Genomic DNA, 113,019 nt, shown 5'->3' on the forward strand with positions numbered 1-113,019 from the left:
TCGAACCCCAGATGCGCCATCAGCGCAGCCTGGTCGGCCGCCATGTGGCGAAAGCTGTAGGCCTCGGCGCCACCGGGTTTGGAACTGCCGCCATAACCGCGCAGATCGGCGGCGACGACGGTATGATCGCGCGCCAGCGCCGGGGCCACCGCGTGCCACATGACGTGGGTCTGCGGAAACCCGTGCAGCAGCAGCACCGGCGGGCCGCTGCCGCCCGTGGCATAGGCGATGCGCTGGCCATTCACCTGCGCCACGCCGGGGGTGAAGCCAGGGATCATGCGCCGTCTCTTCGGATCAGCGCATCGAGAATCCGCGCCCAGGAGCGGATGCCGTGATGAAAGCTCGACATGTCGTATTTCTCATTGGGCGAATGCATCCCGTCGTCGTCCTTGCCAAAGCCCACCAGCATCGGCTTGGTGTCGGTGATCTTGGCGAAATGCCCCGCAATGGGGATCGATCCGCCGCAGCCGATATAGGCGGCGGGCACGTTCCACTCCTCGGTCAGGGCCGCGCGGGCGGCCTCGAACATCGGGTCGTCGGTCTCGAACGATCCCGCCTGGCTGTTGCCGTGGCCCTTCCAGGTGACGTCGCAGTCGGGCGGCAGCATGTCCTCCACCATCTTGCGGAAACTCTTGCGGATCGCGTGCGGATCCTGATCCCCCACAAGGCGAAAGCTGATCTTGGCATGCGCCTCGCTTGGCAGGACGGTCTTGAACCCGTCGCCGGTATAGCCGCCCCAGATGCCGTTGATCTCGCAGGTGGGGCGCGACCAGATCATCTCGAGCGGTCCGCGGTCGGATTCGCCCGCAGGCGTGCCGAGGCCGACATCGCCCAAAAAGGTCTTGTGGTCGAAGTTGAGGCCCGCCCATTGATCGCGCAGCGTGTCGGGCAATTCCGGCACACCGTCATAGAACCCCGGAATGGTGATGTGGCCCTCGTCATCGTGCAGCGCCGCCAGAACGCGGGTCAGCACGCGGATCGGGTTCATCGCCACGCCGCCGTACATGCCCGAATGCAGATCGCGGTCCGGGCCGGTGATCGTCATCTCCTCGCCCAGCAGGCCGCGCAGCATGGTCACGATGGCGGGCGTCTTCGATTCGAACAGCGTCGTGTCGCAGATCAGCGCCAGGTCCGCCGAAAGCGCGTCCTTGTGCTCCTCCATGAAGGGCACCAGCGACGGCGATCCGCTTTCCTCCTCGCCCTCGAAGAAGAAGGTGATCTTGCAGGGCAGGGTGCCGTTGACCGCCGTCCACGCACGGCAGGCCTCGACAAAGGTCATCAACTGGCCCTTGTCGTCCACGGCACCCCGGCCCCGGATGACCGTGCCCTTGGCGGTTTCCTCGACCGCCGGGTCAAAAGGGTCGCGATCCCACAGGTTCAGCGGATCGACCGGCTGCACGTCGTAATGGCCGTAGAACAGCAGGTGCGGGCCGTCGCCGTCGATGTGCCCCATCACCATCGGGTGTCCGGGTGTCGGGCATTTCCGTGCCGTCACGCCAAAGCTGGCGAGATCGCGCACCAGCCAGTCGGCGGCGGCATCGCAATCTTTCTTGAACGCCGGGTCGGTCGAAATGGACGGGATGCGCAACAGGTCAAGCAGGCGGTCGGTGGCGGCGGGCAGGTCTGCGTCGATGCGCGCCAGAACGGTGTCGAGGGACATGACAGGGAATACTCCGGTTGGGATCTGGACAAAACGTACCAAGATGCGGCGCGGTGTCCAGTGGAGCGCGCGGCGCGGTGTCGGGGGCGCGCGCGCGGCTTGGTGTCCGGGGCGCGCGCGCTGCGCGACGGTGTTCCCGCGCCTGCGGCGATGCGGCATTTCCGCGCCGGGCACGCGGAGGGGCGACGGCGCAAACCCCTCGAAATGCCGGGGTTTCGCCTTTGACCTTGGTGTGTCGAATGATCTGGATCAAGGCTGCGACATGCTGTGGCGGGGTAAAACTATTGAACCTCGGTGCCCCGATCTATATTCGATCTAAACAGTGAGCATGGACTCATTCACGATATTGAATATAGTAGCCGCAGCCGTACCGACCAAGACGCCCAAGATGGAGATGCCCGGTGGATTATACCGCAAAGCTAGACCAAGCGATCAACCGGTTGCATGACGAAGGGCGCTACCGCACCTTTATCGACATCGAACGCCGCAAGGGCCAGTTTCCGCACGCGGTCTGGACCCGGCCCGATGGCTCCGAGCGAAATATCACGGTCTGGTGCGGCAACGACTACCTTGGCATGGGGCAGAACCCTGTCGTTCTGGACGCGATGCACGAAGCCATCGAAGCCACCGGCGCGGGCTCGGGCGGCACGCGCAACATCTCGGGCACGACCGTCTATCACAAGCGTCTCGAGGCCGAACTCGCCGACCTGCACGGCAAGGAGGCGGCGCTTTTGTTCACCTCCGCCTATATCGCGAACGACGCCACGCTTTCGACGCTGCCCAAGCTGTTTCCGGGGCTGATCATTTATTCCGATGCGCTCAACCACGCCTCGATGATCGAAGGCGTGCGGCGCAATGGCGGGGCCAAGCGGGTGTTTCGCCACAACGACGTGGATCACCTGCGCGAACTTCTGGCGGCGGACGATCCCGACGCGCCTAAGCTGATCGCCTTCGAATCGATCTATTCGATGGACGGGGATTTCGGCCCGATCGAGGCGATCTGCAATCTGGCGGACGAATTCGGCGCGCTGACCTATATCGACGAAGTGCACGCGGTCGGCATGTATGGCCCCCGCGGTGCCGGGGTGGCCGAGCGCGACCGCCTGATGCACCGGCTCGACATCATCAACGGCACGCTGGCCAAGGCCTACGGCGTCATGGGCGGCTATATCGCGGCGAGCGACAAGATGTGCGATGCGATCCGCTCCTATGCGCCGGGTTTCATCTTTACCACCTCGCTGCCGCCTGCGATCGCGGCGGGGGCGGCGGCCTCGGTCGCCTATCTCAAACAGCATCCCGAGCTGCGCGAGCAGCACCAGACCCAGGCCAAGATCCTCAAACTGCGGCTCAAGGGCATGGGTCTGCCGATCATCGATCACGGCAGCCACATCGTGCCCGTGATGGTCGGTGACCCGGTGCACACCAAGATGCTGTCGGACATGCTGCTTGAGGATCACGGCATCTATGTCCAGCCAATCAACTACCCCACCGTTCCGCGCGGAACGGAGCGATTGCGCTTTACCCCGTCGCCTGTACACGGCCCACGGGAAATGGATGCGCTGGTACACGCGATGGACGGGCTGTGGTCGCATTGTGCGCTGAATCGTGCCGAGGCCTCTGCCTGATCTCCAAAAACGTGTATTTGCCGTTGCCTTGTGCTATGGATATCGAAACAAAAAGCGGAATTCGAATCGTGGGGACGATCGGATAACGGCTTGCGGCGGATGAGGCGGCATACAGGGCAGAGTAACGGGGCAGTGTTATGATTGGGCGTTGGTCCTCCAAGACGGTGGAAGAAACGGTTGAACGCAAGGCGTTCGACGATTTCGAATTGCGTCTGGGCGACGTCATGCGCGGCGAACGCGCGACGCTCGGCAAATCCCTTCTCGATGTTCAACGCGAACTGCGAATCAAGGCGGCCTATATCGCGGCCATCGAAAACGCCGATCCCGAAGCCTTTGACACGCCCGGTTTCATCGCAGGCTACGTGCGGTCTTATGCGCGCTATCTGGGGATGGACCCGGACAAGGCCTTTGCCGCGTTTTGCACCGAAAGCGGGTTTTCCGTGGCGCATGGCATGTCCGACAAGGCGTCGGTCATCAAGAAACCCAGCCGCGAAGACCGGCTGACGCGCCACACGGACGCCGATATCTTCTCGCGTCCCAACACGCCCTTTGTCCCCGTGGGCGAAGCGTTCTGGTCGCGGATCGAGCCCAGTGCGGTCGGATCCTCGCTCGTTCTGATCGGCCTGATCGGTGCGATCGGCTTTGGCGGTTATTCGGTGCTGCAGGAAGTCCAGCGCGTACAGGTGGCCCCGGTCGATCAGACGCCTGTCGTCCTGTCCGATCTGGATCCGCTGGATGGCGCGTTGGCACAGCTTCCCGACAGTGCGAACAACCCGGTGTCACCGCAGCGCATTTCGGATCAGCCGCGTGCCGACGCGCTGGACCGGCTGTACCGCCCGCAAGCGCTGGACGTGCCCGTTCTGGTCGCGCGCGATGCGCCCATCGCCTCCATCGACCCGCGCACCATCGGCAATTTCACCGACGCGACGCCGGCCCTGGGCGACAGCACCCTGATCGCCGGCCTGAGCCCCACCGACGCACCCGACGCCTTGCAGGACGGGCGCGTGGCGGCGGGCGGTGCCCCATCGGCAATCCCGCAAGTGGTCGAGGCCGCGGGCCCGGCCCTGCGCATGGTCGCGGTTCGCCCCTCGTGGGTGCGCGTGCGCGCGGCCGATGGCACGGTGATCTTCGAGGGGATCATGGAACCCGGCGACGCTTGGGATGCCCCCCTGACCGAAGAACCGCCAACCCTTCGCACCGGTGAAAGCGGCGCGATCTATTTCGCGATGGGCGGACAGTATTACGGCCCCGCCGGGGCCAAGGGGTCGGTCACATCCAACCTCGCGCTGGATGCCGATGCGCTGCGCGGTATCTATGCCGTCGCCGATCTGGCCTCGGACGAGGCGTTGGCGACCACCGTTGTGGAACTGCAGGCGCAAGCGCAGTCGCCCGCCGCCGCCACCGAATAATTTCCGTCCCAACGTGACTGTCGCACCCCATTGCGACGCATCACCCAAGCGATTAGCTTGAGGTGGTCCGCGTGTTTTCGAAAGGCCCCAGCCCCTATGTCGCTGAACCACATCCGACCCTGGCGCAACATCCATCGCCGCACCTCGCGTCAGATCATGGTGGGGCGTGTCCCGGTCGGCGGCGATGCCCCGATTTCGGTTCAGACGATGACCAACACGCTGACCACGGATGTCGCCGCCACGATCAACCAGATCAACGCCGCCGCCGACGCGGGCGCCGACATCGTGCGGGTCTCCGTACCCGACGAGGCATCGTCAAAGGCCCTGCGCCAGATCGTGCCTGAGGTGTCGGTGCCGCTCGTCGCGGACATCCATTTCCACTACAAGCGCGGGATCGAAGCCGCGGAGGCGGGAGCAGCCTGCCTGCGCATCAATCCCGGCAACATCGGTGACGAAAAACGCGTCCGCGAGGTCATCAAGGCGGCGCGCGATCACAACTGCTCGATCCGCATCGGCGTGAACGCCGGCTCGCTGGAACGCCACCTGCTGGAAAAATACGGCGAACCCACGCCCGACGCGATGGTCGAATCCGGTCTGGATCATATCAAGATCCTGCAGGACAACGATTTTCACGAGTTCAAGATCAGCTGCAAGGCGTCCGACGTCTTCATGGCCGCCGCCGCCTATCAAAAGCTGTCAGAGGCCACCGACGCCCCCATCCACCTTGGCATCACCGAAGCGGGCGGCCTGATGTCCGGCACCGTGAAATCCGCCATCGGCATGGGCAACCTGCTGTGGATGGGCATCGGCGACACGATCCGCGTCAGCCTGTCCGCCGATCCGGTCGAAGAGGTCAAGATGGGGTTCGAGATCCTCAAGTCGCTGGGGCTGCGGCACCGGGGCGTGAACATCATCAGCTGCCCAAGCTGCGCCCGGCAGGGCTTTGACGTGATCAAGACGGTCGAGGCGCTCGAGCAGCGGCTGGAGCATATCAAGACCCCGATGAGCCTGTCGATCATCGGCTGCGTGGTGAACGGGCCGGGCGAGGCGCTGATGACCGATGTCGGTTTCACCGGCGGCGGCGCCGGATCGGGCATGGTTTATCTGGCGGGCAAACAAAGCCACAAGATGAGCAACGACATGATGATCGACCACATCGTCGAAGAGGTCGAGAAGAAGGCCGAGGCGATCGAAGCGGCAGAGAAAGCGGCGGAAAAGGCCGCCGAATAGCACGGCTTCGGGCGCGCGAGACAGCGGGCCAATACGGCGCGCGGCAAGTCCCCGCGCGGCATCTGATCGGGCAACACGTAGAACGGCGAATCGCGCAGATCCAACCACGCCGCCGGGTTTTGCGCCCGGCGTGTTGCTAGGTTGCGCAACATGAATTTCGCCCCTTAACCCGTTGATTTATGCTTTAATTCATCCAAAACATGCGTGAACCCCGGACACTAGGGCGCAATGCAAAGCGCGATATCCGCAGCGCCAGATCGCCGGGCAACGCCCCAGATCGGCATCGAACGCGCGGCGCATGGCACGGGCCGCGACAGCACCGGCAGTCAGCCGCCAAAGCCACGCGCGGCGGGTGTCATCCCTCGTCGCGCTTGTCGTCGACGATCATCTGCATCTGGTCGAACGGCAAATAGCCGCGCACCATCTCGTCCTCGACCACGAAGGTGGGCGTGCCGGTGATGCGCAGCGTCTGGGCAAGCGCGCGGGTTTCGGCGATTTCGCGTGTCACCTCTTCGCTGCCCATGCGGGCGCGGATCGCGTCGTCGTCCAGGCCGTAGGTGGACGACAACCGCGCCAGCGCGGGCAGGGTGATGTCGCCGTTGAACACCATGAGCGCATCGTGCAGCGCCTTGTAGGCGTCGCCACCTGCGATCTGCTTGGCCGCGATCACATAGCGCGAGGCCAGCATCGACTGTTCGCCCAGGATCGGGAATTCCTTGACGATAAAGCGGATATTGCCATCGGCACTCAGCAGTTTTTCGACTTCGGTGTAGGCGCGTTTGCAGTAGCCGCACTTGTAATCCATGAATTCGACCAGCGTGATGTCGCCGTCGGGATTGCCGCCGACATAGGAAAAGCCGTCGCTGAAAATCGCTTCGGCGTTGTCGCTGACGATGGTCAGATCGGCCTGTGCCTGCGCCTCGGCGTTGCGCTGCTCCATCGCGTTGACGGCCTCGATGATCACCTGCGGGTTTTCCATCAGGTAGGCACGGACCTCCGCCCGGAAAAGATCGCGTTCGGTCTCCGTCATCTGCGTCAGGTCCAGCGCACGGGCCGGGGCGGCCAGGGCAAGGGCGCCCAGCAGGGCGGGAATGAAAAGGCGTTTGGTCATCATCGGTTTATCTCCGTTTTGCGGCGCGCTCGGATGCACTCACCACATCCTGTGCGCGTTGCCAAGGGCCAGACCCGCGCGGCAGCAGGCCGCTGGCGCGTCTGGCGTGAATTCCGGCGTCTTCGAGCCGGCCGGACAGGGCGTAGCGTTCGGCGGTGACAAGGGCCGCCAGTCCGGTCTGGCCGGTTTTCGCATAGGCGACCGACAGATCGCGCAGCATGGATCCGTCGCGAAAATCGATCGACCGGGCGCGCTCCAGAACGGGCAGGGCCTTGCCGACCTGGCCGGCGGCCAAAAGCGCGCGCCCATAGCCCGACAGGATCAACGGATCGCCGGGGGCAAGCTGCGCGGCGCGGCCATAGGCGGCCACGGCGGCGCCGAAATTGCGCGTCTCGATCAGGATCTGACCGCGCATGTCGTGCAGGAACGGGTCGCCCGGGCGCACGGCAATGGCCCGGTCGATCGCGCCCAGGGCCTGTTTGGTGCGCGACTGGCGATGCTCGGCCACGGCCTCGCGCAGCAGGCGCACATCGGCATAGGGGCTGTCGCCCAGCCGCCGCAGTGTCCATTTCGGCGCGCGGGTATAGGCGCTCAGCTTGCCCTTGACGCGCGCGAACCAATAGGCGGCGGCGGGGTCCGGGCCGGCCTTGCGACCATAGGCCGCCGCATAGGCCTCGACCGCGCGCAGCCGGTCGCGCGACAGGGGATGGCTGCGCAGGTAGGGATCCTGCCGCGTTTCGGCCAGCAATTCCTGTCCGCGAAATAGATCCAGCACATCGCGCAGGCCCTGCGCATCGACACCCGCCGCCGTCATGTAGCGCACGCCCGACTGGTCGGCCGAGGCTTCCTCGGCCCGCGTATGGCCGAGAAACGCGCGTTGCGCCGATCCGGCGGAGCCCAGCGCCACACCTGCCGCCGCGCGCCCGTTGCCGCTGGCGGCCGCCACCGCCGCCAGGGCCATGCCGAGCCCGCTGATCGTGCGCGAATTGGCCATGTTGGTCATCCGCCGGGTGATGTGGCCGTTGGCGATATGCGCCGCCTCATGCGCGATCACCGCTTGCAGCATGGCCGCGGTGTCCATCCGGTTGATCAGCCCGTAGTGGATGAAAATGGCATCGTTGCCGACGACAAAGGCGTTGAGCGTGCTGTCGTTCACCACGAGGATCTTGACCCGCGCGGGGTTCAGGCCCGCCGCCCGCAGCACCGGTGCGCCCACCTGTTCCAGCCCGTGTTCCAGATCGGCATCGCGCAACAGCCCGGCCGCCCTTGCGCCCTGGGTCGCACCCATCGTCACGATCAGCGCAAGCAACAGGGCCGGGATTGACGCCAGCGGGAATACACGGTGAAAGGTCATGCGCCAGAGTAGGAACGAACAGATGCGAAACTCAACCCGGTCAGCGGTGGATCCCTTCATTGTGATGGATGTGATGGAGGCCGCGCGCGCCGCCGAAGCGGCGGGCCGCCATATCATCCACATGGAAGTGGGACAGCCCGGCACTGGCGCCCCCCGCGCCGCCACCGAGGCGCTGGCGCGGGCCATGCGCGACAATGCGCTGGGATATACCGTGGCGCTGGGGCTGCCGGAGCTGCGGGCGCGCATCGCCCGGCTGTACGGCGATTGGTACGACGTCGATCTTGACCCGGCGCGCGTGGTCGTCACTTCCGGGTCGTCGGGCGCCTTCCTGCTGGCCTTTACCGCGCTGTTCGACAGCGGCGACCGGGTCGGCATCGGCGCGCCGGGCTATCCCAGCTACCGCCAGATCCTGCACGCGCTGGGGCTGCAGCCGGTCGATCTGCCCACCGCGCCCGAGCACCGTTATCAGCCGGTCGCGTCGGACCTTGCCGGGCTTGACCTTGCCGGGCTGATGGTCGCATCGCCCGCGAACCCCACCGGCACCATGCTGGACCGCACCGCGATGTCGGCGCTGATCGACGCCTGTGCAGGCGCGGGCGCGTCCTTCATCTCGGACGAAATTTATCACGGCATCGAATACGAGGCCAAGGCCGTGACCGCGCTTGAGATCACCGACGACGCCTATGTCATCAATTCGTTCTCCAAGTACTTTTCGATGACGGGCTGGCGCGTGGGCTGGATGGTGGTGCCCGGCGACCAGGTGCGCATCGTCGAGCGGATCGCGCAGAACCTGTTCATCTGCGCGCCGCACGCCAGCCAGATCGCCGCGCTGGCCGCGATGGACTGCGACGATGAACTGCAGGCCAACATGGATGTGTACCGCGCCAATCGCGCGCTGATGCTGGAGGGGCTCCCGCGGGCCGGATTTACCCGCATCGCCCCGCCCGACGGTGCGTTCTACGTCTATGCGGATGTGTCCGACCTGACCACCGACAGCCGCGCCTTCGCCGCCGAGATCCTCGACAAGGCGGGCGTCGCGGTGACGCCGGGCCTCGATTTCGACCCGGTGCGCGGGCATACCACGCTGCGGTTTTCGTATGCGCGCGCCACCGCGGACATCACCGAGGGCCTGGCGCGGCTACAGCACTTCATGGCCGCGCGATAGCCAAAGGGTTTCCCATCGCAGTCGCACTGCGCTAGGGTGCCGCAAAAGACCACAAGGTCACAGCGGGCAGAACACAGGCATGATGCGCAAGGCATTGATATTTATGTTGGGTCTGGCGATCGCCGGCCCCGTTCCATCGGGCGGCGCGGCGCAGGACCTGACCGCCATCGCGCGGGTCGATCCCGCCGCCAGCGCGATCCGCGATGGCTGGCGCGGTACGACGCAGATCACCCTCGCGCTCAGCCAGGGCGTGCCGTTCCGGGTGTTCACCCTTGCCGACCCGCCCCGGCTTGTCGTCGATTTCCGCGAGGCCGACTGGTCGGGCGTGACCGCCGACGCGCTGCTGGCAGAGACGGATGGCGTCGTGGCGGCCCGCTTCGGCGCGTTCCAGCCCGGCTGGTCGCGCCTGGTCGCCGACCTCGCGGGGCCGCTTTTGCCCGACGACATTGCCATGCCGGTGGATCCCGTGACGGGCCGGGCGGAACTGTCGATCACCCTCAGACCCGCGCGCACCGAGGACTTCGCCGCCGCCGCGGGCGCCCCCGCCAACGCCCTCTGGCCGCGCGGCCCCGCGCTGCCCGATGCCGCGCCCGCCGGTGATGACCGCTTTGTCGTGGTCATCGACCCCGGCCACGGCGGCATCGATCCGGGCGCGGAGCGCGACGGTGTCACCGAAAAGGACCTGATGCTGACCATCGCGCGATCCCTGCGCGATACGCTGGTCCGGTCCGGGCTGGCCGACGTGGTGCTGACGCGCGACGAGGACATCTTCGTGTCGCTGGAACGCCGCGTGGCGCTGGCGCATCGGGCGGGTGCGGATGTGTTCGTGTCGCTCCACGCCGATATCCTCAGCCAGGGGGGTGCACAGGGTGCGACGGTCTATACCCTGTCGGACGCCGCCAGCGACAGCGCCACCGAACAGCTTGCCGCGCGGCACAACCGGGCCGATATCATCGCGGGCGCCGACCTGACGGGATCGGACGATCAGGTGGCCGGCATCCTGCTTGACCTGGCCCGGCAGGAAACGGAACCGCGATCGCTGGCGCTGGCCAACAGCCTGGTGGCGGGCATGAAGGCCGCGGGCGGACCGATGAACAGCCGCCCATTGCGGCGCGCGGGGTTTTCGGTGCTGAAATCCGCCGATATCCCGTCGATCCTGGTCGAGGTCGGATTCCTCAGTTCGGAACGCGACCTGAACAACCTGCGCGATCCGGTGTGGCGCGCGGTCGCCGTGGCCGCGATGGCGGACGCGATTCTGGCCTGGCGCGACCGGGACGAGGCGCGGCGCGCGCTGGTGCGCCAATAGCCCGCCGAGCACGGGGTTTTCGGCATGATTTGGCCACCGCCGGACAGGATCGTGTTTTGACCATCCCGCGCCAAGCGCCTATAGACTGGTGCACAATTCCGCGCGAAAGGTGCAGTAAGGTCCCGTGTTTCGTTTTATCCTGTCTTTCTTCGGCGGCATCTTCACCGCCCTGACGCTGGCCATCGGCATGACCGCGCTGACTGTCGGCGCGGTATTCTGGATGTATGGCCGCGACCTGCCCAGCCATGAATCGCTGGCGCAGTACACCCCGCCCACGATCAGCCGGATCTATTCGGGCCAGGGCCAGATCATCGACGAATTCGCCCAGGAACGGCGGCTGTTCGTGCCCGCCAGCGACATTCCCGATCTGGTCAAGCAGGCGTTCATCTCTGCCGAGGACAAGAATTTCTACGATCACGAAGGCTATGACCTGCGCGGCATCGCCGCGGCAGCGGTCGACGCGGTCAAATCGCGTGGCCGCGATGTGCGCGGCGCCTCCACGATCACCCAGCAGGTGATGAAGAACTTCCTGCTGTCGGGCGACCGCCGGGCCGAGCGCAAGATCAAGGAAATCATCCTGGCTGCCCGGCTTGAAGAGACGCTGGACAAGGAAAAAATCCTGGAGCTCTATCTCAACGAAATCTTCCTCGGGCAGAACTCCTATGGCGTGGCCGCAGCCGCGCAGACCTATTTCAACAAAACGCTCGACGATCTCAACGCGCACGAGGCGGCATTCCTTGCGTCCCTGCCCAAGGCGCCCAGCGATTACCACCCGGTACGCCAGAAAGACCGGCTGCTGGCGCGGCGCAACTTCGTGCTGCGCGAGATGCAGGAAAACGGCTATATCACCAAGGCCGAATATCAGGTCGAGGTCGATGCGCCGCTCGAATCCGTCCAGAACGGCGATTTCGACAGCTTCAAGGCAGAGCTGCCACCGCGCGACTACTTTACCGACGAGATTCGCCGCCAGTTGTCCGAGGACTTCGGCGAGGGCGAATTCTTTACCGGCGGACTGACGGTTCGCGCCACGATCGACCAGGAACTGCAGCCGGTGGCCGCCAACGCCCTGCGCCGCGAACTCGAGCAATATGACCGCGGGCGGGGCATCTGGCGCGGCACCCGCAAGACCATTCCCGCCGATCAGTTGGGCACCGAAGCCGACTGGCGCGCGGCGCTGGCCGACCTGCGCGTGGCGCGCGATATCGACCTGGACGGCCAGTGGTATCCGGCCGTCGTGCTGGAGGTGGGCGACACCAGCGCGCGCATCGGGATCGAGGGCGTTGAGGAGGACGAGGACGGCCACTTCATCACCGCCGAGGACGTCGGCTGGGCCCGCAAGCGGCTGGAGAACGGCAAGCTGAGCTCAACGGCGCGGGTGGCGGGTGATCTGCTGGCGGTGGGCGATGTGGTGCATGTGCGCCGCATGACGCGTGACGACGACGGCAGCTTTGTCCGCTGGACATTGCGGCAGGTGCCGGAAGTGCAGGGCGGTTTCGTCGCGATGGACGTGGACACGGGCCGCGTGATTTCGATGCAGGGCGGCTTTTCCTACCAGGCGAGCGTGTTCAACCGCGCCACGCAGGCCAAGCGGCAGCCGGGATCGAGCTTCAAGCCCTTCGTCTATGCCGCCGCTCTCGACAGCGGCTACAGCCCGGCGACCATCGTCATCGACGCACCGATCGAGATCGACACGCCGCAGGGGCTGTGGCGCCCGCGCAATTCGTCCAACAGGTTCTATGGCCCGACGCCGCTGCGCACCGGGATCGAACAATCGCGCAACCTGATGACCATCCGCCTTGCGCAGGAGGTCGGCATGGGCATCGTCGCCGATTACGCCGAACGCTTTGGCGTCTATGACAACATGGGCCGGTTCCTTGCCAATGCGCTCGGCTCCGAGGAAACGACGCTGTACCAGATGGTTGCGGCCTATGCGATGTTCGCCAATGGCGGCGAACGGGTGCAGCCGACGCTGGTGGACCGCGTGCAGGACCGCTATGGCCGCACCATCTACCGGCACGACGAACGCCTGTGCTACGATTGCGAAAAGCCAACGCTTGAACCGGGCCTGGGCCCGCGCATCATTTCCAACCGCGACCAGGTGATGGATCCGATCACCGCGTATCAACTGACCTCGATGATGAAGGGGGTCGTGGACCGCGGCACCGCCAGCGGCACGGTCAACCTGTCGGTGCCCACCGCGGGCAAGACCGGCACCACCAATGACGCCAAGGACGTGTGGTTCATCGGCTTCACCTCCAACATCGTCGCGGGCTGCTATATCGGCTACGACCAGCCGCGGTCGCTGGGCAAGGGGGCCTATGGCGCCAGCCTGTGCGGCCCGGTGTTCCAGGAGTTCATGACCCGGGCCGTGGCGAAATACGGCGGCGGCCCCTTCGAGGTGCCTTCGGGCGGTCGGTTCATCAAGATCGACCGCTTTACCGGCGCGCGCCTGTCGGACGACGCAACGGGGCCCAGCGTGGTGGCCGAGTATTTCCGCGACGGCGAAGAGCCGATTTTCGGCATCACCTTCGACGGCGGCTTTGCCATGGGCGCCGATCTTCCACTCTTTGACGAGGTTGGATCGGGCCAGGGCAGGGAGGTCACGACCTCGACCGGGGAAAAGGCCGTCGTCGGTCCCAAGGCGAACTTCGGCACGCTCAGTTCCGGCGGGCTTTACTAGCCCTGCGCGGTCGGTCAGCCGTCCCGGTGCTTGTGGCAGACGGGACGCTGGTCTATCACAGCCTTCAATCCAAATTCCGAAAGTCGTATCCCATGCGCGCAGACGCTCAGAACCTTGTCGATCGGATCCGCAAATCGGCGGACCTGCTGGCCCAACGGCTGGATGTCGAAACCGCTCCTCACCGGTTGGAGGAATTCAATGCTCGCGTCGAGGACCCGAACCTGTGGGACGACCCCGACGCCGCGCAAAAACTGATGCGAGAGCGGCAGATGCTGGTCGATGCGATGGATACGCACGCGCGGATCGAACGCGATTTGCAGGACAACATCGACCTGATCGAACTGGGCGAGATGGAGGATGACGCCGAAGTCGTCGCCGATGCCGAAGCCGCGCTGAAAGCGCTGGCCGAAACCGCCGCGCAGAAGGAGCTGGAGGCACTGCTGGACGGCGAGGCGGACGGCAACGACACGTTCTTGGAGATCAATGCGGGCGCGGGCGGCACGGAATCGTGCGACTGGGCCAACATGCTGGCACGGATGTACGTCCGCTGGGCGGAAAAGAAGGGCTACAAGGTCGAATTGCAGTCCGAAAGCGCGGGCGAGGAGGCGGGCATCAAATCCGCCACCTACAAGATCAGCGGCCCGAACGCCTATGGCTGGCTGAAGTCCGAATCGGGTGTGCACCGGCTGGTGCGGATCTCGCCCTATGACAGCGCGGCCAAGCGGCACACGTCGTTCAGCTCTGTCTGGGTCTATCCCGTGGTCGACGACAACATCGAGATCGAGGTCAACCCCGCCGATATCCGCATCGACACCTACCGCAGTTCCGGCGCCGGCGGCCAGCACGTCAACACCACCGATTCCGCGGTGCGTATCACCCATATCCCGACCGGAATCGTCGTCACAAGTTCCGAAAAGTCCCAGCACCAGAACCGCGATATCGCGATGAAGGCGCTGAAATCGCGGCTTTACCAGATGGAGTTGGACAAGCGCAACGCGGCGATCAACGAGGCGCATGAGAACAAGGGCGACGCGGGCTGGGGCAACCAGATCCGGTCGTATGTCCTGCAGCCCTACCAGATGGTCAAGGATCTGCGCACCAACTTCGAGACATCGGATACCAAGGGGGTGCTGGACGGGGATCTGGACGGGCTGATGGGGGCGACGCTGGCCTTGAACGTCAGCGGCAAGAGCCGGGCCGAGGCACGGGCCGACTGAGGGGTCGCCACCGGGGGCCAGCCCCCGGACCCCCGGGATATTTCGGAACAAGAGAAGGGGGGCGTTGTCATGGCCCCGCCGTCGGTGAGGGCCGGCGGAGCGAAAGACGAGGGTGCGGGATGGATGTGACGGGATTGGATGCGGTCGACCTGGCGGGACGGATCGCCGCGCGCGAGCTTAGCGCGGTGGAAGTGATGCGCGCCACGCTGGAGCGGATCGCGGCGGTTAACCCGGCCGTGAACGCGATCGTGTCGCTGCGCCCGCAAGCCGAGCTTTTGCGCGAGGCGGCCCGGGCCGATGCGCAGACGGCGCGCGGGCCGCTGCACGGGCTGCCGATCGCGATCAAGGACCTGGCCGATGCGGCCGAACTGCCCACCTCGCAGGGATCGCCGCTGTTTGCGGGGCAGGTGGCGGCGGCCGATGATCCGGTCGTGGCGCGGTTGCGCGCGGCCGGCGCGATCGTGATCGGCAAGACCAACACGCCGGAATTCGGCCTGGGCAGCCATACCTACAACCCCGTACATGGCGCCACGCATAACCCCTATGATCTGTCGCGGTCGGCGGGCGGGTCATCGGGCGGCGCGGCGGTGGCGCTGGCGACCGGCATGCTGTGCATCGCGGACGGCTCTGACATGATGGGCAGCCTGCGCAACCCGGCGGCGTGGAACAACGTCTATGGCATGCGCCCGACCTGGGGGGCGGTCCCCTCCGAAGCGGAGGGCGATCTGTTCCTGCACCAGCTTTCCACCAGCGGCCCGATGGCGCGCAGCCCAGGCGATCTGGCGCTGCTGCTCGACGTGATGGCAGGCCCGGATCCGCGACAGCCGCTTGGGCTGGCACTGGCCCCGGTGCGCGACCGGCTGGGTGTCGATCCCGGTGCGGTGCGGGTCGGCTGGCTGGCCGATTGGGGCGGGGCCCTGCCGCTTGACCCCGGTGTGCTGGATCTGTGCGGTGCCGCACTTGGCCAGATGTCGGGACTGGGCTGGCAGGTGGAGGACCTGTCGCCGCCCTTTGACGCGGAAGCGATGTGGGAGAGCTGGATCACGCTGCGCAGCTTTTCCGTCGCCTCCGGCAAGGGCGCGCTCTACGAAGATCCGGCCAAGCGCGTGCATCTCAAGCCCGCGGCGGTCTGGGAGATCGAGCGGGGGCGGGCGATGTCGGGCCGCGCGCTGCAGGCGGCAAGCCACAGGCGGTCCGACTGGTTCCGCGCCGCGATGGGGCTGTTTGACAGGTTCGACGTCCTGGCGCTGCCATCGGCGCAGACCTGGCCCTTCGACGGGGCATTGGACTATCCCCGCCAGATCGCCGGCCATGCGATGGACACCTACCACCGGTGGATGCAGGTGGTCGTGCCGGCCAGCCTGATCGGATTGCCCGCCGTGAACATCCCGGCGGGTTTCGGGGAGGCGGGCCTGCCGATGGGGCTGCAACTGATCGGCAGGCGCGGGTCGGATGCGCAGCTGTTGCAGATCGCCGAACGCTGGCACCAGGCAACGCGATGGCCGCAGGAACGCCCGGCCCTGCGCTGATCCGTCACTCGGGGTGTTCGCGCCCCATATCCACCAGACGCGCCCGCAGGTCGCGCGCCACGTCCAGGCCGAGATCGAGTGCGAAGACCATCGCGTGGGTCAGGTAGAACCCGGCCGCGTCGTCGGACTGCGACTGATCCGCGGCCTCGGTATAGAGCGCGACCAGCGCCGCGACATCACCGCGGTCATGTGCCGACAGCAGCCGCGCATCGAGCGGCGTCATTCCGCGGCCTGTGCGGCAAAGGGTGCGGCGGCCTGGCCCGCTGCCCGCCGCGCGGAGACCTTTTCCGCGACCCAATCGTGGAACAGATGCGTCGGCCCGTCCATCGCCGGAGAGAACCGCCCCCCGTCAAAGGCCACGCCGTGGCGCCCGCGCTGCATTCCCTCGACGACGAACACGTCCTCCTTGAAGACCGTTTTCCATTGCTGGCTGTTCTTGGCGCGCAGGTCTTCGGGCTGGGTGGGCGTGGCATAATAGATATGCACATGCTCGACCGTCCTTTCGGGGCCTTGCGGCACCAGAATGATCGCGAAGGCATGATCGCGGTGCACGCCCAAAAGTACATTCGGAAAGGCCGTCACATATTCTGCCGCCGTGTCCCATGTGCCGGAAATGCCCGCGAAATCCGGAAACGTCCTTCCCTCGTAGTCTTTCAGTTGCCGGTAGACCAGCGTTCCCTGACCGGAAAACAGGCCGGGTTCCTCGATGTGGTAATGATCCTCGAGCCGCGAATAGCTGTTAAGGCCGGGATGCACCCAGGGCAGGTGATAGCTTTCGCAGTAGTTTTCGACCGCCAGCTTCCAGTTGCACGCGACCTCGATCTGAAAGCGGCTATCGGTCCCGCCGTGATAGAGCGGCTGATCGAATTCGCGCCACCGGTCCAGCAGCCTGGCGTTGGCCACCTCGAAGGGGGCGGCGGTGCCCGACACGTTGATCCAGATGACATCGAGCCAGACATGACTGCGGATTTCGACAAGACCCAGAAGCGCGCGGTCGATTGCCGGATGGGTGTTCTGCCCCGGACCGCCGACATGCGGGGTGCTGACCAGCTTGCCTTCGGTCGAATAGCACCAGCTGTGATAAGGGCAACGGATCGCGCCTTCGATCTTGCGCGGTTCCTCGACGAGGATCATGCCGCGGTGCCGGCAGGTGTTCTGAAACACCCGGACCTGGCCATTGCGGTCGCGCACCAGCAAAAGCGGCATCCCCAGAAAGGTCAGCGGCACGGCATCGCCGGCGTCGGGCACGTCGGCGGCCACGGCCAGCCCGGCCCATTGATCGAACAACAGCGCCTGCTTTTCCTCGTCAAAGACGCCTGGGTCGATGTAATGGGCGTTGGGCAGGCCGTTGGCCTGATCGATGGGGCGGCGAACGGACGACAGATCGGTGACGTGTGCGGTCATGGGGCCTCTCCTGCGGGGTTGGGGCATCATAGCGCGGACAGTCCGCGCAGGCCGCGACCAAAGCGACCCGCGTTTTCCGCGGGGCGACATGGCCCAAGCGAGACCGGAACGCAGATGCGCAGGCGGGTCAGGTCAGCGGCTCGTCCGGCCTGAGAAGGCGTTGATGGAACGGCAGCAGATCGGACAGTTCGCAAAATCCGGTGGTCCGCGCCACCGCCATCACCCTGGCGCAGTCATCGCCCAGATGTTCATAGACCAACCGCGCAATCCGGGTGCTGGCTGGGCTCTCGCGCTGGGTCCGGACAACGAAGCCAACCCAGAAGTTGTTGTCGAACGATCCGACCCGGCTGAGGGTGTTGAACGAGGCGGTCGCGCCGCCCAGTCGCGAGACGACGGCGGCGATCCCGTCCTCGGTGCGCAGTACGAGGCCGCGAAATTCGCGCGCCCTTTTTTCGTTGGGCAACCCTTGGGCCAGCATCGCGGCCTTCGCCTCGAACCCGCGCAGAAAGGTATTGGGCCCTTCGCGGTGGATCAGGACCAAACCCCGCAGAAACTTGCTTTCGTCGATGAAACTCCGCCTTGAAAAGCTGTAGAAGCCGCTGGGGAACACGTCTTCGGGAAGATCCTGAGAGGCGCGGCCGACGAAATCGCGCAGAAACCGCGAGGACATGGGATCGGCCGTGCTGCCGATCTGGTCCACGGGCTCCAGCAACACGCGGGCATCAACGTCGAAAAAGGCACAGATCCGCGCCAGGACGTCCGGCCGCGGAAAGCTTTCGCCGGCGAGATAGCGATTGAACTGCGTCCGATTGATCCGCAATCGCCGCGCGAGTTCAGAGATCGAAGGATAATCGCGCGCCAGTATGCGCAGGTTGGCGCCGAACATATTTCGCTGTTCGGCAGGCGTCTTGTTGGTCTGGGACATGGCGTGACCGTTTCCGAAGCAAGGTGCTCAACCACCGAATATGATATGTCAGATGGCCTTTGGATAGGGTTTAGTGTGATCCGGACGCGCAAAGGCGTCAAGATGACACAAATCGGTATCTACCGGTCCGCGCATCTGGTACATTTTTTTGTATTCATTCTGAAGAATGAATTCGTGATTACCCGTTTCGCGGGTTATCACGGTCCTAGCGCAACAGTCATGAGTGAGACGTCGGATGATAGGCGTAGTATTATGGAGCGACAAAACCTCGTCCAAGGCGGTTGTGTGGTGCGAGGATCAGGGTGAGCTTGCCTTTTACGACGCATCCGAGGGCGGAGGCGGGGGCCACGGTGCCACGTTCGAGGCGGGCGACGTGGTGACCTTCGACGTGTTGGTGCGCGATTCCAAACGCCGCGTGATCGATCCGCGCCTGATCGGAGAGTGCGATGGCGCCAGCCTGCAGGACTCCTTGCGCGAGCGCGGACATGGCCCGGCGGCGGCATCACGGATGGCCCAGGTCATTCCCTTCGGCCGGCACCGCAGCAGCGCACCGGCCAGCCGCCCCACCCGGGCGGCCCGCAGTTAATTAGGCAAGCCGTCTATTCGCCGCGCGACAGGGCCGCGACACCGGTGCGCGCCACATCCGAAAGGCCCAGAGGGCGCATCAAATCGGCAAAGGCGTCGATCTTGTCCGGGGCGCCGGTGATCTCGAAGACGAAGCTTTCCAACGTGCTGTCTACGACGCTGGCGCGAAAGATATCAGCCAGTCGCAGCGCCTCGACCCGCTTGTCGCCGGTCCCGACGACCTTGAACATGGCCAGTTCCCGTTCGACGCTGGGGCCCTCGACCGTCAGGTCGTGCACGTCATGCACCGTGACGATCCGGCCAAGCTGCGCCTTGATCTGTTCGATGACCTGCGGCGTGCCGTTGGTGACGATGGTGATCCGGCTCAGGTGCCCCTGGTGATCGACCTCCGCGACGGTCAGGCTTTCGATGTTGTAGCCGCGCCCGGAAAACAATCCGATGACGCGCGCCAGAACGCCGGGTTCGTTTTCCACCAGAACCGCCAGCGTGTGGCGTTCGATCACGTCGGAAAACGTCGGACGCAGGTTATAGGCGGAATGGCTTGTAGCGCCTTTTTTCAGTTTTAGAGCAGACATTTATGTGCCTTCCTTAAAGTTCCGTAACCGGAACATTCGACAATTCCGGACCGATTTTTTCTAAAAATCGTGCTACACCATCACCGCGCCTTCGGCTTTGATCACGCCTTGCGTCTCGGCCTCGCCCAGCAGCATCTCGTTGTGCGCCTTGCCGCTCGGGATCATGGGGAAACAGTTCTCGTGCTTCTCCACGAGGCAATCAAAGATCACCGGCCCGTCATGCTTGAGCATCTCCATGATCGCATCGTCCAGGTCGGCGGGGTCCGAGCACAAGATGCCCTTGGCGCCGAAGGCTTCCGCCAGCTTGACGAAATCCGGCAACGCCTCGGACCACGATTGCGAATACCGCTCGCCATGCAGCAATTCCTGCCACTGGCGCACCATGCCAAGGCGCTCATTGTTGAGAATGAACTGCTTGACCGGCAGGTTGTACTGCATCGCCGTGCCCATTTCCTGCATGTTCATCAGCCACGATGCCTCGCCCGCGACATTGATCACCAACGCGTCCGGATGCGCCATCTGAACCCCGATCGAGGCGGGAAAGCCATATCCCATGGTGCCCAGGCCGCCCGATGTCATCCAGCGGTTCGGATCCTCGAAGCCCAGGTACTGCGCGGCCCACATCTGGTGCTGGCCGACCTCGGTGCAGATATAGCGGTCGTGGTCCTTGGTCAGCGCCTCAAGCCGTTCCAGCGCGTATTGCGGCCGGATCGTCTTGCCCTCCTGCGTGAAGGCAAGGCAGTCGACCTTGCGCCAGCTCTCGATCTCGGTCCACCACTTGGCCAGGGCCTCGCCGTTGGTCTTGCGCCCGCGCGATTTCCAGACCTTCAGAATATCCTCGAGCACATGACCCACGTCGCCCACGATCGGGATATCGGCCTTGATCACCTTGTTGATCGACGACGGGTCGATATCGATATGCGCCTTGGTCGACTTCGGGCTGAACGCGTCGATGCGCCCGGTGATCCGGTCGTCAAAGCGCGCGCCGACGTTGATCATGAGGTCGCAATCGTGCATCGCCATGTTGGCCTCGTAAAGCCCGTGCATGCCCAGCATCCCCAGCCATTTGTCGCCCGAGGCCGGATAGGCGCCCAGCCCCATCAGCGTCGAGGTGATCGGAAAGCCCGTCGCCTCGACCAGTTCGCGCAAGAGCTGGCTGGCGGCGGGGCCCGAGTTGATCACCCCGCCGCCGGTATAGAACACCGGGCGCTTGGCCTTTTCGATGGCCGCGACCAGTTCGGTGATCTCCTCAAGGTCGCCTTTGACCCGCGGCTGGTAATGCGACACCGACGGCTTGGGCGCGGTATAGATGCCGGTGGCGAACTGCACGTCCTTGGGGATGTCCACCAGAACCGGGCCGGGGCGGCCATGCGTGGCCACGTGAAACGCCTCGTGCAGGACACCTGACAGCTTGTCGGTCTCCTTGACCAGCCAGTTGTGCTTGGTGCAGGGGCGGGTGATGCCCACGGTATCGGCCTCCTGAAAGGCGTCCGAGCCGATCATGAATGTGGGCACCTGGCCCGTCAGCACCACCAGCGGGATGGAATCCAGCAGCGCATCCGTCAAGCCGGTCACCGCGTTTGTGGCCCCCGGGCCCGATGTCACCAGCACCACACCGGGCTTGCCGGTGGACCGCGCATAGCCTTCGGCCGCATGGACGGCGCCCTGTTCGTGGCGCACCAGGACATGCTTGATGGCGTTTTGCTGAAAGATCTCGTCGTAGATCGGCAGGACAGCCCCGCCGGGATATCCAAATACCGTATCCACACCCTGATCGATCAGGGTCTGGACCACCATCTTCGCTCCGGACATTTGGCGTTTCATCGTGTGTCTGCTCCAACTGCGACCTGTCGGCCTGGGTATCGTTTGCGCATAAAAAAGCCCCCGGTTTTGGCGGGGGCGCATGGGTCTGACTATGGTCAACCGTTACCGGCCCATGCGCGTGTGTCCTACGATTACGACTAGCGGTGTCATTGCCACTGGCTCCTGAATGCGTGGAGGGACATTATGACCGGGATCGGGGGGCGTCAACCGCCGAATGGCCGCAAAATATGTCCCGAGACCGCATTATTTCGACATTTCCTTGCGTCCAGACGTCGCAGGGCGACATTTTGCGAAAGATCGGGCGCGTGTCGGGGCAGGGCGGCGGCGTTCACAGCCGTGCGCCGGTTCCCTGCAGCACCCCGTGTTCCAGCGCGTAGCGGGTCAGCCCCGCGGTGCTGGAAATGCCCAGCTTGCGCTTGATGTTCTTGCGGTGCGTCTCGACTGTGCGCACCGAAATATCCAGCGCCTGCGCCACCGCCTTGTTGGATTTGCCCTGCGCCAGTTGCAGCAGGATAGTCTGCTCGCGGCCCGTCAGGGCCTCGCGCGCGGTCCCGTCCTTGGGCTCCAGCGATCCCTTGGCGCCGGTGCACAGATACCGTTCGCCGGCCATCACCGCATCGATGGCCTGCTTGATTTCGTCGGTGGGCACGTCCTTGAGGATATAGCCCATCGCGCCGTGACTGAGCGCGCTGGCGATGTATTCCGGGCTGTCGTGCATCGACAGCACGAGGATGCGGGTGCCGGGGCGGCGCTCGAGCACGATCTCGGTCGCGGTCAACCCGCCCATGTCGGGCATGTTCAGATCCATCAGGATCACATCCGGGTCCAGCGTATCCAGCGCGTCGATCACCGCCTTGGCGGAACTGAAGCTGCCGACGACCGCAAGATCGTCATAGCTCTCAAGGATCGACTGGATGCCTTCGGCCACCATCGGATGATCATCGACGATGGCAACGCGGGTCGGGTGGTCTTGGTCGGGGTGGGTCATGCTTTGGCCTTTGTCGGGGCGGCTTCCGGGTCGGGTGGCAGCAGATGCGACAACGGCACTGTGGCCTCGATCACGGTGCCGGCGGGCCCCTTCATCCGGTGTGCGGCCCGGATGTGCAAGCTCCCGTCCAACTGTTCGACCCGTTCTTGCATGTTGCGCAGGCCAAGCCCGGTCGCGGGCTGGTTCGTCGCGGTGCCGACCCCGCAGCCGTTGTCGGAAATGCGCAGGGTGGCGCCCTGCTTGTGGCCGCGCAGGTGGATGCTGACCTGTGTTGCGCCGGAATGGCGTTCGATATTCGTCAGTGCCTCCTGCGCGATACGGTAGAGCGCGATCTTGGCGTCGGGGTCCAGGCGGTTGCGAAACACCACCGTCTCGAACGTGGTGTCGATGCCGGTCCGGTCCTCGAATTCCTGCACGAGGGTCTTGAGCGCGGGGCCAAGGCCCAGGTCGTCCAGCACGCCGGGGCGCAGATCACGGCTGATCCGGCGCACTTCGGTGATCGCCTCGGCCAGCGACGCGATGCCCTTGGCCAGCGGCCCGCTCGCCGCGGGGAGGTCGCCGCGCTCCAGCTTGCGGCGCGCGGTGTCCAGCGCATACCGCACCCCGACGAGGATCTGGCTGATGCCGTCGTGCAATTCGCGCGCCACGCGCCCGCGCTCTTCCTCCTGCGCGTCAAACACCCGCTGGGTCAGTTCCTTGAGCTTTGCATCCGCCAACCGCCGTTCGCGGATATTGATCAGCATCCCCGAACCGAAGACCGCCAGAAGCGCGGTGAGGGTGATGCCGCCGATGTAGAAGAAGGTGCGCTGCACCCGCGCCTGCACATCCGCCCGCGCCGTCGCCACCGTGGCCAGCACATCGTCGATGAACACGCCGGTGCCCACCGCCCACCGCCAGCTTGGGAAACTGGTGACATAGGTGATCATCCGCGCCTCCTCCCCGGTCGAAGGCTTGGGCCAGAGATAGCTGTGATACCCGGCGCCCTGCCGGGCGATGCGGATCAGCTCGTCCACCACCGGCGTGCCTTCGCTGTCGGTCAGCCCGGTCCAGTTGCGGTTGATCCGCTCCGTCTGACGGGGGCTGACGATGTTGTTGCCATCGTAGTCATAGACGAAAAAGAACCCCTCGCTGCCGTAGATCATCGCCGACAGGATCTGGGCCACGCGGTCGCGTGCGGTATCGTCGTCCGGTGCGGCACTGCCGTAGATAAAGTAGAACCCGTTGCGCGCCTGGGTGACGTAATTGCGCAGCTCGGCCTTCTTGGCCTCCAGCAGTTGCGTCTCGAGCGCGCGGATCTCGCGGTCGGCCAGCGCGCGCGACTGGAGCGCCACCAGGACCGCGATGGCCGCCACCGCCAGAACCAGCGGAATCGCGGCGACCAGCGACAGCTTTTGCGCATAGCTGGGGCGGATGAGGGGCAGGATGAAGCGCATGGACGATTCGTTATGCGCAAACGGTGCGGAAAAAAAGGGGCAAGCGCCAATGATTGACACCCAAGACCCGCAAGCGACCCGGATTATCAAACGCTGCCGCCCAATAATTGAACCGAATTGCGGTCTTCGCGGGCTTTCTACGCAGTAGTAGGTATTTCCAAATCCTGCGCCGACGTTAATGTGACCGAACTCAAATCGATCCGCGCGCAGGTTTGGCGACGCGGGCGTAAACTTCTGGGAGGAGTATCTCAATGGATCGTCGTTCATTTCTGAAGACATCTGCACTTGGCGGCTCGGCCGCCGCAGCCACCACCCTGGCCGCACCCGCCTATGCGCAAGGCAAGCGCACCCTGACCATGGTCACGTCCTGGCCCCGCGGTTTTGCCGTTCTGGACGACGCGGCCACCTATTTCGAGGAAATGGTCGGCGCGATGTCGGACGGTCAACTGACCATCGAAAAGAAAGCCCCCGGAGAGCTTGTCGGCGCGTTCGAAGTGTTCGACGCCGTTTCCTCGGGTCAGGCGGATGTGTATCACACCGCGGAGTACTATTTCATCGGCCAGCACCCGGCCTATGCTTATTTCACCGCCGTTCCCTTTGGCGCGACGGCGCAGGAACTGACAAACTGGTATCTGCATGGCGGCGGTCACGAGCTGCACACCGAGCTGGGCGAGATTTTCAACCTCAAGTGCTTCCAGTGCGGCAACTCCGGCTCGCAGTCGGGTGGCTGGTTCCGCAAGGAAATCAACTCCGCCGCCGATTTCAACGGCCTCAAGTTCCGCATGCCGGGCCTTGGCGGCAAGGTGCTGGGTGAACTGGGTGCATCCGTGCAGAACATCCCCGGCGGCGAACTCTACCAGGCGCTGAGCTCCGGCGCGCTGGACGGCCTCGAGTGGGTCGGCCCCTTCGCGGACGAACGCGCGGGCTTCCAGGAAGTCGCGAAAGTCTACTACACCGCCGGTTTCCACGAGCCGGGCTCGGGCCTGTCCGCGGGCGTCAACCTCGACGTGTTCAACGACCTGTCGCCGGCGCATCAGGCAATCATCCAGAACGCCTGCATGGCCACCACCCACACCCAGCTGGCCGAAACCCTGGCCAACAACGGTGCGGCGCTCAAGCGTCTGCAGGCCCAGGGCGTGAAAACCCTGCAGTTCCCCGACGACGTCTGGGATGCCTTCGGCGCGGCCTCCAAGAAGGTCATGGACGAGAACATGGACGACGAGCTGTTCGCCAAGGTGCGCGGATCGTTCGAGGAATCGCTGGCGTCCAGCTCCGACTGGCTGCTGAAGTCCGATGGCTTCTACGTCGAGCAGCGTAACCGCGTTCTGGCCAACGGCTGATCGCAACCGCGATGACAAACGGGGGGGCTGCTGCTTGTCGGCGGCCCCCCTTGCGGCCTGTGATCCCGAGGTAACCGGGGCGCAACGACAGCGTGGCGGAACAGGGCACTGCCCATCTGCCGGGAGGGGACAGCAATGGAAAACGAAACGGCTTCGGCCGGCGATGCATTTGGTGCGGTGATCGATGGTCTGGTGTGGTTCATCACCAACCTGGGCATGTCGGTGTATAATTTTTTCTACGCCATCACGCATCCGGGTCTCTGGCTCGACTGGTCGGACAAGCAGGCGATCATGCGCTTTGTCTATTACGGCGCGTCGGTGGAATTTTTCTTCGTCATCCTCACCAGCTTCCTGATCCTCACCGCCATCGGCATCTGGCGCAGCGAGATCATGTGGGGCTATGTCCGCGTCCTCGAAGGTTTTGCCAACACGGTCGGCCGCTTTTTCGCCTGGGCGGGCCTTTTGATGGTTCTTCAGCAGATCATCATCGTGTTCATGCAGCGCATCTTTACCCGGCCCGACATCTCGATCGGGTTCGGCATCCCGCTGCAGTTCGACATCAGCTGGTTCGGCGAGGAACTCAAACTCTACAATGCCCTGGTCGTCTGCCTGTGCATGTCCTACACCTTTGTGCAGGGTGGCCACGTGCGCGTCGATCTCATCTATTCCGCCGTCAGCTTTCGGGCGAAAAAGGTGATCGACATGTTCGGCGCCATCTTCTTCATGATGCCGGTCGCCGTGCTGATCTGGCTCTATGGATGGTTCTTCCTGTGGCGTCACCTGATTGTGCCGAACCCGTCGGCCTCCGATACGCTGGACCGGCTGCTGAACAAGGCGCGCGCGCTGCGCTGGAACGTCGAGACCATCGGCTTCAGCCCCAACGGCTTCAATGGCTATTTCATCTTCAAGATCCTGCTCTGCGCCTTTACCGCGATGGTGTTCCTGCAGGCGATCGCGATCTTCTACCGCTCGCTGCTGGAATGGCGCGAGGGCGAAGAGAGCGAGAACAAGTACCTCGACCGCGACAGCCTGGGCGAAGGTGAAGAAGCGTACGAAGGTACGCACTGAATTTAAGGAACAGTTGACATGCTTTTTGGTCTAGATGGCGTCGAAATCGGCCTGATCATCGTCTTTGTCTGCCTGTTCGGCGGCATTCTCTCGGGCTTTCCGGTGGCGTTCGCCATCGCGGGGGCGGGCGTTATCTCCTTCGGGATCATCGCCGCGCTCGACAGCGCCGGGCTTCTCATTCACCAGGCGATCGACCAGGGCAGCCAGGTGTACCGCGATCTGGTCAATTCGGGGGTCAAACCCGACAGCATCTCGATCTTCCGGTATCCCGATCTGCCGCGGATCGCGGAACCTGTGTTCCCCTCGGGCTGGGAAACCGCGCTCGATCGCAACGTGTCGTTCGTGGTCAACCGGATGAACGAACGGGTTCTGGCCGGCCAGTCGATCGAAACGCTGCTGGCGGTCCTGATGTTCGTTCTGATGGGAATCACGCTCGAACGCTCCAAGATCGCGAATGACCTGCTGACCACGATGGCGCGGGTCTTTGGCCCGCTGCCCGGCGGTCTGGCCGTATCGATCGTGGTCGTGGGCGCGTTCCTGGCCGCCTCGACGGGTATCGTCGGCGCGACCGTGGTGACCATGGGCCTGCTGGCGCTGCCGACGATGTTGCGCAACGGTTATTCGCCGGAGCTTTCCACCGGCGTCATCGCCGCCTCGGGCACGCTGGGCCAGATCATTCCGCCGTCGATCGTGATCGTTCTTCTGGGCACGCTTGCGGGCGATCTGTATTCCGCCGCGCAGGAAGCCCGCGCGGTCGCCGCGGGCTGCACCGACGCGCTGACCTTCCTGGGCGAACCTGCGGTTCTGTCCGTGGGCACCCTGTTCCAGGCGGCGCTGCTGCCGGGGATCCTGCTGTCGCTGCTCTATGCGCTCTATGCCTTTGGCTATGCGCTGTTGAACCCCGACAAGGCGCCCGCGGTGCCGATGGGGCCGACCAACGGCGAGCCGGTAACCCGGTCCGAGGCGTTCACCTGGTTCCTGGGTATTCCGGTCGCCATCGTGGTGGGCACCGTTCTGCTGGGCAACATGGGCATCGTCGGCAGCCAAAGCACGACCGTGTCGCGCTATTCCGACATCGGCGAGGCCGCGTCGCTGCGGACCGCCGTGGGCGAGGAATGCAGGGCGTCGATGATCGATCTGCACGGCCAGGACGCATGGGATGCGGCGATTGCCCAGCAAGAGGGGATCGACGCCGACGGCGGGATCCAGCAATCCGAACGGCTGACCGAAGCCGAACTGGAGCAGGCGCAGGCCGACAAGATCGCCAACGCGGCACCGATCGGCACCGGCGTGGCGATCCTGCTGGTGCTGCTGGGGCTGTTCCTGACCACCGCGCGGGGCGTGTCGCCCTCCTCGGATACCCGGCCGCTGCTGATCGGCGGGGTGGGCGCGGTGCTGGCGCTGCTGGTGGATATCCTGCTGGTCGGCCCCGCGACGACGTCGGGGGTGATGTGGGTGCTGATGGCGATCCCCTTTGCCTTGCTGATGTACGGCGTCGCCCATGCGGCCAAAATCTGCGCCAGCAACGAGTTGATCCGCGTGGTGTTCCCGCCGCTGATCCTGATCGTCGCCGTTCTGGGCTCGATCCTGGGCGGCATCACCAATCCGACGCCGGCCGCGGCGCTGGGGGCGGGCGGTGCGATCATGCTGGCGGCCTACCGCAAGCTCAAGGATCAGGACCGGTCGCCCAAGATCATCATCTGGTCGACGCTGGCGATCATCGTCTGCATCCTGGTGGGAATCAACTTCGACATGCGCATCAACACCGACGAGGTGGGATTTGAAGGCTGGGTCGCGTTCTTCGTGGCGTATGGCGCGTATCTCTATGCGGTCTTCGGCCTGCTGTTCTCGTGCTGGGTTCTCTTCACCTCCGGCGTGCTGAGCCCGGTGGTGCGCGAGACCGCGAAAGTGACGAGCATGGTCTTCACCATCCTCATCGGATCGCAGCTTCTCAACCTCGTGGTCATCAGCTTCGGCGGCGAGCATTACATCCAGCAGTTCCTCAAGAGCTTCGACAACGAGTTGACGGTGTTCCTGCTGGTGATGCTGGTGCTGTTCGTGCTGGGGTTCGTGCTCGATTTCCTCGAGATCATCTATATCGTGATCCCGATCGTCGGGCCGGTGATCTATGGCGGCACGTTCGATCCCAAGTGGGTGACGATCATGATCGCGGTGAACCTGCAGACCTCGTTCCTGACGCCGCCCTTCGGCTTTGCGCTGTTCTATCTGCGCGGGGTGGCGCCTTCGAGCGTGACGACCGGCCATATCTATCGCGGGATCGTGCCCTTCGTGCTCATTCAGGTCCTGGGTCTGACGATCCTGTGGCTGTTCCCGAGCATCGTGACCATCGTGCCGGACCTCATTCCGAACTAAGTCCGACGCCGCGCAGGATCAATCTGAATGAGAGGGGGCCTTGCGGCCCCCTCGCTTCGTTTTGCGCAGGGGGCTGTCTGCCCCCTGAAGGGCGCGGACATGCGTCCACACCCGCCCCCGAGAGTATTTCGGGACCCAAAGAAGCAGGACAGGAACGGTGACGGGTTCAGCGCCCGGTCGGACAACCGTCGGGCAGTTGGATATTCGCGACCTGTTCGGCAATCGGATCCGTGCTGAGCGGGTGGGTTTCCGCCGAGAAGGCGTCGGGGTTCGTCATCGGCTGCCAAGCCCCGCCCATGTACACCTCGAGACCGGAGAATTTCGCCTTGTAGCCCATCTTCTGGCTGCCGGGGACCCAGTAGCCAAGATAGACGTATGGCAGGCCCGCCTCGCGCGCGATGGCGATATGATCCAGGATCATATAGGTGCCCAGGCTGCGTTTGGGCATCTCGGGGGCGTAGAAGGAATAGACCATCGACAGCCCGTCATTGAGCACATCCGTGAGGCTGACGCCGATGAGCGCGCGCGTGGTCGTGTCGGTGTATTCGACGACCCTGCTGCGGATCGGGGTTTCCTCGATCATCGCGGCGAATTCGAACACGTCCATATCCGCCATTCCGCCGTCGGCGTGGCGGCTGTCGAGATAGGTTCGGAACAGTTCGTACTGATCTTCCGACGCCCAGGGCGATGTCGCGCGGCGGTCGATATCCGCGTTGCGCCGGAGCGTGCGTTTCTGGCTGCGGCTGGCGGTGAAGGCGGCCACGTCGATCCGGGCCGACAGACAGGCCGAGCATTCCGCGCAGGAGGGACGGTAGAGCACGTTCTGCGAGCGTCGGAACCCTTGTTGCGACAGGCTGTCGTTCAGTCGGTTCGCGCTTTCGCCCTGCAGTGCGGTGAACAATTTACGCTCCATCCGGCCCTCGAGATAGGGGCAGGGCTGGGGCGCTGTCACGTAGAACTGCGGAGCGATGGGAAGCGTGTGACGCATGGCGATCCAATTCGAGTTGGCATGGACGATAGCAAGCCGCCCCGATCCAGCCAACCCCAGTTTTCAGGCAATTGCCATCAAACCGCGGCGCGGCGATTAATCGCCACCGTGCCCAGCACATGATCGGTCAGGCCCTGACCGCGGTCGGTGGTGCACATCAGCACCATCGAGATGAGCTGCAGCACCATGATCGTCCAGCTGATGGAGTAGCCGAGCGTATGGGCGAATGCGGTCCCGAGATCGAACCGGTCGCCGTCGGCGCGGCGGAATTCGATGGCCACCAGCCGCATGCCCCAGGTCGCCGATCCGTTCGCGAGGGTGATGACGCGGTAGAGAAAGCTGACCACGAGGACCAGCGCGGGGAAGAAGAACAGCCCGGTGAACGCGGTAAAGGGCACGATCAGGAGGCTTGCGGCCAGAATGACCACCGTGTCGGCGATCCAGGCCAGAAACCGTTTCATGGGCACATCGCGGTAAAACTGCGGCTGGGTCTGGTGATCGGGAAGTTGAGACATCGGACAGGGGCCTTTGGTCGGGGGCGTCGCGGGGAAGGCGGCCCCCTTGCGATATGTGCAAGGGGGCCGCGCGGAACGGGTGGCAGCGCGCTCAGGCTTCGGGGGACCCCGCCTCGCGGCTGGCCTTGTCGGCGCGGTCGTTCATGAACTGGTCGAATTCGGCCTTGTCCTTGGCCTCGCGCAACCGCTCGAGGAAGGCCTCGAAATTGGTCTGCTCTTCTTCCAGCCGGCGCAGGGTATCGGCCTTGTAGGCGTCAAAGGCGCTGTTTCCGGTGGATCGCAGTGTCGTCATGTGACGGCGGGCGGATTTGGACGAGCGGCACGAAGAGGTGAACATACGTTTACTCCAGATCAGATAGGCCAGAAGAGCAAGGCCCAGGGGCCAGAAGAAGATGAAGCCAAGCACCATGGCCGCGATCCACGCGCCTTTGCCTTTGGCGTCAAGCCAGCTTTCGGCGCGCGACAGCCAGCCGGCGGAGGCGGCGGCAGGATGGGATTGGGTCAGTGTCGTCATGGTCATGCCTTTCGGTCAGGGTGTGCAGGGCCCCGAGGGTCTTTCCGGGGATGTGAATGTGTTTCACATCAAATAGATTGGGTCCGCGCCCGCACCGTGCAAGGGTTTATGTGAACGTTTTTTACATTTTTTTGACTTCTGCGGTGAAATCAGACAGTTGCGCCTGTGTCACGCGGTGCAGATCGCGCGGATCGATCGCAAAGACATGATGCGGCGTGCCCGCGGCGGCCCAGACGATGTCGAATTCCATCAGCCGGGGATCCAGAAAGCTGCGGATCGGCGACAGATGACCGAGCGGGGCGACACCGCCGATGGCGAACCCGGTCTGGGCACGGATCAGGGCGGCATCGGCCTTGCAAAGCCGCTCTTTCGCGCAGGCAGCGGCCCGCGCGGGATCGACCCGGTTGCCGCCCGCTGTCAGGAAAAGCAGCGCGCGGCCCTGATCCTCGCCTCGAAAGATGATCGATTTGGCGATCTGGTCGAGCGTGACACCAAGCGCCGTTGCCGCATCGGCGGCGGTGCGGGCGAGCGGTGTTTCGCGGATCTCGGCGGGCAGCCCGGCGGCGGCAAGCGCGGCGCGGACACGGGACAGGCTTTTGCTCATGCGGGCAGGGTGGCCTTGGGCGCGCGCGGGCGCAAGAGAGATTGACGCGCCAACACGCAGGCGCGAAAGCTTGCACCATGAGCCTGAGCGATCACATGACCCGATGCCCGCGTGCCCACGACCCCGAACGCGGGGACGCGGCGCGCGCCCTGTTTCCCGAAGTGGACGACGATCTGGCCCTGCTGGTGCGGGGGGCTGCGGGGTCTAGCCCCTATCTCGCCACGCTGATCGAGAAGGAGGCCGCATGGCTGCCCGCCGCGCTGGACGATCCGGACGGCGCGTTGGAGGCGGAGATCGCCGGCGCGAGGGGACATGGACCCGATGGTCTGGCCGAAGCGCTGCGCCGCGCCAAGCGGCGGGTGGCGCTGCTGACCGCGCTTGCGGATCTTGGCGGTGCGTGGTCGCTGATGGCGGTCACGGGCGCATTGACCCGGTTTGCCGATGCCGCCTGCGACGCGGCGCTGCGCAGTGCCATCGCGACGCAGATCAAGCGCGGCAAGCTGCCCGGCATGACCGAGGACGACATCGCCGATGCGGGCGGGATGGTGGTCTTTGCGATGGGAAAGATGGGCGCGTACGAGTTGAATTACTCCTCTGACATCGACCTGATCTGCCTGTTTGACGAGACGCGCTTCGATCCGGCCGATTTCCACGATGCACGCAGTGCATTTGTCCGTGCCACCCGCGCGATGAGCGCCACGCTCAGCGATCTGACGGCGCAGGGCTACGTGTTCCGCACTGATCTGCGGCTGCGCCCCGATCCGGGCGTCACCCCCGTCTGCATGGCGATGGAGGCGGCGGAACGGTATTACGAAAGCCTGGGCCGCACCTGGGAGCGCGCGGCCTATATCAAGGCGCGGCCCGCGGCGGGCGATCTGGCGGCCGGGCAACGGTTCCTGCGCGATCTGCGCCCCTTTGTCTGGCGCAGGCACCTGGATTTCGCAGCCATCCAGGACGCGCACGACATGCGGCTGGCGATCCGCGAACACAAGGGGCTGGGCGGGCCGATCACCCTGCCGGGGCACAACATGAAACTGGGGCGTGGCGGAATTCGCGAGATCGAATTCTTTACCCAGACCCGACAATTGATCGCCGGCGGGCGCGATGCGGAACTGCGGGTGCGCGGCACGTTGCAGGGGTTGTCGGTGCTGGCGCAAAAGGGCTGGGTGCCGGAGGATGTCGCAGGTCGCCTGCGCGACCACTACATGTTTCACCGCACGGTCGAACACCGGTTGCAGATGGTGCAGGACGCACAGACCCACTCCCTGCCGGTCAGCGACACCGGCTTTGCCCGGCTGGCGTGCCTGATGGACGCCGATGCGCAAGACCTCAGACAGGATCTGACCAGACGGTTGAGCGCGGTTCACGAGATGACCGAAGGGTTTTTCGCCCCCGGCAAACCGCCCGAGCCCAAGACGCATGATTTCGACACTTCCGTCCTGCATCGCTGGTACAGCTATCCCGCCTTGCGCAGCGATCGCAGCCGGATCCTCTTTGAACGGCTGCGGCCCGACCTCCTGACCCGGCTGGCCGGGGCCGCGAAACCCGACGAGGCGCTGCTCGCATTTGACGGGTTCCTGGCGGGACTGCCGGCCGGGGTGCAGTTGTTTTCGCTGCTCGAGGCGAACCCGCAGTTGCGGGATCTGCTGATCGACATCGTCGGCACGTCGCCCGCGCTGGCGCAGTACCTGTCGCGCAACGCGGGCGTGTTCGATGCGGTGATCGGGGGCGATTTCTTTGACGACTGGCCGGGGCAGGCGGCGCTGGCCGATGCCCTCGCGGCGGCGCTCGAGCCAGAGCCGGATTACGAGACCCGCCTCGACATGGCGCGGCGATGGACCAAGGAATGGCATTTCCGCATCGGCGTGCATCACCTGCGCGGGCTGATCGACGCCGACACCGCCGGGGCGCAATACGCCGATCTGGCGCGCGCGGTCCTGGTCGTGCTCTGGCCGCTGGTCTGCGACCAGTTCGCGCGCCGCTTCGGCCCGCCGCCGGGGCGCGGCGGCGTGGTGCTGGGCATGGGGTCGCTGGGCGCGGGTCGGCTGAACGCGGGGTCCGATCTGGATCTCATCGTGATCTATGACGCGGCCGGCGTCGAGGCGTCGGACGGGCCGAAACCGCTGCCGTCGCGGGTCTACTACGCGCGGCTGACGCAGGCGCTGATCACCGCCATGACGTCGCCCATGTCACAGGGCAAGCTCTACGAGGTGGACATGCGCCTGCGCCCGTCGGGCAACCAGGGGCCGGTCGCCACCAGTTGGGCCGCATTCCAGAGCTATCAGCAGACCCAGGCCTGGGTCTGGGAACATCTGGCGCTGACGCGGGCGGCGGTGATCACAGGGCCCGACGGCCTGGCCCGCGACGTCGAGGCGTTTCGCGCCGATCTGCTGCGCCACAAGGGCGACCCTGCCCATGTGGCGCACGAGGTGGCGCAGATGCGCGCGCGGATCACGGCGGCCAAGGCCCCCGACACGCTGTGGGACGCCAAGATCGGCCCGGGCCGCATGCAGGAGATCGAGTTGATTGCGCAGGCGGGTGCCTTGATCGGCGGCATCCCCGACCGCGACGTGGTGGCGGGGCTTGGCGCGGCGCGCGATGCGGGCTTGATCGACGATGCCGGGCGGGCGCAGCTTGCCGCGGGCTATGCGCTGTGCTGGCGGGTGCAGGTTGCGGCGCGGCTGCTGTCGGCGCAACCTCTGCGGATCGACAACCTCGGCCAGGCGGGCCGCACCTTTTTGCAGCGCGCGCTGGATGTGCGATCGCTTGACCGCGCGGCAGAGACGCTGCACGACTGTTACGATGCTTGCGACGCGGTGATCACCGCCGCGTTGAACCGGTATGCGAAAGCCCCGGATGCGGCGGATCACAGCGGCGCGAACACGCCTGACGACACCGGGAGGGACGGATGAAAAAAGGCGACGCCGACGATCCCAAGGGGCTGATTTTCGAAGCCTACCGCATCGAGGGCATCCTCAAGAGCGAATGTCGCACGATCTTTCTGGACTGGGCGCTTAGCCTGCCGGTCGAGGTGGACACCTCGGCGGTGCTGCGCCGTCTGATCGAAAAGCATGGCGGCGCGGAGGACACCCATCCGATGACCGAGGTGATGACCGAAGGCCTGGCCGGAATGGCGGCCCCGCGGCGGCGCGGCGGTTGGCGGGCCCGGCCGCGCGACTGACCCGCCGCGCAACGCCTCCGGCCGCGGCCTTCGCGAAATGGCCGCGCTAACGGTGAAAAATTGTCGTAATCCTGCCGTGTTTGGCGGTCATACCCGGCTTTGACCCAAAGCGTCCCATCCAGCGGGCGTTCTTGAAGGAGAGTGACATGACCATTCTGAAAGCCCTTGCCGCCCTTGGTTTCGCCGCAATCGTGTCGGCCTGTTCCGCCCCGGTGGACACCGCGAGCCGCGCCGCGCCCTTCGTGACCGGTGCCGCAACGCCGGGTGACGCCACGCAGGCCAGCCAACTGCCCGACCTGCGGGTCGAGAAGATCACCGTCAGCGTACCCCGATCGCTGAAGGTCTCCGAGGCCAACCGCTATTACCCCAGCGGCGACATCGTCTGGCGCGAGGACCCGATGGGCGACCGCCACATGCAGGTCAAGGCGATATTCGAGACTGCGATGCAGCGTGGCACTGCCGCACTGGAGGGGAGCACACCGGTGACGCTGCACGTCGACGTGATGCGGTTCCATGCGCTGACCGAAAAGACCCGCTATACCGTCGGCGGCATCCATTCGCTGACCTTCGCCATGACCCTTCGCGATGCCCGGACCGGTGCGGTGCTGGTCGATCACAAGGTGGTCAAGGCCGACCTGCAGGGTTTTGGCGGGCAGATGGCGATCGACGCGATGGCGCGCGGCCAGACCCAGAAGGTGCGCATCACCGGCCACCTGGCGAATGTCATCCGCTCCGAACTTCAGGATCCGGGCGGCTATCGCAACGCCAAGCTTGGGCTCATTCAGACGCTGAACAAAATCTGACCTTTCGCGCGCGCCGCGAAGCGATTAGAGGAGGGCGCTATGACAGCGCCCTTTTCCGATTCCGCCCACACCCCCCAGACCGAAACCGACCGCGCCACCGTGCGGCTGTTGCCCAAGGCCAATGCCCGCGCCATCCGGCACGGGTTTCCTTGGGTCTATGCCAACGAGCTGGTCACCGATCGGCGCACCAAGGCCCTGAGCCCGGGTGCGCTGGCGCGGCTGGAGGACACCACCCGGCAGCCGATGGGGCTGGTGGCGGTGAACCCGCTGTCCAAGATCATCGCCCGGATGCTGGACGAGGACCCCGAGGCGAGGCTTGACCAGGGCTGGTTCGAGGCGCGTCTGGCGCGGGCGCAGGACCTGCGCGCGCGGCTTTACGATGCGCCGTTCTACCGGTTGGTGCATGCCGAAACCGACGGGCTGCCCGGCGTGGTCATCGACCGCTTTGGCGATACCTGCGTGATCCAGCCCAACGCGGCCTGGGCCGAGGCGCATCTGAGCACGCTCACGGCGGCATTGGTCGCGGTCACGGGGGTCGCGCATGTCCTCAAGAACGCCGCGGGCCGCACCCGCGGGTTGGAAGGGCTCGACGATGTGAGCGGCGTGTTGCATGGTCAGGCACCCGATGGCCCGCTGCCGGTGCCGATGAACGGCGCGACCTATCTGGCGGATCTGACGGGCGGGCAGAAAACCGGGCTCTTTTACGACCAGCGGCCCAATCACGCCTTTGCCGCCTCGCTGGCGCGCGGCGCGCGGGTGCTGGATGTCTTTGCGCATGTCGGCGGTTTTGGATTGGCCGCCTTGGCCAATGGGGCGGCTGGCGCGCTGTGCGTCGACGGCTCCGCCCCGGCGCTGGACCTGGCGCAGGGGGGGGCGGAGGCCATGGGCGTCGCCGACCGCTTTGCCACCCGGCAGGGCGATGCCTTCGACGTGCTGGCCGCGCTGCGGGCAGAGGGTGCGGAATTCGACCTCGTGATCTGCGACCCGCCGGCGTTCGCCCCGGCGAAACCCGCGCTCGACGCCGGTCTGCGTGCCTACGAGCGTGTGGCGCGGCTGGCGGCTCCGCTGGTCGCGGAGAACGGCATTCTGGGGCTGTGTTCCTGTTCGCATGCCGCCGATCTGGGCGCGTTCCGCACCGCGTCGGTGCGCGGGATCGGGCGCGCCGGACGGCGCGGTGCGCTGATCCATACGGGCTTTGCCGGGCCCGATCACCCACTGCTGCCGCAACTGGCCGAAAGCGGTTATCTCAAGTCGTTGTTCTTTCGGCTGTAGGCGATGAAGATCGTCATCGACGCCTGTGTGCTATATCCCAACGTGATGCGCGACATGGTGTTGGGGGTGGCGGGCAGCGGGGCGTTCGTGCCCCTTTGGTCGGCCCGCATCCTCGAGGAATGGGCGCGGGCGGCGCGCAAGCTGGGGCCGCTGGGCGAACCGCAGGCGCGCGGCGAGATCGCCATGCTGCGCGCCAGATGGCCCGAGGCCGAACTGCCCGCCGCGCCGGGGCTCGAGGCGCGGCTTTGGCTGCCCGACCCGAACGACATTCACGTGCTGGCCAGTGCAGTCGCCGGATCGGCGGATGCCGTGATGACCGTAAATGCCCGTGATTTTCCGCGCGGGGCCTTGGCCGAAGAGGGGCTGGAGCGGGTCGATCCCGACGGTTTCCTGATGCAGGTCTGGATGCGCGACGCGGATGCGGTGGCCGATGTTGCCGCCGACGTGCTGGCCCGCGCGCGCAGCCTGTCGGGTCAGGACTGGGACATGCGTGCACTGATGAAGAAAGCGCGGCTGCCACGCATTGCAAAAGCGCTGGCCTAGGCGTCGCTCCAGCGCGAGTCGAGGGTCTTGAGAGCTGCGATCCGGTCTTCGGTCTTGGGATGGCTGAGCAACCAGGCCGGCGCACGCCCGCCGCCCGAGCGGGTCAGCGCCTCGAGCTTGCGGAACATGGAAATCTGCGGCTCCACGCCGATGCCCGCCTTGGTCAGAAGGGCCGCGGCATAGGCGTCCGCCTCGTATTCGTCGCTGCGCGACAACCGCGCGGCCAGCAACGATGCCAGCATGTTTGCGATCCAGATCCCGATGCCGGGCAGGAACCGCCCCAGAACCATCGCCAGCGCCGTGCGAAGTGCGTTCTGACCCGAGAAGTCGATCATTCGGCGGCGCGAATGACCCAGGGCAACATGCCCCAATTCATGCGCGATCACCGATGACATTTCCTCGGCCGTGACCTCGCCCGCACGGAACTTGTTGTAAAAGCCCCGTGTGATGAAAATGCGCCCGTCGGGGGCGGCCAGCCCGTTCACCGGGTCGATTTCATAGATATGGACGCGTATCCGCGACAGCTCCAGCGCGGCGGCCATTCGGTCGGTCAGGGCCTTGAGCCGCGGATCGGCCAGTTCGGTGGACTTCTCGTCAAGCTCTCGGGCCGTGCGCCAGGCCGAAAACCGGTACATCGCCAGGCCATAGAGGATCGCAAGAAGGATGGGCGTGAATTTCAGCATATCCCAGATATGGTGCGGCCCGGCGCCCGTGGCAAGCGTGTGGAGCCTCCGGCGGGAGTATTTGAAGACCCAAAGAACCTGGGACGCGCCCTCTCGGGCAGGAAAAAGGGCCGCAAGGACGTGCCTTGCGACCCCGTGTCGCGTCGATCAGCCGCAAGGAGCGTCAGACGAGTTTGGCATCCATCGTGATCTCGGCGTTGAAGAGCTTGGAGACCGGGCAATTTTCCTTGGCTGTCTTGGCGGCTTCGGCGAATTGCGCTTCGGTCGCGCCGGGAATCTTGGCGGTAACATCGAGATGGATGGACGGGATCGCAAAGCCACCGTCCTTTTCCGCGAGATGCACGGTCGCGGTCGTCTCGATGCTGTCCGCGGTCAGGTCGTGGCCCCCGAGGATCATCGACAGGGCCATCGAAAAGCAGCTTGCATGCGCCGCACCGATCAGTTCTTCGGGGTTGGTGCCCTTGGCGTCTTCAAAGCGCGTGTTGAAGCCGTAGGGCTGATCGTTGAGCACGCCGGTTTCGGTGCTCACATGGCCTTTGCCATCTTTCAGTCCACCCTGCCATTTTGCGGAACCTGTTTTCTTGATCATGTCTTTTGTCCTTTTTCTCTGTGTCTTTGTATCGGGGTCTCAACGCGCCAGAAGCGGGCGATGTTCCCGCAGGTGGTTGCGCCGGGCGCGCCGGATCGTCAGATCCAGCCCGATTGTGTGGTATGGTACATAAAGCGCGCGGCAGGGTAGGTCAATAGCTTGCCATTTAATCGCGCACGATTTAATAATTGGATTTTTGGAGGTTCGTCTTGCAGCCACATCCGCTCGACCCCAACGACATGCTGTGTTTCGACGTCTATACATTGCAGCAGGCCTTTGGGCGCATCTACAAGCCCTTGCTCGATCCGCTTGGGCTGACCTATCCGCAATACCTCGTGATGGTTCTGCTGTGGCAGGGGCATCCGGTGACCGTGGGCCAGATCGGCGCGCGGCTGGGGTTGGATTCCAGCACGCTTACCCCGGTGATCAAACGGCTTGAAAAGGCCGGGCTGGTGCGCCGCGACCGCGATGCGCAGGACGAACGCCGGGTTTTGGTCACGCCGACCCGGGAGGGGCGCGAGATGCAGCGGCGCGCGGCCGCGGTGCCCGGATGTGTCGCGGCCGCGACAGGAATGAGCGAGGCGCACATCAGTGCCCTGCGCGACCAGATCGCCGGGCTGCGCGCCGCCTTGCGCGCGGCGTCCGACAGGGCCGGCTGACCCGGCGCAGGGACCGAAAGCGGCACTGCAGCCGTTGGACCCGCATTTCATCAGGAGCCACACCATGCCGACAGTCGGCGCCCTTGTTTCCCCTTTCATCGATGCGGCGATCATGGGGCTCGCCCTGATCGCCTTTACGAGGCTGAGCGGCCTGCGATCGTTTTCCAAGATGTCAGGGTATGATTTCGCGATCACCGTGGCGATGGGGTCGGTCCTGGCCTCTGTCGTCGTGTCGAAATCGACCGGGCCGCTTGCCGGGATCGCCGCGCTCGCGGCGCTGTTCGTGGTGCAGGCGGGTTTGTCGCACCTGCGGGTCCGCAGCCGCGACGCGCAAGACGCGATGGACAATGCGCCGCTGTTGATCATGCAGGGCCGCGAGGTGCTGGAGGACAACCTGAGCGCGGCCAAGATGACCCGCGCCGATCTCATGGGCAAGCTGCGCGAAGCGAATGTCACACACCTCGATCAGGTGCGGGCGGTCGTGTTCGAGCAGACCGGCGATGTAAGCGTGCTGCACGGGCCGGCGGGCGGCGGGTTGGAGGATGACTTGCTGGACGGGGTGCGCGACGCGGTCTAGCGGGTCAGCGCCTTTATTCCGCGGCTCAATCCTTCGAGCGTCATCGGCACCATGGCATCGGGCCCGAAGACCTCTCTGATCATGCCGATGGAATGGGTGTAGCCCCAGTATTTCTCGGGCACGGGGTTGATCCAAAGGGTCGATGACCACTGATCGCGCGCCCGCGCCAGCCAGACCGACCCGGCTTCGGCGTTCCAATGTTCCGAGGCGCCGCCGGGGTAGGCGACTTCGTAGGGGGACATCGACGCATCGCCCACGAAGATGCATTTGTAATCGGGGCCATAGGTGCGCAAAATCTCGTGCGTCGACACCTGCGCATCCCAGCGGCGGCGGTTGTCGCGCCACACGCCTTCGTAGAGGCAGTTGTGAAAATAGAAGTGCTCCATGTGCTTGAATTCCGCACGTGCGGCGGAAAACAGTTCTTCGACCACCTTCACATGCGCGTCCATCGAGCCGCCGACGTCGAGAAACAGCAACACCTTGACGGCATTGCGCCGCTCGGGCCGGGTTTTCACGTCAAGATAGCCATGCTCGGCCGTGGCGCGGATCGTGCCGCCCAGGTCCAGCTCCTCTTGTGCGCCATCGCGGGCCCAGCGGCGCAGACGCTTGAGCGCGACCTTGATGTTGCGGGTGCCCAGCTCGACGCTGTCGTCGAGGTTCTTGAACTCGCGCTTGTCCCAGACCTTGGTGGCGCGCTGGTGGCGGCTCTCGTTCTGGCCGATGCGCACGCCTTCGGGGTTGTAGCCATAGGCGCCGAAGGGCGATGTGCCGGCGGTGCCGATCCACTTGTTGCCCCCCTGATGACGCCCCTTTTGCTCTTCCAGCCGCTTTTTCAGCGTCTCCATCAGCTTGTCGAACCCGCCAAGCGCTTCGATCTCGGCCTTTTCCTCGGGGCTCAGGTGCTTTTCGGCCATCTTTTCCAGCCAGTCGGCGGGAATGTCCACGGCCTCCATCACCTGCTCCATGGTGATGGCCTCGAGGCCGGAAAAACTGGCGGCGAAGGCGCGGTCGAACTTGTCGATGTTGCGCTCGTCTTTGACCATCGCGGTGCGCGCCAGGTAATAGAACGCCTCGACGTCGTAGGTGGCGAGCCCTGCGCGCATGCCTTCGAGAAAGGCCAGGAATTCACGCAGGCTTACGGGCACGGCGGCTTTGCGAAGGTTCTCGAAGAAGGGCAGGAACATCGGCGCGCCCCTTACAGCGCCAGGCGGTGGATCACGATGGTGGCGATCATGCCGACCAGGACGAAGGCAATCGCATAGCCGGTTGCGTATTGCGCGATGTCCTTGCCGTTGCCCTTGCGCCGGTACGCCGTAATGCCGCCAATGATGGCCCCCAGTAGTGCCGCCGCCAATACGATCATCGTGTTCTACCCGTTCGCTTGTTAGGTCGGGCCGCTCCGCGGGTTCAGGGATGCGATTTCGCGCATCTTGGCCCGCACGGCCCAGTCAGGGCCAAACCCGTACCGCGCCCATCCCAGACTGTCCAGTCTGACGCGGCGCGCCTCACTGTCGCGGCCCGTCAGCGTCAGCGCCTCGGCCCGCAGCAACATCAGCGTCGACAAGAGCGCCGCGTTTTCCGAGGCAACCGCACTGTCGATGAAGGGATCGACATGAGCCAGCGCCGTCGCACCGTCACCCGAAGCTATGGCGAAGGCGGCCAGATGCGTGGCGACATAGGCGCGGTGCAGGCGCGTGTCGGGGGAGGCGGCGTAAATACGGTCCGCCAGTTCGTATTGGGAAAGTGCCACGCCGGGGTCGGACTGCTGCACGATGCGGCCCTTGGCGTAATGCGAGAACCCCAGTCGATGATCGCGCCAGCCCGCCCGCCGTGCGATGGATATGGCGCGGTCCGCCGCGGCGCGCCGTGCGTCGGGGCTCGATCCGTGGCCAAGCGCGATCTGGATGGCGTCGCTCCAGGCGCGCGGCGTCGGGCCTGCCAGGCGCGCCTGCGTATACCTGCCGCCGGGGTTCAGGCGGGCCAGGATCTGCGGCAGCCGGGCCGCCACCTGCGCCCGTGTCATTCCGCTGCGCAATTCGGGCGCGTATGTCATCCGCAGGATCAGCATGTCGTAGCCCGTCAGCACCGTGTGCACGTTGTCGTCGTTGAACACCGAATTCGGCAGGCGGTACAGGTCGTTGAGCGGCCCGATGGACTGCGCCAGCTCCTCGTGCAGGCAATCGCGCACCTCTTGCGCGGAGGCATCGTTGGGCACGAAGATGGCCAGCCGGGTGCGGGTCCGCAGAAGCGCCCAATTGGTCCGGCTGCTGCGCCGTGCACCGCGGTAATCCTTGAGCGACGAGACATTGGGCGCCACGAAACAGGCGGCCTGCGGCAGAACCCGGCGAATGGCCGCGCGCGGCACCGCCTCGATCGTGATCGCGGCGGCGGGGTCGGTCGTGACGGTGACGGGCACGCCCGCCTCGGCGCGCAAGCGGCCCAGCAGACGCATGAGGTCAGGCCCCAGAGACGCGGGCGGCTTCCCGGTGACACGCAGGGTGATCGGCCCTTCGAACCGGGTAAAGACCGGCAGCACCCGACCGCTTTCAAGGGCAAAGCTGAGGTCGAGGAAATCCTGCGCCAGATCGGTGTCGGAGGGCGCGGCAGCCGGTTGCAGGCGGGGCGCGAAGGTCTTCATCGGCGGCAAGCTGCTGTCGGCGATATTGGCGCGGGTCGGCTGATCGCCCGGGGTCGCGGGCGCGCAGGCCGACAACAGCAGAACAACAGGAAGCACCCACCCCCGCATGGTCAACGCTGGTATTTCAGAAACGGGGTGAGCGTGGCGACCCGGTCATAGAGGCGGCGGGCGGTGTGGTTGAACTCCTGCGTGTTCCAGTAGACGGTCGGATTGCCGGCGGCGTCGGCGGCGGCATAGACCGCTGCGATCAGCGCGCGGCCGATGCCCTGGCCCCGGACATGCGGGTCGGCAAAGAGGTCCTGAAGGTAGCAGACGTTCTCGATCTTCCAGCCGTGGCGATGAAACAGGTAATGCGCGAGCCCCACCGGTTTGCCGTTCAACTCGGCGATCAGTCCGTTGAAATCCTGCGGATCATCGCCCAAGAGACGCTGAAAATAAATGTCGTATGTCTGGGCCGGAAGGGTGGTTTCATAGAATTCGAGGTACGCGGCCCACATCCGGTCCCACTCGGCCCGGTCGGACGCGCGCAGGGGGCGCACGACGAGCCTGGATGATGGGATGCTGGATGATGTGCTCATGGGGGCCTCGTGCTCCGGGCCCGGACTCGCGCGGCCCGGTTGGACGCGAGGCTAGGCACTGAATAAGGCAAAATCGTGGCGGCGGGCGCGGGAAAACTCCTTGCAAGACCTTTGTCCGGAATTTCTCAGAACTCCGTGTCGCGCGCCCGGCCGCGTGCCGTTACCGTCGTTCGGCCCGCGCCATGAAGGCCAGACGCTCGAACAGGTGTACGTCCTGCTCGTTCTTGAGCAGTGCACCGTGCAGCTTGGGCAGCGCGCTGGCGCCGTTCGACTTGAGATCCTCGGCGGTCATGTCCTCTGCCAGCAGCAGCTTGAGCCAGTCCAGCACCTCGGAGGTGGAGGGCTTTTTCTTCAGGCCGGCCTGATCGCGCACCTCGTAGAACTGCGTCAGCGCGGTGGTCAGCAACGCCTCCTTGATGCCGGGGTGGTGGACCTCGACGATCTGGCGCAGCGTGTCCATTTCGGGAAAGCGGATGTAGTGAAAGAAACAGCGCCGCAGGAACGCGTCGGGCAGCTCCTTTTCGTTGTTGGAGGTGATGATCACGATGGGCCGGTTGACCGCGCGGATCGTCTCGCCGGTCTCGTAGACGTAGAATTCCATCTTGTCGAGTTCCTGCAGCAGGTCGTTGGGAAACTCGATGTCCGCCTTGTCGATCTCGTCGATCAGCAGAACGACCTTCTCGTCCGCCTCGAAGGCCTCCCACAGCTTGCCCTTGCGGATGTAGTTCTTGACGTCGTGCACGCGCTCTTCGCCCAGTTGGCTGTCGCGCAGGCGGCTGACCGCGTCGTATTCGTAAAGACCCTGCTGGGCGCGGGTGGTGGATTTGATGTTCCACTCGATCATCCGCAGCCCCAGCGCGTTCGACACCTGCTTGGCCAGCTCGGTCTTGCCCGTGCCGGGTTCGCCCTTGACCAGAAGTGGCCGTTCCAGCGTCACGGCCGCATTGACGGCGATTGTCAGATCGTCGGTGGCCACGTAGTCGGAAGTGCCTTCGAATTTCATGTCGGTGTCCTTTGGTCGGGCTTTACAAGTGCGACGCTTTTAGCCGCAAACCGCAAGTATTGTGTAGTGACAATCTTGGCAACGTGGGATAGATGCTGGCCGCAGGGGAAACTTGGCCCGAGGACAAGTCCAGTGACAGACGTTAGCCACGTTGAGGAAAGCCATATGAAACAGGAAGTATTCCTGCCGGACAGTTATCGTCCGGCCGAAGACGAGCCATTTATGAACGACCGGCAGGTCGAGTATTTCAGACGCAAGCTGTTGAACTGGCGCACGGAACTGCTGGCCGGATCGCGTGACACCATCGAAGGCCTGCAAGACGGCACCCGCAACATTCCCGACGTGGCCGACCGCGCGTCGGAGGAAACCGACCGCGCGCTCGAACTGCGGACCCGTGACCGGCAGCGCAAGCTGGTCAGCAAGATCGACGCCGCGTTGCGCCGCATCGAAGAGGGCGAATTCGGCTATTGCAGCGTCACCGGCGAGCCGATTTCCCTCAAGCGTCTGGACGCGCGCCCCATCGCCACCATGAGCCTTGAGGCGCAGGAGCGTCACGAGCGCCGCGAGAAGGTGCACCGCGACGATTGATCCGCGCGCGGACGACAGGGATAAGACGGAAAGCGCCGGGCGAAAGCTGCGGCGCTTTTGTCATGAGAGGGCAGGGGTGATGGTGAAGAACGCGATCGTGATCGGTGCCGGGATCGGCGGGCTGGCGTGTGCGGCGGCGCTTGCGCGGCGGGGCGTCGCGGTGACGCTGCTGGAGCAGGCGGCCGCCATCACCGAGGTCGGCGCCGGGTTGCAGGTCAGCCCGAACGGACTGGCGGTGCTGCGCGCGCTGGGGGTGGCCGACGCGGTGCAGCGCGGCGGCGCGGTGCGGGCCCGGGCGGTCGTGCTGCGCGCCGAGCAGAGCGGCGACACGGTCGCGCGGCTGGATCTGACGCGGCTGGACGCGGATCAGAGATATCTGTTCGTGCATCGCGCCGACCTGATCGCGGTATTGGCGCGCGCGGCGGCCCAGGCGAATGTGTCGGTCGAGTTGGGCAAACGGGTCCGCGCGGTGATCCCCGGCGATCTGCCGACGGTCGAGCTGGAGGATGCCAGCACCCGCCGCGCCGAATTGATCGTCGCGGCGGACGGGGTGCAATCGCGCGGGCGCGCGGCGCTCAACGGCGCTGACGATCCGGCGTTCACCGGGCAGGTGGCGTGGCGCGCTACCGTGCCCGCCCTTGGCGATCCGGCACCGGAGGCGACGGTGACGATGGGCGCGGGGCGCCATATTGTCAGCTATCCGGTCAAGGGCGGCAGCGCGATCAACATGGTCGCGGTGCAGGAACGCAAGACCTGGGCCGCCGAAGGCTGGCACCACGCCGACGATCCGCAAAACCTGCGCGCGGCCTTTTCCGGTGTTCGCGGTCCGGCCGCCGACCTGTTGGCGCGGGTCGGCGATGTGGCGCTGTGGGGGCTGTTTCGCCATCCCGTCGCGCCGGTGTGGCACCGCGATGGCGTGGTCCTGCTGGGCGATGCGGCGCATCCCACGCTGCCGTTCCTGGCGCAGGGCGCCAATATGGCGCTGGAGGATGCCTGGGTGCTGGCGCAGCAGGTCACCCGGCAGGACGTGGCGCGCGGTCTGCCCGCCTATCAGGCCGCGCGCGGGCCGCGGGTGTCGCGCGTCATCGCGGCGGCCGATGGCAACGCCTGGAAATATCATTTGCGGCCCGGCCCGTTGCGGTGGGCCGCGCATGCCGCGCTGCGCACCGGCAGCCGGCTGGCGCCGGGGCGGATGATGGCGCAATTCGACTGGCTCTACCGCCACGACGTGACGGCCCCCTGATCCGGGCCGTCAGCGCCGCGTCGGTCAGGCCCGGCCCGCGCGCTGCAGCATCCCGAACAAATCGCGCGGATCGTCGGGATCGGCCAGCAGATCGAGCGGATGAAACAACTGCGTCTCCGCCGCTTTTTCCCGCACGTAGCGCAGGGCGCTGAAATCCTCGATCGCGAATCCGACGCTGTCGAAGAGCGTGATCTGCTTGTCCGAGGTGCGGCCCCTGGCCTGTCCGGTCATCACCTGCCACAGCTCGGTCACCGGATGATCGGCGTCAAGCTGCTGGATCTCGCCCTCGATGCGGGTCTGTTCGGGAAATTCCACAAAGATATCCGAACGATGCAGGATCGCGGGCGCCAGTTCCGTCTTCCCCGGGCAGTCGCCGCCGATGGCATTGATGTGCACGCCGCTGCCGACCATGTTGTCGGTCAGGATAGTGGCATACTGCTTGTCGGCCGTGCAGGTGGTGATGATCTGCGCGCCCAGGATGGCCTCCTCGGCGCTGTCGCAGGGCACCACCCGCAGGCCGGATCCCGCCAGGTTGGCCGCGCATTTTCGCGTCGCCGCCGGGTCGATGTCGTAAAGCCGCACCTCTTCGATCCCGACGATGGCCTTCATCGCGATGCTCTGGAATTCCGACTGCGCGCCGTTGCCGATCATCGCCATCACCTTGCTGTCCTTCGGCGCCAGATAGCGCGCCACCAGGGCAGAGGTCGCCGCCGTGCGCATCGCTGTCAGAATCGTCATTTCCGACAACAGCACCGGATAGCCGTTGGAGACATCGGCCAGCAGGCCGAAGGCGGTCACGGTCTGCAACCCGCCCTTGGTGTTGTCGGGATGGCCGTTGACGTATTTGAAGCCATAGACCTCGCCGTCCGAGGTGGGCATCAGTTCGATCACGCCGGTGGCCGAGTGGCTGGCCACGCGGGGCGTCTTGTCGAAGACCTCCCAACGCTTGAAATCGGTCTCGATGCACTCCGCCAGCCCCTGCATCATCGGCTCAAGGCCGACGGTGTGGATAAGCTGCATCATGTGATCGACGGAAACGAAAGGCACGAGCGCCTTGTCGGAGGGTTTGAGCTTGGTCATGGGTCGGGTCTTTCCTGAGCTGGAGCGGGCCGAGATCAATAGGCGCGGGTGGGGCGGTCGAACACGCGGCGGCCAAGCGCGGAGGCGGCCAGTTCGACCATCACCTGCGCGGTGCGCCCGCGTTCATCCAGAAACGGGTTCAACTCCACCAGATCGAGCGAGGTCATGAGCCCGCTGTCGTGCAGCATCTCCATCACCAGGTGGCCCTCGCGGATGGTGGCGCCGCCGGGCACGGTGGTGCCCACCGCGGGCGCGACGGCCGGATCGAGGAAGTCCACATCCAGCGAGACGTGCAACATGCCGTTGGCGGCCTCGACACGCTCCAGGAACGCGGTCAGCGGCTTGGCGATGCCGCTTTCGTCGATTTCGCGCATGTCGACACGCTGGATCGTGGTAGCCTGCAACGCGTCGCGTTCGGGCGTGTCCACCGACCGCAGGCCGATGATGGCGATATTGTCGTGGCGCACCGGGTTTTCAATGGCGGGAAAGCCGTCGAACCCCGGTCGCCCGGTGACATAGCCCAGCGGCGTACCATGCAGGTTGCCGCTGTCGGTGCTGTCGGGCGTGTGGTAATCGCTGTGGGCGTCCAGCCACAACACAAACAACGGGCGACCTTCGGCATCGGCGTGACGCATCGCCCCAAGAACCGTTCCCAGCGACAGGGAATGATCGCCGCCCATGAAGATCGGCAGGCCGTCCTTCATCGCCGCTTCGGATGCCTCGGCCAGCGCCTCGGTCCAGCCGATGGTTTCGGCCAGCGCGTGCAGCTTGGGATGATCGGGCGTGTCGTTGCGGTTCGGAACGACATTGCCGCGATCCTCGACCCGGTGCCCCAGATCGGTCAGCGCGCGGGCCAGCCCGGCGGTGCGGTAGGCGTCGGGGCCCATCAGGCAGCCGGTGCGGCGCTTGCCACTGTCCACCGGCGCGCCGACGAGGATACAGGTCTCTTGGGTCATGATACGGTCCTTTTGACTGGTGTTGCGCATTGGTATGCGCCGGATCGGGGCATAGACAAGCGATCATACCGGACATATTGAGAGGGAAGTGATCGAACCGGAGGCCAAAATGGACGAAACGGACAAACGGCTGATCGCGGCGCTGCGCCACGACGCCCGCGCGCCACTGTCTGATCTGGCCGCAGTGCTGGGGCTGTCGCGCACCACGGTGCGCGCGCGGCTGGCGCGGCTGCGCGACCGCGGCGACATCCTCGGGTTTTCGGTGGTGATGAAGGAGGACGCCCTGCGCGATCCGGTGCGCGGGCTGATGATGATCGCGATCGAAGGCCGCGGCACCGACCGGATCATCCGCCAGCTCAGCGGCATGTCGGAGCTGCGCGCGGTGCATTCCACCAACGGCCGATGGGACGTCATTGTCGAGATCGGCACTGCCACTCTGGAGCAATTCGACCGCGTCCTGTTTCAGATCCGCAGGCTTGACGGAGTCACCGCCAGTGAGACGAGCCTTCTTCTGTCGACCCGCATATCGGCCTGACCCCGGATCAGCGCGCGCGCAGGGCCGCCAGCCAGATCAGCACCAACCCGAAGGACGCGATCGCGTTCCAGCCCGCCATGCTGATGCCCAACATCTGCCAGGCGATATCGTCGCAGCGCACCAGCGGCGCGTTCAGGATCTGGTCCAGCAGGGCATCGGCGCTCATCCCGCCGACGGGACCCACGGTGCAGGTCGTGGGCCCCTCCCACCAGCCTTGCTCGACACCGGCGTGAAAGGCGCCGATCCCGGCGGTCGTCGCCGCCGCCACCGCGCCAAGACCCATCAGCACGGGCCGCGGCAGGGCAAAGGCGACCAGGCCGACGGCGACGGCAATCGCATGGGGGTAGCGTTGCCAGATGCACATCTTGCAGGGTGCGAGCCCGCCCAGATGTTGAAACCCGAAGGCCCCCAGCAACAGCGCGGCAGAGCCCAGCGTGGCAATCGTGATCAGCAGTCTTCGGGTCATATCAGCCTCAGGATAAGGAACCCGCCCAGCAGGCAGGCGACAAACAGCGTGAACATAAGCCCCAGCCGGCGTTCGATGAAGTCGCGGATGGGTGCGCCAAAGCGCCACAACAACCCCGCAACGAGAAAGAAACGCAGCCCGCGCGCAAGGATCGAGGTGGCGATGAAGGTGCCCAGCGGCATTCCCGTCCAGCCCGACATGATCGTGATGACCTTGTAGGGGAAGGGCGTGACGCCGGCGGTCAGCACCGCCCAGAACCCCATGTCGTTGAACACCGTGCTGAAGTCGGCCATCGCGTCGGCCTTGCCGAGGCTGGCCAGGATCGGCTGCCCCAGCGTGTCGAAGGCCAGCGCCCCGATGGCATAGCCCAGCATCCCGCCCAGCACCGACGCCGCAAGTGCCACGCCCGCGATCAGCCATGCGCGCCGCGGCTGCGCCAGGATCATCGGGATCATCAGCACGTCGGGCGGGATGGGAAAGACCGAACTCTCGACAAAGGCGACCCCGGCCAGCACCCACAGGGCGCGGGGATGGTCGACCATACCCAGCATCCAGAAATACAATCGGCGTATCATGCGCGGGCGCGATCCCTTTGGGGTTGGTTCGAAGAGGGCAGACCATGCGGCCCGGACGGGGTCAAGCCCGACAATGGCGCAAAATGCGCTTGCCCGGCGCGGGCGTGCGCGCTACAGCATCTGCGTTGCCCAAGTGGCGGAATGGTAGACGCAGGGGATTCAAAATCCCCCGCCGCAAGGCGTGCCGGTTCGAGTCCGGCCTTGGGTACCACCCCTTTTCGGGGTTTTCCGTGAATTTCATGATCCGGAACAGCCCGGTGGCATCGTGCGGTGGCGGTCTCGCGGCGCACGCCCCGCCAGGCGCGTGATCCGCCGACGCGGCGCGCCGGGCCCGCACCCGCGCCCCCCCTCGACGACAGGGAATCGAGCGGGCACAGCAGCCCTTACGATTCGTCAAGAATGTGGCAGGCACCGCACAGCGCAGAACCAGTCTGCCTGCAAATTCGGCTATTGGTTCCATTGTGAGAACGCAAATCGGGAATTGCGCCACAAATATGGCGAAACCGTGGTCCGCCTCTGGCCTCGCCGATTGGTGCCATTATGGAAACCACGACCAGTGCCCTGGTTGCGAACGGCCTTGCCGAAAATCGCCACGCGCGCCCTGAAAAACAGGGCCAAGCGCCTGTGGTCCGCCTATGCCATTTTGGAAACAATCCGTCCCGCATGCGGCAGGCAGTAGGGGTGCGCAGCCGTGCGGGGGCCTGACTTGCTGCCTTTTTGCGGATGCTTTTCTGACATTTTTCACTTTGTTCGCCTCAATTCACCCGGTACTAATCGAAGTGCCCAACTGGGGGGCAAAGTCTGTAGGTCACGGGGGCGACCGCACCAAGACGCATCACAAGATGCGGGAGACGTGTGTTCGCCGTGCTGCCAAGCATCCGAATGCCACATGCCGACGCAGGGGAATTACGCCTCTGCGACCGGTGAACTGTGGCCGCATTTCTCCCGCCGGGATGGTCGATGGCGCGGGTCGCCCAGGCATCTGCAGATTGTCTTGGGGGCAACGGTATTGAGTTTGTCCGCAACAGGCGGCGTGGCGTTTGCAGCGCCGTTATGAGGAGAATACGATGGAAAGTGATACGCCCAAGCCGACCGGAGCGCGCGACGGTATCGTTTCAGGCACCGCAGCCGACGACCGCATCGATGCCGCCTATACCGGCGATCCCGATGGCGACATGATCGACAACTCAGACGCGATCATCCCCGGCGAAGCCCCCGAGGACGACATCGTGATGGCGGGCGGCGGCAACGATTTCGTAACCTCCCTGCAAGGCGATGACGAAGTGCACGGCGGCGATGGCAACGACACGCTGCGCGGCGGCGACGGCGACGATCTGCTCAAGGGGCAGGGCGGCGACGACCTTCTCAAGGGCGAGGCCGGCGACGACACGCTGCTGGGCGGGGTCGGCAGCGACACGCTCAATGGCGGCGCGGATGCCGATATGCTTGACGCTGGTGACGGCGACGACGTGCTGCAGGGCGAGACCGGCAACGACACGCTGATCGGCGGCGCGGGCAACGACACGCTTCAGGGCGATGCCGGCGACGACGACCTGTCGGGCGGCGACGGCAACGACATCCTGCTTGGCGGCGGCGGCGGGATCGATGCGCTCAAGGGCGGCGCGGACCGCGACCTGATCTTTGCCGAGGCCGGCGATGACGTCGATGGCGGCGCTGCGGGCGACGATTTCGATACGCTCGACATCACCGGCCAGGGGCCCTACGTGGTGCGCGACCAGCGCCCCGACAGCAACGGCAACGGCTTTGACGGCACGATCGTGTTCCTCAATGACGACGGTTCGGAGTCGGACCGCACGATCGAGTTCGTCGAGATCGAAAAGATCATCGGCGATCCGCCCAACGCGAACCTCCCGCCCCGGGCGGTGGACGACGACGCGACGACGCCCGAAGACACCGCCGTGACGGTCGACGTGCTGGGCAACGACAGCGACCCCGAGGGCCAACCGCTGACCGTGACGGGCGCGACATCGCCGGACGGCACCGTGGACATCAACCCCGATGGCACGCTGACATTCACCCCCGCCGAGAATTTCAACGGCGACACCACGATCGTCTATGAAATCGACGACGGCAACGGCGGTACGGACACCGGCGAGGTTGCCGTGTCGGTGACACCCGTCAACGACGACCCTGTCGCCAACCCCGACAGCAGCACGACCGCCGCGGCAACTGCGGTGACCGCCGATGTGCTGGCCAATGACACCGACGTGGATGGCGACAAGCTGACCATCACGGGCGCAACCAGCCCCGATGGCACCGTGGTCGACAACGGCGACGGCACATTGACCTTCACGCCCGCCGACGGCTTTTCCGGCGACGCGACCGTCAGCTACGACATCAGCGATGGCAACGGCGGCACCGACACCGGCACCTGGACCGTCAGCGTCGGCCCCGCGCCCGACCGCGACGGCATCGTATTCGGCACCGACGGCGACGACCTGATCGATACCGCCTATGACGGCGATCCCGATGGCGATTTCGTCGATAACGAAGACGCGATCCTCGACGGTGAAGCACCCAACGACGACATCATCCGCGCCGGCGACGGCGACGACACGGTGCGCGCGGGCGAAGGCGACGACGAAATCACCGGCGGCAACGGCTCGGATGATGTGGACGGCGGCCCCGGCGACGACGTGATCGACACCGGCAACGGCGAAATCCGGCCCGACATCGGCTATCCGGGGCTTTATCCCGCCGACATCGACCCCGAGGACGACCGTGACCTGGTCGCGGGCGGCGACGGCAACGACACCATCTCGACGGGCGATGACCGCGACACCATCAGCGGCGGCAACGGCAACGACGTGATCGATGCGGGCATCGACGACGATGTGGTCCGCGGCGACGACGGCGACGACCGGATCGTCGGCGGCGAGGGCAGCGACCTGTTGCTGGGTGGCAATGGCGACGACACGATCTATGCCGGCAACGATCCCGACCGTATCCCAGATGCGGTCAACATCGAAGACGACGGTTCCAATCCCTTCGGCCCCGATCTGCGGCCCGAAAACGGCCGCGATACTGTCGACGGCGGTGCGGGCAACGACGTGATCTTTGGCGCCGACGACGACGATGTGTTGAGCGGCGGGTTGGGCAACGACTTTCTGGACGGCCAGACCGATGATGACACCCTGTCGGGCGGCACCGGAGAAGATACGCTGATCGGCGGGCAGGGCGACGACAGCCTGTCGGGTGGTCTGGGCGATGACGTGCTCGATGGCGGCATCGGCAACGACACGCTGCGCGGCAACCGCGACGACGATCTGCTGTCGGGCGGCGCGGGCGACGATCTGCTCGATGGCGGCGGCCAGAACGACATCCTGAACGGTGACGCGGGCAACGACACGCTGCAGGGCGCCACCGGCGACGATACGCTGAACGGCGGCGACGGCGATGATGTGGTGCGCGGCGGTCAGGGCAACGACCTGATCGACGGCGGCGACGGCATCGACGATCTGGCCGGCGGCAACGACCGCGATACCTTCGTCAACGTGAACGCGGGCGATGTGGTCAACGGCAACGAGGGCGGCGACGACTTCGACACGCTCGACCTCACCGGCTCCGCGCCGGATGGCGGCCGGCTTGAAATCGACTATGACGATGACAACGACGAAAACGGCACCGTCAGCTATTTCAACGCCGACAACACGGATGCAGGCACGCTGCGGTTCACGAACATCGAAAACGTGATCCCCTGCTTTACCCCCGGCACCCTGATCGCCACGCCCAAGGGCGAGCGCCGGGTGGAGGATCTGGTGGTCGGCGACCGGGTCATCACCCGCGACAACGGCATCCAGGACATCCGCTGGGTGGGCGCCCGCGCCATGACCGGCACAGAGCTGGAGCGTGCGGCACATCTCAAGCCGGTTCTGATCCAGCAGGGTGCGCTTGGCAACGGCCTGCCGGAGCGTGACATGCTGGTCAGCCCAAACCACCGGGTGCTGGTCGCCAATGACAAGACCGCCCTGTATTTCGAGGAACGCGAGGTGCTGGTCGCGGCCAAACATCTGACCGGGCTCGATGGGGTCGATATCGTGGATGTGTCCGGCACAACCTACATCCACATCATGTTCGATCAACACGAGGTCGTGTTGTCGGACGGCACATGGACCGAAAGCTTCCAACCCGGCGACAACAGCCTTGCCGGTATCGGCAACGCGCAGCGTACGGAAATTTTCGAATTGTTCCCCGAGCTTTCGACGCGGGAGGGTATCGACAGCTACCAGTCGGCCCGCCGGTCCCTGAAAAAGCACGAGGCACGGCTTCTGACGAAGTAGGCGCGCCTTTGGCTTTACGACCCGCGCGCGGGGGCGCGCGGCACGCATATGCAGCTACTGTATCGAGTACTTCGGTGTAGTGACGGAAGCGGGGCGGGAAACCGTCCCGCTTTTGTCGTCATGGCGTGACCCCGGCGGTCAGCGTTCCCGACGCTCCGCACGCCAATCGGCCCAATCTTCGGGGGTGTCCAGATCGCGGCGCGCCGCCTGGCCGGGCAGGGACACCAGCTTGACCCGGCCCTTGGCCAGCGCCACGACCTCGCGCCCGCCACCATCGCCGCTAAGATTTGCAAACTCCGCGAACATCGACTTTGCAAAGACGATCGGATGGCCCGGCGCGCCATCCTCAGTGGCCCCGCGCCAGATCAGCGTGTCGCTGTCCAGATCGACGGCCTCCAGCACCCGGGCCAGATGCGCGGGCAATAGATCGGGCAGATCGGCCAGCAGCAGCATCGCGGCAGGCGCGCCCGTGGGCAGGGCGGCAAAGGCGGTGCGCAGGCTTGCGTTCATTCCCTCGGCGGCGTCAGGCACCGCGAGCGGCGTGACATCCAGCCCCGTCAGCACGGCGTACCGCGGATGCGGCGGCGGGGGCAGGGCCACGATCACCGGGCCGTCCGTCGCGGCGCGGGCGCTGTCTGCCTGACGGCGCAGCAGCGGCGCGCCCTCCACCGGCTCAAGCAGCTTGTCGGCCCCGCGCATCCGCCGCGACTGGCCGGCGGCCAGCAGGATGACGGGAATATCGGTCAGTCGAGGATCAATCATCCCGCGACCTTACCGCAGGCAACGGCGGGCCGTAAGGGACGCCATGTCAGCCCCGCATCCGCGCGCCGTCCGGGTCAAAAAACGGTGTCGTCACCATCTGCGCCGGGCACATCCGGCCCAGGATTTCGATTGCCACGACGGGGGCCTCCGCCACCCGCTCGGAGGGCAGGAACCCCAGGGCCAAGGATGTGCCCGCGTGGTGCGAATACCCGCCCGATGTGCAAAAGCCCACCACCGCCCCGTCCAGCCAGATCGGCTCGTATCCCTGCACATCCGCGTCCTCCGCCTGCACCTCGAAGGCCACGAGCCTGCGCGCGGGACCATTGGCGCGCTCGGCTTCGGCCGCGGCGCGCCCGATGAAATCGGTGGTCTTGTCGAAGCTGATGAAACGGTCCAGCCCGGTTTCGGCGGCGGTATAATCGGGCGAATACTCCGCCATCCAGGATCCGAAGAATTTGTCGAGCCGGAGCGACATCATCGCCCGCATGCCGAAAGGCGTGATGCCATGCGCGGCCCCCGCCTGCGTCAACGTGGTCCAAAGCTGGCGCTGACCCGTCGGATCGCAATAGATTTCATAGCCGAGGTCGCCGGTATAGCTGACGCGCTGCACGGTGCAGGCGGTCATGCCCACGGTCATCCGCCGCACGTCCAGAAACCGCAGTTCCGAAACATCGTCGGGCATACAGGCCGCCAGAACATCGCCCGCGCGCGGGCCGGCTATCTGAAATCCGGTCAGGGAATCGCTGATGTTCTCGACCCTTACGCCCTCTTCCTGATGTTTCTGAAACCAGCGCATGTGATAGGCCTGCGCGCCATAGCTGGCAGTCAGGCGAAACTCCGTCTCGTCAAGGCAGGACACGGTGAAATCGCCGATCAGCCTGCCGCGATCCGACAGCATCGGCGTCAGTGACAGACGCCCCGGCGCGGGCACACGCCCCGCCATGATCCGGTCAAGCCACGCGCGCGCGCGGGGCCCCGTCACACGGTACTTGCCGAAATTCTGCACCTCGTTGATGCCCACGCCGCCGCGCACCGCCGCCACTTCGCGCGCGGTGGCGGCAAAGGCATCGGAGCGTCGGAACGACGGCGTCTCGAACGTGGGTTCGCGGCCCTGCGCGAAGTAGTTGGGCACCTCAAGCCCGTATTGCGCGCCCCAGACCGCCCCCAGCGCGGTGAAAATATCGTACATCGGCGTGGTCCGGTTGGGCCGCGCGGCGGGCAGTTCCTCGTTGGGATAGCTGACGCTGAAGCGTTTCTGGTAATTCTCGATCACCTTGCGCCGGGTGTAGCCCGGCGTGATCCAGGGCCCGAAACGCGCCACGTCCATCGCCATCACGTCGCGCTCGGGCTCGCCCTCGATCATCCATTGCGCCAGCGTCAGCCCGACACCGCCACCTTGGGAAAACCCGGCCATCACGCCGCAGGCCGACCAATAGTTGCGCATCCCCGGCACCGGACCCACCAGCGGGTTGCCGTCGGGGGCAAAAGTGAACGGCCCGTGGATCACCGATTTCACCCCCGCCGTGGCCAGCACCGGAAAGCGTTTATAAGCGAAATCAATGCTGTCCGCGATCTTGTCAAAGTCGTCAGGCAGCAATTCGTGGCCGAAGTCCCACGGCGTGCCATCCACCGCCCAGGGGCGGCAGGGCTGCTCGTAGAAGCCGATGCACAGGCCGCGCCCTTCCTGCCGCAGATAGCTTTCGCCCGCCGGGTCCATGACATGCGGATGTTCGGTGTCACGCTGGTAGATTTCGGGAATGTCGTCGGTGACGATGTATTGATGCTCCATCGGGTGCAGCGGCAGGTAGACGCCCGCCATCGCCCCCACCTCGCGGGCCCAAAGCCCGCCGGCGTTGACCACGTGTTCGGCATGCACCGTGCCGCGGTCTGTCACCACGTCCCAGGTGCCGTCGGCGCGCGGGTTGGTTTCGCGCACCATGCAATGCGTCTCGATCGTGGCGCCCCCCATGCGCGCGGCCCGTGCATAGGCATGGGTGGTTCCTGAGGGGTCCAGATGCCCGTCCAGCGGATCGTACAGCCCGCCGATAATGCCATCGAGGTTGGTGATCGGCGCGATCTTCGCGATCTCCTCGGGGCCGACGATTTCGGTGTCCAGACCCATGAACCTGTGTTTGGCCCGCTCCGCCAGCAGCATGTCGAACCGGTCGCGATTGTCCGCAAGCGTCACGCCGCCGACATGGTGCAGCCCGCATGACATGCCGGTGATCTCCTCCAACTCCTTGTAAAGCCGGATGGTGTAGCCCTGGAGCGCCGCCATGTTGGTATCGCCGTTGAGGGTGTGAAACCCGCCCGCCGCGTGCCAGGTCGATCCGGAGGTCAGGTCAGAGCGCTCCAGCAGCATCACGTCCGACCAGCCCAGTTTCGTCAGGTGATAGAGAACCGAGGCGCCAACGACGCCGCCGCCGATGACACAGACGCGAGTGGTGGTTTGCATGGGCTGGCCTTTGTAATAGGTGTTTGGTCCAAGGTAGGCGGGCGGCGGGGCGACCCTTTGCCGAAAACGACATCTTCTGTCGCACAGTTGCGATGGACCCAGAATTCGGAAGGCGCGTCGCGACAGATGGAAAACCTCAACTGGCTCCCCGATACGCTGCTGCGCAAGGCCCGCCATTACAGCCGCCAGTTGTGGGTGCGGGTTGTGGCGATGGGGCTTCTGGCCATTCTGGTCCTGGGCCTGACGCAGATCATCGAATGGCTGGTGCCCGACCAGATGGGATCGCGGCTGACCGGGGCCGCGGCCGACCGGCTGTTGCAGATCATCGCCAACGCGATGCTGGCGGTCACGACCTTTTCGCTGACGGTCATGGTCACGGTGTACCGCAGTTCGTCGACCCAATGGACCCCGCGGGTGCACCGCCTGATCATGCAGGACCCGGTGACGCAGAACACGCTGGCCGCCTTTATCGGCGCCTATGTCTATGCGCTGATCGCGATCATCATGCGCGAACTGGGCGTCTACGTGGACGAACGCGCGCTCGTGCTCTTTGCGGTCACGGTGCTGGTGCTGGCGTTCATCGTGTTCAATCTTGTGCGCTGGGTGCTGCACCTGCAGACCTTCGGCAGCCTGATCGACACCACCCGCCAGGTCGAAGGCATCGCCCGCCGCCAGTTCGCCGAACGGCTGGCGACGCCTTGCCTTGGCGCGCGGCCGCTGATCGGCGCGGCGCCCGACAACACCCGCATCATCCGCGCCACCCAAAGCGGCTATATCCAGCACATCTATCCGCAGGCGCTGGACAAGGCGGCGCGGATGCACGGTGTGGATCTGTACCTGACGCGCGATATCGGCTCCTTCGTGTTCCTGAACGAACCGCTGGTGCAGGTGCGCGACACCGGCGCGCCGCCCGCGGACGGCTGCGATGACGACACGCTGGCGCGGGCCGTGCGCGACAATGTCGTGCTGGACGACGTGCGCAGCTATGACCAGGATCCTCGGTTTGGCCTGATGGTGATGGGCGAAATCGCGTCCAAGGCGCTGTCGCCCGGCATCAACGATCCCGGCACGGCGATCGACGTGATCACGCGGGTCGGGCGCATCCTGTCGGATTATTCCGACGAAACCCAAGGCAACGGCGATCTGCCCTATCCCAACCTCTGGGTCCATCCGCTTGAGCCCACCGATCTGATCGAGGACGGTTTCGGATCGCTGGCGCGCGACGGTGCGGCGGTGATCGAGGTGCAGCAACGCCTGCAATCGACGCTGACGGGGCTGATGCACCACCCCGACAAGGGCCTGCAGGACGCCGCGCGCATCGCCGCGGGGATAGAGCTGCGCCGGGCGTGGAGCGCGCTGAAATTCGATCACGATCGCGCGCGGTTGCGGCGGTCGGTGGCCGAAGCGGTCTGGAACGACGTCGCTGACGATCTGAACCCCCGGCAGGACCAGGGCACGGACCGCGCGCCGGAGCGCGACTGACGCCTGCGGATCGGCGGCCGCGTTCCGATTGTCCGGGATCAAGGCACGGCGGTGCGATTGTCCGCATACTACCTCCCGAACGGCCCTGTGGCCTTCGACCGTGGCGCAGGGCGACATGGGGGAGAATACGCAATGCACACACGCCAACTCATCCGGTTTGTCCTGACCGGTTTTCTGGGGGCTGCGGCGGTGGTCCTGCCGGGGTGCGATGACTATTATACCGCTCCGGGCTATATCGGCCCGGGCTACGGCACCTACGACTATGACTACTATCCCCGCAGCAACGTCTATTATCATGGCCTGAGCGGGTCTTATTACTACGTCGGAGACGGAATCTGGACACGGACCCAAACGCTTCCCGTCCATATCTCGATCAATCCGCGCTACCGGCGGCGGATCGTCATCCGCGACACCGTTCCCTACCGGCGCAACCACGAACACCGCCGGATCCATTCCTTTGACCGGCGTCCGCCGATCGCACGCGACAGGCTGATCCGTCGGGTCGAGGACCGGCATTTGCGGCGCGAACAGATCGAACGCGAACGCCGCGCGCGTGACGCCGACCGGCTGCGCCGCTCGTCGCTGGAGCGTGACAGGCTGCGGCGCGAAGAGGCCCGCATCGAACGGGACCGCCAGCTTCGCCGCGAGGAATTCGACCGTCGCGCCCGACGCGAGCGCGAAAGACGGCGGCAAGAGATGATCGACGAGCGATTCCGGCGTGATGAAGAGATCCGCAGGCGCAACCAATCGGAGCGTCAGCGGGTGGAGGACACGATCCGCCGCAATCAGGCCCGCGCGGAGCGTCAGCGCCAGGAGGAGGAGGCCCGGCGCCGCGACCGCGCACAGACGGAGCGTCAGCGGGTGGAGGACACGATTCGCCGCAATCAGGCCCGCGCGGAGCGCCAGCGGCAGGAGGAGGAGGCCCGCCGCCACGACCGCGCACAGGCGGAGCGGCAGCGGGTGGAAGACACGATCCGCCGCAATCAGGCCCGTGCGGAGCGTCAGCGGCAAGAGGAACTCAGGCGGCGCAGGGAGGCCGAGGCCGAGGCAGAGGCGCAGGAGCGCCCCGAACGCAAGGGCTGGCGGCGCGAGACGCGCTAGCGTCCGGTCCCGGCTGGGCGGGCTGCAAACGGCGGGCAGTTGCATACCGGCGACGCGGCATGTCGGCTTTGGGCTATCGGCCCCGGCAAAACCGCAGCACGGTGGCGCTGAACGTCCAACCGAGGAACCGCCGCCATGAAAACCCACGCACAGGCCGTCGTGATCGGCGGCGGTGTCATCGGATGCTCGATCCTGTATCACCTGACCAAGCTGGGCTGGCGCGATGTCGTGCTGCTGGAACGCCACGAGCTGACCTCCGGCTCCACCTGGCACGCGGCGGCCAATATCCACGGCCTGCACGACAGCACCAACATCAGCCGGATCCAGCACTACACGATGGGCCTGTACAACCGGCTGGAGGCGGAAACCGGGCAAAGCTGCGGTGTGTTCCAGCCCGGCAGCCTGTATCTGGCGCAGACCGAGGCGCGCGAACACCAGCTTCGGCTGCAGGCCGCCAAGGCCAGGCTTTACGGCATGAATTTCCACGAGGTCACCCGCGACGAGGCCGAACGCCTGCATCCGCTGGTGGATTTCACCGGCATCCGCTGCATCATGTGGGAACCCGAGGGCGGCAATGTGGACCCGTCGGGCGTGACGTCCGCCTATGCCGCCGGCGCGCGCCAGAACGGTGCCGAGATCATCCGCTTCTGCCCCGTGACCGCCACCGATCCGCAGCCCGACGGCACATGGATAGTGCGCACGCCCAAGGGCGACATCGCGACGCGATGGGTGGTCAACGCCGCCGGGCTATGGGGGCGTGAGGTGGCGGCGATGGCGGGGCTGACCCTGCCGCTGCAACCCACGGAGCATCAGTATTTCGTGACCGAGACCATCGCCGAGATCGCCGGGCTCGATCGCCGCCTGCCATCGGTGGCCGACCGCGACGGCGAATATTACCTGCGCCAGGAGGGCAAGGGCCTGCTGGTGGGCGCCTATGAACGCGACATGCGGTTCTGGGCCGAGGAGGGCACGCCGCCGGGCTTCGGACACGAGCTTTTCGCCGACGACCTGGACCGGATCGAGCCGAACATGATGCGCGCCATCGACCGCGTGCCCGCCGTGGGCGCCGCGGGAATCAAGCGCGTGATCAATGGTCCGATGATCTGGTCGCCGGACAGCAATGTGCTGTTCGGCCCGGTGCCGGAGCTTTCCAACTACTTTTGCTGCAACGGCATCATTCCGGGCTTTTCGCAGTCGGGCGGCATGGGCCTTCTGGCGGCCGACTGGATCGTCACCGGCGAGACCCGCTATGACATGTTCGCCTGGGATGTGGCGCGCTTCGGCGATTGGGCGGACGCCAGGTTCACCAAGGCGCGCGTGGGCGACCAATATGCCAACCGCTTCAAGATTCATTTCCCCGGCGAGGAACGCGCCGCCGGCCGCCCGGTGCGGATGCGGCCCGCCTATACCCTGCAAAAAGGCATGGGCGCGGTCATGGGGCTCAACGCCGGGTGGGAACATCCGCTGTGGTACGCCACCGCCCCCGAGGCGTCGGAAACCGAAGGCTTCACCCGTCAGAACTGGTGGGCGCCGGTGGGTGCGGAATGCAAGATGCTGCGCGACCGCGCGGGGATCATCGACATCTCGAACTTCGCCAAGTACCGCTGCGCCGGGCGCGACGCCGAGGCCTGGCTGAACGCGGTTTTCGCCAACACCATGCCGCGCGATGTCGGGCGGTCGTGCCTGACCCCGCTGATCGGCAAGCGCGGCGGGGTGGCGGGCGATTTCACCGTGACGCGCACGGGCCGGGATGAATTCTGGATCATCGGATCGGGTATGGCCGAGCGCTATCACCAGCGTTTTTTCAAAGCCGTGCCCTTGCCGGAGGGCACCACCTTCGACAGTCACACCGACGCGCTGTGCGGGTTCAACGTGGCCGGCCCCAGATCGCGCGCCCTGCTGCAACGGCTGACCGATGCCTCGCTTGAAACGGCGGATTTTCCGTTCATGCGCTCGCGCCGGATCGACCTGGCGGGCATCGACGTGCTGGCGCTGCGTGTCAGCTTTACCGGCGATCTTGGCTGGGAACTGCACTGCGCCGCCGCCGATCAGGTCGCCCTGCTCGAGGCGCTGCTGGAGGCGGGCGCGGACCTTGGCGCAGGGATGGTGGGCAGCCGCGCGCTGATGAGCCTGCGGATCGAAAAGGGCTATGGATCGTGGGGGCGGGAATATTCACCCGAATACTGGCCGCAGGAACTGGGGCTGGAGCGCCTGTGCAAGATGGACAAGGAGTTCCTGAACAAGGGCGCGCTGGCCGACACGCTCGCTCGACCCGCCCGCGAACGGTTGATGCTGTTGGCGCTGGACGACGGCGACACGGCGGCTTCGAACGCGGATGCGTCGGGCGGCGAGCCGATCTTCAGGGACGGTCGTGGTCTGGGCAAGGTCACGTCCGGCACCTACGGCCATACCGTCGGCATGAGCCTGGCCCTTGCGCATATCAGCGGGGCGGAGCCGGGCGACGACGTCGAGGTGATGGTGCTGGGGCGACCGCACAGGGCGACGATCCTGCATGCGCCGCCGTTCGATCCCACGGGCGCGCGGCTGCGGGCCTGACCGGGCGTTCCGCAATCTGCGCGGCATCATGGCATCATGGCCCACGCGGCGCTCATGATGCGGCGGGCGGCTTGGCCATCGGTCCCCATGTCTCAGGCTCCGGCAGGCCCACCGACGACCAGGCCTCCTGCAACACGCGCGAGTCGGCGCAGCGCGTGCGTGGCAGATCGTCCAGAATGTCGAGCCACGGCATCTGGCTTTCTATGCCGCTATGCGCCGCCGGGGCATAGCCCTGCGGCGCATCGAGGCTGCCGGTGAAGATGATCAGATAGGCGGCAACGTGCGGCCGCAGCAGCCGATACGTCAGGCCCGACCCGCAGGCGGCGCAAAACCCGCGTTCGGCAATCGGCGAGGACGCGAAATACCGCGGCGTGCCGCGCACGAAGGTGACACCCTTGGCGGGAAAGGCCGTCCAGGCGCTCATCGCGGAGCCGGTGAATTTCTGGCAGATCCGGCAATGGCAAAACCCGGTGCTGATCTGCGGCACGCCGATCTCGTAGCGGACGGCGCCGCACAGGCAGCCCCCGGTCACGATTTCGGCGGCAAGCGGGTCGGTGTCGAAGTTGAAGATCCCGCGCGTGGCGCCGTCCTCGCGGGCCTTCGTCTTATAGACGTGGATCAGCTCGTCGCTGTCCTTGACCCGTTGATGACCACAGTCCTGCAGCGGCAGATCGATCTTGCCGCGGATCTGCGACATGACATCGGCCGAGATGGCGATCCCGGCAGGATCGGCCAGCGCTTCCAGCCTTGCCGCGACGTTGACGCCATTGCCCAAAAGATCGTCGCCCTGCACGACGACGTCGCCGACCGACACACCGATGCGCAGCACCAGCGCATCGTCACTGTTCGACCGCAGGGCATCGCGCGCCATCGACTTTTGAATGCCGATCGCACAGTTGATCGCCTCCATCGTGCTGGAAAATTCAGCGAGAAACCCGTCGCCCAGCGATTTGAACACGCGGCCACGGTGCGCTTCGACCTGCATACCGATCACATCGCGGCGCAAGCGCGCAAGTCGATCGAGCGTGCCATCCTCGTCCCGCGCCATGCGACCGGCAAAACCGACGACATCAGCCGCCAGGATAGCGGCAAGCTTGCGGATCATGGGATCACCCGTCCGTCATTCATCAGGCTTCGAGTTTATCGCAATCCGGCCCGCCTGTCATCTTTCGCCGGGCAGGGCACGGTCGCCCGCGCGACTTACAGCGGTCTGATCTTGAGCTGGGTGATCCGGTTGCCGTCGCGGGCCACCACCTCGAAACGGAAACCGTGGAACGAGAACACCTGGCCGCTGGTCGGAATCATCTGCGCCTCGTGGATCACCAGCCCCGCGACGGTATTTGCCTCGTCGTCGGGCAGGTTCCAGTCCGTCGCGCGATTGAGGTCCCGGATCGTCATCGCGCCATCGACGATATACTGCCCGTCCTCGGCTTTTTTCACCGGGTGATCGGCATCCGGGTCGAATTCATCCGTGATCTCGCCGACGATCTCCTCGAGGATGTCCTCCAGGGTGATCAGCCCCTGCAACGATCCGTATTCATCCACCACCAGCGCAAAATGCGTCCGACGGCGCAGGAACTGGCGCATCTGCTCGTCCAGGGTCGAGGTTTCGGGCACGAAATAGGGCTTCATCGCCACATCCGTCACCTTGAAGCGGCGCAGCGCCTTGGCGTCCACATCAGGGCCGCCGATCAGCTTGTACATCGCGCGCAACAAGTCCTTGGCGTGGACCACGCCGATGATGTTTTCGGGGTCGTTGCGATAAACGGGCAGGCGGGTGTGATTGGACTGCAGGCATTGCTCGAGGATATCCTCGGGCGGGTCGTCGGCGTTGATCATCTCGATGCCGGAGCGGTGCAACATGATCTCCTCGACGGCGCGGTCGCCCAGATCGAGCGCGCCCAGGATGCGGTCGCGGTCTTCCTTCTCGACCACCCCTTCGGAATGGCCCAGTTGCAGCGCACCGGCGATTTCCTCGCGCACGGCGAGGATGTTGCTGTCGGGGTCGATCCGCACGCCGAACAGACGCAGCACCCCGCGCACGAACAGCCGGACCGCCGCCACGACCGGCGAGAACACCAGCACGACAAGCGAGATCGGCCGCGACACCAGCGCCGCGGCGGTTTCGGAATTGGTGATGGCATAGGTCTTGGGCAGCACCTCGGCGAACACCAGCACGAGGATGGTCATCACCAGCGTGGCCAGCGCCACACCCGATTCGCCAAAAGCCTGGGTGAACAGCGCCGTGGCCAGCGACGTGGCGAGGATGTTCACCAGGTTGTTGCCCAGCAGCACCGACCCGATCAGCCGCTCGTTGTCCTCGGTGATCTTCAGCGCGCGTTCCGCGCCGCGCGACCCCTTGTCGGCCTGCGCGCGCAATTTCCCGCGCGACGCGGCGGTCAGCGCCGTTTCGGAGCCGGAAAAGAACCCCGACAGGAAAAGAAGAAACAGGATCACGCCACTTGTGATCCAGAAAGCGCCATCAAGCGTTGCAGTCGCCGGTTCCATTTGGGACATTTCCTTTGTCGCGCGGTGCCAGTTGGGCGCCTTGCGACGCCGTTGGCTGGTTATGGGCGCGCAAGGCCGGTCATTCAAGGGACACGAGAGAGGATCACGCCATGAAGCATCTCGACCTGGGCAGTCTGCAGGGCCGCGTGGCGCTGTTCGGCGGACCCTATTCCAACCTGCAGGCCACGCAGGCGCTGATCGCGCGGGCGCGCGCGATGGGGGCGGCGCATCTGATCTGCACCGGGGATGTGGTCGCCTATTGCGCCGATCCGGTGGCGACGGTGGCCGCGATCCGGGCCGCGGGCGTGCATGTCGTCGCGGGCAACTGCGAAAAACAGCTCGCTGCGGGCGCGCCCGACTGCGGCTGTGGCTTTGACGCGGGCAGCGCCTGCGACCTGCTGAGTGCGGGATGGTTCGGCCATGCCAATGCCAGGGTCCCGGCGCACGACCGCGACTGGATGGGTGGATTGCCCGACATCCTGTCCTTTACGTCGGCCGGGCTGCGGCACGGCGTGATCCACGGCGGGATGACGGATGTCGCGCGCTTCATCTGGCCTACCTCGCCCGAAGCGGAGTTTGCGCGGGAATGGGCCGCGGTCGAGGATGGCATCGGCGCGGTGGACCGGATCGTCGCGGGCCACTGCGGCATCGCGTTTCGGCGCGATCTGGCCCGGCGCAACCGCGACTCGGGCCCGGCGCCGCGACGGTGGATCAATGCCGGGGTCATCGGCATGCCCGCGCATGATGCGCGGCGCCAGACGCGCTTTGTCCTGCTGGACGGTGCGCAGGCGACGATCCACGATCTCGACTACGATGCTTCGGCGGCGGCGGCGGCGATGCGGGACGCCGGGCTGACGCAGGGTTATGACCGGGCCTTGCTCAGCGGGCTCTGGCCCTCCGAAGACGTGCTGCCGGTCTCGCTGCGCCGGTCGGCCGGGTCGCGGGCGGGGGCGGTCGCCAGCGGGTGATGCTCCAGCACCAGTTGCGACAGCCGTTCCTCGAGCACGCGGGTATAGATTTCGGTGGTCGCGACATCCGCATGGCCCAGCAGCGTCTGGATGGACCGCAGATCGGCGCCATTGGCCAACAGGTGCGTGGCAAAGGCGTGGCGGAGCGTGTGCGGCGTGACCTTGGCGGGCATGACGCCGCCCGCGCCGGCGAATTCCTTGATCAGCAGATAGAATCGGTGCCGCGTCAGATGCCCCGACGCCCCGCGCGACGGAAACAGGAACCGCGAGGGCGGCTTGCCGCGCGCCCTGTCTGCCGTCTCGGCACGGTCCCGCAGCACCAGCCAGTCCGCCAGCGCGGACCGGGCCGGCGGCGACAGCGGAACCAGCCGTTCCTTGCCGCCCTTGCCCATGATCAGCAACAGGTTCGGATCGCCCCGCGCCGCCGCGACCGGCAGGCTGACCAGTTCCGTCACCCGCATTCCGGTGGCATAAAGCAGTTCCATCATCGCGGTGTTGCGCGCGCGGTCACCGGCATTGCGGCCCGAGGCGCGCGCCGCCTCCAGCAGGGCGTCAACCTCCGCCTCGCTCAGCGTGACGGGCAGGCGCGCGTCGCGGCCCGGTCCGGAAATGCGGATCGCGGGGTTGTCCGTGCGCCAGCCTTCCTCGAAGGCAAAGCGATACAGCTGCTTGATGGCCGACAGCCGTCGCGCGCGGGTGGATTTCGCCAGCCCCTGATCATCGCAATGCACCAGGTAGGCTTCGACATCGTCTTGCGTCGCGGTGGCGAAATCCGGGCCGCGCCGCGTCAGCCAGGCCGCGAAATCCTGCAGATCCCGCCCATAGGCCAGCAACGTGTTGCGCGCGGCCCCCAGTTCCGCGGCCTGCGCCTCCAGAAAGGCGGAGATCCAGTTTCCGCCGCTCATCCCGGCTCGCGCTCCAGCAGCAGCAACTGAATGCCGCTGCGACGGGCCGTATCCTCCAGCCCCAGCGCGCGCAGGCTGGCCAGCCCTGCGCCAAGCGCGGCGGTATCGCCGCGCGCGCCCGCGTCCAGCAGCGCAAGCGACCGCAGGATCGCCATACCCAACTCGCCATCGCGGGCCAGCGCGATCAGGTCGCGCCGCGCAAGATCGGCGCCGAACCCCGCCGCCACCGCCGCCAGCATCCCGTCGTCCGCACTGGCCCGTGGCGCCTCGCCCCGCGCCAGCGCGCTCACCGCGGGCGCCAGCGCCATGTCTTGCGGGGCGGTCGCGGCAAAGGCTTCGTAGTCGGGGGAAAGCATGCCCATCTCGAAGGCGATCCGCGCCGCAGGCCCGCTCAGATCGAGCCCGGACACCCGCGCGGCGAACAGGCTGGCGAATGGCGCCTCGAGCCGGGCCTGCTGCATCGCGCGCCAGGCAGGCGGCAAGGCCTTTGTCACGGCGTCCAGACTTTGCGTGCCAAGCGCGGTCTCGAAGCGCTGCAATGCCGCGACCCGGTCCCAGATGCCGCCCGACGCCGCGGGCTTGCGATCGGTGTAGATCCCCAGCAGGCGGTTGTCGGGCAGGGCACCGGTGCGCGTCAGCCGCTCGGCCGCCTCGAGCTGCGCCTTCCAGCCTGCCAGATCGCGCAGGTCCGCCACCGCGTAGGCGCGGGGCAGGGACCGGGTGGCGAGCGGCTCTCCGATGGCGTCATGCAGCCGAAAACTCAGCGCGTCGATCTCACGCGGGGGGCGCAGGGGGGTGGCATCCTCGAACAGGTCGGCATTTAGAAACCGGTCCAGCCGCTGGACCATGTCCGGGTCGATCAGGTCGAGCACGCGCCCGGTGTCGAGCATCAGCGCCGCGTCGTCCCACGCCCCGCCGCGCGCGGCGCAAAAGACACGATGCGCCTGGGACGGGGCCAGATAGGGCATCGCGGTCAGACGCGCGCAGGCCTGATCTTCGGCCCCGGTCAGCAACGCGATGTTCATGTAGGCGGCGAAATGCGCGATGTCGCGGTCCACGCCCGCCTGTTCGATCAGCGCCATCGCCGGATCGAGCGCCCCCAGCCGCACCAGGGCCTCGACCCGCGCCAGTGAAAACGCGTCGCGCGCGTTGCGGTCGCCGCTTGGGCCCTGCGCTTCGGTCAGCAAGAGCGAATAGAACAGCGATTGCGCGGCGGGCAGGCGCAGATCGGGCATGTCCGCCAGCAGCGCGCTGACGGTGTCGGGATCGCTGCCTGCCCACAGGTCCGGCGGCAGCCCCGTGACCGAGGGCGGCACCAGCCCCACGTGCCGCACCGCCTCGTCGGCCAACGGTGTGACGGTGATGCCCGGTACCGATCCGCTGCGCGCGACCGGCGGCTCGTCGAGGAACTGGGGATCGCGCGCGTCGCCGGGGACGGCGGTGGCGGAGGGCGCGTTTCGATCCAGCCAGTCGATCGCCGACAAGGGCTGCTGTGGCGGCGGCGCTGCGGCGACGGCCTGCGCCCGGACGGGGCCCGCGCCAAGACACACCGCCGCCCCGAGGGCGGTGGCGATCAAAAGCCCGCGTATGGGGTGCTCAGTTGGCATCCAACGTCACTGGAACGCGGACTTCCGACTGCGGCGCGGAAAAATCAACACCGAAAAACGGCCCGATGTAGGCATAGCCGACCAATCCAATAAATCCTATAATAGCCAAGTAAAACAAAAGTTTGAGTAGTCGCCCCATAGCCTGTTCTGCCCCGTGTTCATACGTGTTTTGTGCAAACTATATATGGCCTTTTCACCAATATCACGTCATTCACAGGACCATGAGCGATTTTCAGCACTCCCTGAGCCAGCACGCCTCCGGCGGAGGGCCGTTTCGATTGAAAAAGACCGTCGTCATGGTGGGCATGATGGGCGCGGGAAAGACCGCCGTGGGGCGCGCGTTGGCCGCGCGTCTGGCTGTGCCCTTTCTCGACAGCGACGCCGAAATCGAGGCGGCGGCGAACATGAGCGTTCCGGAAATCTTTGCCCGCGACGGGGAGCCGTTCTTTCGCGCCCGCGAACGCGAGGTCATCGGCCGGTTGCTCGACCGCGCCTGCGGGGTGCTGTCCACTGGCGGCGGCGCCTTTCTGGATGCCGAGACGCGCGCGATGGTCAGCGCGCGCGGCGTGTCGGTCTGGCTCAACGCCGATCTGGATCTTTTGTGGAACCGGGTGCGCCACCGCGACACCCGCCCGCTGCTGCGCACACCTGACCCGAAAACCACGCTGCGCAACCTTTACGACGCGCGCGTGCCGTATTACGCGCAGGCCGATCTGGCGGTGGACTGCGTCGCCCGCCTGTCGATCGAGGCGATGGCGCAGCGGGTGATCGACACCCTGCTGACCCGCCCCGACGTGTTGGAGCGCCGCGAACCGAGCGAGGACGAGAATGACTGAAACGGTGCATGTCGATCTGCCCGGACGCGCGTACGACATTCATATCGGGCCCGGTCTTTTGGCACGGGCGGGCGCGCTGGTGGGTCCGCTGCTGCGGCGCCCGCGGGTGGCGGTGCTGACGGACGAGACCGTGGGCGCCCTGCATCTGGAGGGGCTGCGGGCCGGGATGGCGGCGCAGGGGATCACGGTCGAGGCGTTGGCGCTCCCGCCCGGCGAGGCCACGAAATGCTGGGCCGAACTGGAGCGCTGCGTCGGCTGGCTTCTGGATCAGCGGGTCGAGCGCGGCGATATCGTCGTGGCCCTGGGCGGCGGCGTAATCGGCGACCTGGCCGGATTCGCCGCCGCCATCCTGCGCCGGGGCGTGCGCTTCGTGCAGATCCCGACATCGCTGCTGGCGCAGGTGGACAGTTCGGTGGGCGGCAAGACCGGGATCAACACGTCCCACGGCAAGAACCTGGTGGGCGCCTTTCACCAGCCCAGCCTCGTGCTGGCCGACACCGCCGTGCTGGGCACGCTTGCGCCGCGCGACTTCCTGGCCGGCTACGGCGAGGTCGTGAAATACGGGTTGCTGGGGGATGCCGCCTTTTTCGACTGGCTCGAGGCCCAGGGCCCCGCGCTGGCGGCGGGAGACCCGCAAGCGCGCGTACAGGCGGTCAAACGGTCGGTCCAGATGAAGGCCGACATCGTGATGCGCGACGAGACAGAGCAGGGCGATCGCGCGCTGCTGAACCTCGGCCATACATTCTGTCATGCGCTTGAGGCCGCAACCGGGTATGGCGACCGCCTGCTGCATGGCGAAGGTGTCGCCATCGGCTGCGCGCTGGCGTTCGAGGTGTCGGCGCGGATGGGCCTGTGTTCGCAAGAGGACCCGAGCCGCGTGCGCGCGCATCTGCGCACCATGGGGATGAAGACCGACCTTGCCGATATCGAAGGCGATCTGCCGGGGGCCGAGGCGCTGCTGGATCTCATGGGGCAGGACAAGAAGGTCGTGGACGGGCAGTTGCGCTTTGTCCTCGCGCGCGGCATCGGTCAGGCCTTTGTCACCGGTGACGTGCCGCGCGATGCCGTGCTGTCGGTGCTGCGCGACGCGCGGGATCGCTAGGGCCAGGGGCGGCGCATCACCATCGCGTGCTTGTCCCCGCCCAAGAAGCCCACCGCCTCGCAAAAGCCTTTGGCGCCGCGCTCTTGCCCGGTCATCAGCATGATCTTGTAGGCGCCCCGGCCCAGGCGGCATCGACCGTAGGGGCCATGACCCAGCGGCCATGGCCGCGCCCGCGCAGACCAGAGCCCGTCACGACAGTTTCGATCAGGCCACAGGGCCGTGCAGCCCATGTGACGTTTGGCTGTATGTGCAGGGTGACCACCGCCGCCAGGTCGTGACCCGCAAAGCCGCCGGACACCGCCGTGCCGGTGTGGGCGATCACCCGCAGGTATGCGCCCGCATCGTCCGCGGGCGCGCCAGGCGTCAGATCGGTATAAAGCGCCAGTGCCCGTGCCGCATCGCCCGCCGCAAGGGCGCGCGGGACACAGGCCGCCGGCCCAGTCGTCAGAACGGGATTTCGTCGTCCAGATCACGCGAGGGGGCGCGACCGCCGCCACCGCCGCCGCCGCCCGACGGCTCCTGATCATATCCGCCGCCGTAGCCGCCACCCGACGATCCGCTGTCATAACCGCCGCCGCCGCCGCCACCGCCACCGCCGTCGCGACCGTCGAGCATCGTCAGTTCGGAGCGGTACGGGCGCAGCACGACCTCGGTCGAGTAGCGGTCCTGACCGGACTGGTCCTGCCATTTGCGGGTCTCGAGCTGGCCCTCGATATACACCTTGGAGCCCTTGCGCAGGTACTGCTCGGCAACGCGCACCAAGGGCTCGGAAAAGATCGCGACGCTATGCCATTCGGTCCGTTCCTTGCGTTCGCCGCTGCTTTTGTCCTTCCACGTCTCCGAGGTGGCGATACGCAGGTTGCAGACCTTGCCGCCGTTTGCGAACGACCGCACTTCCGGGTCGCGCCCCAGATTTCCGATGAGAATGACTTTGTTGACTGAGCCGGCCATGATGCCCCCTTTTTCGCTGTCTGTGACCCTCACGAATCCGCTTCGGGCATGGTTTCACCGAACCTATACGCTCCGTCCGGATGATGGAACATCGATCCCGCCGCCATCGGTCATTCACCGCGGGTCGCGACAACAGGGGTTTATCGACAGGCCTTTTTTTGGTAGTTTGGACGGGTTTTTACATCATGGAATTTACATGAGACCGGGGGGGATCATGCGCAGTATTCTTTTGGGTGGCATGGTCGCCGCACTGACATTCGCGACGGCCGCCACGGCAGATGTCTTTTCCAGCAAGAGCCGCACGACGCTCTTTGCCTCGCAAAAGAAAATCCTCGATACGCGCGCGGCCAAGCAATATTCCAATTCGGTTCGGCTGAAGCCACCGGCGGTGAACACACCGACGAAATGGAACGCGCCGAAATACGCCGGAAAGTACAAGGGTCAGTACCTTGCGATGGCGCGCGCCGCCGCGCAGCGCCACGGCATTCCCGAGGATCTGTTCCTGCGCCTCGTGCAGCAGGAATCAGGCTGGAACCCCAAGGCCAGATCGCACAAGGGCGCCTTTGGCCTGGCCCAATTGATGCCACAGACCGCGCGGGTGTTGCGGGTGGATTCCAGTGACCCCTACCAGAACCTCGACGGGGGCGCGCGATATCTCAAGCAGCAGCACCGCACGTTCGGCGACTGGCGGCTGGCGCTGGCGGCCTACAATGCCGGGCCGGGGGCCGTGAAGAAATACGGCGGCGTGCCGCCTTATCGTGAAACCAAGGCCTACGTGCGGATCATCTCGGGCGGATAAGCGGGCTTGGCTTGGGCAATTCGTGGCCGGTATCGTGGCCCGTATTGCGGCGCGCGTCGCGGGCGAGCGGGCCAGACCCGACGGACGGTCGCCGAGAAACCCCGCCCGCACACACCGCCCTGGGCCGGCGACAGCCCCTTCGATCAAGGCTCGCTTGCAAGTTGTGATTTCCTTGGTTCGGACGATCCATCGCCACCCTTAAGACATAGTTAACGGCTTATCTGATCCCACGCACAGATTTGGGATCACCGCTATGGCCACCGCCTGTTTCCATGACCGCATCGACCGGATTGCCCGCAACCAGACCCTGACGCCGTCAGAGGTCCGCCCCCGTCGGATGGACACTGCGCGCAAGGCCAAGCGATCGAACCGGAAGCCCGCCAAACCGCTGCCTCAACTGGTCGCGCGCAACGGTGGCTCCATCCTGCCGCTCAGCATCGGTGCCATCCTCGGCGCGATCCTCGGCATCATCCTGACCGGCCTGACCGCCCAAGGCTCTGCATGGGGGCCCGGTACGGCGGCCTACGGGCTTGTGACCTATCCCGCGCTGGCGGGGCTCGCGCTCTCGCCGATCCTTGTCCTGACCGGGTTTTTGTTGCGCAAGCGCCGTCCGGGCCTGCTGCTGTTCGCACTGGCCTACTTCTTTGGCGTGGTGGCCTCGCTCGCCCTCTGATCCGGCCGCGACCGGCGCGGCACCTCGGCGCCTCCGGTCGCAGACCCTCCCGCCCGTTACTGCGCCGCGATCTCGATCACCGGCTCCATCTCGGCCAGCTGCTCATCGCTCAGGTGGCATTTGACCTGGTGCCCCGCATCCAGCGTGCGCATCGGCGGCACTTCGACCTCGCACAGGTTGCCGGGCACCTGGCTCTTCCAGCGGCAGCGCGTCTGGAACGGGCAGCCGGGCGGCGGATTCATCGCCGACGGAATATCGCCCTCCAGCACGATGTGCTTTTTCTTGACCCGCGTATCGGCAATCGGCACCGCCGACAGCAGCGCCTCGGTATACGGATGGTAGGGCGGCGCAAAGACCTGGTCGGTGGTGCCAAGCTCGACCACATGGCCCAGGTACATCACCATCACCCGGTCGCTGAGATAGCGCACGATGCTCAGATCGTGGCTGATGAACAGCAAGGTGGTCTTCTGTTCGCGCTGGATCTCCATCAGCAGATCGGTCACCGCCGCCTGTACGCTCACATCCAGCGCCGAGACGGGCTCATCCGCCACCACGATCCGCGCATCCCCCGCAAAGGCGCGCGCGATGCCCACCCGCTGCTTTTGCCCGCCCGACAACTGCCGCGGCATCCGGCCCGCGAACTCGCGCGGCAGCTTGACCAGATCCAGCAGCTTGAGCATCCTTTGCTGGCGGTCCCGCTCGCTCTCGCCGATGCCGAAAATCTCCAGCGCGCGGATGATCTGGCGGCCCACCGTCATCGACGGGTTCAGCGTGTCAAAGGGGTTCTGGAACACCATCTGCACGTCGGCGATGGTCTTGGTGTCGCGCTGTTCGATCGGGATGTCTTCGATGTTCTTGTTGTCCAGCGTGATGGTGCCCTCGGTCGCCGTCTCCAGCCCCATCAGAACCTTGGCAAAGGTGGATTTGCCGCAGCCGCTTTCGCCCACGATGGCCAATGTCTCGCTCTCGCGCGCCTCGAAGGTCAGCGTCTCATTGGCCTTCACGACCTTCTTGTCGCCGCCGCCAAAGATCGCATTCGCCGCCACCTCGTAGTATTTCTTGAGGTTCTCGATCTTGAGAACGACACGACCGATCTCGCCCTTTTCCTTCTTGTCCGCCACCTGCGGCGGCGCCTGCCAGTCGATCTCCTGGAACCGCACGCAGCGGGTCGCATGGCGTTCGTTGCCGGGCACGTCGAACATCGGGATACTGCCCTGATCGCAACGCCCCTTCTCGAAGTAATCGCACCGCGGCCCGAAGTTGCAGCCATCGGGCCGCTCGTGCGGCAGCGGGAAATTGCCGGGAATGGCGATCAGCGGGCGGTCGTTCTTGTTGGCGCCGGGCAGGGGGATCGACCGGAACAGCGCCTGTGTATAGGGATGCTGCATCTCGTCGAAGACATCGGCGATGCTGCCGCGCTCGACCGCCTCGCCCGAATACATCACGCAGATCCGGTCGCAGGTCTCCAGCACCAGCCCGAGGTTGTGGCTGATGAACAGCATCGACGTGCCGTATTTGCGGCCCAGATCCTTGACCAGCTCGACGATCGAGGCCTCGACCGTCACATCCAGCGCCGTGGTCGGTTCATCGAGGATCAGCAACGACGGCTCGCTCATCAGCGCCATGGCAATCACGATACGCTGCTGCTGGCCGCCCGAAAGCTGGTGCGGATAGGCCTGCAGAATGCGCGCCGGGTCCGGCAGCTTGACGTCGGTGACGACCTGCAGGGCACGCTCAAAGGCCTCCTTCTCCGAGGCCCCCTGATGGATCATCGGCACTTCCATCAACTGCCTGCCGATGCGCATCGCCGGGTTCAGCGACGCCATCGGCTCCTGGTAGATCATCGCGATTTCGGACCCGCGGATATCGCGCAGTTCCTCGTCGTTCATCTCGCTCAGATCGCGGCCCTTGAACTTGATCGACCCGCCCACGACCCTGCCGTTCTTGCCAAGGTCCTGCATGACGCCCAGGGCGACCGTGCTCTTGCCGCAGCCCGATTCCCCCACCAGGCCCACGGCCTCTCCGGGTTTGACGGCGACCGAAAAATCCATGACCGCCGGGATTTCCCGCAGCCGCGTGAAGAACGAGATCGACAGCTTGTCGATCTCCAGGATGGGGCCGTCATATTTTTCCCGAGGCATCAGCGTCTCCCAGTTGGCGGCGGCAGGGCCGTGTCCCTGCTTCTTTAGGTCAAAAATACTCCGGGGGTTCGGGGGCTGGCCCCCGATCCGCCAGACAACGTCAGTCGCGCAACGATTCCTCGCGCAGGCCATCGGCCAACAGGTTCAGCCCAAGCACCAACGTCAGCAGCGCGATCGCCGGGGCAATCGCCGCATGCGGGTAGAGCGCCAGCAGCCGTCGGCCAGCATTGATCGTGCTGCCCCAGTCCGGGCTCTCGGATTCCAACCCAAGCCCGAAGAACCCGAGGGTGCCCAACAGGATGGTGGTGTATCCGATGCGCAGGCAGAAATCGACGATCAGCGGCCCGCGCGCGTTGGGCAGGATCTCCCATAGCATGATGTACCACGGGCCCTCGCCACGGGTCTGGGCGGCCGCGACGTAATCGCGCGTCTTGATGTCCATCGCGAGGCCCCGCACGATGCGGAAGACCGTGGGCGAATTGACAAAGACCACCGACACGAAAACCACCAGGATTCCGGGATCGATGTCGAACAGATCGAGGAATTCCGGCAGCCCCGGGATCGCATAGGTCGGCGTCGCCACCACCGATCCGTTCGTCGACACCAGCGACAGGTAAAGCCACCCCATCCCCAACATCACCGCGATCAGCAGCGGCGTGCGGACCTTTGGCTGCGTGTGATAGCGCGAATTCAGCAGGATCAGCATGAAGATCAGCGGAAAGATGAACAAAAACAGCGCCATGTAGTTGGGGATGCCCGTCAGCACGATCTCGGGTGTGACCAGCAGGTAGAACAGCAAGATTACCGGGAAGGCGAGGATCAGGTTCGCCAGGAACGACAGCGAGGTATCGAGCCGCCCGCCGTAATACCCCGCCGGCAGGCCCAGAGTGATCCCGACCATGAAGGCAAAGAGCGTGGCCACGGGCGCGATCTGCACCACGACCCAGGCGCCCTTGATCAGGCGGCTGAACACGTCGCGCGCGAGGTTGTCGCCGCCCAGAAGGTAGAAGGGGTATTCGCCCGCTTCCGCCCCCGCCAGCGGCTCGCCGGGCAGTTCGTTCTTCATGCCCGACACCTGGCTCAGCGCATCATGCGTCACCAGCATGTCCATCGGTCCGCCCATGACGCCGGTGAACACCCAGAACATCACCAGGAAAAAGCCGATCATGCCGATGGTGCTGTCGAAAAGCTTGCCATACAGCCCCAGACGCCGCTTGTAGGTGAACGAGACGACGAACAGCACCGTGAGCGCGATCCAGACCGGGATCAGCTGAATGAACATGCGCAGGAGGATTTCGCCCCAGTTGAGTGGTTCCATGCTCTGGCCCCCTTATGAAATGCGGATGCGCGGGTTCAGGTAGACATAGCCGATATCCGATATCAGCTGCGTCACCAGCACCACCACGACCGATACGACCGACACGGCCAGCAGCAATTCGATGTCATTGTTCGACGCCGCCGCCACCAGAAGCCAGCCAAAGCCCTTGTAGTTGAACAGCGTCTCGACGATCACCACCCCGTTCAGGAGCCACGGAAACTGCAGCATGATCACCGTGAAGGGCGCGATAAGCGCATTCCTGAGGGCGTGTTTCAGCACGATGTTGGAAAACTTCACCCCCTTGAGCCGCGCGGTCCGGATATATTGCGCCGTCATGACCTCGGTCATCGAGGCCCGCGTCATCCGCGCGATATACCCCATGCCGTAAAGCGCGATCGTTATCACCGGCAGGGTGAAGTTCTCGAAACTCACGCTTTCCATGGCGCTTGTCGCCGATCCCTTGAACCATTTCAGCCCAAAGGCAGAAGACGCGAACACCGCGATGAAGATGACGCCGGACACGTATTCCGGCGTCGCCGTCGAGGCGATGGAAAAGGTCGACAGCGTCCTGTCGGTCGCCGATCCCTCTCTCATCCCGGCCAGCACGCCCAGCACCAGCGCCGAGGGCACCATCACCAGCATGACAAAGAACATCAGCTTGCCCGTCAGCCCCAGCCGGGTCGCCACCAGCGCGCCCACGTCGTCCTTGAACACGGTCGACCGGCCCCAATCGCCCTGCAGCACGCCGCAGAAGGTGTCGCGCTGCTCTTCGGGGGTGCCGGCGTCGAAACAGCGCCCCGTGACCTCGCCGTCCTTTTCGTTGGTCCACCCCGGAAGCACGCCCAGCCACTGACCGAACTTGACCGGCATCGGCTGCAGGTATCCGCGGTTGGCAAGATAGCTTTCCACGGCCTCGTCCGACATGCGAAAGTTGCCTTGCGTCTTGGCCAGTTTTTCGAGGTTCGGGTAAAGGTTCGTCAGCCAGAACACGATGAATGTCAGGCACAAAGCCGTCAAAAGCATCACGCCCAGACGCCGCAAGATGAATAGTCCCATGTAAGCCCCTGTTTTCAGGCCAGGCGGGTTTGTCCCGCCGATGTGTTGGCCCCGCGGAGGCGGGATCCGTTTTATCGCGCGCGGGCTTGGCCGTGGATTGGCGCCGCCCCCGTGCCTTGGTTCCATGAGGCAGCAGAAAATCGGCAAGGTCAACGCAAGTGTGCGCCGCTTGATCGCTTTTTTGCGACACTCGGACCGTCGGAAAACGACGAATGCGCCAGCGTGTCGCCCCATTTCGCGGCACATTCGACCCAGTGCCCGACCGCGCAATCAGCCCTGCAATCAGCCGCGCAGGGCGGACGGCGACGCACCGGTATGCTGTTGCATGAAGCGCGTGAAATAGGCCGCGCTGCCAAAGCCGAGGTGCCGCGCGACATCCTGCGCGGGCACACTGGTGGTCGCCAGCAGATCGCGCGCCGCGTAGATCACGCGCTCGGTCAAAAGCTCCGCCGCGGTCTTGCCGGTGGCCGCCTTGCAGGCCCGTGACAGATGTGTGGGCGTGACCGAAAGCGCCGCCGCGTGATCGGCCATCGTGGCGGTGCTGGCATACTCCGCGCTGATCCGCGCGCAATACCGGGCCGCCAGTCGCACGGCGGCGCGGGGCCGCTCTGTCAGATGCGCCTCCGATCCCATTTGCCGGCGCAGCCAGACCGATATCAGCGCTGCATAGGCCTCCACCGCCTGCTGGGACAGCGGGCGCGCCGCCGCCGCCTCGCGCTGTGCCGCTTCGATCAGGCCGGTCAGTTCCGACTGCGATTGAACATCGCGGATCCGAAGCTGCGCCGGTCGATCGGGCAGGCGCAAATCGCTGCCGGGCGGGATCTCGACCACCAGCCCCATGCCCTGCCGCCCCAGTTCCAGCGCGAACAGATGGCCGCCCGGCACCAGGATGGCGTTATGGACACCGACGCCGCGACGCTGCCCGTCCAGCAGCAACCGCCCCTGGCCGCGTGTCACCCAGATCAACAGATCCTGCGGCCGGTCGTGGGCCAGCGTCAGCCGCCAATCCTGCTGGCGCGTAAACTGCGGCAGGGTCAGGATGCGCACCGGGGCAAACGACATCAAGGCGGTCCCTTGGTTGAATTAAGACAATTTTGAGGCAATTTTGCACGGATATCGCGGCCAAACAAGTGGCGATATGAATACCGCCGACGGTCAACTCCCTGGCCGGACCCGCTGCCAGTCGCCCATCCTCGATCGAAACCAGGTGCGCTGCCGCTTGGCGAATTGCCGGGTCGCGACAACGGCGGCGTCGCGCGCCTGCTCCAGCGTCATCCGGCCGTCCAGGTGGGCCATCAGCTCCGGCACGCCGATGGCGCGGTGCGCGGGCAGGGCGGGGTCGTAGACCGGGCGCACGGCCGCGACCTCCTCCAACGCGCCGCCCGCGATCATCTGGTCGAACCGCCGCGCGATCCTGGCGTTCAGCCAGTCACGATCGACGTCGAACACCAGCGGCAGACAGGCGGCCAGCGGCAGCATCGGCGCACCGGTCTCGGCCTGCCAGTCCGACAGGCTGCGCCCGGTGGCGCGCTGCACTTCCCACGCACGCTGGACGCGGGCGCGATTGACCCGGTCGATGCCCGCCGCCGTTCTCGCGTCGATCCCTGCCAGCAGGATATCGAGCGGCAGCGTATCCGCTTCGGCCCGGACCTCGGCGGGGGTGGGCGGAATGTCGGCCAGCCCTTCGGTCAGCGCCCTGAAGTAAAGACCGGTGCCGCCCACGACGATCGGGCGTTCGGGACCTTTCAGGATCGGCGCGATTTCGCGCAGCCAATGCCCGGTGGAATAGGCCGCACCCGGCTGGACATGCCCATAGAGAAGATGCGGCGCGCGGGCTTCCTCTTCGGCGTCGGGGCGCGCGGTCAGAACGCGCCAGCAGGCATAGACCTGGCTTGCGTCGGCATTTACGATGACCCCGCCCGCCGCCTGCGCGATTTCGAGCGCCAGCGCCGATTTGCCCGAAGCCGTGGGTCCGGCGATCAGCACAGGCAGATCGGGCGGCAGGGCGCGCCATCGCGCCATGGTTGCATCGCCTGTCATTTTATCCGTCACCCTCGCGGTCTCGCATTGAACTGCCTTGCGTTTTCGGACATTTTGCCGGCAATCAAAACCCCAGATGCGGAGCAGCACATGACCCAAGACGAACCCAAAGTCACGTTCAACCGGGTCATGCTGAAGATCTCGGGCGAGGCCTTGATGGGTGATCTGGGCTATGGCCTGCATCCGCCCACCGTCGAACGGATCGCCCGCGAGGTGCAGTCGGTGCACGAGCTTGGGGTCGAGATCTGCATGGTCATCGGTGGCGGCAACATCTTTCGCGGTCTTCAGGGATCGGCACAGGGGATGGAGCGCACGACAGCCGATTACATGGGGATGCTGGCCACGGTGATGAACGCGCTGGCGATGCAATCGGCGCTGGAAGGCCTTGGGATTCACACGCGCGTCATTTCGGCCATCACCATGAACGAAGTGGCCGAACCCTATATCCGCCGCCGCGCCGTGCGCCACCTCGAGAAAAAGCGCGTTTGCATCTTTGCGGCGGGCACGGGAAACCCGTATTTCACCACCGATACCGCCGCCACGCTGCGCGCCAACGAAATGTCCTGCGAGGCGATCTTCAAGGGCACCAAGGTCGATGGCGTCTATGACAAGGACCCCAACAAGTTCGATGACGCGGTGCGCTACACGACCGTGTCGTACGACGATGTGCTGGCCAAACGTCTGGGTGTGATGGATGCCAGTGCGATCGCGCTGGCGCGCGACAACAACCTGCCGATCATCGTGTTCTCGCTCGATGAACCGGGCGGCTTTCGCGGCATCCTGGCAGGCCAGGGCACCTATACCCGCGTTCAGGGCTGAGCGCCGCACTTCGCGACAATTCGAACTTTAACCCGATGTTGAAGCCCCCTGGCGCACAGCTTGTCCCGAATTCCGGGTTCAAGGGGGTGCGTCATGCCAAGCGTCGGACTTATTTTTCTGGGGAACTTTGCCGAAGCGGATACCGACGAATCCAACTGGAGCAATGAAAACGACAACGTCTTTGATGGACGCCACGACAACCGCACCATCAAGGCGCTGACCGCCGACGTGACCGAACCGCAAAACGACGGCGTCGCCTATGACGACGACCAAGGATCGGCGGCGAGCGAAATCACCTACGATCTGGGCGACGGCGCGGGCAGCAGGACGATCACCCAGGATTCGGTGGCCGTGTACCTGGTGACCATAGAGCGCGGCGACGGCACCACCTTTGATACCCGTGTCAACATCATCCAGTTGGTGAACGGCGATACCTTCGTCACCGAGAACAGCAACGGGGCCAGCCTTGACAACATCGCCATCCAGTCGATCACCGTCGGCACCCTGGTCGAAGATAACGCGTCAGGATGGTTCACCGCCAACAGCGCCGATGGGGCATCGGTGGTCTGTTTCGTGGCGGGCACCCGGATCAGAACGCCGCGCGGCGATATCCCGGTCGAGCACCTGGCGCCCGGCGATCTTGTGCTGACGGCCGATCACGGGGCGCAGCCCATCGTCTGGTGCGCGGCGCAGACGCTATGCCCCGACGCGAGCACACGGCCCATCACGATCGAGGCGGGCGCGCTCGGGCCCAATCGCCCCTCGGCGCCGCTTTTGGTGTCGCCGCAACACCGGATCGTGCTGCGGTCGCGGATCATCCGGCGGCTTTATGGCGATCGGGATGTCCTTGTCGCCGCCAAGGCGCTTTTGGGCATCGCCGGGTGCCACAGCCTGTCCGCGCCCGGACATGCGACCGAGGGCTGCGCCACCGTCCGGTATCACCATATCCTGCTGGCCCGCCACGAGATCGTGATCGCCAACGGGGCCTTTGCCGAGACGTTTCTGCCCGGTCCGACGGCGCTTGCGGCGCTTGAAGGGGCCGCGCGCATCAGCCTGCGCGCCCATCTGGACGCGACCGGGCGCCGCGCCGAGGACTACCGGCCCTGTCGCCCCGTCGTGCGCGGTCACGCCTGCGACGACCTGCTGTCGCGCCACCTGCGCCACGCGCGCCCGCTCTTTGCGCGCACCGGACCCGGGGGCCAGAGCGACGCCCGCTCCATCGCCTGACGGACGGCGCCCTCGCGGCTCCGGGGTTGCAATGGTGTCGGCGGTCTATACAAGCCCCGCGACTTGGGTCTATAAAACCCGAAAATCAGGCGTCCGCGACAGGGCGCGCACACGGGCTGAGAGGCATAAATGTCAGAAGATTTCATGTTGGACACCGACGATCTGAAACGCCGGATGGACGGGGCGATCGCAAGCCTGCGCACCGAATTCGCGAGCCTGCGCACCGGGCGCGCGTCATCCTCGATGCTCGAGCCGGTGATGGTGGACGCCTACGGCCAGAAAACGCCGATCAACCAGGTCGGCACCGTCAACGTGCCCGAACCGCGGATGGTCACGATCAACGTCTGGGACAAGGCGATGGTCGGCAAGGTCGAAAAGGCGATCCGCGAAAGCGGTCTGGGCATCAACCCGCAACTCAACGGCACGATCATCATGCTGCCGATCCCCGAATTGAACGAGGAACGCCGCGCGCAGCTTTCCAAGGTTGCCGGGCAATATGCCGAACACGCGCGGGTGTCGATCCGCAACATCCGCCGCGACGGCATGGACCAGATCAAGAAGGGCAAGGCCGATGGCCTGTCCGAGGACGACCAGAAGATCTGGGAAGCCGAGGTTCAGGACCTGACGAACACCTATATCGCGCAGATCGACGAGGCGCTGGAGACGAAACAAGCCGAAATCATGCAGGTGTGAGCCGCCGATATGCGGCCGGGCCGGATGGCACATGCGGCGCTGCGGCCCCAGACGACACCCTGCAATCAGGCGACGCATCCCGCGCGCTGAAAGGAATGTGAATGGCGGCCCTGTCCGAAGCGTCCTCCCGAATCCTGTCCGATCATCCCCCCGGTGGCCCGCGGCATGTGGCGATCATCATGGATGGCAACGGCCGCTGGGCCACGCAACGCGGGCGCCCGCGGCTTTTCGGGCACCACGCCGGGGCGCGCCGGGTCCGCGAAATCGTCGAAGCCTGCCCCGATTTCGGGGTCGAATACCTGACGATCTTTGCCTTTTCGACGGAAAACTGGAAACGCACCCAGGTCGAAGTGGCCGGATTGATGAGCCTGTTTCGCCGCTACATCAGCCGCGAGGCCCGATCGCTGAGCGAATTTGGGGTGCGCGTGCGCTTTATCGGCGACCGGGTGCGGCTGGATGACAAGCTTATCCGCCTGATGGACGACCTCGAGGCGATCACCGCCGACAAGACCCGCGTGAACCTGACGATCGCGCTGAATTACGGTGGCCGCGACGAGGTTGCACGCGCCACCCAGCGACTGGCGCAGGATGTCGCCGCGGGGCGGTTGAACCCCGACGACGTGGATGAAGAAACCCTGCCAAAGTATTTGGATACTTACGTTTTACCAGATCCCGACCTCGTAATCCGCACCAGCGGCGAGGCGCGGATCTCGAACTTTTTGCTGTGGCAGTCAGCCTACGCGGAGTATGAATTCATCGATACCCTCTGGCCCGATTTCAGCAAGACGGAATTCGGCGCGCTGTGCGCCAGCTACGGCGGGCGCGAGCGGCGCTACGGCGGGGTGCGCACATGACCGGCGCATCGGTGGACCGGCCAGAGAAATGGGGCGATCTGGCGGCCCGGATGGGGTCGGGGGCGGCGATGGTCGTCATCGGGCTTTGGGGCGTCTGGATGGGCGGGCACGTGTTTCACGTGCTGGTCGCGCTGATCTGCGGGCTGATGGTCTGGGAACTGGTGGGCATGCTGCACCCCGCGACACGCCCCGTGTCGGTGCAACTGGGCGGGCTGGCCGGGGCGGCCACGCTGCTGGCGGTGTACCTGCCGGTGGGGTTCGCGTTGCCCATCCTGCTGGCGCCCGCGCTGGTCGGTTTCGGTCAGCTCGAGAAGAACCGCACGCTCTACATGGTGTTTGCCGTGCTGGTCCTGCTGTCGGGCTACGGCATGATGGCGGTGCGCGACGATCTTGGGTTCGGCTGGATGTTGTGGCTGGTCACGGTGGTCGTGGCGACCGATGTGGTGGGGTATTTCGCCGGTCGCATGATCGGCGGGCCAAAATTCTGGCCCCGCGTCAGCCCGAAAAAAACATGGTCCGGCACCGCGGCGGGCTGGATCGGTGCGGCGCTGGTCGGGCTGGCGTTCTCGATCAACACCGGCGCCAGCGCGCAACTGATCGGCGTGTCGATCGCACTGTCGATGGCCAGCCAGATGGGCGACATCGCCGAAAGCGCGGTCAAGCGCAAGATGGGGGTCAAGGACAGCTCGGCACTCATTCCCGGACACGGCGGCCTGCTGGACCGCTTTGACGGCATGCTGGGCGCCTCGGTCTTCTTGCTGATCATCGGCCAGTTCATCGGCTTCCCGCCGGGGTTGGGCTAGTCGCGATGCCGCGACGGGTCAGCATTTTCGGCGCCACGGGCTCCATCGGGCAGAACACCATCGATCTGATCGCGCGGGCGCCCGGCGACTATACCGTCGTGGCGCTGACCGGTGCGACGAATATCGACCGGCTGGCCCGCGACGCGCGCGCCCTGAACGCCCAGATTGCCATCACCGCACACGACGACCTGTTGGCGGACCTGCGCGCCGCCCTGTCCGGAACCGGGATCGAGGTTGCGGCCGGCGCGCGGGCGGTCGAGGAGGCGGCGAGCCGTCCGGCGGACTGGGTGATGTCGGCCATCGTCGGGCACGCCGGGCTGGCCCCCGGGCTGGCCGCCTTGCGACAGGGCGCGACGCTGGCGCTGGCCAACAAGGAATCGCTGGTCTGCGCCGGGGCGTTGATGCTGGGCACGGCCAGGGCGCACAATGCGCGGATCCTGCCGGTGGACAGCGAACATTCGGCGGTGTTTCAGGCATTGACGGGCGAGGACATGGCAGCCGTCGAGCGCGTGATCATCACCGCATCCGGCGGCGCATTCCGCGACTGGCCGATCGAGGATCTGGCCGCGGCGACCCCCGGTCAGGCGGCCACGCACCCCAATTGGGAGATGGGCCAAAGGATCACCATCGATTCCGCATCGATGTTCAACAAAGCGATGGAAGTTATTGAAACTCGTGAATTTTTCGGCGTTGATCCCGACCAGATCGAAGTCCTGGTGCACCCTGAATCTATGGTGCACGCGCTTGTCGGCTTTCGCGACGGTGCCTTGATGGCGCATGTGGGGCCTGCGGATATGCGCCATGCCATCGGCTACGCGCTGCACTGGCCCGAACGGCGCCACATCCCGGTCGAACGGCTGGATCTGGCGGCCATCGGATCGCTGAGTTTCCGCCCGCCCGACGACACCCGCTGGCCCGCTTTGCGCCTTGCGCGCGACGTGATGGCCATGGGCGGTCTGGCCGGTGCGGTGTTCAATGCCGCCAAGGAATGTGCACTGGACGGGTTCATCGCGGGGCGGATCACATTTCCCGAAATGGCACAGGTCGTAGAGACCGTGCTGGACCGGATCGCGACCCGGGGAGGTCATATTGACGCCACCATGACCCTTGATAACGTCGCGCAAGCAGACCATGTGGCACGACAAGAGGCCCGCGCGGTCATCGAAAAAAGAGCAGGGTAGAAATTTGGACATCATGGCACTGATCCCGCAGTTCGGCGGTTTGATCTGGACGATTGCGGCTTTCGTACTGGCGTTGTCGGTTATCGTGGCGATCCACGAATACGGCCATTACATCGTCGGGCGCTGGTCGGGCATTCATGCCGATGTGTTCAGCCTTGGCTTTGGACCGGTGCTGTATTCGCGGTATGACAAACGCGGCACCCGCTGGCAGGTGGCGCTGCTGCCCTTTGGCGGCTACGTGAAATTCGCGGGCGACGCCAACGCCGCCTCGGGCAAGGATGCGGATGCGATGGCCGAGGTCGAAACGGACCCCGAGGCCCTGCGCCGCACCATGCATGGTGCGCCGCTCTGGGCGCGCGCGGCGACGGTGGCGGCGGGGCCGGTGTTCAATTTCGCGTTGTCGATCATCGTTTTTTCCGCCGTGGTCCTGTCAAGCGGGGTGGCCCGCGATCCGCTGACCGTCGGCGATTTGCGGCCCTTGCCGTTCGAGCCGCGCGGCCTTCAGACCGGGGACGAATTGTTGGCGATCAACGACACGCCCGTGCCCAGCCTCGAGGACGACGCCTATTCCAGCTTCATCTCGGGTCTGCCCAAGACACCCACGCTGCAATACCGCGTGCGCCGCGACGGGGTCGAACAGGTGGTGCCGGGCGCCTATCTGCTGCCGCCGCTGGTGTCGGCGCTCAGCCCGCAGAGCGCGGCACTTGGCGCCGATCTTGAGGTCGGCGACGTGATCATCGCGATCGACGGCGAACCGATTTTCGCCTTTGATCAGCTCAAGCAGGCGGTCGAGGGCGGCAACGGCGCGCCGCTGGCGCTGACGATCTGGCGCGACGGCGACACGCTCGACGTGACCCTGACCCCAAAGCGCGTGGACGAACCGCAACCCGACGGCGGTTTCGTCACCCATTGGCGTATCGGCATCGCCGGCGGCATGGCATTCGAACCCGCCACGCAATCGCCCGGCGTCGGCGAAGCGATCGGCAGCGGCGTCGCCCAGACCTGGCGGATCATCAACGGCTCGCTGTCCGGGCTGGGCCACATGATCACCGGCGCAATCAGCACCTGCAACCTGTCGGGGCCCATCGGCATCGCGCAGACAAGCGGCGCGATGGCCAGCCAGGGGGCGCAGTCCTTCGTGTGGTTCATCGCGGTGCTCAGCACGGCGGTCGGGCTGCTGAACCTGTTTCCCATCCCGGCGCTGGATGGCGGGCACCTTGTGTTCTACGCCTACGAGGCCGTGACCGGCAAACCGCCGAGCGACGGCGCGCTGCGCATCCTGATGACCGCCGGTCTCGCGATGGTGCTGACGCTGATGGTGTTCGCGCTTGGCAACGATCTGTTCTGCCCCTGATCCGGGGGCAGGGCGGCGCATCGGCCATATCGGCGCGCAGACCGGATGAAATTGCCATGATTACGCCACATTTCGACAAAATCGCGTCATAATCGCAGGTTATGCAGGGGTCACCAAAGCAATAGGTGACTTATGCAAACGATTCAAAACAGCTACCGCGGCCTCAGCCTCCTGATGGATCTCAACTGGGATCTGGCCCTCTATCTGTGCACCATCGCGCTGGCGCTTCTGGCCGGGGCCTTTGTCGGCAGCCTCTAAGTTACACAATTGCAACGGTTTCGACCCTGACAGGCGCCCACTGGGCGCCTATTTAGTTGTTTGGCCAAATTGGGCTACATGGTTTTGACAAGACAGGCTATTCTGGGTACTCACATACTCAACATTGTCTTAAGATTGGGTTTGAACCATGGGACTGAGGATTACGGGCACCGATGTCCGGACACGGGCATTTTCTTTCGAGCTTTCAGGTCTGCTGCGCGCCGTCAGCGTTTGCGCCGCATTGACAGGGACTTGCGCGATTTACGCCAGCCCCGTCGCGGCCCAGAACTACACCTTCAACAGCGTCGTCATCGAGGGCAACAGCCGGATCGGCAACGCGGCGATCCTCAGCCGGGCCGGAATCGCCCGTGGTCAGTCGATCAGCGCCGGCGAACTGAACGAGGCCTACCAGCGGCTGGTGAACAGCGGCCTGTTCGAAAGTGTCCGGATCGAACCGCGCGGCGGTACGCTGGCGATTTCGGTGGTGGAACTGCCGACCGTCAACCGCATCAGCTTCGAAGGCAACCGCCGCATCAAGGACGAGGCGCTCGAGGCGGTGATCAACTCGGGCGAGCGCCGCGTCTTCAACCCCGCGCAGGCCGAACGCGACGCCGCGGCCATCGCCGAGGCCTATGCCAACGACGGGCGGCTGGCCGCCAAGGTAACGCCCCGCATCATCAAACGCAGCGACAACAGAGTCGATGTGGTGTTCGAAATCTTCGAAGGCGACAACGTCGAGATCGAGCGCATCAGCTTTGTCGGCAACCGCGTCTATTCGGATCGCCGCCTGCGCCGGGTTCTGGGCACCAAGCAGGCGGGCCTGTTCCGGTCGCTGGTGCGGCGCGACACGTTTGTCGAGGACCGCGTCGAATTCGACAAGCAGGTCCTGCGCGATTTCTACCTGTCGCGCGGCTATGTGGATTTCCGGGTCAATTCCGTCAACGCCCAACTGACCGAGGAGCGCGACGGCTATTTCCTCGTGTTCAACGTGCAGGAAGGCCAGCAGTTCAAGTTCGGCGACGTCTCTGTGATCAGCGAGATGCCGAACGTCGATGCGGATGCTTATCGCGACATCATCAAGGTAAAGCCGGGTGTGGTCTATACGCCCAGCCTGGTGGAAAACGAGATTGCCCGCATCGAACGCCAATCGATCCGCGATGGCGTCGATTTCCTGCGGGTCGAGCCGCGCATCACCCGCAACGACCGCGACCTGACGCTGGACGTCGCGTTTGTGCTAAGCCGCGGGCCGCGCGTCTTTGTCGAGCGGATCGATATCGAGGGCAACACCACGACGCTGGACCGGGTGATCCGCAGCCAGTTCACCAGCGTGGAGGGCGACCCGTTCAACCCGCGCGAAATCCGTCAGAGCGCGGAACGGATTCGCGCGCTGGACTTCTTCGAGACCGCCGAGGTCGAGGCCCGCGAGGGATCCGGCCCCGACCAGGTGATCGTGGACGTCGACCTCGAGGAAAAACCGACCGGCTCGCTCAATTTCGGTGGTTCGTTCTCGACAAGCTCGGGTTTCGGCGTCGCGGTCAGCTTTGCCGAGCAGAACTTTCTGGGGCGCGGCCAAAAGCTGTTCCTGAGCGTCTCGACCGCCGAACAGGCCAAGCGGTACGGCATCGCCTTCGTCGAACCGCGGCTGCTGGGCCGGGATCTGCAATTCGGCCTTGAGCTTGATGTCTCCGAGACGAATTCGTCCTTTTCGACCTTCGATTCCGATCGGATCCTGTTCCGGCCCAGCCTGACCTTCCCGGTGAGCGAAAATGGCCGCCTGCAGGTCCGCTATACCGGTGAAGAAGTCGATATGCTGGCGCGCACACCCCCGGTGAACGGCCCGGTGATCGGCAACGAAATCGCGGTGGGCAAGCAATTCTCCAGCGCCATCGGCTATCAGTACACCTATGACACGCGGTTGACGGGGCTGGACCCGAACGCCGGGGTTTTGGTGCAGTTCACCCAGGATTTCGCCGGTCTGGGTGGCGACAGCGAATACCTGAAATCCACCGCCAAGGTCGTTGGCGAAACCAAGATCTTCAACGAGGAAGTGACCCTGCGCGCCACACTGGAAGGCGGCGCATTGAACTGGAAGGGCGGGGCCAACCGCGCGCCTGACCGCTTCCTGCTGACGCCCAACATCATTCGCGGCTTCGAGCCGGGCGGCATCGGGCCGCGCGACCTGACCGTGTCGGGCGACGATCCCTTGGGCGGCAACCTGTACGTCGCGGCCCGGTTCGAGGCGGAATTCCCCATCGGCCTGCCCGAGGAATACGGAATTTCCGGCGGCGTGTTCTATGACGTGGCCAACCTGTGGAACCTCGATGATGTCGATCTTTCGGGCGGCAGTGTGGTCGGCGAAAGCGGATCGTTCCGCCATGTGATCGGCGTGTCGGTGTTCTGGGACACGCCGGTGGGCCCGTTGCGGTTCAATTTCACCGATGCGATCAAAAAGGAAACCTTTGACCGCGAGCAAAGCTTCGAGCTGACGCTGTCCACCCGGTTCTGAGGCCGCTGATGCCCAGCCGCGCGATGGCGACCTTGCGGAGCGTTTTCCTGGCCCTGTCCCTGATCGGGGCGGGGCCTGCGCTTTTCGCGCAGACCGCCGGCGCGCCGCTGACCATCCAAAGCCCGATCCTGACCATCGATTCCGACAGGCTTTACCTGGAAAGCGCCTTTGGCCGCCGCACCGCCCGCGAGATAGAGGCGCAGGGCGCGGAACTGGCCGCCGAGAACCGTCGCATCGAGGCGGCGCTGACCGCCGAGGAAAAGGATCTGACCGAACGCCGCCCGACGATGGAACCCACAGCGTTTCGTGCGCTGGCCGATGCGTTCGACGAAAAGGTCCAGACCACGCGGCGTGAACAGGATGCCAAGACGCGCGCCCTGAACCAACAGCTCGAAGAGCGCCGGTCGGTGTTTCTGACGGCGGCGGCGCCGGTGCTCGAAACCCTGATGCGCGAGGCCGGGGCGGCGGTGATTCTCGAAAAGCGATCGGTGTTCCTGAGCGCGAATGCCATCGACATCACCTCCGACGCCCTGGCCCGCATCGACGCGGTACTGGGCGACGACGGGAAACGCCCGGCGCCGCAGGACTGACCGCCACGCCACCGGCGCAGGGCCGCGGTCTTGCCCCATCGCGGCGGAGTTGATACCCAAACGCCATCAGGCGACTGAGCGAAAAGGAAGAATGATCATGTCCACCCAAGGCCTCAGCGCGGATATTCAGTTGATCCAACGGATCCTGCCGCATCGCTATCCATTTCTGCTGGTGGACAAGGTCGTCGATATCGACGGCACCGCCAGCGCGCGCGGCATCAAGAATGTCACGATGAACGAACCGCATTTCCAGGGCCATTTTCCCGGTCTTCCGATCATGCCGGGCGTCACCATCGTCGAGGCGATGGCCCAGACCGCGGCCGTCATGGTGGGCACCGCCCTCGACATGGCCGATCGCGAGATGAAGGTCTATTTCATGTCCATCGACAACTGCAAGTTCCGCCGCAAGGTGATCCCCGGCGATGTGCTGGAGATGAAACTGACCACGCTGCGCGGCAAGCCCGGCGGCAAGGTCTGGAAATTCAGCGGTGTGGCCGAAGTCGAAGGCGAACTGGCCGCCGAGGCCGAGTTCACCGCGATGATGGACCTTCCCAAGGAGTGATGGCATGAGCCTGATCCACCCCAGCGCGGTGATCGAGCCGGGCGCCAAGATTGATCCAACGGCACGTGTCGGCGCGTTTTCCCTGATCGGGCCCGAGGTCGTTCTGGGCCCCGACGTCGAGGTGAAATCCCATGTCGTCGTCACCGGCCGGACGCAGGTCGGTGAAGGCACGGTGATCTTTCCCTTCGCGGTGATCGGTGAAATCCCGCAGGACCTGAAGTTCAGGGGCGAGGCGAGCCAGCTTGTCATCGGCAAGCGCAACCGCATCCGCGAGCATGTCACGATGAACTGCGGCACCGAGGGTGGCGGCGGTGTGACGCAGGTGGGCGACGACGGGTTGTTCATGGCCGGATGCCACATCGCCCATGACGCCCGGATCGGGGATCGGTGCATCATCGTGAATTCCGTCGCCATCGCCGGGCATTGCGTGCTTGAGGATGACGTGATCGTCGGCGGCCTGTCGGGGGTGCACCAGTTTGTGCGCATCGGACGCGGAGCGATCATCGGTGCGGTGACGATGGTCACCAACGACGTGATCCCCTATGGCCTGGTGCAGGCCCCGCGCGGCGAGCTTGACGGGCTGAACCTCGTCGGGCTCAAGCGCCGCGGCGTGGCGCGGGCCGACATCACCGCGCTGCGCGCCGCGTTCCAGATGCTGGCACAGGGCGAGGGCACGTTTCACGACCGTGCCCGCCGCCTGCGCGAGGAGACGGCAAGCGACTATGTCCGCGAGATCGTCGACTTCGTGCTGAGCGACAGTGACCGTCATTTCCTGACGCCGCGCTGATGCTGGCGCTGATCGCAGGACGCGGGACATTGCCCGCACAGGTGGCGCAGGCGCAGGCCAGCGCCCCCCTGATCGTGACCCTCGAGGGCTACGCGCTCGACGGTCTGGACCCCGACATCGTGTTCCGGCTCGAACATCTGGGCAGCCTGCTGGTCGAGCTGGGCCATCGCGGCGTGACCGACGTCTGCCTGTGCGGCAGCGTCGATCGCCCGCAGGTGGACCCCTCGGCCATCGACGCGGCGACCCTGCCGCTGGTTCCGTTGATCCAGGCGGGTCTGGCCAAGGGCGACGACGGGGCGCTGCGGACGCTGATGGACCTGTTCGAGCAGACCGGATTTACGGTGCGCGCGGCGCAGGATCTGCTTCCCGATCTGATCGCGACCGCCGGGGTGCTGAGCCGGGCTGCACCGACGGCGCGCATTCGCGAGGACGCGCGGCGCGGATTGCAGGTGCTGGCGGCGCTGGCGCCGCTGGACGTGGGGCAATCCTGCGTCGTGAGCGGCGGACAGGTTCTGGCGATCGAGGCCTTGGGCGGCACGGATTTCATGCTGTCCACCCTGCCGGACACGCCGCTGCGCGACGGCGCCGTGCTGGTCAAGGGCCCCAAGACCGGGCAGGATCGCCGCGCCGACATGCCCACCATCGGCCCCGATACCGTCGCCACGGCCGCCGCTGCGGGCCTTGCGGGCATCGTCATCGACGCGGGCGGTGTGATCCTGCTCGATCCGGACGAGGCGATCGAGCAGGCCAATGCGGCGGGGTTGCTGCTGTGGTCCCGGACGGCCGAGTGATGCGCGTCTTTCTGATCGCAGGCGAAGTGTCCGGCGACAGCCTGGGGGCGGCGCTGATGGCGGGCCTGAAGGACCTGGTGCCGGATGTCAGTTTCGACGGCGTCGGTGGTGCGCAGATGCAGGCCGAGGGCCTGCAAAGCCGCTTTCCGATGGATGAGCTGAGCGTGATGGGCCTGGCGGAGATATTACCCAAGTACCGCGCGTTGAAGGCCCGGATCAGCCAGACCGCGCAAGCCGTGATCGACACCGGCCCGGACGTGCTGATCACCATCGACAGCCCCGATTTCTGTCTGCGGGTCGCGCGCCGCGTCAAGGCGGCGCGCGACATCCGCACGGTGCATTACGTGGCGCCCACGGTCTGGGCCTGGCGCGCGGGCCGGGCCGAAAAGATGGCGCAGGTGATCGACCATGTGCTGGCGCTGTTCCCGTTCGAACCGCCCTTCATGACCGCCGCCGGGATGGAGTGCGATTTCGTCGGGCACCCGGTGGTGGCGCAGCCCGTGGCGACACCGCAGGACGCGCAGGCGTTTCGCGCCGCATACGGCCTGGGCGACGCGCCGGTGATGTTGGTCCTGCCGGGATCGCGCCATGGCGAGGTCAGCCGCCTGTCGCCGGTCTTTGCCAGGGCGGTGACGCCGGTTCTGGCCGCGCGTCCGGATCTGCGCATCGTGATCCCCGCCGCCGCCCCGGTGGCCGCGGCGGTCCGTTCACGGGTGGCCGATTGGCCCGGCGCGCCGATCGTCCTGGACCCGCGGCAAATGTCGGCCGATGTCGCCGCGACCACAAAGCGCGCCGCCTTCGGTGCGGCGGATCTGGCCCTGGCGGCTTCGGGCACGGTATCGCTGGAACTGGCGGCGGCGGGAACGCCCATGGTGATCGCCTATGACATGAACTGGCTCAGCCGGCAGATCATCACGCGGATGCTGCGCGTGGACAGCGTGACGCTGGTCAACCTCGTGTCGGACACGCGCGTGGTGCCGGAATTCATCGGGGCCGATTGCCTGCCCGAGCGGATCGGCGCGTCGCTGTTGCAGGTCCTGGCCGACCCGACGGCGCAGCAAGCCGCCATGCGCACCACGATGGAGCGTCTGGGGCAGGGCGGAGAGCCGCCCGGTCTGCGCGCGGCGCGCGCGGTTCTGGCGCGGATGTGACCCATTGGCCGCGGCTGCGCCGCGACACGATCATGCGGTCTTGGCCGCGGGCCAAGACCGGTGCCTCCGGCGGGGATATTTCCAAACAAGAGAAGCCGGGCCGCGGGACCGGTCAGCCCTTGTGGATCCAGCCGCCGCCGTAGATGCGGCTGCTGTCGGTATCGTAGAAGACGCAGGCCTGGCCGGGGGAGACGCCTTCTTCGGGGGTGAGCAGTTCGACTTCGGCCTCGGTTGCGCTGATCGGGCGCAGGATGGCATCGGTGGGCGGCCGGGTGGAGCGGACGCGCACGGCGATGTGCCATTCGGGCCGCGACATCAGATCGTCGTCGCCCAGCCAGTTGATTTCGCGCACCGGCACCGTCCGGGTCGAGAGCATCGCCTTGGGGCCGACGACGACCTGTTTGGCCTCGGGGTCAAGTTTCACGACGTAGAGCGGATCGGCCAGCCCGCCGATGCCAAGCCCCCGCCGTTGGCCGATGGTGTAGTTGATGACGCCCTCATGGGTGCCCAGCACGCGGCCATCGACATGCACGATGTCACCGGGATCGGAGGCTTCGGGGCGCAGTTTGCGGATCACCGCCGCGTAGTCGCCATTGGGCACAAAACAGATGTCTTGGCTGTCGGGCTTCATCGCGACGCTGAGACCGTATTTCGCGGCCAGGGCGCGGGTGTCGGCCTTGGACGCCAGATGGCCCAGCGGAAAACGCAGGTAGTCGAGCTGCCGGGGCGTGGTGGAGAACAGGAAATAGCTTTGATCGCGGTTGGCGTCGGCGGCCGAATGCAATTCGGGGCCCTGCGCGCCCATCTTGCGCTGGATGTAGTGGCCGGTGGCCATGCAGTCTGCCTCGAGATCCTTGGCGGTTTCCAGCAGATCCTTGAATTTCACACGCTCGTTGCAGCGGATGCAGGGCACCGGCGTCGCGCCGCCAAGGTAGCTGTCGGCGAATTCGTCGATCACAGCGTCCTTGAACACGTTTTCGTAGTCCAGCACGTAATGCGGGAAGCCCATCGTCTCGGCCACCCGCCGCGCGTCATGAATATCGAGCCCGGCGCAGCAGGCCCCTTTTTTGGCCAGCGCGGCACCGTGGTCATAGAGTTGCAGCGTCACACCCACGACGTCATAGCCTTCCTCGGCCAGCATCGCGGCCACGACCGAGCTGTCGACGCCGCCCGACATCGCCACCACCACGCGCGTATCGGCGGGTGCCTTGGCAAAGCCAAGCGAGTTCAGGGGGGGCGTGTGATCGAGGGGCATTGGTCTCTCCGGTATCTCTGCGGGAATATATGAAAATCCTAATCACTCTCAAGGGGGCATTTCACCTGTCTTTAAGGGCGATCGCACCAAGGTCTGTGTCACAGAACGAAGGCGAGTAGTACCCATGTATCTCAAGAAAGTCGACGGGCCGCGCGCCGTGACGCTGGCGGACGGCAGCGTAATGACGCTGGCGGACCTGCCACCCAAGGACACCCGGCGGTGGGTTGCGTCACGCAAGGCAGCGGTGGTGCGCGGCGTGGTCTATGGGCTGATCTCGCAGTCCGCGGCGCTGGAGCTTTACCGGATCAGCGATGAGGAATTCGCAGGCTGGGTCCGGGCGGTGTCACATCACGGCGAATTCGCCCTCAAGGCGACGGCGGTACAGAAATACCGACAACTTTAAGGTGATAAAAGCCTTTTCGCACCACGTTAAAGTGTGGTTAACCTTTATCCGGCAGGGTTAACGACACCGAAGCCCCGGCAAGAAGCGGAGATTGTTTATGCGAGTCCTATTGGTTGAAGACGATCCGACGACGTCGAAAAGCATCGAATTGATGCTGACACACGCCAACCTGAACGTCTATGCGACGGATCTGGGCGAAGAGGGCATCGATCTGGCCAAGCTCTACGACTACGATCTGATCCTGCTGGACCTGGATCTGCCGGATATGAACGGCCACGAAGTGTTGCGCCAGTTGCGGTTGAGCCGGATCGAAACGCCGATCCTGATCCTCTCCGGCTCTGACGATACGGAAAACAAGATCAAGGGGTTCGGCTTTGGGGCCGACGACTATCTGACCAAACCGTTTCACCGCGAAGAACTTGTGGCGCGGATCCATGCCATCATCCGCCGATCCAAGGGACATTCGCAATCCGTGATCCAGACGGGCCAGGTTTCCGTGAACCTTGACGCCAAGACGGTCAGCGTCGACGACAAGTCGGTGCATCTGACCGGCAAGGAATACCAGATGCTGGAGCTTTTGAGCCTGCGCAAGGGCACCACCCTGACCAAGGAGATGTTCTTGAACCATCTCTATGGCGGGATGGACGAACCCGAACTGAAAATCATCGACGTGTTCATCTGCAAGCTGCGCAAAAAGCTGAGCACCGCGACGGGTGGCGAAAATTACATCGAAACGGTCTGGGGGCGTGGCTATGTGCTGCGCGATCCCGACCCTGCTCTGTCGGACGGTGTCCGCCGGGTCGCCGTCGGCGCGTGACGCCGACGCGACACCGGGCCCGGACCGTGCGGCACGGACCCGCGCGCGCTGCTCTCCACTCACGGGGTCGGATACAAGCGGACCCAAACCAACGGGTCCGGCGGATCGGACGGGCGCGCGCGGGACTGGAAATCATCTGGACGGCTCCGCAAACCCCACCTATCTAGACAGCCATGCGGCAACCGGGGGCGATACGCGTGGCGACCTTTTCCGATATCGACAGCCTTGACGAGGCGGCGGCCCGAATTGAGTTGGCCGACCTCGCGCAAAAGCTTCGGGCAGCCAACGTAGCCTATTACACCAAGGACGCGCCACAGCTGTCGGACGCCGATTATGATCGGCTCAAGCAACGCAACGCCGCGATCGAAGCGAAATTTCCGCACCTCAAACGCAGCGACAGCCCGACCGAACAGGTCGGCGCAGAACCCGCAGAAGGGTTTTCAAAGATCACCCATGCGGTCGCGATGCTGTCGCTGGCCAATGCCTTTGACGATGACGATGTCCGCGATTTCGATGGCCGGGTGCGCAAATACCTCGGGCTGTCTGGCGACGCAGCGCTTGACTATACCGCCGAGCCCAAGATCGATGGCCTGTCGCTGTCGATCCGGTACGAGGCGGGCAAACTGATCCATGCCGCGACACGTGGTGACGGCACGATTGGCGAAAATGTCACCGCCAACGCCCGCACCATCGGTGACATCCCGCAGCACATCGACGGTGCGCCGCAGGTTCTGGAAATCCGGGGCGAGGTCTATATGTCGCACTCCGATTTCGAGGCGCTCAACGCCCGGCAGGCGGAGCGTGGCGGCAAGACCTTCGCCAATCCGCGCAATGCCGCGGCCGGGTCGCTGCGCCAACTCGATGCCGACATCACACGGTCGCGCCCGCTTGGGTTTTTCGCCTATGCCTGGGGCGCGCTGTCGGATCCGTTGGGCAAAACGCAGATGGACGCGCTGAAGCGGATCGAGGGGTTCGGATTTTCCGTCAACCCCCTGACGCGACTGTGCACCGGCCCCGAAGAGATGATCGCACATTACGCCATGATCGAAGAACAACGCGCCACGTTGGGCTATGATATCGACGGGGTTGTCTACAAGGTGAACGATCTGGCGCTGCAGGGCAGGCTGGGGTTTCGCTCAACCACGCCGCGATGGGCCGTGGCGCATAAATTCCCGGCCGAACTGGCCTGGACCCGGCTGGAGGCGATCGACATCCAGGTCGGGCGCACGGGCGCATTGAGCCCGGTGGCGCGGCTGACCCCGGTGACAGTAGGCGGTGTCGTCGTGTCCAACGCCACACTGCACAACGAGGATTACATCAAGGGCTTCGACAGCAAGGGCACGCAGATCCGCGACGGAAAGGATATTCGCATCGGCGATTGGGTGCAGGTCTATCGCGCCGGCGACGTGATCCCCAAGGTGGCGGATGTCGACCTGAGCAAGCGGCCCGACGGCGCGGCGCCCTACGAGTTTCCCACCACCTGTCCCGAGTGCGGCAGCGACGCCATCCGCGAGGAGGGCGATGCCGTTCGCCGCTGCACCGGTGGGTTGATCTGCCCGGCGCAGGCTGTTGAAAAGCTGAAACATTTTGTCAGTCGCGCGGCCTTTGACATCGAAGGGTTGGGCGCCAAGCAGGTCGAACAGTTCTATGCCGACGGCTGGATCAGCGAACCTGCGGATATCTTTACGCTGCGCGAACGTTACGGGCAGGGGATGCAACAGCTCAAGAACCGCGAGGGATGGGGAGAGAAATCTGCCCGCAACCTGTTCCAGGCGATCGAGGACAAACGTCGCATTCCGCTGGGCCGGCTGATCTTTGCACTGGGGATTCGCCATGTCGGCGAGGCGGCGTCGAACCTTCTGGCGATGCATTACGGCACCTGGGACGCGTTCGAGCAGGCCATGACCGAAGCCGCATCGCGCCAGGGCCCCGCCTGGGACGATCTGATCAGCGTCGATGGCGTGGGCGAGGTCATGGCCGGATCACTTGTCAGCACCTTTCAGCAGGAGGCCGAGCGCGCCTCGATCGACCGGTTGGTGGCCCAACTGGATATTCAGGAGGCCAAACGCCCCGATACCACCGGCAGCCCCGTCGCGGGCAAGACGGTCGTCTTTACCGGCAGCCTTGAGCGGATGACCCGGGCAGAGGCCAAGGTGCGGGCGGAACGGCTGGGCGCCAAGGTGTCGGGATCCGTCAGCGCCAAGACCGACATCGTGGTGGCCGGCCCCGGCGCGGGATCCAAGGGCAAGAAGGCCGCGGAACTTGGCATTGAAATCCTCGACGAAGACGGCTGGCTCGCGCTGATCGAGGGGGCATGACAGGGCGCCCCGAAGCCCTGTTTGCGCTGTTCTCCGGGCTTGAGACGCTCACCGGCGTGGGCCCAAAAACCGCGCAGATGCTGGCCAACCTGGGCGTCGTGGCGCCCCGTGACCTATTGTTTACATTGCCTTATTCTGGCATTGACCGCCGTCTGCTCGCCACGGTCAAGGATGTGGTGTTACCCGCCACGGTGACGGTCGCGGTGAGCATCGGCAAGCATTACCCCTCGCGCACCAAGGGCGGGGCGTACCGCATCCATGTCGAGGACGCCGAAACCAGCTTTCAACTCGTGTATTTTCACGCGCGCGCCGATTACCTCGAGCGGACGTTGCCCACGGGCGCGCGGCGCGTCGTGTCGGGCCGGGTCGAACTGTTCGACGGGATCGCGCAGATGGTGCACCCCGATCACACCGTGACAGAGGAGGAGGCGGGCGACATACCCGCGTTCGAGCCGGTGTATCCGCTGACCGCCGGTATCACGCAAAAGACCATGATCAAAGCCACCCGGAGCGCGCTGGAGCGCGTGCCCGAGATGGCCGAGTGGATCGACCCCGCGCAGGTGCAGCGCGCGAAGTGGCCCGATTTCGCCACAGCGTTGCACAAGGCGCACAGCCCCGAGCGGCAAGAGGACCTGGCCGCCACCGCGCCCGCGCGCGAGCGACTGGCATATGACGAATTTCTGGCGCACCAGCTGACGCTTGCGCTGGCGCGGGCGCGCGAACGGCGCAAACCGGGCCGGGCCAGTACCGGTGACGGACGGTTGCAGGCACGGGTCATGGCCCGGTTGCCCTATGCCGCCACCGCCGCGCAAACACGCGCCATCGCGGAGATCACCGCCGACATGGCCGGCCCGCAGCGCATGAATCGGCTTTTGCAGGGCGATGTCGGCGCAGGCAAGACGCTGGTGGCGTTCATGGCGCTGCTTTGCGCGGTCGAGGCCGGCGGGCAAGGGGTGATGATGGCGCCGACGGAAATTCTGGCGCGGCAGCATCTTGAAGGGTTGCAACCGCTGGCCGAGGATGCCGGCGTGGTGCTGGACCTGTTGACCGGGCGCGACAAGGGCGCGGAGCGGCGCGCCAAGCTGGCGGCGCTTGCACGCGGCGACATCCAGGTTCTTGTCGGCACACATGCGGTGTTCCAGGCCGACGTGGAATTTCACGATCTGCGCATCGCGGTGGTGGACGAACAGCACCGGTTCGGCGTGCGCCAACGGCTTGAACTGGGCCGCAAGGGGCAGGGGGTCGACGTGCTGGTGATGACGGCGACGCCGATTCCGCGGTCGCTGTCGCTAGCGCAATACGGCGACATGGACGTGTCCGTGCTGGATGAAAAGCCGCCCGGGCGCAAACCGATCAAGACCGCGCTGATCAGCACAGACAGGATGGACGAGGTCATCACGAGGCTGCGTGCCGTGATCGGCGAGGGGCGCCAGTGCTATTGGGTCTGCCCGCTGGTCGAGGAAAGCGAACAGCTTGACCTCACGGCGGCGGAGGAGCGGTTCAAACGATTGCGCGCGGCTCTGGGCGAGGGCGTCGTCGGGCTGGTGCACGGCCAGATGCCCCCGGCCGAGAAAGACGCGGCGATGGCGGCGTTCCAGGCGGGAGACACCGCCATTCTGGTGGCCACGACGGTGATCGAGGTGGGCGTGAATGTGCCGAATGCGACGATCATGGTGATCGAACGGGCCGAAACCTTCGGGCTGGCGCAGCTGCACCAGTTGCGCGGACGGGTCGGCCGGGGCGATGCGGCGTCGACCTGCCTGCTGCTTTTTCAGGCGCCGTTGTCCGACGCGGGCCGCAAGCGGCTGGAGGTTCTGCGCGAGACGGAGGACGGTTTCGTGATTGCCGAGACGGACCTTGCAATGCGCGGTGCGGGCGATGTGATCGGCACGGCGCAATCGGGTGTGCCACGCTTCAAGGTCGCCGATCTGGAACGTCAGGCCGCCTTGATGGCCGTCGCCCAGAGCGACGCGCGCAAACTGCTGGCCGATGACGCCGCCCTGAACAGCCCGCGCGGCCAGGCAGCGCGCCTGCTTCTGTGGTTGATGCGCCAGAACGAAGCCATTCGTTTGATTTCAGTGGGTTAAGCCCTTTTGTTTGGATTTGTTCGCTAATGTTCTCAAAAAGTTCTTTACAGGCCGTTAATAAAATGAGAACAAAGAGGCAACAAAGAACGGAGGCATCCCATGACGACACTGTCCCAGATCAAGGCCATCGCCAAACGGTCGCAGCACACATTGCTGCAGGATGCGACCGGCGCTGCCGCGTTGGTGGTCATGCTGGTCGTGGGATTGCATCTGCCCGCCTTTGCCTGATTTCTGCCTGCGCTGTCATGCTGGCATTTGCGCGCATCCGTCCCCAATGGATGCAACGGACCAACACTGCCTGTTCCCCGGTCCGTGTCACGGGCATCCCGCCCCGCAAATCGCCAGGTCCCACATGATTTGAGCGTTCCCTTGCGCCGCCGTTCCATCCGGAATGTGCGGCGTTTTTTTTGGCGCGCAGCGCAAGGTTACCTGTCCTGCAATCCCGATCATGTCTGCATGGGGTGATGCTGGGTCTGCCCGCGCCAGCGGACCGGCGTACCGGTCCGGCAAGACGTGTCCCTAGTAGGAATAGGCCAGTCTGACACCGCCCCAATGTTGCCCCTGAACGATCACCGGTGATGACAGGTCCTTCATCAGCTTGAACGTGCCGCCACCCATGTCACGACGATAGACCTGGAGCAGGAACGGATCGCGATTGCGTCCGGCCTTGAGGCCGACCCGATCGTTGAACATCCGGCGATTGCGGCAATGGGCCATGTTCCAGACCGGGTCGGTACCCTGCGGCAACGAAAACTTGTGATTGTGGGTCGGCAGATACCCGTTCCGATCCACTGTCGCGCAAAACACCACCTTGGGGTCAAGATCCAGCGCGGGCTCCTGGAAGGCGGGCAACAACTGATCCAGAACCGCCGTGGCACGGGTGGTGAATTGCGCCGGGTTGCTGCCCGGAACGGGCCGGTAGGCATGATCGAAAAGTTGCGCAACCGAAATCCGTCCGGTTTCCACCGCCTCATCAAGGCGCTCGGCGATGTCGCGCGCGATCTTTCGCACCGCGTCGATGAATGGACCGTCGGCACCGCTGCCGCCCAACAGCGCGCTGGACTGAACGATCGTTTCCGACGTGTCGATCAGGCGCATCACCCTCCCGGTCGCCTCTTCGATGCCTTTCGTAGTGTTCTGGACCGACCCGTCAATCGCATCCAGCGACGGTGTGAACCGGCGCATCGCGGCGTCGACCTGTTCGACCTGATGGGCGATCCGCTGCGCATGGGCGTGGGTCGTCTTGATCGAGGTCTCCATCTGGCCAAGCGCATGGTCGGTGCCGCCCGACTGTTCGAGCACCTCAGCAGCTTCGGCCGCGACAGATTGCGCGTCCTTGCCGATTTGCGAGATCCACGCGGACAGGGTTTCGATATTCGATGAAATCTGGGTCGCCGCCTGCTTGGTCTTTTGCGACAATTCGTTGATCGCTTCGGCCACGACGGCAAACCCGCGTCCCGCCTCGCCGGCGCGTGCCGCTTCGATCTTGGCGTTGATCGCCAGGGTGTTGACCTGCGCCGCGATGGCGGCAATCTCGAAGTTGTTGGTGCGCACCGCGCTGAGCGTGTGACTGACCGACCCGGTCCGATCTGACAGCGATTTCACCCATTCGGCCACGTTGCGGGTCTTGTCGCCCGCGCCGCGTACAAGCGCCACCGATGATTTCACATGCGCAAAGGTCTGGTCGGTGCTGTGCGACAGATCCCTCAGGGCCACACTCACGTCGCTGCTGGCGCGGTCCACCTCGACGGCGGATTTGCTCAGGTCGGTCAGGGTGGTGCGTTGCGCGCGGGCCTGTTGCTCGACCATGTCCAGAAATGCGGAGACATCGACGATCTCAAATCCCAGCGTTGCCGCGGCGGCGGCAAGCTTGTCGATCTGGCGGGTGTCGGCGAAAGTGGGCTGAAGTGTCATGGAACCCCGGCAAATTAATGGTCATCACCGGTCTGACAGCCAAACCCTTACATTTCGATAATGTTCGTCCGGATGCCGTTGATCAGGCGTTGGCCGATTGCAGCGCCTCCGCCATCGCCTCCGCCGCGGCTTCGATGCTCAGCAGGATCGAGGCATGGCGGTTCTTGTAATCGCGCGCCGGCAGCAGAACCTCGAACCCGTCGAAGGGGGCGTCGGGCACTGGGCCGTCCTTTTTCAGCATCGCGCGCAGGGCGTCGCGCGCCGCCTCGACCTCTTGCAGGGTGCGCCCGATGATTGCCCCGCCGGTCACCGCCGCCGCCGCCTGACCCAGCGCGCAGGCTTTGACGTCCTGCCCGAAATCGGACACGCGGCCATCTTTCACCACCACATCGACCGTCACCGCCGAGCCGCACAGCGGGGATCGGCGTTTGACCGTGGCCTGCGGCGCATCAAGCCGGCCGACGTGCGGAATATCAGCCGCCAATTCAAGAATTCGGCCAGAATAAAGCTTGATCAGGTCGGTATCGGCAGCCATGAGGGTTCCTTTGGTCACTGACCCACTACATAAGTCTTCACGTTCCAGATGCAAAAAGGTTTTGAGCCATGACCGAGCAAACCCCCTTTGATCCCGCGACACTGCGCTTCGATGCCGCAGGGCTGATCCCCGCCGTCGCACAGGATGCGACGACGGGCGAGGTGCTGATGATGGCCTGGATGAACGCCGACGCCGTGGCAAGAACGCTCGAGACGCGGCGCGTGACCTACTGGAGCCGGTCACGGCAGGCGTTCTGGGTCAAGGGCGAGACCAGTGGTCATGTTCAGGAACTGGTCGATTTTCGCGTCGATTGCGACCGCGACTGCCTGCTGGTGACGGTCTATCAGACCGGGCCGGCCTGCCACACCGGGCGGAGGTCGTGTTTCTATACCGAAGTGCGGGACGGCGTGGAAGTCGAGCTGATGGCGCCCGAGGAGTGACCGTTGCGCGGGGGCGCTGCCCCCGCACCCCCAAGGTATTTCCCGCCAGAAGAACGGGCAGGCGACCGGCGTCAGAGACCGACCATGCGCCGAATATCGTGGGGGCTGGCACCTTGTGCGCGGTAGGCCGCGATGGCGCGCGCATCGTCGCGCTTTGCAAGACGTTTGCCGCTGTCGTCGCGGATCAGCCGGTGGTGGCAATACCCGGGGCGCGGCAGGCCGAGCAGCGCCTGCAACACCACATGGATTTGTGTCGCCTCGAACAGATCGTGCCCTCTGACGACATCCGTGATGCCCTGTGCCGCGTCGTCGACCACGACAGACAGGTGATAGGAAGTGCCCATGTCGCGCCGCGCCAGCACCACGTCGCCCACGTCGGTCACGAGCGCATCCGGTGCGACGGCGACCGGGCCCGTCTGGCCCTCGGGGCCCGCGCCGGTTTCGTGAAAGGTCAGATCGCCTGCCGCCACGGATTTCACCGCACGGGCCATGTCGAGGCGCAGCGCGGCCACGCCATCGGCGGGCATGGTCCCTTGGGCCGGCAAAGCGGGCCGACAGATCCCGGGATAGACGATTCCGTCCGGTCCGATCATCGGTCCGGCGCCTTCTTGCGGCGCGGTTGCCGCGGCTTCGATGTCGCGCCGGTTGCAATGGCAGGGATAGATCAAGCCCAGATCCCACAGGCGCCGCAAGGCGTCGCGGTACGCGGGCAGGCGGTCAGACTGGCGCATCACCGGAGCGGACCATTGGATCCCCAGCCATGCCAGGTCGTCGTAGATCTGCGCCTCCCACGCGGGGCGGGCGCGCGCGGTGTCTATGTCTTCGATCCGCAGCAGAAAGGTGCCGCCGCGCGCCATCGCCAGATCGTGCGCCAGGAGGGCCGAATACGCATGCCCCAGGTGCAGCGGACCCGTTGGAGAGGGTGCAAAGCGTGTGCGGAATGTCACGCTTTTTCAATGACGTAGACACAAGCGCCCAGGTCGATGCCGGGCAGGTGGTCGCCATGTTCACGAAACAGGAGCCGCGCCGCGCCGCAATCGGTCCATTCGTTGATCCGCGCTTCGTTCACGCGGTCGGCGATGGCGTGATCGTTGAGCGAGCAGACCAGCAGACCGCCGCGGCCCAGCCCCTGCATCAACATGTCGAATACCGTCGCCGGAGCCGCGCCCGCGCCGATCACGCCGATGGCGGTGATTGCACCGTAACGTCCGGGTTGATGCCGTAGCTTGCCGCCGGGCGCGATCGTGGCGAGGTCGCGATACACGTTCTTTTCGCGTGCCTGATCGATCATCTCGGGCGACAGGTCCACGCCGTCGATCACCTTGAACCCGGCAAGCGCAAGCGCCAGGCCCGACAACCCCGTACCGCACCCGAAATCGAGCACCGGCGCCGCCTGGTCCTTGGCGTATTTCGCCAGGGCCTTGGCGCAGCGGTCCGGCGTCACGTAGCCGTTCGCGGCGATCTCGGCCTCGTAGGTGTCGGCCCATTCATCGTACAGCGTGCGAATGGCCTCCGGATCGCGGGTCCGGTAGGCCTTGTTCAGAAATCCATCTCCCATGGACTTGATAATAGGGATGTATCAGGCGGCGTCCAGTGCCGAGCCGCCCAGCCAGCCGGTCCAGTCCGCCTTGGCCCGGTCGGTATAGGCCTTGTAGCGGTCCTTGCGGCCGCGTCTGCCGCTCTTGAGCCCCTCGACCGGGGGGAACAGTCCGAAGTTCACGTTCATCGGTTGAAAGGTCTTGGCCTCGGCCCCGCCGGTGATGTGGGTGATCAGCGCGCCCATCGCCGTGGTGTGGGGCGGGGCGGGCAGGCTGTGGCCCATGATCTCGGCCACGGCCATGCGGCCGGCCAGCAGGCCCATCGCCGCGCTTTCCACGTATCCTTCGACACCGGTGATCTGCCCGGCAAAGCGGATGTTGGGCCGCGACCGCAGGCGCATCTGGGCGTCCAGCAAGGTCGGCGAATTGAGGAACGTGTTGCGGTGGATACCGCCCAGCCGCGCAAAGCTGGCGTTCTTCAGTCCGGGAATACGTTTGAAAACATCCGTTTGCGCGCCGTACTTCATCTTGGTCTGAAAGCCGACGATGTTATAGAGCGTGCCCAGCTTGTTGTCGCGGCGCAGTTGCACGACGGCATATGGCTTTATCTGGGGCTGGTGCGGATTGGTCAGGCCGACGGGCTTCATCGGGCCAAAGCGCAGGGTTTCGCGACCGCGTTCGGCCATCACTTCGATGGGCAGGCATCCGTCGAAATAGCCTGCCGTCTCGCCGGCGTGGAATTCGGTCTTGTCGGCGGCCAGCAGCGCGTCGATGAAGCCCTCGTATTGCGCCTTGTCCATCGGGCAGTTGAGGTAGGCGGTGCGCTCCTCCTCGGTCTCGCCCTTGTCGTAACGCGACTGCATCCAGGCTTGCGACATGTCGATGCTGTCGTGATAGACGATGGGGGCGATGGCATCGAAGAACGCCAGCGCATCGGCACCGGTTTCCGCCGCGATCGCCTGTCCCAGCGCCGACGAGGTGAGCGGCCCGGTGGCGATGATCCAATGACCATCGCGGGGCAGTTCCGTGATCTCGCCATATTCGACGGTGATATTGGGGTGCGCCAGCAGCGCATCGGTGACCGATTGCGCAAAGGGGTCGCGGTCCACCGCGAGGGCGCCACCGGCGGGCAGGCGGTGTTTGTCGGCCGTCTGCATGATCAAACCGTTCGCCGCGCGCATTTCCCAATGCAGCAGCCCGACGGCGTTCTGTTCGTCATCGTCGGACCGGAACGAATTCGAACAGACCATTTCGCCCAAGAGCCCGGTCTGATGCGCGAATGTTCCGACGGTAGGGCGCATTTCGTGAATCACCACCTTGATCCCGCGGTGCGCCGCCTGCCAGGCGGCTTCGGATCCGGCCATTCCGCCGCCGATGATATGGAGTATCTGTGTCATGACCCAGCATGTAGGCCACCGCGCCGGGGCGCGCAACAGCGCAGCCGCGGATGACGCAGGATCGATGGGCCAGGTGCCGGTCCCGGCGCGGCGTTCCGCCGGTCGGGCCGGGCAGGGTGGGAGAGGGTTATTTTGGGGTCGCCGCTGCGGGAATGTCGCGATCAGTGAGAGGCTGACCTGGAGGGACCTTCCGCCAGCGGCGACCCAAAATTATGTCGGCCATGTGCCGTGCCCCATCAATGCCATAAAGCTGCCAAAATCAAAAGCCTGAATTCGGAAATTATTGCATGGGCATTTGGAAACAATCACTGGGTCCATTTGGGGTCGCGTTTTTCCAAAAACGCGGCAATGCCTTCCTCCGTGTCGGACTGGAGCATATTCTGAACCATAACGGCCCCGGTATGAGCATAGGCCGCGGCTGTGGTCAGGTCCAATTGATCGTAAAACGCGCGCTTTCCGATTTTGACCGCCACGCCCAGTTTGCCCGCGACCTGCGCGGCAAGGGCCGCGGTCTCTTGCGCGAGGGTCTCGGGCGGGACGGCGCGGTTGATCAGGCCCAGCGTTTCGGCCCGCGCGGCCGAGATGAAATTGCCCGTGGTCAGCATCTCGAACGCCTGTTTGCGCGGGATGTTGCGGGTCAGCGCGACCATCGGGGTCGAACAGAACAGGCCGATGTTCACGCCATTGACGCCAAACCGGGTATCGTCGGCCGCGACGGCCATGTCGCAGGTCGCCACCAGTTGGCATCCCGCCGCCGTTGCGATGCCGTGGACCTGTGCGATCACCGGCTGCGGCATCGACTGGATCCGCGCCATCACGCCGGAACAGCGATCGAACAGGTCCTTGAACGCCGCCGCGCCACCGTCTTCGGCTTGGCGGGCGGCCGTCATTTCGCGCAGGTCATGGCCCGCGCAGAACGCCTTGCCCGCACCCGACAGCACGACGACCCTTGCTGATCCGTCCTGTGCAATCTCGTCCAGCGTGGTTTGCAACGCCGCCAGCATCGCATCCGACAGGGCATTCAGCCGCTCCGGGGCATTCATTTGCAAATGCACCACGCCCCCCGTTCCGTTGCGTTCCAGAATTGCCATCTTGCCCTCCGCGTTTGGTATGCGAGAACACTAGGCCAGAGACAGACAGAGGGAAAGTATGGCAATCGTAATGGATGCAGAGGCGCTGAACACGTTCATGCGCGAGGTGTTTCAACAGGTGGCCGATGACTTCGAGGTCGATCACGTGGCCGAGAACGAAATCACGATGCGGCTGTTGACGGGGCACCGGCACCTGCGCCCCGGCGGCACCGTATCCGGACCGTCGATGTTCGCGCTGGCCGATGTGGCGGCCTATCTGGTGACGCTGGCGATGATCGGCCCCAAGGCCTTGGCCGTGACCACGAACTGTTCCATCGATTTCATGCGCAAGCCCGTGTCCGGCGTGAACCTGATCGCGCAGGCGCGGCTGCTGAAACTGGGCAAGCAGCTGTCGGTGACCGATGTGATGATCTATTCCGAAGGGTCCGACAAGCCGGTGGCACGGGCCAGCCTGACCTACGCGATCCCGCCCGCGAAAGTCGCCTGAGCGGACGTGTCAGGCAAAAAGGCGGCCGGGGGATACCCGGCCGCAAGGAAGAGGTCCGGCGCGCGTCACGGGGATGTCACGTGCGCCAGAACACAAGCCCAGCCTCGCGATGAGCCTGCGCCGGTGTCAGCCCCACATCGTCCAACCGCGACGCGTCAAGCTGGCGCAGGGCCATGCGCGTGCGGCGGCGTGTGGCCCATTTGGTCACGCAGGCCGCGAACGACACCGCGATCACCGCCAGAACGGGCAGGCTGCGAGCCCGACCGAGGGTGGCAAGGGCGGCGGATGCGGGGGGCACTGCGTGTGTCATGGGGGAAACTCCTGTGAATAATTGTATTGACACAATATAGCCGATCGCTACAGATACTTGATACAAAACTTGATACGCTTGCGCGAGAGAAACATTGTAATGAGTACAATTTGGCAACCGACCCCCCTGTCGCCGAAAGGGCCCAAGTACAAGGCCGTGGTCGACGCGATCCGCAAGGGCATCGACACCGGCGGTCTGCCCGCCGGGGGCAGGCTGCCGCCGGTGCGCGATCTGGCCTGGCAGCTCAAGATCACGCCGGGCACCGTCGCGCGCGCCTATACCATCCTGACGGACGAAGGCGTTTTGCGGGCCGAGGTGGGGCGCGGCACCTTCGTGGCCGATCCCGAAACCGACGTGCCGCGCCCCTACCGGATCGAAGTGGATCCGACGCCGCATCTGACGGGCGGCGATACCGACACCGTCAATCTGTTCTCGCCGCATCTTCCCGATGGCGGGCAGGCCGGGCTGATTCGCGAATTGCTGGGCGAGGTGGCACAGAACCCCGCCTCGGGCGTCATGCATTACCCGTCGCGGCGCGGCGCGCAGGCGGCGCGCGAGGCGATGGCGCAGTGGTTGCAGGGCACGCCCATCGGTCCGCTGGACGAGGGCGACATCGTCCTGGCGCATGGCGGGCAGAATGCCATCATGCTGGTGTTTCAGACGATCCTGAGGGGGCGCAGGCCCGTCATCTTTGTCGAAGACCTGTGCTATCCCGGGCTTCGCCGCGCCGCCGAAGCCCTGAGGGCCGAGGTCGTGCCGATCGCGATGGATGAGGACGGCCTGAACCCCGACGCGCTGCAGGCCGCCGCCGAACGCCACCCCGAAGGACAGATCCTGTGCACGTCGCCCGAAGTCCACAGCCCGACCTGCGGCTTCACCCCGATGGCGCGCCGTCGCGAAATCGTCGATGTCGCACGGCGCTGCGATCTTCAGATCATGGAAGACGACTGTTACCGGATGGGCCGGGCGCAAGGCGAGGGATACCGCAGCCTGGCGCCCGAACGGGGGTGGTATGTCAGTTCGCTGTCCAAGTCGCTGACGCCCGCGCTGCGCATCGGCTGCGCGGTCGGTCCCGAAGGCATGGAGACGGCGCTGCACCGTTCGGCCGAGCACGGGTTTTTCGGATTGGCCACCCCGATGACCGATCTCGCGGCCAAGCTGCTGATCGATCCGCGGCTTCCCGCGATCCAGCGGGCGGCGCTTGAGGGGGTGGAGCGGTACGTCAAGATCGCGGTCAACACGCTGGGCGCCTTCGACCTGCGCTGGCGGTGTGACGTTCCGTTCTTGTGGCTGCATCTGCCGGGAGGCTGGCGCGCCAGCGCCTTTTGCCGTGCCGCGGACACCAGGGGGGTGCAGATCCGCGCCGCGGAGGAGTTCGCCGCACGCAATGCACAGACCCCGCATGCGGTGCGCATGGCGATCAATGGCGGGGTCAGCCTGCGCAGCTTCGAGGCCGCGATGGAGCGGTTGCGCGACCTGCTCGACAATCCGCCAGACCAGATCAGCGTCTAGCCCGATTTATTGGGGTAAAATGATACCTATTTTTCAAGCCCCTGTTTTCCTTCACTAATTTTGAATTTCTCGCGCTTGACCTGTCCGGACACTCGGATATAACCCGCTCATCGTATTCGGGCCGTGGACCATCGTGCCGCGCCCTTCACAGCTAACGGGAATACCGTCCATGAAAACCTTTTCTGCAACACCGGCAGATATCGACAAGAAATGGATCCTGATCGACGCCGAAGGCGTTGTTTTGGGTCGTCTTGCGTCGATCATCGCGCAGCGCTTGCGTGGCAAGCACAAACCGTCGTTCACACCGCACATGGATATGGGCGACAACGTGATCGTGATCAACGCCGACAAGATCCAGCTGACCGGCAACAAGCGCCACGAAAACCACTACTGGCACACCGGTCACCCCGGCGGGATCAAGTCGCGCACCAAGGAGCAGATCCTTGAAGGCGCACACCCCGAGCGCGTGGTCACGCTGGCCGTCAAGCGCATGCTGCCCGGCAACCGCCTGAGCCGCCAGGTCATGACCAACCTGCGCGTCTATGCCAGTGCCGAGCACCCCCACGAGGCGCAAAACCCCGAAGTTCTGGACGTGAAGTCCATGAACCCCAAAAACACGCGGAGTGCATGAGCATGGCTGACGAGATCAAGACACTTGATGGCCTCGAAGCGGCCGTGACCGAAAACATCGGCGCCGTTCAGGGTGTCGAAACCGAAATGACCCCCCGCGAACCTGTCCGCGACGATCTGGGCCGGTCCTATGCCACGGGCAAGCGCAAGGACGCCATCGCGCGCGTCTGGATCAAGCCGGGCTCGGGCAAGGTCGTGGTCAACGGCAAGCCGATGAACGAATACTTCGCGCGCCCCGTGCTGCAGATGATCCTGCGCCAGCCCTTCACCGTGTCGGGCACCGAGGACCAGTTCGACGTGCATGCGACCGTCAAGGGCGGTGGCCTGTCGGGTCAGGCCGGCGCGGTCAAGCACGGCGTGTCCAAGGCGCTGCAACTCTATGATCCCAGCCTGCGCGGTGCGCTGAAGGCCGCGGGCTTCCTCACCCGCGACAGCCGCGTGGTCGAGCGCAAGAAATACGGCAAGGCCAAGGCGCGCAAGAGCTTCCAGTTCTCCAAGCGTTAAGCCTGATCCGATCTGCACAGATCGAAAAGCCGCTTCCGAAAGGGGGCGGCTTTTGTCATGCGGGCGACATGGTTTTGCCGACGCTCAGCGCCAGAATTTCGGCAAGGCGAAATCGGGTCTGTCCGGCACATTTGTCTGATCGAGCGGATGCGGAAACGCCTGCGTCGGCATCGCCTCCGCCACCCTGTCGCGCCGCAGATAGGTCAGCTCAAGCAAGGGCGGCACCTCCCAGCCTGCAACCTGGGCGGGCGGGTAATAGTTGTTGGGATGCACGTGGCACAGCACGAAGTGGCGGTTCAGCCGCTCGAGCAGGCCACCGATCGTCTTGTTCATGGCGGGGTGCGCCACGCGGTCCAGTCCGTGAAGCTCCAGAACGATGATGCGAAACCGTGCCAGCGTCGCATCCGAGGCCGCCGCCAGCGTGTCGTATTCCGCCCCCTCGATATCCATCTGCAACAGAAGATCGCCATCGGCAGGCGCATAGCGCGCCACCCAATCGTCCAGCGAAATGAACTCATCGCGCGTCTCGGGGCCTAGAAACAGCTTGTCGAAGGTGGCAAGCGGGTGATCCTCGACCAACCCCTCGACCGAGGCGTCGGCCATGAACGACGGAATGCCCCGCGCCATGATTTCGCTGTCGAAGGTCATCGTGACGGACACGCCCGGCGAAAAGCATGCCGCAATGCCATCCAGATCGTCAGGCAGCAGGTATCCGCCATCGCCGTCGCCGCCCAGGCGGATCAATGGCTTGTCCACGGTGTAGGGGGTCATCAGGTCGAGTACTCGCTGCACGTCGGCCCGCGCGATGGACGGGCTCAGCATCAGCCGAAGGGAAGTTTTCAGTCTGCGCCGCAGCCGTTTCCAACTCAATGCCATCGGGTCTCCTTGCGTTTGCGCCATGAAAGCCCCGGATGATCGGCAACTGCAACCCCGGTCGGGCGCAAATCGTCCAAGGGACGGCGGACAGAGGCTTTTGTCGCATCGCGCCAGCCCTTATATTGATCATAGCCAATCCGGAGGTTCCCGCCATGCGCTTTTCCCTGCTCGATCTTGCCCCCGTGCCCGAAGGGTCCGACGCCCGGCAGGCCATCGCCAACACCACGCAGCTTGCCCAGGCGGCCGAAGCGATGGGCTATCACCGCTACTGGCTGGCGGAGCATCACAACATGCCCGGCATAGCCAGCGCGGCCACCGCGGTGCTGGTCGGTCATGTGGCGGGGGCGACAAAGACCATACGCGTCGGATCGGGCGGGATCATGCTGCCCAACCACGCGCCGCTGGCCGTGGCCGAACAATTCGGCACACTGGCCACCATCCACGGCGACCGCATCGACCTGGGGCTGGGGCGTGCGCCGGGCGGCGACCAGGCGGTCTACCGGGCGCTGCGGCGCGGTGCCGGTGACAATTTCCCCGAGGATGTGGCCGAGCTGATCGGCTACTTGGGCGATGCGCGCCCTGGGGCGCCCGTGCGCGCGCTGCCGGGCGAGGGGACGCATGTTCCCGTGTGGATCCTCGGGTCCTCGCTGTATGGGGCGCAATTGGCGGCGCATTTCGGGCTGCCCTATGCCTTTGCAAGCCATTTCGCGCCTGACGCGCTGGAACAGGCCGCCGCGATCTACCGCGCGCAGTTTCAGCCATCCGCCCGGCAGGAGCGCCCGAGTTTCATGTTGGCGGTGAATGTCTTTGCAGCCGACACCGATGCCGAAGGCGCCTATCTGCGCACCACCATGCAGCAGGCCTTTGCCCGGTTGCGCATGGGCCGCCCCGGCAAGCTGCCGCGCCCGGTGGAGGATATCGACGCGCAGATCGGCGCACAGGTGCGCGCCGGTGTCGATCAGGCGCTGCGCGTCTCGGCCGTAGGCAGCCCCGACACGCTTGCGCGACAATTGGATGCGCTGATCGACGCATACCGCCCCGACGAGATGATCCTGACCGGCCAGATCCACGACCCCGCTGCGCGGATCAAATCCTTTGGCATCGCGGCGGACATCCTGACGGCGCGGGCGGACCGGGCCGCCGCCTGATCGGCGTCAATCGTCCGGACCGATCAGGCCCAGACCTCGCAGGTAGATCCCGATCCCGGTCTCAAGAAGGTCGTCGGCGGGGAACGGCGACGCGCGGCCCGGCGAATTGCGCGCGAACAACTCCACGACCCCGTGGCTCATGGCCCAGATATGCGCCGAGAACATCGAGGCGGGCGGGCGTTTGTCGGCCGGTATGTGCTGGCTGAGGTCGCTGGCCGCGCGCTCGAGCACACCGCTGGCGCGATTGGCCGCGGCGGCCAGTTCGGGCGTGCGATTGACCGACACGCCGCTTTCGAACATCGAGATGTAATGGCCGGGATACTTGCGCGCGAACGCAAGATAGGCACGCCCCGTCGCGGTGAAAGCCGCCAGCGCCGAGGGCTGCCCCGATTGATAGGCATACTCCATCAGGTCGGCGAAGATTTCGTACCCCTGCAACGCCGCTTCCGCGATCAGATCTTCGCGCCCTTCAAAGTGCCGGTAGACCGCCGCCGGGGTGACGCCCGCGCGCTTGGCCGCCTCCGACAGGGTAAATCCCGTCGGGCCTTTTTCCTCGATCAGGGCCAGCGCCGCGTCGATCAGCGCCGCGCGCAGGTTGCCGTGGTGATAGCCGCGCTTAGGCATCCCAAATATCCGGACCGCCGCAGATCCCGGCATCGATCGGTCCGATCGCATCGCTGTCCTTGCGGTCATAGTCGAGCGCGTGCAGCACCGTGCGGATCGCGTTCAGCCGTGCGCGGCGCTTGTCGTCGGACCGCACGACGGTCCAGGGTGCGGCATCGGTGTGGCTGCGGGTCAATGTGTCGTGGATGGCGGCGGTATAGGCCTCCCACTTGGCCAGGCCTTCGACGTCGATCCGGCTCAGCTTCCACTGCTTGAGAGGGTCGCGTTCACGTTGCAGCATGCGCCGCATCTGTTCCGCCCGACCGACGTTCATCCAGAATTTGAACAGGTGAATTCCATCGTTCACCAGCATCTGTTCAAAGCTGGGCACCTGGGCAAAGAAATGCGCCCGCTGGTCGGGGGTGCAAAAGCCGAAAACCGGCTCGACCACGCCGCGGTTGTACCAGCTTCGGTCAAAAAAGGCGATTTCGCCGCCCGCGGGCAAGTGGCTGATATAGCGTTGGAAATACCACTGGCTGCGCTCTGCGTCTGAGGGTTTGGAGAGCGCCACCACGCGCGCCCCACGCGGGTTGAGGTATTCGCGGAACCGCTTGATCGTGCCGCCC

Annotated in this window: 105 protein-coding genes and 1 tRNA gene (2 of these 106 running past the window's edge); 57 read left to right on the plus strand and 49 right to left on the minus strand. The window is 65.3% G+C overall.

Features of this window, described 5'->3' with window-relative positions; translation table 11 throughout:
- Positions 1–278 carry the start of an alpha/beta fold hydrolase gene (locus FDT80_RS02075; protein WP_138660575.1) on the minus strand. 592 nt of this gene lie to the left of the window's left edge, so only the first 278 of its 870 coding nucleotides appear in the window; the start codon lies at positions 276–278; its stop codon lies off the left edge, out of view.
- On the minus strand, positions 275–1,660 hold the full coding sequence (locus FDT80_RS02080) for a M20/M25/M40 family metallo-hydrolase (RefSeq protein WP_138660576.1): 1,386 nt from the start codon (positions 1,658–1,660) through the stop codon (positions 275–277). Before FDT80_RS02080 ends, FDT80_RS02075 begins: the two co-directional genes overlap by 4 nt.
- 401 nt (positions 1,661–2,061) lie before the next feature.
- On the opposite strand from FDT80_RS02080, the gene hemA reads away from it, so the two are divergent.
- From hemA to ispG, 3 genes are all read left to right on the plus strand, one after another.
- Positions 2,062–3,285 (plus strand): 5-aminolevulinate synthase, encoded by a 1,224-nt coding sequence (gene hemA / locus FDT80_RS02085; RefSeq protein WP_138660577.1) that lies wholly within the window; start codon positions 2,062–2,064, stop codon positions 3,283–3,285.
- A gap of 137 nt (positions 3,286–3,422) precedes the next feature.
- Entirely contained in the window at positions 3,423–4,694 is a 1,272-nt protein-coding gene (locus FDT80_RS02090; protein ID WP_138660578.1) for a helix-turn-helix domain-containing protein, read from the plus strand.
- Between the two features lie 96 nt (positions 4,695–4,790).
- Positions 4,791–5,924, plus strand: a complete 1,134-nt coding sequence (gene ispG / locus FDT80_RS02095) for a flavodoxin-dependent (E)-4-hydroxy-3-methylbut-2-enyl-diphosphate synthase (protein ID WP_138660579.1) — start codon at positions 4,791–4,793, stop codon at positions 5,922–5,924.
- A 355-nt stretch (positions 5,925–6,279) separates the two neighbouring features.
- On the opposite strand, the gene FDT80_RS02100 is transcribed toward ispG, so the two are convergent.
- Together FDT80_RS02100 and FDT80_RS02105 are read right to left on the minus strand one after the other, a co-directional pair.
- Entirely contained in the window at positions 6,280–7,035 is a 756-nt protein-coding gene (locus tag FDT80_RS02100) for a DsbA family protein (RefSeq protein ID WP_425471972.1), read from the minus strand.
- A 7-nt stretch (positions 7,036–7,042) separates the two neighbouring features.
- Complete coding sequence (locus FDT80_RS02105; RefSeq protein WP_138660581.1) at positions 7,043–8,389, minus strand: M48 family metalloprotease; 1,347 nt, start codon at positions 8,387–8,389, stop codon at positions 7,043–7,045.
- 22 nt (positions 8,390–8,411) lie between these two features.
- On the opposite strand from FDT80_RS02105, the gene FDT80_RS02110 reads away from it, so the two are divergent.
- The 5 genes from FDT80_RS02110 (at position 8,412) to FDT80_RS02130 (ending at position 16,286) form a co-directional block, all read left to right on the plus strand.
- A complete protein-coding gene (locus FDT80_RS02110) occupies positions 8,412–9,554 on the plus strand; it encodes a pyridoxal phosphate-dependent aminotransferase (protein ID WP_138660582.1) in 1,143 nt (380 codons plus the stop codon).
- A 103-nt stretch (positions 9,555–9,657) separates the two neighbouring features.
- A complete protein-coding gene (locus tag FDT80_RS02115; RefSeq protein ID WP_246039806.1) occupies positions 9,658–10,860 on the plus strand; it encodes an N-acetylmuramoyl-L-alanine amidase in 1,203 nt (400 codons plus the stop codon).
- Between the two features lie 124 nt (positions 10,861–10,984).
- Positions 10,985–13,540, plus strand: a complete 2,556-nt coding sequence (locus FDT80_RS02120; protein ID WP_138660584.1) for a penicillin-binding protein 1A — start codon at positions 10,985–10,987, stop codon at positions 13,538–13,540.
- 92 nt (positions 13,541–13,632) lie between these two features.
- Positions 13,633–14,757, plus strand: a complete 1,125-nt coding sequence (gene prfB, locus FDT80_RS02125; RefSeq protein WP_138660585.1) for a peptide chain release factor 2 — start codon at positions 13,633–13,635, stop codon at positions 14,755–14,757.
- A gap of 119 nt (positions 14,758–14,876) precedes the next feature.
- Positions 14,877–16,286: an amidase gene (locus FDT80_RS02130; protein WP_138660586.1), complete on the plus strand. Its 1,410-nt coding sequence runs from the start codon at positions 14,877–14,879 to the stop codon at positions 16,284–16,286.
- A 4-nt stretch (positions 16,287–16,290) separates the two neighbouring features.
- Here FDT80_RS02130 and FDT80_RS02135 read toward each other — a convergent pair whose 3' ends face one another.
- The 3 genes from FDT80_RS02135 to FDT80_RS02145 form a co-directional block, all read right to left on the minus strand.
- Positions 16,291–16,509: a hypothetical protein gene (locus FDT80_RS02135; protein ID WP_138660587.1), complete on the minus strand. Its 219-nt coding sequence runs from the start codon at positions 16,507–16,509 to the stop codon at positions 16,291–16,293.
- Complete coding sequence (locus FDT80_RS02140; RefSeq protein ID WP_138660588.1) at positions 16,506–17,690, minus strand: aromatic ring-hydroxylating oxygenase subunit alpha; 1,185 nt, start codon at positions 17,688–17,690, stop codon at positions 16,506–16,508. The genes FDT80_RS02135 and FDT80_RS02140 overlap by 4 nt, the downstream gene beginning before the upstream one ends.
- 127 nt (positions 17,691–17,817) lie before the next feature.
- Positions 17,818–18,615, minus strand: coding sequence for a helix-turn-helix domain-containing protein (locus FDT80_RS02145; protein WP_138660589.1), 798 nt, complete (start codon positions 18,613–18,615; stop codon positions 17,818–17,820).
- A gap of 235 nt (positions 18,616–18,850) precedes the next feature.
- Between FDT80_RS02145 and FDT80_RS02150 the strand changes: the two genes are divergently transcribed.
- Complete coding sequence (locus FDT80_RS02150; RefSeq protein WP_138660590.1) at positions 18,851–19,201, plus strand: hypothetical protein; 351 nt, start codon at positions 18,851–18,853, stop codon at positions 19,199–19,201.
- 13 nt (positions 19,202–19,214) lie between these two features.
- On the opposite strand, the gene ilvN is transcribed toward FDT80_RS02150, so the two are convergent.
- The 4 genes from ilvN to FDT80_RS02170 form a co-directional block, all read right to left on the minus strand.
- Complete coding sequence (gene ilvN, locus FDT80_RS02155) at positions 19,215–19,775, minus strand: acetolactate synthase small subunit (RefSeq protein ID WP_138660591.1); 561 nt, start codon at positions 19,773–19,775, stop codon at positions 19,215–19,217.
- Between the two features lie 72 nt (positions 19,776–19,847).
- Positions 19,848–21,599, minus strand: coding sequence for an acetolactate synthase 3 large subunit (locus FDT80_RS02160; protein ID WP_138660592.1), 1,752 nt, complete (start codon positions 21,597–21,599; stop codon positions 19,848–19,850).
- Positions 21,600–21,927: 328 nt separating this feature from the next.
- A complete protein-coding gene (locus FDT80_RS02165) occupies positions 21,928–22,587 on the minus strand; it encodes a response regulator transcription factor (protein ID WP_138660593.1) in 660 nt (219 codons plus the stop codon).
- Positions 22,584–24,020: a cache domain-containing protein gene (locus FDT80_RS02170; RefSeq protein WP_138660594.1), complete on the minus strand. Its 1,437-nt coding sequence runs from the start codon at positions 24,018–24,020 to the stop codon at positions 22,584–22,586. Before FDT80_RS02170 ends, FDT80_RS02165 begins: the two co-directional genes overlap by 4 nt.
- Before the next feature lie 251 nt (positions 24,021–24,271).
- Here FDT80_RS02170 and FDT80_RS02175 point away from each other — a divergent pair, with 251 nt between their 5' ends.
- The 3 genes from FDT80_RS02175 (at position 24,272) to FDT80_RS02185 (ending at position 28,801) form a co-directional block, all read left to right on the plus strand.
- Positions 24,272–25,360 (plus strand): TRAP transporter substrate-binding protein, encoded by a 1,089-nt coding sequence (locus FDT80_RS02175; RefSeq protein WP_138660595.1) that lies wholly within the window; start codon positions 24,272–24,274, stop codon positions 25,358–25,360.
- Positions 25,361–25,495: 135 nt separating this feature from the next.
- The gene (locus FDT80_RS02180) at positions 25,496–26,428 is read left to right on the plus strand and encodes a TRAP transporter small permease subunit (RefSeq protein ID WP_138660596.1); all 933 of its coding nucleotides are present in this window, start codon (positions 25,496–25,498) and stop codon (positions 26,426–26,428) included.
- Between the two features lie 18 nt (positions 26,429–26,446).
- Positions 26,447–28,801 (plus strand): TRAP transporter large permease subunit, encoded by a 2,355-nt coding sequence (locus tag FDT80_RS02185; protein WP_138660597.1) that lies wholly within the window; start codon positions 26,447–26,449, stop codon positions 28,799–28,801.
- A 166-nt stretch (positions 28,802–28,967) separates the two neighbouring features.
- Here FDT80_RS02185 and FDT80_RS02190 read toward each other — a convergent pair whose 3' ends face one another.
- The 4 genes from FDT80_RS02190 to FDT80_RS02205 form a co-directional block, all read right to left on the minus strand.
- Positions 28,968–29,789, minus strand: a complete 822-nt coding sequence (locus tag FDT80_RS02190; RefSeq protein WP_138660598.1) for an arginyltransferase — start codon at positions 29,787–29,789, stop codon at positions 28,968–28,970.
- Positions 29,790–29,866: 77 nt separating this feature from the next.
- Positions 29,867–30,304 (minus strand): RDD family protein, encoded by a 438-nt coding sequence (locus tag FDT80_RS02195; protein WP_138660599.1) that lies wholly within the window; start codon positions 30,302–30,304, stop codon positions 29,867–29,869.
- 91 nt (positions 30,305–30,395) lie between these two features.
- On the minus strand, positions 30,396–30,818 hold the full coding sequence (locus FDT80_RS02200) for a DUF2852 domain-containing protein (RefSeq protein ID WP_138661750.1): 423 nt from the start codon (positions 30,816–30,818) through the stop codon (positions 30,396–30,398).
- 121 nt (positions 30,819–30,939) lie between these two features.
- On the minus strand, positions 30,940–31,422 hold the full coding sequence (locus FDT80_RS02205; RefSeq protein ID WP_138660600.1) for a YbaK/EbsC family protein: 483 nt from the start codon (positions 31,420–31,422) through the stop codon (positions 30,940–30,942).
- Positions 31,423–31,499: 77 nt separating this feature from the next.
- Between FDT80_RS02205 and FDT80_RS02210 the strand changes: the two genes are divergently transcribed.
- The 5 genes from FDT80_RS02210 to FDT80_RS02230 all read left to right on the plus strand — a co-directional run bounded on the left by FDT80_RS02210 (position 31,500) and on the right by FDT80_RS02230 (position 37,221).
- Positions 31,500–34,334, plus strand: coding sequence for a bifunctional [glutamate--ammonia ligase]-adenylyl-L-tyrosine phosphorylase/[glutamate--ammonia-ligase] adenylyltransferase (locus FDT80_RS02210; RefSeq protein ID WP_138660601.1), 2,835 nt, complete (start codon positions 31,500–31,502; stop codon positions 34,332–34,334).
- Positions 34,331–34,603, plus strand: coding sequence for a hypothetical protein (locus tag FDT80_RS02215; protein ID WP_138660602.1), 273 nt, complete (start codon positions 34,331–34,333; stop codon positions 34,601–34,603). The genes FDT80_RS02210 and FDT80_RS02215 overlap by 4 nt, the downstream gene beginning before the upstream one ends.
- Before the next feature lie 146 nt (positions 34,604–34,749).
- Positions 34,750–35,406 (plus strand): DUF6778 family protein, encoded by a 657-nt coding sequence (locus FDT80_RS02220; RefSeq protein WP_138660603.1) that lies wholly within the window; start codon positions 34,750–34,752, stop codon positions 35,404–35,406.
- A 39-nt stretch (positions 35,407–35,445) separates the two neighbouring features.
- Complete coding sequence (locus FDT80_RS02225; RefSeq protein ID WP_138660604.1) at positions 35,446–36,678, plus strand: RSP_2647 family RNA methyltransferase; 1,233 nt, start codon at positions 35,446–35,448, stop codon at positions 36,676–36,678.
- A 3-nt stretch (positions 36,679–36,681) separates the two neighbouring features.
- Positions 36,682–37,221: an RSP_2648 family PIN domain-containing protein gene (locus FDT80_RS02230; RefSeq protein WP_138660605.1), complete on the plus strand. Its 540-nt coding sequence runs from the start codon at positions 36,682–36,684 to the stop codon at positions 37,219–37,221.
- Here FDT80_RS02230 and FDT80_RS02235 read toward each other — a convergent pair.
- Together FDT80_RS02235 and FDT80_RS02240 are read right to left on the minus strand one after the other, a co-directional pair.
- Complete coding sequence (locus FDT80_RS02235) at positions 37,218–37,904, minus strand: M48 family metalloprotease (protein WP_138660606.1); 687 nt, start codon at positions 37,902–37,904, stop codon at positions 37,218–37,220. The two genes, FDT80_RS02230 and FDT80_RS02235, sit on opposite strands and share 4 nt — an antisense overlap.
- A gap of 163 nt (positions 37,905–38,067) precedes the next feature.
- On the minus strand, positions 38,068–38,493 hold the full coding sequence (locus tag FDT80_RS02240) for an OsmC family protein (RefSeq protein ID WP_138660607.1): 426 nt from the start codon (positions 38,491–38,493) through the stop codon (positions 38,068–38,070).
- 209 nt (positions 38,494–38,702) lie between these two features.
- On the opposite strand from FDT80_RS02240, the gene FDT80_RS02245 reads away from it, so the two are divergent.
- Positions 38,703–39,152, plus strand: coding sequence for a MarR family winged helix-turn-helix transcriptional regulator (locus tag FDT80_RS02245; protein WP_246039808.1), 450 nt, complete (start codon positions 38,703–38,705; stop codon positions 39,150–39,152).
- Between the two features lie 64 nt (positions 39,153–39,216).
- Positions 39,217–39,729 carry a DUF421 domain-containing protein gene (locus FDT80_RS02250; RefSeq protein ID WP_138660608.1) on the plus strand — a complete coding sequence of 171 codons (513 nt, stop codon included), beginning with the start codon at positions 39,217–39,219 and terminating at the stop codon, positions 39,727–39,729.
- Here FDT80_RS02250 and FDT80_RS02255 read toward each other — a convergent pair.
- The 5 genes from FDT80_RS02255 to FDT80_RS02275 form a co-directional block, all read right to left on the minus strand.
- Positions 39,726–40,913, minus strand: a complete 1,188-nt coding sequence (locus FDT80_RS02255) for a vWA domain-containing protein (protein WP_138660609.1) — start codon at positions 40,911–40,913, stop codon at positions 39,726–39,728. The two genes, FDT80_RS02250 and FDT80_RS02255, sit on opposite strands and share 4 nt — an antisense overlap.
- Before the next feature lie 11 nt (positions 40,914–40,924).
- The gene (locus FDT80_RS02260; RefSeq protein WP_138660610.1) at positions 40,925–41,092 is read right to left on the minus strand and encodes an apolipoprotein acyltransferase; all 168 of its coding nucleotides are present in this window, start codon (positions 41,090–41,092) and stop codon (positions 40,925–40,927) included.
- A gap of 21 nt (positions 41,093–41,113) precedes the next feature.
- On the minus strand, positions 41,114–42,475 hold the full coding sequence (locus tag FDT80_RS02265; protein ID WP_138660611.1) for a DUF2927 domain-containing protein: 1,362 nt from the start codon (positions 42,473–42,475) through the stop codon (positions 41,114–41,116).
- A 2-nt stretch (positions 42,476–42,477) separates the two neighbouring features.
- On the minus strand, positions 42,478–42,945 hold the full coding sequence (locus tag FDT80_RS02270) for a GNAT family N-acetyltransferase (protein WP_138660612.1): 468 nt from the start codon (positions 42,943–42,945) through the stop codon (positions 42,478–42,480).
- Between the two features lie 160 nt (positions 42,946–43,105).
- Positions 43,106–43,948 (minus strand): AAA family ATPase, encoded by an 843-nt coding sequence (locus FDT80_RS02275; protein WP_138660613.1) that lies wholly within the window; start codon positions 43,946–43,948, stop codon positions 43,106–43,108.
- Between the two features lie 165 nt (positions 43,949–44,113).
- Between FDT80_RS02275 and dksA the strand changes: the two genes are divergently transcribed.
- Positions 44,114–44,536, plus strand: coding sequence for an RNA polymerase-binding protein DksA (gene dksA / locus FDT80_RS02280; RefSeq protein ID WP_138660614.1), 423 nt, complete (start codon positions 44,114–44,116; stop codon positions 44,534–44,536).
- A gap of 79 nt (positions 44,537–44,615) precedes the next feature.
- Positions 44,616–45,779, plus strand: coding sequence for an FAD-dependent monooxygenase (locus tag FDT80_RS02285; RefSeq protein WP_170311763.1), 1,164 nt, complete (start codon positions 44,616–44,618; stop codon positions 45,777–45,779).
- Between the two features lie 24 nt (positions 45,780–45,803).
- Here the strand turns inward: FDT80_RS02285 and FDT80_RS02290 are convergent, their stop codons facing one another.
- The gene (locus tag FDT80_RS02290) at positions 45,804–46,859 is read right to left on the minus strand and encodes an ornithine cyclodeaminase (protein WP_138660616.1); all 1,056 of its coding nucleotides are present in this window, start codon (positions 46,857–46,859) and stop codon (positions 45,804–45,806) included.
- Positions 46,860–46,894: 35 nt separating this feature from the next.
- The gene (gene rocF / locus FDT80_RS02295) at positions 46,895–47,815 is read right to left on the minus strand and encodes an arginase (RefSeq protein ID WP_138660617.1); all 921 of its coding nucleotides are present in this window, start codon (positions 47,813–47,815) and stop codon (positions 46,895–46,897) included.
- 109 nt (positions 47,816–47,924) lie between these two features.
- Between rocF and FDT80_RS02300 the strand changes: the two genes are divergently transcribed.
- Positions 47,925–48,350: an Lrp/AsnC family transcriptional regulator gene (locus FDT80_RS02300; protein ID WP_138660618.1), complete on the plus strand. Its 426-nt coding sequence runs from the start codon at positions 47,925–47,927 to the stop codon at positions 48,348–48,350.
- A 7-nt stretch (positions 48,351–48,357) separates the two neighbouring features.
- Here the strand turns inward: FDT80_RS02300 and FDT80_RS02305 are convergent, their stop codons facing one another.
- Together FDT80_RS02305 and FDT80_RS02310 are read right to left on the minus strand one after the other, a co-directional pair.
- On the minus strand, positions 48,358–48,816 hold the full coding sequence (locus FDT80_RS02305; protein ID WP_138660619.1) for a disulfide bond formation protein B: 459 nt from the start codon (positions 48,814–48,816) through the stop codon (positions 48,358–48,360).
- A complete protein-coding gene (locus tag FDT80_RS02310; protein WP_138660620.1) occupies positions 48,813–49,391 on the minus strand; it encodes a YqaA family protein in 579 nt (192 codons plus the stop codon). The genes FDT80_RS02305 and FDT80_RS02310 overlap by 4 nt, the downstream gene beginning before the upstream one ends.
- 127 nt (positions 49,392–49,518) lie before the next feature.
- On the opposite strand from FDT80_RS02310, the gene FDT80_RS02315 reads away from it, so the two are divergent.
- Both FDT80_RS02315 and FDT80_RS19160 read left to right on the plus strand, forming a co-directional pair.
- Positions 49,519–49,602: transfer RNA gene (locus FDT80_RS02315), tRNA-Leu, on the plus strand.
- Positions 49,603–50,458: 856 nt separating this feature from the next.
- Complete coding sequence (locus FDT80_RS19160; RefSeq protein ID WP_138660621.1) at positions 50,459–53,692, plus strand: Hint domain-containing protein; 3,234 nt, start codon at positions 50,459–50,461, stop codon at positions 53,690–53,692.
- 138 nt (positions 53,693–53,830) lie between these two features.
- Here FDT80_RS19160 and FDT80_RS02325 read toward each other — a convergent pair whose 3' ends face one another.
- Entirely contained in the window at positions 53,831–54,454 is a 624-nt protein-coding gene (locus tag FDT80_RS02325) for a nucleotidyltransferase family protein (protein WP_138660622.1), read from the minus strand.
- A gap of 46 nt (positions 54,455–54,500) precedes the next feature.
- Positions 54,501–56,909, minus strand: coding sequence for a GcvT family protein (locus tag FDT80_RS02330; RefSeq protein WP_138660623.1), 2,409 nt, complete (start codon positions 56,907–56,909; stop codon positions 54,501–54,503).
- A 126-nt stretch (positions 56,910–57,035) separates the two neighbouring features.
- Here FDT80_RS02330 and FDT80_RS02335 point away from each other — a divergent pair, with 126 nt between their 5' ends.
- From FDT80_RS02335 to FDT80_RS02345, 3 genes are all read left to right on the plus strand, one after another.
- On the plus strand, positions 57,036–58,391 hold the full coding sequence (locus tag FDT80_RS02335) for a DUF2254 domain-containing protein (protein WP_138660624.1): 1,356 nt from the start codon (positions 57,036–57,038) through the stop codon (positions 58,389–58,391).
- 132 nt (positions 58,392–58,523) lie between these two features.
- Positions 58,524–59,492, plus strand: a complete 969-nt coding sequence (locus FDT80_RS02340; protein ID WP_138660625.1) for a hypothetical protein — start codon at positions 58,524–58,526, stop codon at positions 59,490–59,492.
- Between the two features lie 135 nt (positions 59,493–59,627).
- Entirely contained in the window at positions 59,628–62,048 is a 2,421-nt protein-coding gene (locus FDT80_RS02345) for a GcvT family protein (protein WP_138660626.1), read from the plus strand.
- A 52-nt stretch (positions 62,049–62,100) separates the two neighbouring features.
- Here the strand turns inward: FDT80_RS02345 and FDT80_RS02350 are convergent, their stop codons facing one another.
- Entirely contained in the window at positions 62,101–63,153 is a 1,053-nt protein-coding gene (locus FDT80_RS02350; protein WP_138660627.1) for a GFA family protein, read from the minus strand.
- A 95-nt stretch (positions 63,154–63,248) separates the two neighbouring features.
- A complete protein-coding gene (locus FDT80_RS02355) occupies positions 63,249–64,556 on the minus strand; it encodes an HlyC/CorC family transporter (RefSeq protein ID WP_138660628.1) in 1,308 nt (435 codons plus the stop codon).
- Between the two features lie 110 nt (positions 64,557–64,666).
- Here FDT80_RS02355 and FDT80_RS02360 point away from each other — a divergent pair, with 110 nt between their 5' ends.
- Positions 64,667–65,524, plus strand: a complete 858-nt coding sequence (locus tag FDT80_RS02360) for a metallophosphoesterase family protein (protein ID WP_138660629.1) — start codon at positions 64,667–64,669, stop codon at positions 65,522–65,524.
- Here the strand turns inward: FDT80_RS02360 and FDT80_RS02365 are convergent.
- Positions 65,419–66,429: a site-specific tyrosine recombinase XerD gene (locus FDT80_RS02365; protein WP_138660630.1), complete on the minus strand. Its 1,011-nt coding sequence runs from the start codon at positions 66,427–66,429 to the stop codon at positions 65,419–65,421. The two genes, FDT80_RS02360 and FDT80_RS02365, sit on opposite strands and share 106 nt — an antisense overlap.
- On the minus strand, positions 66,426–68,036 hold the full coding sequence (locus FDT80_RS02370; RefSeq protein WP_246039810.1) for a hypothetical protein: 1,611 nt from the start codon (positions 68,034–68,036) through the stop codon (positions 66,426–66,428). Before FDT80_RS02370 ends, FDT80_RS02365 begins: the two co-directional genes overlap by 4 nt.
- A 221-nt stretch (positions 68,037–68,257) precedes the next feature.
- Between FDT80_RS02370 and FDT80_RS02375 the strand changes: the two genes are divergently transcribed.
- Together FDT80_RS02375 and aroB are read left to right on the plus strand one after the other, a co-directional pair.
- The gene (locus FDT80_RS02375) at positions 68,258–68,872 is read left to right on the plus strand and encodes a shikimate kinase (RefSeq protein ID WP_138660631.1); all 615 of its coding nucleotides are present in this window, start codon (positions 68,258–68,260) and stop codon (positions 68,870–68,872) included.
- Positions 68,865–69,974, plus strand: coding sequence for a 3-dehydroquinate synthase (gene aroB / locus FDT80_RS02380; RefSeq protein ID WP_138660632.1), 1,110 nt, complete (start codon positions 68,865–68,867; stop codon positions 69,972–69,974). The genes FDT80_RS02375 and aroB overlap by 8 nt, the downstream gene beginning before the upstream one ends.
- A 444-nt stretch (positions 69,975–70,418) precedes the next feature.
- On the opposite strand, the gene ssb is transcribed toward aroB, so the two are convergent.
- On the minus strand, positions 70,419–70,925 hold the full coding sequence (gene ssb, locus FDT80_RS02385; RefSeq protein WP_138660633.1) for a single-stranded DNA-binding protein: 507 nt from the start codon (positions 70,923–70,925) through the stop codon (positions 70,419–70,421).
- A 214-nt stretch (positions 70,926–71,139) separates the two neighbouring features.
- Here ssb and FDT80_RS02390 point away from each other — a divergent pair, with 214 nt between their 5' ends.
- Complete coding sequence (locus FDT80_RS02390) at positions 71,140–71,724, plus strand: lytic transglycosylase domain-containing protein (RefSeq protein WP_138660634.1); 585 nt, start codon at positions 71,140–71,142, stop codon at positions 71,722–71,724.
- Between the two features lie 253 nt (positions 71,725–71,977).
- The gene (locus FDT80_RS02395) at positions 71,978–72,397 is read left to right on the plus strand and encodes a hypothetical protein (protein WP_138660635.1); all 420 of its coding nucleotides are present in this window, start codon (positions 71,978–71,980) and stop codon (positions 72,395–72,397) included.
- A gap of 56 nt (positions 72,398–72,453) precedes the next feature.
- On the opposite strand, the gene FDT80_RS02400 is transcribed toward FDT80_RS02395, so the two are convergent.
- The 5 genes from FDT80_RS02400 to miaA form a co-directional block, all read right to left on the minus strand.
- Positions 72,454–74,538 carry an ABC transporter ATP-binding protein gene (locus tag FDT80_RS02400; protein WP_138660636.1) on the minus strand — a complete coding sequence of 695 codons (2,085 nt, stop codon included), beginning with the start codon at positions 74,536–74,538 and terminating at the stop codon, positions 72,454–72,456.
- A 100-nt stretch (positions 74,539–74,638) separates the two neighbouring features.
- Positions 74,639–75,856 (minus strand): ABC transporter permease, encoded by a 1,218-nt coding sequence (locus tag FDT80_RS02405; protein WP_138660637.1) that lies wholly within the window; start codon positions 75,854–75,856, stop codon positions 74,639–74,641.
- Between the two features lie 12 nt (positions 75,857–75,868).
- A complete protein-coding gene (locus tag FDT80_RS02410; protein WP_138660638.1) occupies positions 75,869–76,912 on the minus strand; it encodes an ABC transporter permease in 1,044 nt (347 codons plus the stop codon).
- 282 nt (positions 76,913–77,194) lie between these two features.
- Positions 77,195–77,959 (minus strand): helix-turn-helix transcriptional regulator, encoded by a 765-nt coding sequence (locus tag FDT80_RS02415; RefSeq protein WP_425471973.1) that lies wholly within the window; start codon positions 77,957–77,959, stop codon positions 77,195–77,197.
- Positions 77,960–78,067: 108 nt separating this feature from the next.
- Positions 78,068–78,952, minus strand: a complete 885-nt coding sequence (gene miaA, locus FDT80_RS02420; protein WP_246039812.1) for a tRNA (adenosine(37)-N6)-dimethylallyltransferase MiaA — start codon at positions 78,950–78,952, stop codon at positions 78,068–78,070.
- A 90-nt stretch (positions 78,953–79,042) separates the two neighbouring features.
- Here miaA and pyrH point away from each other — a divergent pair, with 90 nt between their 5' ends.
- The 14 genes from pyrH to lpxB all read left to right on the plus strand — a co-directional run bounded on the left by pyrH (position 79,043) and on the right by lpxB (position 92,528).
- Entirely contained in the window at positions 79,043–79,771 is a 729-nt protein-coding gene (gene pyrH / locus FDT80_RS02425; protein WP_138660641.1) for a UMP kinase, read from the plus strand.
- A gap of 93 nt (positions 79,772–79,864) precedes the next feature.
- Complete coding sequence (locus FDT80_RS02430; RefSeq protein ID WP_138660642.1) at positions 79,865–80,998, plus strand: Hint domain-containing protein; 1,134 nt, start codon at positions 79,865–79,867, stop codon at positions 80,996–80,998.
- Positions 80,999–81,127: 129 nt separating this feature from the next.
- The gene (frr, locus tag FDT80_RS02435) at positions 81,128–81,691 is read left to right on the plus strand and encodes a ribosome recycling factor (protein WP_138660643.1); all 564 of its coding nucleotides are present in this window, start codon (positions 81,128–81,130) and stop codon (positions 81,689–81,691) included.
- 101 nt (positions 81,692–81,792) lie between these two features.
- Complete coding sequence (gene uppS / locus FDT80_RS02440) at positions 81,793–82,545, plus strand: polyprenyl diphosphate synthase (protein WP_138660644.1); 753 nt, start codon at positions 81,793–81,795, stop codon at positions 82,543–82,545.
- A complete protein-coding gene (locus tag FDT80_RS02445; protein WP_138660645.1) occupies positions 82,542–83,348 on the plus strand; it encodes a phosphatidate cytidylyltransferase in 807 nt (268 codons plus the stop codon). The genes uppS and FDT80_RS02445 overlap by 4 nt, the downstream gene beginning before the upstream one ends.
- A 5-nt stretch (positions 83,349–83,353) precedes the next feature.
- Positions 83,354–84,529, plus strand: a complete 1,176-nt coding sequence (gene dxr, locus FDT80_RS02450) for a 1-deoxy-D-xylulose-5-phosphate reductoisomerase (RefSeq protein ID WP_138660646.1) — start codon at positions 83,354–83,356, stop codon at positions 84,527–84,529.
- 4 nt (positions 84,530–84,533) lie between these two features.
- Entirely contained in the window at positions 84,534–85,883 is a 1,350-nt protein-coding gene (rseP, locus tag FDT80_RS02455) for an RIP metalloprotease RseP (RefSeq protein ID WP_138660647.1), read from the plus strand.
- Positions 85,884–86,015: 132 nt separating this feature from the next.
- Positions 86,016–86,141 carry a hypothetical protein gene (locus tag FDT80_RS19165; protein WP_281278382.1) on the plus strand — a complete coding sequence of 42 codons (126 nt, stop codon included), beginning with the start codon at positions 86,016–86,018 and terminating at the stop codon, positions 86,139–86,141.
- A 148-nt stretch (positions 86,142–86,289) separates the two neighbouring features.
- Positions 86,290–88,647 carry an outer membrane protein assembly factor BamA gene (bamA, locus tag FDT80_RS02460; protein ID WP_138660648.1) on the plus strand — a complete coding sequence of 786 codons (2,358 nt, stop codon included), beginning with the start codon at positions 86,290–86,292 and terminating at the stop codon, positions 88,645–88,647.
- 8 nt (positions 88,648–88,655) lie between these two features.
- Complete coding sequence (locus FDT80_RS02465; protein WP_246039813.1) at positions 88,656–89,237, plus strand: OmpH/Skp family outer membrane protein; 582 nt, start codon at positions 88,656–88,658, stop codon at positions 89,235–89,237.
- A gap of 97 nt (positions 89,238–89,334) precedes the next feature.
- Positions 89,335–89,799, plus strand: coding sequence for a 3-hydroxyacyl-ACP dehydratase FabZ (fabZ, locus tag FDT80_RS02470; protein WP_138660649.1), 465 nt, complete (start codon positions 89,335–89,337; stop codon positions 89,797–89,799).
- A gap of 4 nt (positions 89,800–89,803) precedes the next feature.
- Entirely contained in the window at positions 89,804–90,586 is a 783-nt protein-coding gene (lpxA, locus tag FDT80_RS02475) for an acyl-ACP--UDP-N-acetylglucosamine O-acyltransferase (protein ID WP_138660650.1), read from the plus strand.
- On the plus strand, positions 90,586–91,377 hold the full coding sequence (locus FDT80_RS02480) for an LpxI family protein (protein ID WP_138660651.1): 792 nt from the start codon (positions 90,586–90,588) through the stop codon (positions 91,375–91,377). Before lpxA ends, FDT80_RS02480 begins: the two co-directional genes overlap by 1 nt.
- Positions 91,377–92,528, plus strand: coding sequence for a lipid-A-disaccharide synthase (gene lpxB / locus FDT80_RS02485; protein WP_138660652.1), 1,152 nt, complete (start codon positions 91,377–91,379; stop codon positions 92,526–92,528). Before FDT80_RS02480 ends, lpxB begins: the two co-directional genes overlap by 1 nt.
- Before the next feature lie 112 nt (positions 92,529–92,640).
- On the opposite strand, the gene mnmA is transcribed toward lpxB, so the two are convergent.
- Complete coding sequence (gene mnmA, locus FDT80_RS02490) at positions 92,641–93,783, minus strand: tRNA 2-thiouridine(34) synthase MnmA (RefSeq protein ID WP_138660653.1); 1,143 nt, start codon at positions 93,781–93,783, stop codon at positions 92,641–92,643.
- A 124-nt stretch (positions 93,784–93,907) separates the two neighbouring features.
- Between mnmA and sciP the strand changes: the two genes are divergently transcribed.
- The 5 genes from sciP (at position 93,908) to FDT80_RS19170 (ending at position 99,636) form a co-directional block, all read left to right on the plus strand.
- Entirely contained in the window at positions 93,908–94,186 is a 279-nt protein-coding gene (sciP, locus tag FDT80_RS02495) for a CtrA inhibitor SciP (RefSeq protein WP_138660654.1), read from the plus strand.
- 97 nt (positions 94,187–94,283) lie between these two features.
- Positions 94,284–95,003 (plus strand): response regulator transcription factor CtrA, encoded by a 720-nt coding sequence (ctrA, locus tag FDT80_RS02500; protein WP_138660655.1) that lies wholly within the window; start codon positions 94,284–94,286, stop codon positions 95,001–95,003.
- Between the two features lie 173 nt (positions 95,004–95,176).
- The gene (gene ligA / locus FDT80_RS02505) at positions 95,177–97,321 is read left to right on the plus strand and encodes an NAD-dependent DNA ligase LigA (RefSeq protein WP_138660656.1); all 2,145 of its coding nucleotides are present in this window, start codon (positions 95,177–95,179) and stop codon (positions 97,319–97,321) included.
- Positions 97,318–99,408 (plus strand): ATP-dependent DNA helicase RecG, encoded by a 2,091-nt coding sequence (recG, locus tag FDT80_RS02510; RefSeq protein WP_138660657.1) that lies wholly within the window; start codon positions 97,318–97,320, stop codon positions 99,406–99,408. Before ligA ends, recG begins: the two co-directional genes overlap by 4 nt.
- 99 nt (positions 99,409–99,507) lie before the next feature.
- The gene (locus tag FDT80_RS19170) at positions 99,508–99,636 is read left to right on the plus strand and encodes a hypothetical protein (protein ID WP_281278383.1); all 129 of its coding nucleotides are present in this window, start codon (positions 99,508–99,510) and stop codon (positions 99,634–99,636) included.
- 291 nt (positions 99,637–99,927) lie between these two features.
- Here FDT80_RS19170 and FDT80_RS02515 read toward each other — a convergent pair whose 3' ends face one another.
- Entirely contained in the window at positions 99,928–101,322 is a 1,395-nt protein-coding gene (locus tag FDT80_RS02515) for a methyl-accepting chemotaxis protein (protein WP_138660658.1), read from the minus strand.
- An 82-nt stretch (positions 101,323–101,404) separates the two neighbouring features.
- The gene (locus FDT80_RS02520; protein ID WP_138660659.1) at positions 101,405–101,857 is read right to left on the minus strand and encodes an iron-sulfur cluster assembly scaffold protein; all 453 of its coding nucleotides are present in this window, start codon (positions 101,855–101,857) and stop codon (positions 101,405–101,407) included.
- Positions 101,858–101,925: 68 nt separating this feature from the next.
- Here FDT80_RS02520 and hisI point away from each other — a divergent pair, with 68 nt between their 5' ends.
- A complete protein-coding gene (gene hisI / locus FDT80_RS02525) occupies positions 101,926–102,297 on the plus strand; it encodes a phosphoribosyl-AMP cyclohydrolase (RefSeq protein WP_138660660.1) in 372 nt (123 codons plus the stop codon).
- A gap of 71 nt (positions 102,298–102,368) precedes the next feature.
- Here hisI and gluQRS read toward each other — a convergent pair whose 3' ends face one another.
- The 4 genes from gluQRS to FDT80_RS02545 form a co-directional block, all read right to left on the minus strand.
- The gene (gene gluQRS / locus FDT80_RS02530; protein ID WP_138660661.1) at positions 102,369–103,244 is read right to left on the minus strand and encodes a tRNA glutamyl-Q(34) synthetase GluQRS; all 876 of its coding nucleotides are present in this window, start codon (positions 103,242–103,244) and stop codon (positions 102,369–102,371) included.
- The gene (locus tag FDT80_RS02535) at positions 103,241–103,855 is read right to left on the minus strand and encodes a class I SAM-dependent DNA methyltransferase (protein ID WP_138660662.1); all 615 of its coding nucleotides are present in this window, start codon (positions 103,853–103,855) and stop codon (positions 103,241–103,243) included. The genes gluQRS and FDT80_RS02535 overlap by 4 nt, the downstream gene beginning before the upstream one ends.
- A 21-nt stretch (positions 103,856–103,876) precedes the next feature.
- Positions 103,877–105,232 (minus strand): methylenetetrahydrofolate--tRNA-(uracil(54)-C(5))-methyltransferase (FADH(2)-oxidizing) TrmFO, encoded by a 1,356-nt coding sequence (gene trmFO, locus FDT80_RS02540; RefSeq protein ID WP_138660663.1) that lies wholly within the window; start codon positions 105,230–105,232, stop codon positions 103,877–103,879.
- A gap of 305 nt (positions 105,233–105,537) precedes the next feature.
- A complete protein-coding gene (locus FDT80_RS02545) occupies positions 105,538–106,323 on the minus strand; it encodes an enoyl-CoA hydratase (RefSeq protein WP_138660664.1) in 786 nt (261 codons plus the stop codon).
- A 58-nt stretch (positions 106,324–106,381) separates the two neighbouring features.
- Here FDT80_RS02545 and FDT80_RS02550 point away from each other — a divergent pair, with 58 nt between their 5' ends.
- Complete coding sequence (locus FDT80_RS02550) at positions 106,382–106,810, plus strand: PaaI family thioesterase (protein WP_138660665.1); 429 nt, start codon at positions 106,382–106,384, stop codon at positions 106,808–106,810.
- A gap of 76 nt (positions 106,811–106,886) precedes the next feature.
- On the opposite strand, the gene FDT80_RS02555 is transcribed toward FDT80_RS02550, so the two are convergent.
- Positions 106,887–107,120, minus strand: coding sequence for a DUF1127 domain-containing protein (locus tag FDT80_RS02555; RefSeq protein WP_138660666.1), 234 nt, complete (start codon positions 107,118–107,120; stop codon positions 106,887–106,889).
- A 99-nt stretch (positions 107,121–107,219) separates the two neighbouring features.
- Here FDT80_RS02555 and FDT80_RS02560 point away from each other — a divergent pair, with 99 nt between their 5' ends.
- The 3 genes from FDT80_RS02560 (at position 107,220) to rpsI (ending at position 109,766) form a co-directional block, all read left to right on the plus strand.
- A complete protein-coding gene (locus tag FDT80_RS02560; protein WP_138660667.1) occupies positions 107,220–108,632 on the plus strand; it encodes an aminotransferase-like domain-containing protein in 1,413 nt (470 codons plus the stop codon).
- 169 nt (positions 108,633–108,801) lie between these two features.
- Complete coding sequence (rplM, locus tag FDT80_RS02565) at positions 108,802–109,263, plus strand: 50S ribosomal protein L13 (RefSeq protein WP_138660668.1); 462 nt, start codon at positions 108,802–108,804, stop codon at positions 109,261–109,263.
- Positions 109,264–109,265: 2 nt separating this feature from the next.
- Positions 109,266–109,766, plus strand: coding sequence for a 30S ribosomal protein S9 (rpsI, locus tag FDT80_RS02570; RefSeq protein WP_138660669.1), 501 nt, complete (start codon positions 109,266–109,268; stop codon positions 109,764–109,766).
- An 84-nt stretch (positions 109,767–109,850) separates the two neighbouring features.
- Here rpsI and FDT80_RS02575 read toward each other — a convergent pair whose 3' ends face one another.
- On the minus strand, positions 109,851–110,642 hold the full coding sequence (locus FDT80_RS02575) for an FkbM family methyltransferase (RefSeq protein WP_170311764.1): 792 nt from the start codon (positions 110,640–110,642) through the stop codon (positions 109,851–109,853).
- Positions 110,643–110,794: 152 nt separating this feature from the next.
- Between FDT80_RS02575 and FDT80_RS02580 the strand changes: the two genes are divergently transcribed.
- The gene (locus FDT80_RS02580) at positions 110,795–111,790 is read left to right on the plus strand and encodes an LLM class flavin-dependent oxidoreductase (protein ID WP_138660671.1); all 996 of its coding nucleotides are present in this window, start codon (positions 110,795–110,797) and stop codon (positions 111,788–111,790) included.
- A 6-nt stretch (positions 111,791–111,796) separates the two neighbouring features.
- On the opposite strand, the gene FDT80_RS02585 is transcribed toward FDT80_RS02580, so the two are convergent.
- Together FDT80_RS02585 and ppk2 are read right to left on the minus strand one after the other, a co-directional pair.
- Positions 111,797–112,414, minus strand: coding sequence for a TetR/AcrR family transcriptional regulator (locus FDT80_RS02585; protein ID WP_138660672.1), 618 nt, complete (start codon positions 112,412–112,414; stop codon positions 111,797–111,799).
- A protein-coding gene (gene ppk2 / locus FDT80_RS02590) for a polyphosphate kinase 2 (protein WP_138660673.1) crosses the window boundary here: on the minus strand, positions 112,407–113,019 show its 3' portion. It continues 257 nt past the right edge of the window; the window shows 613 of its 870 coding nt (coding positions 258–870); its start codon lies beyond the right edge, outside the window; its stop codon occupies positions 112,407–112,409. Before ppk2 ends, FDT80_RS02585 begins: the two co-directional genes overlap by 8 nt.

Source organism: Sulfitobacter sabulilitoris (assembly GCF_005887615.1).
GTDB classification, from domain to species: Bacteria; Pseudomonadota; Alphaproteobacteria; order Rhodobacterales; family Rhodobacteraceae; genus Sulfitobacter_E; species Sulfitobacter_E sabulilitoris.

Bases quoted from the DNA above. Each gene is read 5' to 3' on its own strand.
- FDT80_RS02080 (WP_138660576.1), bottom strand. From the start codon at position 1,660: ATGTCCCTCGACACCGTTCTGGCGCGCATCGACGCAGACCTGCCCGCC.
- FDT80_RS02090 (WP_138660578.1), top strand. From the start codon at position 3,423: ATGATTGGGCGTTGGTCCTCCAAGACGGTGGAAGAAACGGTTGAACGC.
- ispG (WP_138660579.1), top strand. From the start codon at position 4,791: ATGTCGCTGAACCACATCCGACCCTGGCGCAACATCCATCGCCGCACC.
- FDT80_RS02100 (WP_425471972.1), bottom strand. From the start codon at position 7,035: ATGACCAAACGCCTTTTCATTCCCGCCCTGCTGGGCGCCCTTGCCCTG.
- FDT80_RS02105 (WP_138660581.1), bottom strand. From the start codon at position 8,389: ATGACCTTTCACCGTGTATTCCCGCTGGCGTCAATCCCGGCCCTGTTG.
- FDT80_RS02110 (WP_138660582.1), top strand. From the start codon at position 8,412: ATGCGAAACTCAACCCGGTCAGCGGTGGATCCCTTCATTGTGATGGAT.
- FDT80_RS02115 (WP_246039806.1), top strand. From the start codon at position 9,658: ATGTTGGGTCTGGCGATCGCCGGCCCCGTTCCATCGGGCGGCGCGGCG.
- prfB (WP_138660585.1), top strand. From the start codon at position 13,633: ATGCGCGCAGACGCTCAGAACCTTGTCGATCGGATCCGCAAATCGGCG.
- FDT80_RS02130 (WP_138660586.1), top strand. From the start codon at position 14,877: ATGGATGTGACGGGATTGGATGCGGTCGACCTGGCGGGACGGATCGCC.
- FDT80_RS02135 (WP_138660587.1), bottom strand. From the start codon at position 16,509: ATGACGCCGCTCGATGCGCGGCTGCTGTCGGCACATGACCGCGGTGAT.
- FDT80_RS02140 (WP_138660588.1), bottom strand. From the start codon at position 17,690: ATGACCGCACACGTCACCGATCTGTCGTCCGTTCGCCGCCCCATCGAT.
- FDT80_RS02145 (WP_138660589.1), bottom strand. From the start codon at position 18,615: ATGTCCCAGACCAACAAGACGCCTGCCGAACAGCGAAATATGTTCGGC.
- FDT80_RS02150 (WP_138660590.1), top strand. From the start codon at position 18,851: ATGATAGGCGTAGTATTATGGAGCGACAAAACCTCGTCCAAGGCGGTT.
- ilvN (WP_138660591.1), bottom strand. From the start codon at position 19,775: ATGTCTGCTCTAAAACTGAAAAAAGGCGCTACAAGCCATTCCGCCTAT.
- FDT80_RS02160 (WP_138660592.1), bottom strand. From the start codon at position 21,599: ATGAAACGCCAAATGTCCGGAGCGAAGATGGTGGTCCAGACCCTGATC.
- FDT80_RS02165 (WP_138660593.1), bottom strand. From the start codon at position 22,587: ATGACCCACCCCGACCAAGACCACCCGACCCGCGTTGCCATCGTCGAT.
- FDT80_RS02170 (WP_138660594.1), bottom strand. From the start codon at position 24,020: ATGCGCTTCATCCTGCCCCTCATCCGCCCCAGCTATGCGCAAAAGCTG.
- FDT80_RS02175 (WP_138660595.1), top strand. From the start codon at position 24,272: ATGGATCGTCGTTCATTTCTGAAGACATCTGCACTTGGCGGCTCGGCC.
- FDT80_RS02180 (WP_138660596.1), top strand. From the start codon at position 25,496: ATGGAAAACGAAACGGCTTCGGCCGGCGATGCATTTGGTGCGGTGATC.
- FDT80_RS02185 (WP_138660597.1), top strand. From the start codon at position 26,447: ATGCTTTTTGGTCTAGATGGCGTCGAAATCGGCCTGATCATCGTCTTT.
- FDT80_RS02190 (WP_138660598.1), bottom strand. From the start codon at position 29,789: ATGCGTCACACGCTTCCCATCGCTCCGCAGTTCTACGTGACAGCGCCC.
- FDT80_RS02195 (WP_138660599.1), bottom strand. From the start codon at position 30,304: ATGTCTCAACTTCCCGATCACCAGACCCAGCCGCAGTTTTACCGCGAT.
- FDT80_RS02200 (WP_138661750.1), bottom strand. From the start codon at position 30,818: ATGACGACACTGACCCAATCCCATCCTGCCGCCGCCTCCGCCGGCTGG.
- FDT80_RS02205 (WP_138660600.1), bottom strand. From the start codon at position 31,422: ATGAGCAAAAGCCTGTCCCGTGTCCGCGCCGCGCTTGCCGCCGCCGGG.
- FDT80_RS02210 (WP_138660601.1), top strand. From the start codon at position 31,500: ATGAGCCTGAGCGATCACATGACCCGATGCCCGCGTGCCCACGACCCC.
- FDT80_RS02215 (WP_138660602.1), top strand. From the start codon at position 34,331: ATGAAAAAAGGCGACGCCGACGATCCCAAGGGGCTGATTTTCGAAGCC.
- FDT80_RS02220 (WP_138660603.1), top strand. From the start codon at position 34,750: ATGACCATTCTGAAAGCCCTTGCCGCCCTTGGTTTCGCCGCAATCGTG.
- FDT80_RS02225 (WP_138660604.1), top strand. From the start codon at position 35,446: ATGACAGCGCCCTTTTCCGATTCCGCCCACACCCCCCAGACCGAAACC.
- FDT80_RS02230 (WP_138660605.1), top strand. From the start codon at position 36,682: ATGAAGATCGTCATCGACGCCTGTGTGCTATATCCCAACGTGATGCGC.
- FDT80_RS02235 (WP_138660606.1), bottom strand. From the start codon at position 37,904: ATGCTGAAATTCACGCCCATCCTTCTTGCGATCCTCTATGGCCTGGCG.
- FDT80_RS02240 (WP_138660607.1), bottom strand. From the start codon at position 38,493: ATGATCAAGAAAACAGGTTCCGCAAAATGGCAGGGTGGACTGAAAGAT.
- FDT80_RS02250 (WP_138660608.1), top strand. From the start codon at position 39,217: ATGCCGACAGTCGGCGCCCTTGTTTCCCCTTTCATCGATGCGGCGATC.
- FDT80_RS02255 (WP_138660609.1), bottom strand. From the start codon at position 40,913: ATGTTCCTGCCCTTCTTCGAGAACCTTCGCAAAGCCGCCGTGCCCGTA.
- FDT80_RS02260 (WP_138660610.1), bottom strand. From the start codon at position 41,092: ATGATCGTATTGGCGGCGGCACTACTGGGGGCCATCATTGGCGGCATT.
- FDT80_RS02265 (WP_138660611.1), bottom strand. From the start codon at position 42,475: ATGCGGGGGTGGGTGCTTCCTGTTGTTCTGCTGTTGTCGGCCTGCGCG.
- FDT80_RS02270 (WP_138660612.1), bottom strand. From the start codon at position 42,945: ATGAGCACATCATCCAGCATCCCATCATCCAGGCTCGTCGTGCGCCCC.
- FDT80_RS02275 (WP_138660613.1), bottom strand. From the start codon at position 43,948: ATGAAATTCGAAGGCACTTCCGACTACGTGGCCACCGACGATCTGACA.
- dksA (WP_138660614.1), top strand. From the start codon at position 44,114: ATGAAACAGGAAGTATTCCTGCCGGACAGTTATCGTCCGGCCGAAGAC.
- FDT80_RS02285 (WP_170311763.1), top strand. From the start codon at position 44,616: ATGGTGAAGAACGCGATCGTGATCGGTGCCGGGATCGGCGGGCTGGCG.
- FDT80_RS02290 (WP_138660616.1), bottom strand. From the start codon at position 46,859: ATGACCAAGCTCAAACCCTCCGACAAGGCGCTCGTGCCTTTCGTTTCC.
- rocF (WP_138660617.1), bottom strand. From the start codon at position 47,815: ATGACCCAAGAGACCTGTATCCTCGTCGGCGCGCCGGTGGACAGTGGC.
- FDT80_RS02300 (WP_138660618.1), top strand. From the start codon at position 47,925: ATGGACGAAACGGACAAACGGCTGATCGCGGCGCTGCGCCACGACGCC.
- FDT80_RS02305 (WP_138660619.1), bottom strand. From the start codon at position 48,816: ATGACCCGAAGACTGCTGATCACGATTGCCACGCTGGGCTCTGCCGCG.
- FDT80_RS02310 (WP_138660620.1), bottom strand. From the start codon at position 49,391: ATGATACGCCGATTGTATTTCTGGATGCTGGGTATGGTCGACCATCCC.
- FDT80_RS19160 (WP_138660621.1), top strand. From the start codon at position 50,459: ATGGAAAGTGATACGCCCAAGCCGACCGGAGCGCGCGACGGTATCGTT.
- FDT80_RS02325 (WP_138660622.1), bottom strand. From the start codon at position 54,454: ATGATTGATCCTCGACTGACCGATATTCCCGTCATCCTGCTGGCCGCC.
- FDT80_RS02330 (WP_138660623.1), bottom strand. From the start codon at position 56,909: ATGCAAACCACCACTCGCGTCTGTGTCATCGGCGGCGGCGTCGTTGGC.
- FDT80_RS02335 (WP_138660624.1), top strand. From the start codon at position 57,036: ATGGAAAACCTCAACTGGCTCCCCGATACGCTGCTGCGCAAGGCCCGC.
- FDT80_RS02340 (WP_138660625.1), top strand. From the start codon at position 58,524: ATGCACACACGCCAACTCATCCGGTTTGTCCTGACCGGTTTTCTGGGG.
- FDT80_RS02345 (WP_138660626.1), top strand. From the start codon at position 59,628: ATGAAAACCCACGCACAGGCCGTCGTGATCGGCGGCGGTGTCATCGGA.
- FDT80_RS02350 (WP_138660627.1), bottom strand. From the start codon at position 63,153: ATGATCCGCAAGCTTGCCGCTATCCTGGCGGCTGATGTCGTCGGTTTT.
- FDT80_RS02355 (WP_138660628.1), bottom strand. From the start codon at position 64,556: ATGGAACCGGCGACTGCAACGCTTGATGGCGCTTTCTGGATCACAAGT.
- FDT80_RS02360 (WP_138660629.1), top strand. From the start codon at position 64,667: ATGAAGCATCTCGACCTGGGCAGTCTGCAGGGCCGCGTGGCGCTGTTC.
- FDT80_RS02365 (WP_138660630.1), bottom strand. From the start codon at position 66,429: ATGAGCGGCGGAAACTGGATCTCCGCCTTTCTGGAGGCGCAGGCCGCG.
- FDT80_RS02370 (WP_246039810.1), bottom strand. From the start codon at position 68,036: ATGCCAACTGAGCACCCCATACGCGGGCTTTTGATCGCCACCGCCCTC.
- FDT80_RS02375 (WP_138660631.1), top strand. From the start codon at position 68,258: ATGAGCGATTTTCAGCACTCCCTGAGCCAGCACGCCTCCGGCGGAGGG.
- aroB (WP_138660632.1), top strand. From the start codon at position 68,865: ATGACTGAAACGGTGCATGTCGATCTGCCCGGACGCGCGTACGACATT.
- ssb (WP_138660633.1), bottom strand. From the start codon at position 70,925: ATGGCCGGCTCAGTCAACAAAGTCATTCTCATCGGAAATCTGGGGCGC.
- FDT80_RS02390 (WP_138660634.1), top strand. From the start codon at position 71,140: ATGCGCAGTATTCTTTTGGGTGGCATGGTCGCCGCACTGACATTCGCG.
- FDT80_RS02395 (WP_138660635.1), top strand. From the start codon at position 71,978: ATGGCCACCGCCTGTTTCCATGACCGCATCGACCGGATTGCCCGCAAC.
- FDT80_RS02400 (WP_138660636.1), bottom strand. From the start codon at position 74,538: ATGCCTCGGGAAAAATATGACGGCCCCATCCTGGAGATCGACAAGCTG.
- FDT80_RS02405 (WP_138660637.1), bottom strand. From the start codon at position 75,856: ATGGAACCACTCAACTGGGGCGAAATCCTCCTGCGCATGTTCATTCAG.
- FDT80_RS02410 (WP_138660638.1), bottom strand. From the start codon at position 76,912: ATGGGACTATTCATCTTGCGGCGTCTGGGCGTGATGCTTTTGACGGCT.
- miaA (WP_246039812.1), bottom strand. From the start codon at position 78,952: ATGACAGGCGATGCAACCATGGCGCGATGGCGCGCCCTGCCGCCCGAT.
- pyrH (WP_138660641.1), top strand. From the start codon at position 79,043: ATGACCCAAGACGAACCCAAAGTCACGTTCAACCGGGTCATGCTGAAG.
- FDT80_RS02430 (WP_138660642.1), top strand. From the start codon at position 79,865: ATGCCAAGCGTCGGACTTATTTTTCTGGGGAACTTTGCCGAAGCGGAT.
- frr (WP_138660643.1), top strand. From the start codon at position 81,128: ATGTCAGAAGATTTCATGTTGGACACCGACGATCTGAAACGCCGGATG.
- uppS (WP_138660644.1), top strand. From the start codon at position 81,793: ATGGCGGCCCTGTCCGAAGCGTCCTCCCGAATCCTGTCCGATCATCCC.
- FDT80_RS02445 (WP_138660645.1), top strand. From the start codon at position 82,542: ATGACCGGCGCATCGGTGGACCGGCCAGAGAAATGGGGCGATCTGGCG.
- dxr (WP_138660646.1), top strand. From the start codon at position 83,354: ATGCCGCGACGGGTCAGCATTTTCGGCGCCACGGGCTCCATCGGGCAG.
- FDT80_RS19165 (WP_281278382.1), top strand. From the start codon at position 86,016: ATGCAAACGATTCAAAACAGCTACCGCGGCCTCAGCCTCCTGATGGAT.
- bamA (WP_138660648.1), top strand. From the start codon at position 86,290: ATGGGACTGAGGATTACGGGCACCGATGTCCGGACACGGGCATTTTCT.
- FDT80_RS02465 (WP_246039813.1), top strand. From the start codon at position 88,656: ATGCCCAGCCGCGCGATGGCGACCTTGCGGAGCGTTTTCCTGGCCCTG.
- fabZ (WP_138660649.1), top strand. From the start codon at position 89,335: ATGTCCACCCAAGGCCTCAGCGCGGATATTCAGTTGATCCAACGGATC.
- lpxA (WP_138660650.1), top strand. From the start codon at position 89,804: ATGAGCCTGATCCACCCCAGCGCGGTGATCGAGCCGGGCGCCAAGATT.
- FDT80_RS02480 (WP_138660651.1), top strand. From the start codon at position 90,586: ATGCTGGCGCTGATCGCAGGACGCGGGACATTGCCCGCACAGGTGGCG.
- lpxB (WP_138660652.1), top strand. From the start codon at position 91,377: ATGCGCGTCTTTCTGATCGCAGGCGAAGTGTCCGGCGACAGCCTGGGG.
- mnmA (WP_138660653.1), bottom strand. From the start codon at position 93,783: ATGCCCCTCGATCACACGCCCCCCCTGAACTCGCTTGGCTTTGCCAAG.
- sciP (WP_138660654.1), top strand. From the start codon at position 93,908: ATGTATCTCAAGAAAGTCGACGGGCCGCGCGCCGTGACGCTGGCGGAC.
- ctrA (WP_138660655.1), top strand. From the start codon at position 94,284: ATGCGAGTCCTATTGGTTGAAGACGATCCGACGACGTCGAAAAGCATC.
- ligA (WP_138660656.1), top strand. From the start codon at position 95,177: ATGCGGCAACCGGGGGCGATACGCGTGGCGACCTTTTCCGATATCGAC.
- recG (WP_138660657.1), top strand. From the start codon at position 97,318: ATGACAGGGCGCCCCGAAGCCCTGTTTGCGCTGTTCTCCGGGCTTGAG.
- FDT80_RS19170 (WP_281278383.1), top strand. From the start codon at position 99,508: ATGACGACACTGTCCCAGATCAAGGCCATCGCCAAACGGTCGCAGCAC.
- FDT80_RS02515 (WP_138660658.1), bottom strand. From the start codon at position 101,322: ATGACACTTCAGCCCACTTTCGCCGACACCCGCCAGATCGACAAGCTT.
- FDT80_RS02520 (WP_138660659.1), bottom strand. From the start codon at position 101,857: ATGGCTGCCGATACCGACCTGATCAAGCTTTATTCTGGCCGAATTCTT.
- hisI (WP_138660660.1), top strand. From the start codon at position 101,926: ATGACCGAGCAAACCCCCTTTGATCCCGCGACACTGCGCTTCGATGCC.
- FDT80_RS02535 (WP_138660662.1), bottom strand. From the start codon at position 103,855: ATGGGAGATGGATTTCTGAACAAGGCCTACCGGACCCGCGATCCGGAG.
- trmFO (WP_138660663.1), bottom strand. From the start codon at position 105,232: ATGACACAGATACTCCATATCATCGGCGGCGGAATGGCCGGATCCGAA.
- FDT80_RS02545 (WP_138660664.1), bottom strand. From the start codon at position 106,323: ATGGCAATTCTGGAACGCAACGGAACGGGGGGCGTGGTGCATTTGCAA.
- FDT80_RS02550 (WP_138660665.1), top strand. From the start codon at position 106,382: ATGGCAATCGTAATGGATGCAGAGGCGCTGAACACGTTCATGCGCGAG.
- FDT80_RS02555 (WP_138660666.1), bottom strand. From the start codon at position 107,120: ATGACACACGCAGTGCCCCCCGCATCCGCCGCCCTTGCCACCCTCGGT.
- FDT80_RS02560 (WP_138660667.1), top strand. From the start codon at position 107,220: ATGAGTACAATTTGGCAACCGACCCCCCTGTCGCCGAAAGGGCCCAAG.
- rplM (WP_138660668.1), top strand. From the start codon at position 108,802: ATGAAAACCTTTTCTGCAACACCGGCAGATATCGACAAGAAATGGATC.
- rpsI (WP_138660669.1), top strand. From the start codon at position 109,266: ATGGCTGACGAGATCAAGACACTTGATGGCCTCGAAGCGGCCGTGACC.
- FDT80_RS02575 (WP_170311764.1), bottom strand. From the start codon at position 110,642: ATGGCATTGAGTTGGAAACGGCTGCGGCGCAGACTGAAAACTTCCCTT.
- FDT80_RS02580 (WP_138660671.1), top strand. From the start codon at position 110,795: ATGCGCTTTTCCCTGCTCGATCTTGCCCCCGTGCCCGAAGGGTCCGAC.
- FDT80_RS02585 (WP_138660672.1), bottom strand. From the start codon at position 112,414: ATGCCTAAGCGCGGCTATCACCACGGCAACCTGCGCGCGGCGCTGATC.